Source organism: Agaribacter flavus (assembly GCF_042646125.1).
Classification (GTDB): Bacteria; Pseudomonadota; Gammaproteobacteria; order Enterobacterales; family Alteromonadaceae; genus Glaciecola; species Glaciecola flavus.
In genome coordinates, this window is record NZ_JBHRSW010000010.1 from 1 (window position 1) to 93691 (window position 93691).

General features: G+C 42.8%; 64 protein-coding genes. 39 read left to right on the forward strand and 25 right to left on the reverse strand.

Annotated elements, in window-relative coordinates; genetic code table 11:
* The 4 genes from ACFOHL_RS06940 to ACFOHL_RS06955 all read left to right on the forward strand — a co-directional run.
* On the forward strand, positions 1-184 hold a 184-nt coding region (locus tag ACFOHL_RS06940), incomplete at its 5' end, for a hypothetical protein (protein WP_376919490.1).
* Between the two features lie 161 nt (positions 185-345).
* Positions 346-4839 carry an ExeM/NucH family extracellular endonuclease gene (locus ACFOHL_RS06945; RefSeq protein WP_376919491.1) on the forward strand — a complete coding sequence of 1498 codons (4494 nt, stop codon included), beginning with the start codon at positions 346-348 and terminating at the stop codon, positions 4837-4839.
* Positions 4840-4844: 5 nt separating this feature from the next.
* Entirely contained in the window at positions 4845-5426 is a 582-nt protein-coding gene (locus ACFOHL_RS06950; protein WP_376919492.1) for a hypothetical protein, read from the forward strand.
* 138 nt (positions 5427-5564) lie between these two features.
* Positions 5565-6350: a hypothetical protein gene (locus ACFOHL_RS06955; RefSeq protein ID WP_376919493.1), complete on the forward strand. Its 786-nt coding sequence runs from the start codon at positions 5565-5567 to the stop codon at positions 6348-6350.
* A 1-nt stretch (position 6351) separates the two neighbouring features.
* Here the strand turns inward: ACFOHL_RS06955 and ACFOHL_RS06960 are convergent, their stop codons facing one another.
* Entirely contained in the window at positions 6352-8268 is a 1917-nt protein-coding gene (locus tag ACFOHL_RS06960) for a methyl-accepting chemotaxis protein (protein ID WP_376919494.1), read from the reverse strand.
* A 306-nt stretch (positions 8269-8574) separates the two neighbouring features.
* Here ACFOHL_RS06960 and ACFOHL_RS06965 point away from each other — a divergent pair, with 306 nt between their 5' ends.
* The 3 genes from ACFOHL_RS06965 to ACFOHL_RS06975 are packed head-to-tail and all read left to right on the forward strand — an operon-like array spanning position 8575 to position 12117.
* Positions 8575-10179, forward strand: coding sequence for a serine hydrolase domain-containing protein (locus ACFOHL_RS06965; RefSeq protein ID WP_376919495.1), 1605 nt, complete (start codon positions 8575-8577; stop codon positions 10177-10179).
* Positions 10180-10239: 60 nt separating this feature from the next.
* Positions 10240-11391: a sensor histidine kinase gene (locus ACFOHL_RS06970; protein WP_376919496.1), complete on the forward strand. Its 1152-nt coding sequence runs from the start codon at positions 10240-10242 to the stop codon at positions 11389-11391.
* 30 nt (positions 11392-11421) lie between these two features.
* A complete protein-coding gene (locus ACFOHL_RS06975) occupies positions 11422-12117 on the forward strand; it encodes a LytR/AlgR family response regulator transcription factor (protein WP_376919497.1) in 696 nt (231 codons plus the stop codon).
* On the opposite strand, the gene ACFOHL_RS06980 is transcribed toward ACFOHL_RS06975, so the two are convergent.
* Positions 12109-13347 (reverse strand): DUF418 domain-containing protein, encoded by a 1239-nt coding sequence (locus tag ACFOHL_RS06980; RefSeq protein ID WP_376919498.1) that lies wholly within the window; start codon positions 13345-13347, stop codon positions 12109-12111. The two genes, ACFOHL_RS06975 and ACFOHL_RS06980, sit on opposite strands and share 9 nt — an antisense overlap.
* Positions 13348-13682: 335 nt before the next feature.
* Between ACFOHL_RS06980 and ACFOHL_RS06985 the strand changes: the two genes are divergently transcribed.
* From ACFOHL_RS06985 to ACFOHL_RS07030, 10 genes are all read left to right on the forward strand, one after another.
* Positions 13683-14759: a methyl-accepting chemotaxis protein gene (locus tag ACFOHL_RS06985; RefSeq protein WP_376919499.1), complete on the forward strand. Its 1077-nt coding sequence runs from the start codon at positions 13683-13685 to the stop codon at positions 14757-14759.
* A 119-nt stretch (positions 14760-14878) separates the two neighbouring features.
* The gene (locus ACFOHL_RS06990) at positions 14879-15673 is read left to right on the forward strand and encodes a UDP-2,3-diacylglucosamine diphosphatase (RefSeq protein ID WP_376919500.1); all 795 of its coding nucleotides are present in this window, start codon (positions 14879-14881) and stop codon (positions 15671-15673) included.
* A gap of 248 nt (positions 15674-15921) precedes the next feature.
* Positions 15922-16305, forward strand: a complete 384-nt coding sequence (gene rpsF, locus ACFOHL_RS06995; protein ID WP_376919501.1) for a 30S ribosomal protein S6 — start codon at positions 15922-15924, stop codon at positions 16303-16305.
* The gene (gene rpsR, locus ACFOHL_RS07000; protein ID WP_376919502.1) at positions 16305-16532 is read left to right on the forward strand and encodes a 30S ribosomal protein S18; all 228 of its coding nucleotides are present in this window, start codon (positions 16305-16307) and stop codon (positions 16530-16532) included. The genes rpsF and rpsR overlap by 1 nt, the downstream gene beginning before the upstream one ends.
* Before the next feature lie 25 nt (positions 16533-16557).
* Positions 16558-17010 carry a 50S ribosomal protein L9 gene (gene rplI, locus ACFOHL_RS07005; protein ID WP_376919503.1) on the forward strand — a complete coding sequence of 151 codons (453 nt, stop codon included), beginning with the start codon at positions 16558-16560 and terminating at the stop codon, positions 17008-17010.
* A 140-nt stretch (positions 17011-17150) separates the two neighbouring features.
* The gene (locus ACFOHL_RS07010) at positions 17151-18089 is read left to right on the forward strand and encodes a hypothetical protein (protein WP_376919504.1); all 939 of its coding nucleotides are present in this window, start codon (positions 17151-17153) and stop codon (positions 18087-18089) included.
* A 190-nt stretch (positions 18090-18279) separates the two neighbouring features.
* Positions 18280-18417 carry a hypothetical protein gene (locus ACFOHL_RS07015; RefSeq protein WP_376919505.1) on the forward strand — a complete coding sequence of 46 codons (138 nt, stop codon included), beginning with the start codon at positions 18280-18282 and terminating at the stop codon, positions 18415-18417.
* The gene (locus ACFOHL_RS07020; RefSeq protein WP_376919506.1) at positions 18392-18883 is read left to right on the forward strand and encodes a hypothetical protein; all 492 of its coding nucleotides are present in this window, start codon (positions 18392-18394) and stop codon (positions 18881-18883) included. The genes ACFOHL_RS07015 and ACFOHL_RS07020 overlap by 26 nt, the downstream gene beginning before the upstream one ends.
* Before the next feature lie 187 nt (positions 18884-19070).
* The gene (locus tag ACFOHL_RS07025; RefSeq protein WP_376919507.1) at positions 19071-20399 is read left to right on the forward strand and encodes a sensor histidine kinase; all 1329 of its coding nucleotides are present in this window, start codon (positions 19071-19073) and stop codon (positions 20397-20399) included.
* Positions 20400-20570: 171 nt separating this feature from the next.
* Positions 20571-22316 carry a putative bifunctional diguanylate cyclase/phosphodiesterase gene (locus tag ACFOHL_RS07030; RefSeq protein WP_376919508.1) on the forward strand — a complete coding sequence of 582 codons (1746 nt, stop codon included), beginning with the start codon at positions 20571-20573 and terminating at the stop codon, positions 22314-22316.
* A gap of 10 nt (positions 22317-22326) precedes the next feature.
* Here the strand turns inward: ACFOHL_RS07030 and ACFOHL_RS07035 are convergent, their stop codons facing one another.
* The 3 genes from ACFOHL_RS07035 to moeA form a co-directional block, all read right to left on the reverse strand.
* A complete protein-coding gene (locus ACFOHL_RS07035; RefSeq protein WP_376919509.1) occupies positions 22327-23055 on the reverse strand; it encodes a DUF1223 domain-containing protein in 729 nt (242 codons plus the stop codon).
* A gap of 166 nt (positions 23056-23221) precedes the next feature.
* Positions 23222-24130, reverse strand: coding sequence for a hypothetical protein (locus ACFOHL_RS07040; protein WP_376919510.1), 909 nt, complete (start codon positions 24128-24130; stop codon positions 23222-23224).
* A gap of 217 nt (positions 24131-24347) precedes the next feature.
* Positions 24348-25571, reverse strand: a complete 1224-nt coding sequence (gene moeA / locus ACFOHL_RS07045) for a molybdopterin molybdotransferase MoeA (protein ID WP_376919511.1) — start codon at positions 25569-25571, stop codon at positions 24348-24350.
* 168 nt (positions 25572-25739) lie between these two features.
* Between moeA and ACFOHL_RS07050 the strand changes: the two genes are divergently transcribed.
* Positions 25740-30293 carry a PAS domain-containing protein gene (locus tag ACFOHL_RS07050; protein WP_376919512.1) on the forward strand — a complete coding sequence of 1518 codons (4554 nt, stop codon included), beginning with the start codon at positions 25740-25742 and terminating at the stop codon, positions 30291-30293.
* Positions 30294-30349: 56 nt separating this feature from the next.
* Here ACFOHL_RS07050 and ACFOHL_RS07055 read toward each other — a convergent pair whose 3' ends face one another.
* The 7 genes from ACFOHL_RS07055 to ACFOHL_RS07085 all read right to left on the reverse strand — a co-directional run bounded on the left by ACFOHL_RS07055 (position 30350) and on the right by ACFOHL_RS07085 (position 43188).
* Positions 30350-33625, reverse strand: a complete 3276-nt coding sequence (locus tag ACFOHL_RS07055; RefSeq protein ID WP_376919513.1) for a TonB-dependent receptor domain-containing protein — start codon at positions 33623-33625, stop codon at positions 30350-30352.
* Between the two features lie 174 nt (positions 33626-33799).
* Positions 33800-37060 (reverse strand): TonB-dependent receptor, encoded by a 3261-nt coding sequence (locus ACFOHL_RS07060; protein ID WP_376919514.1) that lies wholly within the window; start codon positions 37058-37060, stop codon positions 33800-33802.
* A 2-nt stretch (positions 37061-37062) separates the two neighbouring features.
* Complete coding sequence (locus ACFOHL_RS07065) at positions 37063-38091, reverse strand: FecR family protein (protein ID WP_376919515.1); 1029 nt, start codon at positions 38089-38091, stop codon at positions 37063-37065.
* Positions 38092-38110: 19 nt separating this feature from the next.
* Complete coding sequence (locus ACFOHL_RS07070; protein ID WP_376919516.1) at positions 38111-38638, reverse strand: RNA polymerase sigma factor; 528 nt, start codon at positions 38636-38638, stop codon at positions 38111-38113.
* A gap of 222 nt (positions 38639-38860) precedes the next feature.
* Positions 38861-40963: a TonB-dependent receptor gene (locus tag ACFOHL_RS07075; RefSeq protein ID WP_376919517.1), complete on the reverse strand. Its 2103-nt coding sequence runs from the start codon at positions 40961-40963 to the stop codon at positions 38861-38863.
* Positions 40964-41425: 462 nt separating this feature from the next.
* Positions 41426-42295, reverse strand: coding sequence for a sterol desaturase family protein (locus tag ACFOHL_RS07080; RefSeq protein WP_376919518.1), 870 nt, complete (start codon positions 42293-42295; stop codon positions 41426-41428).
* 53 nt (positions 42296-42348) lie between these two features.
* On the reverse strand, positions 42349-43188 hold the full coding sequence (locus tag ACFOHL_RS07085) for a patatin-like phospholipase family protein (protein ID WP_376919552.1): 840 nt from the start codon (positions 43186-43188) through the stop codon (positions 42349-42351).
* A 258-nt stretch (positions 43189-43446) separates the two neighbouring features.
* On the opposite strand from ACFOHL_RS07085, the gene ACFOHL_RS07090 reads away from it, so the two are divergent.
* Positions 43447-46005 carry a glycoside hydrolase family 2 TIM barrel-domain containing protein gene (locus tag ACFOHL_RS07090; RefSeq protein WP_376919519.1) on the forward strand — a complete coding sequence of 853 codons (2559 nt, stop codon included), beginning with the start codon at positions 43447-43449 and terminating at the stop codon, positions 46003-46005.
* A 162-nt stretch (positions 46006-46167) separates the two neighbouring features.
* On the opposite strand, the gene ACFOHL_RS07095 is transcribed toward ACFOHL_RS07090, so the two are convergent.
* The 5 genes from ACFOHL_RS07095 to ACFOHL_RS07115 all read right to left on the reverse strand — a co-directional run bounded on the left by ACFOHL_RS07095 (position 46168) and on the right by ACFOHL_RS07115 (position 54345).
* Entirely contained in the window at positions 46168-47877 is a 1710-nt protein-coding gene (locus ACFOHL_RS07095; protein ID WP_376919520.1) for a sodium:solute symporter family transporter, read from the reverse strand.
* 294 nt (positions 47878-48171) lie between these two features.
* Complete coding sequence (locus ACFOHL_RS07100) at positions 48172-50700, reverse strand: TonB-dependent receptor (RefSeq protein WP_376919521.1); 2529 nt, start codon at positions 50698-50700, stop codon at positions 48172-48174.
* 389 nt (positions 50701-51089) lie between these two features.
* Positions 51090-52703, reverse strand: coding sequence for a hypothetical protein (locus tag ACFOHL_RS07105; RefSeq protein WP_376919522.1), 1614 nt, complete (start codon positions 52701-52703; stop codon positions 51090-51092).
* Entirely contained in the window at positions 52700-53590 is an 891-nt protein-coding gene (locus ACFOHL_RS07110; RefSeq protein ID WP_376919523.1) for a c-type cytochrome, read from the reverse strand. Before ACFOHL_RS07110 ends, ACFOHL_RS07105 begins: the two co-directional genes overlap by 4 nt.
* Positions 53572-54345: a 3-keto-disaccharide hydrolase gene (locus ACFOHL_RS07115; RefSeq protein ID WP_376919524.1), complete on the reverse strand. Its 774-nt coding sequence runs from the start codon at positions 54343-54345 to the stop codon at positions 53572-53574. Before ACFOHL_RS07115 ends, ACFOHL_RS07110 begins: the two co-directional genes overlap by 19 nt.
* A 332-nt stretch (positions 54346-54677) precedes the next feature.
* Here ACFOHL_RS07115 and ACFOHL_RS07120 point away from each other — a divergent pair, with 332 nt between their 5' ends.
* Genes ACFOHL_RS07120 through ACFOHL_RS07130 form a run of 3 tightly spaced genes read left to right on the forward strand, consistent with a single transcriptional unit; the run spans position 54678 to position 56701 of the window.
* Positions 54678-55205 (forward strand): RNA polymerase sigma factor, encoded by a 528-nt coding sequence (locus ACFOHL_RS07120; RefSeq protein ID WP_376919553.1) that lies wholly within the window; start codon positions 54678-54680, stop codon positions 55203-55205.
* Positions 55198-55689, forward strand: coding sequence for a hypothetical protein (locus ACFOHL_RS07125; protein WP_376919525.1), 492 nt, complete (start codon positions 55198-55200; stop codon positions 55687-55689). Before ACFOHL_RS07120 ends, ACFOHL_RS07125 begins: the two co-directional genes overlap by 8 nt.
* Positions 55690-55705: 16 nt before the next feature.
* Positions 55706-56701 (forward strand): DUF4097 family beta strand repeat-containing protein, encoded by a 996-nt coding sequence (locus tag ACFOHL_RS07130; protein WP_376919526.1) that lies wholly within the window; start codon positions 55706-55708, stop codon positions 56699-56701.
* Positions 56702-56919: 218 nt separating this feature from the next.
* Here the strand turns inward: ACFOHL_RS07130 and ACFOHL_RS07135 are convergent, their stop codons facing one another.
* A complete protein-coding gene (locus ACFOHL_RS07135; protein ID WP_376919527.1) occupies positions 56920-57318 on the reverse strand; it encodes a hypothetical protein in 399 nt (132 codons plus the stop codon).
* A 409-nt stretch (positions 57319-57727) separates the two neighbouring features.
* On the opposite strand from ACFOHL_RS07135, the gene ACFOHL_RS07140 reads away from it, so the two are divergent.
* The 9 genes from ACFOHL_RS07140 (at position 57728) to ACFOHL_RS07180 (ending at position 68379) form a co-directional block, all read left to right on the forward strand.
* A complete protein-coding gene (locus tag ACFOHL_RS07140; RefSeq protein ID WP_376919528.1) occupies positions 57728-60127 on the forward strand; it encodes a beta-galactosidase in 2400 nt (799 codons plus the stop codon).
* A 426-nt stretch (positions 60128-60553) separates the two neighbouring features.
* Positions 60554-61696 carry a 3-dehydroquinate synthase gene (locus tag ACFOHL_RS07145; protein WP_376919529.1) on the forward strand — a complete coding sequence of 381 codons (1143 nt, stop codon included), beginning with the start codon at positions 60554-60556 and terminating at the stop codon, positions 61694-61696.
* Positions 61697-61713: 17 nt separating this feature from the next.
* Positions 61714-62616, forward strand: coding sequence for a UbiA family prenyltransferase (locus ACFOHL_RS07150; RefSeq protein WP_376919530.1), 903 nt, complete (start codon positions 61714-61716; stop codon positions 62614-62616).
* A gap of 11 nt (positions 62617-62627) precedes the next feature.
* Positions 62628-63410, forward strand: coding sequence for an EboA domain-containing protein (locus ACFOHL_RS07155; RefSeq protein WP_376919531.1), 783 nt, complete (start codon positions 62628-62630; stop codon positions 63408-63410).
* Between the two features lie 39 nt (positions 63411-63449).
* Entirely contained in the window at positions 63450-64334 is an 885-nt protein-coding gene (locus ACFOHL_RS07160; protein WP_376919532.1) for a TatD family hydrolase, read from the forward strand.
* A 16-nt stretch (positions 64335-64350) separates the two neighbouring features.
* Complete coding sequence (eboE, locus tag ACFOHL_RS07165; protein ID WP_376919533.1) at positions 64351-65571, forward strand: metabolite traffic protein EboE; 1221 nt, start codon at positions 64351-64353, stop codon at positions 65569-65571.
* Positions 65572-65751: 180 nt separating this feature from the next.
* A complete protein-coding gene (locus ACFOHL_RS07170) occupies positions 65752-65910 on the forward strand; it encodes a hypothetical protein (protein ID WP_376919534.1) in 159 nt (52 codons plus the stop codon).
* The gene (locus ACFOHL_RS07175) at positions 65900-66493 is read left to right on the forward strand and encodes a Fic/DOC family protein (RefSeq protein ID WP_376919535.1); all 594 of its coding nucleotides are present in this window, start codon (positions 65900-65902) and stop codon (positions 66491-66493) included. Before ACFOHL_RS07170 ends, ACFOHL_RS07175 begins: the two co-directional genes overlap by 11 nt.
* Positions 66494-66939: 446 nt before the next feature.
* Entirely contained in the window at positions 66940-68379 is a 1440-nt protein-coding gene (locus ACFOHL_RS07180) for an alkaline phosphatase family protein (RefSeq protein ID WP_376919536.1), read from the forward strand.
* 85 nt (positions 68380-68464) lie between these two features.
* Here ACFOHL_RS07180 and ACFOHL_RS07185 read toward each other — a convergent pair whose 3' ends face one another.
* Positions 68465-68914, reverse strand: a complete 450-nt coding sequence (locus tag ACFOHL_RS07185; protein WP_376919537.1) for a 3-phosphoshikimate 1-carboxyvinyltransferase — start codon at positions 68912-68914, stop codon at positions 68465-68467.
* Between the two features lie 109 nt (positions 68915-69023).
* On the opposite strand from ACFOHL_RS07185, the gene ACFOHL_RS07190 reads away from it, so the two are divergent.
* The 5 genes from ACFOHL_RS07190 (at position 69024) to ACFOHL_RS07210 (ending at position 76439) form a co-directional block, all read left to right on the forward strand.
* Positions 69024-70598: a sodium:solute symporter family transporter gene (locus ACFOHL_RS07190; protein ID WP_376919538.1), complete on the forward strand. Its 1575-nt coding sequence runs from the start codon at positions 69024-69026 to the stop codon at positions 70596-70598.
* 157 nt (positions 70599-70755) lie between these two features.
* Positions 70756-72291 carry a hypothetical protein gene (locus ACFOHL_RS07195; RefSeq protein ID WP_376919539.1) on the forward strand — a complete coding sequence of 512 codons (1536 nt, stop codon included), beginning with the start codon at positions 70756-70758 and terminating at the stop codon, positions 72289-72291.
* Positions 72292-72507: 216 nt separating this feature from the next.
* Positions 72508-73926 carry an amidohydrolase gene (locus ACFOHL_RS07200; RefSeq protein WP_376919540.1) on the forward strand — a complete coding sequence of 473 codons (1419 nt, stop codon included), beginning with the start codon at positions 72508-72510 and terminating at the stop codon, positions 73924-73926.
* Complete coding sequence (locus tag ACFOHL_RS07205; protein WP_376919541.1) at positions 73923-75224, forward strand: amidohydrolase family protein; 1302 nt, start codon at positions 73923-73925, stop codon at positions 75222-75224. The genes ACFOHL_RS07200 and ACFOHL_RS07205 overlap by 4 nt, the downstream gene beginning before the upstream one ends.
* Positions 75225-75341: 117 nt before the next feature.
* On the forward strand, positions 75342-76439 hold the full coding sequence (locus ACFOHL_RS07210; RefSeq protein ID WP_376919542.1) for a lactonase family protein: 1098 nt from the start codon (positions 75342-75344) through the stop codon (positions 76437-76439).
* A 15-nt stretch (positions 76440-76454) separates the two neighbouring features.
* Here ACFOHL_RS07210 and ACFOHL_RS07215 read toward each other — a convergent pair whose 3' ends face one another.
* The 6 genes from ACFOHL_RS07215 to ACFOHL_RS07240 all read right to left on the reverse strand — a co-directional run bounded on the left by ACFOHL_RS07215 (position 76455) and on the right by ACFOHL_RS07240 (position 87617).
* A complete protein-coding gene (locus ACFOHL_RS07215) occupies positions 76455-78275 on the reverse strand; it encodes a putative bifunctional diguanylate cyclase/phosphodiesterase (protein WP_376919543.1) in 1821 nt (606 codons plus the stop codon).
* A 23-nt stretch (positions 78276-78298) separates the two neighbouring features.
* Positions 78299-79420, reverse strand: coding sequence for an FIST signal transduction protein (locus ACFOHL_RS07220; RefSeq protein ID WP_376919544.1), 1122 nt, complete (start codon positions 79418-79420; stop codon positions 78299-78301).
* A gap of 131 nt (positions 79421-79551) precedes the next feature.
* On the reverse strand, positions 79552-81069 hold the full coding sequence (locus ACFOHL_RS07225; protein ID WP_376919545.1) for a tryptophan halogenase family protein: 1518 nt from the start codon (positions 81067-81069) through the stop codon (positions 79552-79554).
* 198 nt (positions 81070-81267) lie between these two features.
* Positions 81268-82797 (reverse strand): hypothetical protein, encoded by a 1530-nt coding sequence (locus ACFOHL_RS07230; RefSeq protein ID WP_376919546.1) that lies wholly within the window; start codon positions 82795-82797, stop codon positions 81268-81270.
* Complete coding sequence (locus ACFOHL_RS07235) at positions 82797-84410, reverse strand: tryptophan halogenase family protein (RefSeq protein ID WP_376919547.1); 1614 nt, start codon at positions 84408-84410, stop codon at positions 82797-82799. Before ACFOHL_RS07235 ends, ACFOHL_RS07230 begins: the two co-directional genes overlap by 1 nt.
* Positions 84411-84578: 168 nt before the next feature.
* Positions 84579-87617 (reverse strand): TonB-dependent receptor, encoded by a 3039-nt coding sequence (locus tag ACFOHL_RS07240; RefSeq protein WP_376919548.1) that lies wholly within the window; start codon positions 87615-87617, stop codon positions 84579-84581.
* A gap of 548 nt (positions 87618-88165) precedes the next feature.
* Here ACFOHL_RS07240 and ACFOHL_RS07245 point away from each other — a divergent pair.
* Genes ACFOHL_RS07245 through ACFOHL_RS07255 form a run of 3 tightly spaced genes read left to right on the forward strand, consistent with a single transcriptional unit; the run spans position 88166 to position 93630 of the window.
* Positions 88166-90028 (forward strand): sodium:solute symporter family protein, encoded by a 1863-nt coding sequence (locus tag ACFOHL_RS07245; RefSeq protein ID WP_376919549.1) that lies wholly within the window; start codon positions 88166-88168, stop codon positions 90026-90028.
* Entirely contained in the window at positions 90025-92478 is a 2454-nt protein-coding gene (locus ACFOHL_RS07250) for a GH36-type glycosyl hydrolase domain-containing protein (protein ID WP_376919550.1), read from the forward strand. Before ACFOHL_RS07245 ends, ACFOHL_RS07250 begins: the two co-directional genes overlap by 4 nt.
* A 54-nt stretch (positions 92479-92532) precedes the next feature.
* Entirely contained in the window at positions 92533-93630 is a 1098-nt protein-coding gene (locus ACFOHL_RS07255) for a glycoside hydrolase family 5 protein (protein ID WP_376919551.1), read from the forward strand.
* Positions 93631-93691 lie beyond the last annotated feature (61 nt).

The following is a 93691-nucleotide window of genomic DNA, read 5'->3' on the forward strand; positions in this document are numbered from 1 at the left end:
CATACTATCGTCAACTGCTTGGGCTACCACTATCAACAAATTTATTCTTAAAATGGGTGCGGGATGTCAGTTTTATAATCCGCATTCAAATATTACAAAGTTTTCCAGTCATAATCCTTTAACTAACAATGCCTTACAAATTACGTGTGAAAATATTGGCCTATTTGGTCAACAAAAATACTAAAAGCGGCAGTTAAACAATCATTTATTTGTAATTAATTTGTCATGTTTCTCTTCCAAACTGCGTTGTTATGCGACATGCTATATACCTTATCTGCATTGTAAAAAGTGCTTACTTTTTTGATGTAGATAATGAGTATAAAAACAATAATGACGGAATACCTTATGAACCTAAAACAACTATCGTTGTTGCTGTCCGCTTCAGCAGCAATGCATAGTGCTTACGCACAAGAGATCATCATCACGGGGGTCATTGATGGCCCTCTATCAGGTGGTACACCCAAAGCGGTCGAATTATTTGTTAGTCAAGACATTGCAGACTTAAGTGTTTGCGGTATCAGTTCTGCTAACAATGGTGGTGGCACAACTACTAGTCCAGAATTTGATTTTCCGGCAGGCAGTGTTAATGCCGGCTCATATATCTATGTAGCCTCCGAATCGTCTAATTTTAGCGCGTACATGGGCTTTGCTCCAAGCTATACGAGTGGCGCAATGTCAGTCAACGGTGACGACGCCATTGAGTTGTATTGCAACGGTGTAGTTGTGGATGTGTTCGGAGATGTAAACACTGATGGCACCAACCAAGCTTGGGAATACCTTGATGGTTGGGCATACCGCAATCAAGGCACGGGGCCAGATGGCAGCAGTTTTCTATTGTCAAATTGGCAGTTTAGTGGCAGAAATGCCTTAGATGGCGAGTCATCTAACACTACCGCCGCCTCGCCATTTCCAGTTGGCAGCTTCGCTGACGGCACTATACCGGATCCAGATCCCGACCCCGAACCGCCTACAGGTAGCACATGTGAAAACTGTGATCCTGTGACCCTAGTCAAAGACCCAGATACTTTTGACGCTTCTGCTTACTATGCAGCGGTGTTAACTGAAATAGATATGGGTATTACTGATGAGATGTTTTTACGTCCGTTGTTAAATGAAGCTATTTCTACAGAACAGGTATTTTTGACTTATCGTCAGGTATGGACTGCTTTAACCATTACCGATGAAGATCCAACAGATACAAACAACGTCATTTTGTGGTACACCGGACAATCACGTGCGAAAAATCTAAACGGTGGTGATACCACGGATTGGAATAGAGAGCACAGTTGGCCACAAAGTCATGGCTTTAGAGATTTAACCGGTGTCAGACTGGTAAATGGTCAGGAAGTCACAATTCCAGCGGAAGCTTTTACTGATATTCATCATTTGAGAGCAACCGATGTTAGCGTTAACAATCGTCGTGGTAATTTAGATTTTGATGCCAGTGATGAGCCTTACGTTGAAGCACCGGGCAATCGTGTGGATGGTGACTCGTTTGAACCTCGTGACGAGATAAAAGGTGACGTAGCTAGGATGATGTTCTATATGGACATGCGCTACGATGGTCTTGGCGAAGATATCACGCCTGACCTAGTCTTAGTAGATGGTTTAACGTCTACTGGCACCACTGAGCTTGGGCGCTTGTGCCGCCTGTGGGAATGGCATCAAGCTGATCCTGTAGATGAAGCTGAACGCATACGCCATGACAAGATTTACGCTTTACAAGGAAATCGCAACCCTTTCATAGATTTCCCAGAGTGGGCGCAATATTTTTATGCGACTGACGCTTGTAGTGATGGCAACGACGGCGGCGGAGACGGTGACAACGGTGGCGGTGACAATGGCGGTGGAAGCAACCTCGTATCACCTGCAGAAAGCAAGATCATTATTACCGAAATTTTGCAAAACCCTCGGAATGTCAGTGACGCAAATGGCGAATGGTTCGAGCTTTATAATAACTCGGTAGAAGCAATCAACTTGAATGGCTGGACTATTGAAGATTTTGATAGCGACAGCTTTATCATCGATGAAGACTTGGTTGTCGCACCTGGTCACTTTGTTATCTTGGGTAGAAACGCCGATACCAGTGCAAATGGCGGAGTAAGCATAGATTATGCTTATGGCTCTCAAATGGCTCTATCTAACGGTGCCGATGAATTAGTTGTCGTCGATCCTGATGGGAATGTCGTTGACGAAATCGCGTATGATGGTGGCCCTAATTTTCCTGATCCTAATGGCGCCTCTATGGTGCTAGTTGATTTTTCAGGTGACAACAATGTTGGTAATAAATGGGCAGAAGACACCAATAACATTTTCAGTGATGGTGATTTTGGTACGCCTGGTAGTGCTGAACTCCCCCCTGTTACGCTAGTGATCACTGAAATCATGCAAAATCCACGCAGCGTGTCAGATGGCAACGGTGAGTACTTTGAAATACTAAATACAACGCCGACAGTGATTAATCTCTTAGGTTATGTGATAAAAGATGCTGACAACGACAGTCATGTTATTAATGACTTGGTTTTTGTTGCGGGGGGTACCTATGCTGTTTTCGCAAGAATGAGCGATCCAGCTATTAACGGCGGTGTTGAAGCTGTTTACGAATATTCTGGTATATCAATGGGCAATGGTACTGATGAGCTAATCATTGAATCTCCAAATGGAGACTTGTTAGATATCGTGGAATACGACAATGGCGCGAGTTTCCCGGACCCCAATGGTGCGTCGATGACCTTAATTAGCGCTGCTTTGGATAACAACCTCGGTTCTAACTGGTTTGAAGAAAACGTTAGTGTTTACGGTGACGGAGATTTTGGCACGCCTGGCTCAGGACCTGATGGCCTTTCCGCTGGTGGTGGTTCAGATGGTGGCGGTGACCAAGGTGGTGGCGATCTTGAACTAGGCATGTGTGGCGCAGAAGCGACCTTTATCAGCTCGATCCAAGGCTCTGCTTCTGCAACATTAATGGGCGGACAAACCAAAGTCGTTGAAGCTGCAGTGACAGGTGTTTTCCCAGCACTAGGCGGGTTTTATGTACAAGAAGAAAAACTCGCAGACGAAGACGGCAACCCACTGACATCCGAAGGCTTATTCATCGAATACTCTGTCGATACATTACTTCCAGTTATGGGTGATCTTGTACGAGTGATCGGGACTGTTAAGGAGACCTCAGGCCGAACCAGCTTAGAAGCAAGCGAGACTTATTTAGATTGCGCGCAATCGATTAACGTCATGTCACAATTAGCGACGACCATTAGTTTACCGTTTGCTTCTGTCGATGCGCCTGAAGCCTATGAGAACATGTTGGTCGAGTTTAGTGATGAGCTAACAATTTCTGACAATGATAGCCTTGTACAGTTTGGCGAAGTGATTGTGTCAAATGGTCGTTTGTACAGCCCTACTCATCTATTCATCGCAGGTAGTGAAGAGGCTAACGCCTTGTTTGAAGAAAATGAGCGCAATCAGATTATCTTAGATGATAGTGCGAATGGCACACCTGAGGTATTGGAGTTCCCCGTAGGTGGTTTGTTGCCAGACAATACGCTTCGAGTTGGCACTAAGGTATTTGGGTTTGCCGCGGTACTTGATGAAGCGTTCGGTAGCTATCGTTTGCGTCCTGTAAATTCGATTCAAATTAATGATGTTAACCCAAGAACTCCTTTCCCAGAGATTGTTGAAGGCAACCTAAAAATTGCCAGTTTTAATGTGCTCAATCTGTTTAATGGTGATGGCTTAGGGAATGCATTTCCTACTTCGCGTGGTGCTGACAATTTTGCTGAGTATGAGCGCCAATTAGCAAAAATTGTGAATGCGCTTGTGGCGATAGATGCAGATATTGTTGGCTTAATGGAAATCGAAAATGATGGTTTTGCTAGTACCAGTGCAATTGCTCAACTAGTAGAGGCCTTGAATTCGGTACTTGGAGAGGGAACCTACGATTTTGTAGACCTTGGTGCGCCAGTTGGAACTGACGAAATTACGGTTGCCATCTTATATAAACCAGCAAAAGTCCAAGCTACTGAGCCAGCAAAAGTACTGACGGAAACTAATTCTATTAGTGACGATGAAGGGCCTCTGTTCAGAACGACGAGAAATCGTCCCTCAGTGGCGCAGCGTTTTGCCTTGACTGAAAATGGCAGAAGCATCGTTGTAAACGTAAATCACTTTAAATCAAAAGGTTCGTCGTGCGGAGCAGGGGATGACAGCACTAACGGCCAAGGAAATTGCAATCGCACACGTGAACGCGCGGCGATAGCGGTAGCCGCTTGGTTGGCAAGTGAATATGCAGATGAACCAACAGTGATTGTGGGTGATTTGAATGCTTATGCTAAAGAAGATCCAATTTTAGCTTTAGCAGCTGCAGGATACACAGACATAGCCAGAGAGATTGAAGGGCCATTTGCTTACAGTTATGAGTTTAGTGGCTTGGCAGGTTCACTCGACTATGCCCTTGTTAACGATTTGGCTAAAGAAGATGTGGTGGATGTCACTGAATGGCATATCAATGCAGATGAGCCTTCTGAGCTTGACTACAATGATACACGTCGATTTGGTCGGGCAGATATTGATAAACCGCTTGAGTTTATTAATACCAATACCTACCGAGCCTCTGATCACGATCCAGTGGTGCTAACACTGCAGCTAGAGACAGAAGCATTGCTTGGGGACTTTGACGGTGATGGTGATATAGACAGAAGAGATCTTGCTATCTTTGTTCGCCTGATTAGAGATCCTTCGGCAGTACGCCCAGAATATGATTTTAACGGTGATGGTGTGGTGAGCAGAGAAGATGCTAGAACCCTCCAGACCCTATGTACTAAAACTCGTTGTGCGGAGTAAAACAAATGAGAAATCTATTAATTGCTAGTTTAATCACCCTGATGAGCTTTAGCTCATCAGCGGGCTTGGTCTTTACCTCAAATGCATCGGGCGTGAATGTGGGTGACACCATTACGCTCGATGTCGCCTTTGACTTTGATAGCAGCACACGTTTGGATGAAATTTACGAATTTGGTCTAGATCTAGTGTTCGACCCTAGTTTGGTCTCTTTTGCTGGTGCGGCTTTAGCGGATCCTTATGCAAGTATCGATGATGACTTCAACGGTTTTAATGACTATGACTTGGTGGTTGACGACTTTAGCTTTGTAGACGCTTTGTTGGTTGAAGTGTTTAATCTTGATTTTACCGCACCTTTGTTGCCTACATCCGGTGTAGTGGATTTACTTAGCTTTGAATTCACTGCGCTGTCTGACGGCATTGCAGACTTTGCATTAGAGAATCTCGTATTGGTTGATGCTTTCTTTGGTGAAGAGCTGGTTGACGGTTCATTTGGCTCATCAGTGCAAGTATCCGCACCTATGAGCTTGAGTTTACTTAGTTTAGGGCTATTAGCACTTTCTATGCGAGCTTCACGCAAAAAAGCTTAGTTCTTTCCCAACTGAAATATAAAAATTAAGGGCTACTTGCCGAAATAAGTAGCCCTTTTTTATTTCTTGTACGATTTGAGCTAGCATGTCCTGCTAAGTAATGAGAAGTTGTTCGAATGATTGGGGTATCAAGGACACATGTTATTTAGAGTATGTAAATATTTATGTTTTTTGTGTTGTATTGTTGGTGCGGTTTCGTATGCAGAAAATCTTGAATTGACTGAGGAACACCTACAGCGAATTGGCGATAAAATTTATAAAAATGAGACCGGTGGAAACGAAAAATACTTGATTGCTTGGAACGCGGGGGAATCTTTTGCTAGCTTGGGATTGGGTCACTTTATTTGGTTTCCCGAAGGTTTACAAAGCCCCTTTACGGAGACCTTCCCTGCTTTAGTTGAGTATTTGCATGCGCAAGGCGTCGCTTTACCGATGTGGTTATTAAAAACCAAAGATGCGCCATGGGGAAGCAAAGACCTATTTTTACAAGCGCAAGACTCGCAAGAAATGAAGGATTTACGTCAACTTTTACGTACCAGCTTTCCCTACCAAGTCAAATTTATACACAAACGCATGCAGCAATCTTTACCTTTGATTTTAAGTACTTTGAAAAATCCCGCCTCTCAGCAAGTCGTCAAACGCCGCTTTTTATCGTTGGCAGAGACAGAATTAGGCATGTACGCTTTGATAGATTACGTCAACTTTAAGGGCGAAGGCGTATCTGCAAAAGAACGATACCAAGGACAAGGTTGGGGCTTGTTACAGGTGTTGCTGGGTATGGATGCAAAGTCTAAAGACCTGAATCAAGCGTTCAGTGAATCTTGCAAAAGGGTGCTAACGAAGCGAGTAGAAAACTCGCCACAACAAGCCACCGAAGAGAAGTGGCTAGCCGGTTGGATAAAGCGCTGTAACACATACAAATAACTCATTTCCGATAGTGGCTCATTAAGTTTTCTAAGTGACTCGCTAATTGTTCAAGATTACCTATTTGATCGGCGATTTGGTGGGCGCTATCGACATTTCGTGAGGCGGTACCCCTAATTTCTTCCATATGGCAGTGAATAGAGTCAATGGAACTGGATTGCGTACTGACAACATCAGACACTTGTCCACAGCGTGTGCCGATTTGTTCAAACAGCGCTCTGTTTTCTGCCAAAATTTCTTGTGCAGTGGCAATGGATGAGGACGAAGATTTGGATTGCACTATAATCGAATTGATTTCGCTTGTCGCATTTTCTGAGGACTGGGTGAGTTCGTCCATAATGGCTTGAATTTCTTTGGTTGAATTGGCAGTGCGGTGGGCAAGGGTTCTTACCTCGTCTGCTACCACGGCAAAGCCTCTGCCTTGATCACCTGCTCTGGCGGCTTCAATAGCGGCGTTTAACGCCAGTAAATTGGTTTGGTCAGATATGGCCTGAATGGTTGCTAAAGTACCTGCAATTGTCTCAGTGTTGCTGGTCAGTGACGCTATCACCGAAGCCACATCATTTATCTTATTGGCAAGTTGGTTAATTTCTACTTGAGAGTGCTGAATGACGTCTGCGATCTTTTTGCCATTGGTAGAAATGTTTTGACTGATGTCATTTGCTTTGTCGGCGTTGGCAACTACTGCTGTTGCTCCGGTACTGACTCGCTCTAGCTGCTCAGCTACTTTGATCGTACTTTCTGTTCCGAGCTCGACATCTTTCATTGTTGATTCAGCATCGAGCTTTAACTTACTCGAAACCTGTCGCAAATTGATCCCATTTTCGGCGACTTCATTAAATACGTTTTCCAGCTTTTCTACAAATTTGTTGTAGCCTTTGGCAACCATCGCCACTTCTTTTTGCCCATTGGTCGACAACCTGTATGACAAGTCAGAGTCACCGTCGCCCAAGCGTTGAAACAGTGCGGCGAGTTCGTCTATTGGTTTAGACACTGAACGGGACATAAAATTAGTAAAAATAATCCCCATCAACACAATAACTAATGACCAAATGACGATTTTCCATATTGCCTTGTTTATTGAAGCAAATAGTTCTTCTTTAGGTATTTCGGCAACCAAATACCAATCCATATTCGGTATGTAACCGGTGGCTACCAAAACACTTTTTCCTTTGTGAACAAGCTCAGTTACGCTAAAGGCTTGTTTTTTCAACAGGCGAGCATCTAGGTTTTGTCCGTAGTGTTCACTAAGAGTCACGGCGTTTTTCAATGCAGGATCATTGTGAAGTTGAATAAAGCCTTTATTGTCCAACAAGTACACAAAGCCTGTATCTTCAAGTTGGTAATTTTTTATCATCTCAACGACATCATCAAACGAGCGTGCAGTACCCGATAAGCCCCTGCCATCAGTTTGTTGAAAATTGACAAACAAGTTTGTTTTTCCCGAATTTGATGAAGTATGCATACTCACCATATTTTCGGCCTTACTTTTTACGTAAGAAAAATACCAATTGTCAGCTTTACCCGGTTGCAATACACGTTTAAAACCATCTTGATTCCAATACTTATTCGTTTGCTTATCCGCAAATGATACCGAGGATAAATCATGCCTAAGGGCGATATCGGTGAGTTTATCGATCAACAATGCGTCGTCATTTTCGGCTTTATCCTTGCTTACCCAATCGTGTATGAACGGGTCATTGGCTATTTGAGAGGCGATTGTCTGCATTTGGCCGATTTGAGCGTCAATATCCGCGGCGACTTTCTTAACGGTGTTTGGTAATTCGGTAGTTAACATGCGCTCTGATATCGTGGTTCTTGCTGTGTAAATGCTAAGTGTTCCGATAGAAATTGCAGTAATGGTCACCAACAAAGTTAGTGTTAAGACGATTTTATGTTTGATAGAAAGTGTCAACATCTCTGTGAAATCTCATTGAAGACAAAACAATTTATGCGCGAGGACGGTGAAATCTCTCGAATGCAATGGTCAAGGGTAAATCACCGTCGCACGGTGTTATTCAGTTATCTCAGTTATCGGCGAAAAAAAGTTTTCCTGCATAATTCTTATGATATTGAGACGGTGGATTTTAGAATCCATTCGTTGGTTTGCTCCGTTTATCAGCTATGTTCACCGTTCATCATATTTTTATTATGCGTGCAGTAATTTTAAGTAATCTTAACTCTCAATAATTTAGATACCTCATTGACGAAGGAGAGACTAAATATGCGCTTAACTAAAAAACTGTATTGGATAAATTTGTTCATTTTTTCATTGCTTTTAGCACAGACAAAAGCAATCGCTAGCGCTGAGGTAGACGGTGTATGGCGCGGTAAGTTGGAGTTTGAAGACGGCAAAGGTTTAGCCATTGGCTTAAATGTGTCTGACAACGGCAAGCACCTAAATATTGATAGTGTGTTTCAAAATATGCGTGCACATGTGCCTACTTCGTTTGAAGTAAGCGACACACAAATTAAGTTTGAGGATACCCCGATAAAGGCAAAATTTTCAGGGAATATCAGTGGGGATAAACTTGAGGGTGTATTCTCTCAGGGTAAAGACAGGCCTTTGCTTTTGAACAAACTCAGTAAAGCCGATCTTGAATGGATGCAATATGAAGGTAAGTATGCTGGCGAGCTAAAAATAAATGCCAATACCACACTACCGTTGGTGTTACATGTCGCGGTGGTAAAAGATGGTTTTGTTGCGGCTTTGGATAGCCCAGCTCAGAATAGTTATGGCATACCAGTAAGTAGCGTGTCAGTTGACGCTAAATTGCTCACTTTTACTTCTACATTGCTTAGTGCCAGTTTTACAGGAAATTTTAAAGGCAATAGCTACCAAGGCACCTTTACTCAAGGCATAGCCCTACCTTTCAGTTTGCAGAAAGTCACAGCTGAAACAGCAAAGAATATGTTTAAGCTGCCAGAGTTTGGTGAAAAAGGAGGAAGTGTCGCAATCGTAACAGCAAATGATATTCAGTCGCGCTATTTGGGGACGCATACAAAAGACACGCTATATGAAATTGGTTCAGTGACCAAAACTTTTAGTGCTTATCTTCTGGCAAAACAAGTAGAATCGGGTAAGTTGTCCTTAGATACCAAGCTGGAAGTTTTCTTTCCAGCATCTCCAGCTATCAGTTTACAATCTCTTGCCACTCATACCAGTGGTTTAGCTCGCAACCCAGCGATACTCGCTTCAGTGGCACATCCTACCAATCCATTTGTCAATTTTACGGTCGAACACTTGAAAGAAGATTTAGCTTCGATCAGCCTTAGTGGCAATGATTACAAATACTCCAACTATGGTATGGCTTGCTTGGCAGAAGCGTTAGCTTTGCACAATAAGACTTCTTATTCGGAGTTAGTGCAAAAGGAAATTTTTCAAGCAATGGACATGAGCGCATCCTATGTCGCAGTATCTAAAGCAGATATGCATGAATCTCTTGCACAAGGGCACTCGGCGACAGGACAAAAGGTGGAAGCGTGGCAATTTGGCGCGATGTCTGGTGCTGGCGCAATTGTCGCTAACTTGGACGATATGGCTAAATATGTAAGACAAATGATGGCTATCAGTGCGTCGTCTTCAAGTTTGGCAAAGACGTTGTTTGCCAAATATCTCACTTTTTCGGCTTGTTGTGGGCAGGCTTTAGGGTGGTTGATTGAGGAAGATCCTCAAGGAAAACCTTTTGCTTGGCACAATGGCATGACGGGAGGTTTTAGCTCGTTTGTCGGGTTTTATTTGGATGGCTCAAAAGGTGTGGTACTGTTAAACAATCAGGCGTCAACAGTAGACAAAGAAGGCCGTGAGTTGTTGTTCCAAGCTTCATAGCTCTGTTTTTCTTGGATATTCATAGGTCAACAGACCCAAGTATAGAGTTTCAAAATTCAGATGAAATCTAGATATTTTTACCTTTATCAGCTGTTTGGTTGGAGTATTGTTTTCGCTAGTATTAGCCTGAGTATTCACTTTAGTCGTGGTCTGGGTGAGTACGAAGTATTGATGGCATTTATGTTAGTTGTGACTACTGCCGCTTATTCTTGTTTTATTCGTTTACTTTACAAACAAAGATTTTCTGCCTCGCCTTTTGCGAAACAAGTTCTGTATTTTGTTTCGCAAGCGTTCATTGGAGCATTCTTGGGGGCAGGGGCGCTAGTTCTTACGATATTAGCTTTAACATTTTTATCGCTGATTAATTATGTGCCTGCAGAGGGCAGCCGTTTTATATTGTTTTTCACTATTTTTGGGGGAAATGGTTTAAACATGTTGCTTGCTCTATTTGCATGGAGTGCCATCTATCTTAGTGTGGTGAAAGCGCGTCAGGTATATGAAGTCAAAGCGGCGCTTTCCTCAAGCCAGCTTGAAGTGCTTGTTCAACAGCTCAATCCTCATTTTTTGTTCAATATGTTGAATAATATTCGCGCACTCATCTTGGAAGATCCAGCGCGCGCGCGAGAAGCCCTAGCGCAGCTTTCTGATATGCTGCGTTATAGCCTCGAACAACATCAAAATACTAAAGTGACAGTGCAACAAGAATATCAAATGATCAATGAGTATCTGAGCTTGTGTAAAATTCAATTTGAAGAGCGTTTACACTTTAGCGCAAATATTCACGACGGCGTCGAACAGGCACTAATACCGAATATGTTGTTTCAACTGTGTGTAGAAAATGCGATTAAACATGGTGTGGCTAAAATTAGGGAAGGCGGGTTGATTCATATGGAAGTTTATCCTTTAAACGATGAGCTTTACATTAGTTTTGTTAACCCTGTGAATACACGTCAAGAATTGGAAGGTGAGGGTCAACAAGGGGCTTTACAAAATACGCTTTTGAACAACATCGACTCTCGTTTGGGTGAGAAAAAAGGAGGCATTGGCTTAAAAAACATGCGTAAACGCCTAGCATTGCTCTATGCAAAATCAGCTGAAAGTCGCACCAGCAATAACACTCAAGCTGTAACCAGTTTGCACCTTGATATTTCCGGCAACATTGCCACTGTCACCATTCGCTTACCTCTGGAGTTCAAACGTGAAAATGACTAGTGGGCTAGACACTTTGCCTCAGGAGAGGATGTGCGAGTAGGAATAGTAGATGATAGTCGCTTGGCGCGGCTCGAATTGCGAGAACAATTGTCGCATATTGACAATCTTGAGCTGGTCGCTGAAGCCAGTTGTGTGGCAGATGCGTTGTTAATGCTCGAAGATAAAGCAATTGACCTGTTACTACTGGATATTGATTTGCCTGACGGCACAGGCTTTGATGTCTTAGAGCAAAGCAGTCAAACGCCGCAAGTAATTTTTGTCACTGCATTTAACGAATACGCGGTAAAGTCTTTTGAATACAATACATTGGACTATTTGCTCAAACCCGTGAGGCAATCCAGATTAGTGGCCGCTATTAACAAAGTCAGCGCCCAAAATGTCTCACCAAAACTGACGTCAGACAAGCGTATTTTTATAAAAGACAGGGAAAAATGCTTTTTTGTTAGCGTGGACGATATTTGTGCTTTTGAAGCAATGGGCAACTACACACGCGTATACTTACCCAAAGGCGTGCCTTCTGTATGCCGCCCAATCAGTTCAATCTACGCCCGCCTTGATCATGCTGTTTTTTTCCGAGCGAGTCGCGGGTGGATCATCAATACAAACTTTATCGACAGTATTGAAGCACTTGAAAACAGTTCATTGTTAGTCAAAATGAGCAATCAAAAAGAAGTGATCATATCTAAACGACAAGCAACTGAATTTAAGCGTATCTGGTCACTTTGAATTCGTGTTTTCTACTTCTATCTCAGCTTCTGGTTGTGGAAGCTTTGTGCCAGATAAGCGCCGCCATAACCATTCTATTGGGCCTTGTGCAAAATAGTTTAGCCATAAATGAGAAAAGCCGATTTGGGCAATACCAATAGAGATTGCGGTTAACAATAACTCGACGCGATTAAAGCTGCCAAATGCGCCGATACCATAGCCATAGAATATTAACGCGCAAAGCAATGACTGGCTTAAATAGTTTGTTAGTGCTAACCTACCAACGGGTTTAATGGTATTGATAAAGCGTGTGGCTCGTGCAGATTTTATTAACCAACAAACAAGCCCTACATACCCCACTGTTGTTATATAAGTGGATAAACTGAGTAAGCCAGCGCCATAAGAAAAATACAAATTGGCATCATATTGATTTGAATAGAGCCAAACTACTATCAATAAAGTACTTATGTAACCAAGGGCGATACCATAACACGCCATTTTTTTATACAGCTCTCGGCCTCTTTGCCCTAGCAGTACACCACTTTTGAACAAAATCATCCCTAGCATCATTAAGCTGGCAATTTTCAATAAGCTAGCCGTGCCCATATTGATCAAGTATGTATCGCCTATAACAAAGTCTTGATCTGACGATGCCCAGCTTGTCGCCGACATGACTGAGTCGTAGCTACCTCGCATCGCTTGAATCACATTATCAATGTCTTCTGAAGTGGGCAAATACATTGCCCGTAAGCCTGCAAAATCTGACTGACTAAGGTCAATGGGTTCTAAATCTAACTGTAAGTTAAGTACGGTGCTACAGGCTATTAATAGCAAGCAAATAAAAGTACAGGCTTGTATGGACAAATCGCGGAACAAAAAAACGAGCAGGCCAACTATTGCGTAAGTGCTGAGGATATCACCTTCCCATAATAAGAATAAATGAAGCAAGCCAATGACAAACAGCCAAAACATTCGTTTTCCGTAAGCTCTAAATTCTCCTTGATGCCGAGACTTGGCTTTTTCACAAAGCATGATGATTGAAGCACCAAATAATATGCTAAAAATGCCGTAAAACTTTTGATCACCAACTACCTGAATAAAACTGAATATCACATGGTTGAGTAGTGAGTCGCCTTGATATGCATAGGGATTTAGATAAGTAGCAAAGGGCATCGAAAAAGAGATGATGTTTAAGAATGGCAGGCCCAGTAAGGCAAACCCTCTCAATGCGTCCAAGCTTGTATATCTCATAAAAAGTCCTTATCGAATATGACTATATACCTCAGCAGGTGTGTCAGGATATATCGACAAACCAATGTGAGCGTAACTGTAGCGCGAAATAGCATAGAAAAGAACAGTGTAAACTGTGGAAGGGGTGGGGAAATTGTAAAAATTATTACAAAAGAGGTGAAAATATGTTCGGAAATGAGATTTGTTGCCGATAACTTGGAATATCGTGGCGATTTGTTCATTGTGCCAATAAATGACAAGTCATTTTTATACTGAATTAACGCTTGTTGAACTCTTGTTTGGTAGTGTTTAAGCGAACAAAGATCAATAGCTTCTAGACAACAAAGGAACCTTTTATGTTTGCACTTGCGAGTTCATTGCGCGAAGTAGAAGCCGAAAATGAAAAATTAAACAAGAAAGTGGCGGAGCTTGAGGATTTAAATCGACAGCTGCAATCTGAAAATGAAGAACTCAACCTTCAAGTAGAGGAACTATCGGTATCAAAATCGGGATTTCAAGGGGATGTGACCGCTTGCATGCTCGATTCGATTCGCCAAATTGAGAATGTTCATGAAAACCTGTTGGCACAGTACAACGCGACTGCAGGAGAAGGCGAACGTATAGACTCGATCAATGAGATGTTTACTAGTTCTACTCAGTCGCTGAGAGAGATTACTTCGTCAATGAATTCTATGGGCAGCAAAATGGGTCATATGGCAGAAGGTATTCTTGGTTTGAGCGATACCGCAGACTCCATCAATGCCTTTGTTACTACTATCACAAGTATCAGTGACCAAACCAATCTCTTGGCTCTGAATGCGGCAATTGAAGCAGCTAGGGCAGGCGACGCAGGGCGCGGTTTCAGTGTAGTAGCTGACGAAGTCAGAACCTTAGCGACAGAGACAAATAAATCCGCCAGCGAAGTGGCTGAACTTGTGACAAATATTATTTCGTCTACGCGAAACGCCACCGGTTCGGTAGATGAAATTAAGAACAACAATGAACAATTGTCCTCTGGCATTGTGTCGTTAGACGAAAATTATCAACAAATCACTACGCAATGTCAGCAAATGATGAACAGTATCACGGGTTCATCCTTGTCTACTTTTGTACAAACTATCAAACTAGATGTCCTCGCGTGGAAAGGAAAAGTGTATGAAGGTGTGCAGCACGTGGGCACGGTATCAGCAGATGCCTTAGTGGATCATAGTAGCTCGCGATTTGGGCAGTGGTATGCGCAAGAAGGGCAGAGTAAATACGGTAGAGATTCGACCTTTGTGTCATTGGCAAAGCCGCATGAAGATTTGCACAAAGAAGGAAAAGAGGCACTGCGTGCTTTATCGATTGGAAACGAAGACCAGTGTTTAAGTCATCTGAAAAAAATGGAAAATGCGAGCCAAAATCTGATGCGTTTACTCGACCAGCTCCATTGAGCTTGTTGAAACGACGTAGGGCGACCTCCCTGTCAAAGAAGCTTCATTAAAAAGTAACGTTTGTGTCATGCACACAAAATAAGCTATGGCTCCGAGTAAATCGCTGCTTGGAGTTTTTTATGCAAAAACAACAGCATTTTTCTAGTGTATTCATTTCAGATATTCACTTGGGTAACCAAGACTGCAAAGCCGAATTCCTTTTAGACTTTCTGAACAACATCAGCTGCGATAAGCTATTTTTGGTTGGCGATATTGTCGATTTATGGCAAATGACCAAGCAGTTTCGCTGGCCGGCTGCGCACAACGATGTCTTGCATAAAATAATGGCGTTGAGCCACGGCAATACCCAAGTTATTTATCTTCCCGGTAACCATGATGAGCCATTGCAAAAGTATCAGGGCTTGCAGTTTGGTGACGTAAAAATTTGTCGCGAATACATCCATACTGCTAACGACAATAAAAAATATTTAGTCTTTCACGGCGACCAATGTGACGGCGATGTTACTCTGGGCAAGTTTCAGGCGTGGATCGGTGATAAGGGCTATGATTTACTGCTTTTTTTGAATCGCCATTATAACCGTTACAAGGCATGGCGGGATGGCAGCTATTGGTCTCTTGCGGGCTACATTAAAAGCCGCATTAAAGGCGCGAATAAGGCAATTTACCGTTATAAACTTGCTGCTTGTAAACGGGCAAAGGCAAAAGGGCTTGATGGGGTGATATGTGGTCATATCCACCACCCAGAACAAGACGAAGTCCTAGGAGTCTCCTATATCAATGACGGTGACTGGGTAGAAAATTGCTCAGCACTGGTTGAAAACATGGACGGGTCGATGGAAATTTTGCATTGGACGGGCTTGAATCAAGCGCAGACACTCAAGTTCCCGATAAAAAAGGCCAAAAAAGCGGCGTAAAAGCAGCTCAAAAAGCAGCTTAGGTGAAACCTTCAAAATCAAAACCCAGTGCCACTCTGTTACCAACAAGCTTAAACGCCTGTTGGTCACGCGTTTCTCCATATGTTGATGCGCGCAAATTTTCAGCGATTTGCTATTGAGCAAGCCCCCACACTGCTGTATACTCCGCGCCCTGCAGCTATTATCACGTTCCTTGCCTTTATGACAGACAGCTGCACTGTCCGAGGCTTTAACCGTAGGGAGCAGTAATGCGTCATTACGAAATTGTATTTATGGTTCACCCTGATCAGAGTGAACAAGTGCCAGGTATGATCGAAAAATACCGCGCGATTCTTGAGCAAGACGGCGGTAAAATCGATCGTCTAGAAGATTGGGGTCGTCGTCAACTGGCTTACCCAATTGAAAAGCTTCACAAAGCACATTATGTGCTTATCAATGCACAAGCGACTGCTGAAGCAGTTGAAGAGCTTGAAACTGCTTTCCGCTATAACGACATTGTATTGCGTAACTTAGTTATGCGTACAAAAGCTGCTGTTACTGAAGCCTCTCCAATGGCTAAAGAAGAGCGTCGTGAAGAGCGTAAAGAAAGACCAGCGCCAGCAAAAACTGAAGCAGCAGAGGGAGAAGCATAATGGCTCGTTTTTTTAGACGTCGTAAATTCTGCCGTTTTTCTGCAGAAGGTGTACAAGAGATTGATTATAAAGATATCTCTTTGCTAAAAAACTATATCACTGAAAGTGGTAAAATTGTACCTAGCCGCATCACTGGTACAAGTGCTAAGTATCAGCGTCAGCTTTCAACTGCAATCAAGCGTGCTCGCTTCCTTGCGTTGTTACCGTACACTGATTCACATAAATAAGTTTGGCAATTAAGAGGTAGCAAAGATGAACATCATTCTACTAGACAAAATCGCCAACTTAGGCGGACTAGGTGATCAGGTTGCAGTTAAAGCTGGCTATGCGCGTAACTTTTTGTTCCCGCAAGGTAAAGCTGTTCCTGCAACAAAAGATAACGTTGAAAAGTTTGAACAACGTCGTGCAGAGCTTGAAGCAAAAATCGCTGAAGCTTTAGGTGCAGCAGAAGCACGCGCAGAAAAGTTAGCTGCTCTAGAAGCAGTCACTATTGCAGCGCCTGCAGGTGACGAAGGCAAACTATTCGGTTCAGTAGGTACGCGCGACATCGCAGAAGCAATTACTGCGGCTGGTGTCGAAGTGACTAAAGCTGAAGTTAAGCTTCCTACTGGTACATTGCGCGAGACTGGCGAGTACGATATCGACGTACAAGTTCACTCTGATGTAATGGCAACCGTCAAGTTAGTGATTATTGCTGAAGCTTAATATTCGGCAATTTACATGACTACTTAAAAAACCCGAACATTTGTTCGGGTTTTTTGCTTTAATGAGGCTTTGTTTTTAGTCTATCAACCCTAAAAGGGAACGTTACCTAAGTTTGTTTTGGTGGTATAGGGAGTAGTACTTTGAATTTTGCCAAGTTTACTTTGACAAGAGACAGCTTAAAAACACGGCTGGCAGAGTATAATTTTTCTCAGTTGTGTTATTTCACAGGCTTTCTTTTGCTTATTATTGCGCTCGTCGGCGGTATGGGGACCTTTTACTTAGCCCTGTTTATCAGCATATTAGGCTTGGCGAGAGAGCTAAACTTGCTGTTCTTAAAACTTTGGAATTACGCCATCGGCAAGAGTATTACAGTCATTGTATACGCAGGTGCTGCAAATATTGCTCTAGCTTACGCGGCTAGTGAAATCAACCAAGTAACCGGAATAGAGCCCTACCCGTTTATTTTTACAATTGGTTTTACAGCCTTGGTTTTTACGCCATTTTGGATCGCCTTAAGTTCACTGCTGATTTTGTCACTTGTTCTACTGGCTATTAATTTTTGGTTAGTCCTCTCAATTGTACTAAAGTTATTTAGAATCAGGGTAAAGGCGCACTGGGAAGATAAAAAAAATGTGTGGATGACCATGATCATGCGCCTAATTCTTGTGCCTTTTGTTTGTTTCTATTTACTCTCTATCGCCTTTCCATATTTTGTTGATTCGAGCTTTGAGAAGCTAATATCCACAAAGGTAAGTCAAACATTTGATAGCAATCCTTTCGCGCAAAATGAAGGCGATAGTTTTGTCACTGCATCAATAGACCTTGAACCGGACAATCAAGATAAAACGTCTATATTTGCTGACGAAACGATCAAAAAAAGTCGCACTTTACGGTCCATCATTGCTGATTTTGTATTCTTTTTCGAAGCCTACGAATACAGTGCATGTAAAAAAGACAAGGAACAACGCAGCGTTATTATTGATGACTTTTCTGTTTTGTTAATTTCAATTAACACAGATATGCCCTATGGATATGAATATGAAGTAGTAAAATGTATTCCTGTTTATGAAGGTGAATGAGCACTTGTAAAGCAGACATAGCCTAAAGAAATATAATCATTGCAAAACAAGATTAAATAATAGACAAAATTTGTACAATTCTAAACAAGCGACTATAAACATAATGTGTCACAAAGAGGCCGCTGCTCCATAGGAGGAGTATTGGCTAGGTGTCGTCTTCTCAACATATAAAGGACTGATGATGTTGAATATGAATAAATCGTTTGTAGCAAAGCTATTCTCTCTGCTCTTGATATTCGGCTTGACGGCCTGCCAAACGGGATATCGTGCAAAAAGCGTGATTGATGGCTTAGGGTATCAAGATGAGGCGCTCGGCGAGGGTATTTAATCATATTACCTACAAAGTCAACGCAAACACGCCGGCTGAATATGCGATGGATTTTTGGCATCAGCGAGCGAGTGAGTTGTGCGGCAACAGTCATTATTTTGCAGACGCAAAACTGCGCGTTAAGCATCGCTATACTGTATCGCAGTCCGAGCGCGGTGGGATCAATGTTGAAAACACAGAAAGTGGATCGTCATTTGTTTCGCCCCCAACAAGTCAGATTACTATTAATAAATCTCAGCGTTTCCCCAAAGTATCAGGTTATACCTATTGTGACGGTAAACCAGAAATGCTATTTATTCACAAAACGCCAGAACAGCAATGTGAACTCAAGCGAGAACTTAAACGCCGCAATGTCAATGTGCAATCACTGGCCGCAAATTGCGACAGTGTAAAATCACACGCAAATGCAGACAACTTGATTTTACCTAGCAAAACCACTGTAAGTATTCGATCCCATTCTACGTAAGAGGCGGTTGTTCTTATGAAGGGTGTTGGTGTTAATTCAAAGTTGGCTTAGGTGATGATTTAAGTAATATCACTTCAGTATTTGAACTGCCCAATAAAGCGGCATTTCTTGTTATTGAATAGGGATTACAATAATATCGTGCAAATCAATACACTCTCAGTCAGCGAGCGCGACGATTGTTTTAGATATGAGCAATGGGCTACAGCAGACTGATAAAATACTTCGTTTGCACATTTTGATAGATGATAAGATAAAACAAGCCAGTTTGGACAAGGTTTCCAAAGCTGAATATAGTCATAGCGATGGCGATGCAAGCCCAGTTAATGCTACTCAAAACAATGCTAATCTAAGCAACACCAATCAAAGCAACACCGATAAGCACAAGGCGAATACTCTCAGTGATGAGTTTGAGTGCTTACGAGCAGAGGTCGCCAGACTAGAAAAACAAATCGTTGAGTTAAAAAGGCAAAATACGCTTCAGGATCAGGTGATTAACTTGAACCAAGATTGTATCTTTGTGAAAGACAAGCACGCTGAGTTTGTTTTTGCCAATCAAGCGGCTCAAGCCTTTTATCAATCAGCAAAGGGTATTACATTAAATGAGCAAGCAGAGGCGTTTAGCGATGCTCAATTGCAGCGTTTTGCAGAAACCGATCAATTGGCTCTGCAAAAAGGTCTATTTCAAGCGCGTGAAAAAGTGACGCTTGCAGATGGGAGTGAAACCTTCGCAAACTACATAAAAAAACGTTTTATAGGAGACGATGGCGAGCCCTATCTACTTTGTATTAGCAAAGAAGAGACCGAAAGAGAGAGCCTTATCAATGATTTGAAACGTTCAAATCAAGATTTGGATAACTTTGCCTACGTAGCCTCACATGATCTTCGCGCCCCTTTGAACGCCATTCAAACTATTGTCTCTTGGGTGTTGGAGGACACCAAAGCGCTGCTGCCTCCCGACGCTGTGGATAATCTTTCACTTGTGATGAATCGCGCTGAGCGCATGGAAAAGTTACTCAAAGACTTACTTGAATACAGTCGAACCGGTAGAAAGATGCAGAAACCGGTTAATATTCAAGTCAAAGACAAAGTATTTGAGTTGTTAAATTTGGTGGACTTACCCATGGGGTTTGGTTTGCACTGTGACGATACGAGTATACTAGTTCCCGAGGTACCGTTTAGCGTGGTGATGGTAAACTTGATTAACAATGCGATTAAGCATCACGATTCGACGAATGCGAACATAGATATTAAAGTGAAAAAGAAAGTTCGTACAACCTCTGTTATTGTTGCAGACGATGGTCCGGGCGTACCTGATGAATTTAAAGGCAAAGTATTCGAACTTTTCCGTACTTTGAAGTCTCGTGATGAAGTTGAAGGCTCGGGTATGGGCTTGAGTGTAGTGAAAAAATTAGTTGAACAATATGGTGGCTCGGTAGCCGTTGAGGACAATTTGCCAAGAGGGACGCGATTTATTGTTAACTGGCCAACAAAATACAAAGAATTGGTGATAAATTAGACAGATTAGTGCATTAAAGCCTTTTACTCTCGCGCAATTAATTGTAACGTATATGTACTGGAGCGTGTGGTCTCCTAACGGTAAAAAGCTCAGTTTGTAAGTGTTCAAGTAAGGATATCTCGAGGTTGCTGCACATAGAGCTGTTACCATCAAAATTAAGAGAAATACCCGATGGAAATGAGAAGACGCCTAAAGGTTCTTGTTGTTGACGATGATCTAGTTGATAGAAAAATCATCCGTCGTACCCTAACTGCGAATTCTTTTGATGTAGATATCATCGAAGCCATATCTGTTAACGAAGGCCTTGGTAAGCTAAGGCAAGAGAGCTTTGACGTAATTTTGCTTGATTACCGGATGCCCGGTTCTGATGGTATTGAAATGGTTCATCAATTGCGTTCCAGGCCAGATCTAGGCAGCGTAGCGATTGTGATGATGAGCTCTGCTGAGAGTGAAGAACTAGCAGTGGAGTGCATCGAAGCAGGTGCGCAAGATTTTATTCTAAAGTCAGATATTGGCAAACTTAATCTTCAGCGCTCAATTACACACGCTCAAAAACGTTTTGAGCTGGAGCACAAACTTCATCAAAACTATCTCAACGTCAAACACCTTTCTGAAAAAGACCCACTAACAGGCTTGTCCAATCGCTACCACTTCAATCAATTAATGTCGATACTCATTGACGAAAACAGCCGAACACGCTCAGATGTTGCGTTGATTCTTATGGATCTGGATAACTTTAAGTTCATTAACGATACCATGGGGCACGATGCAGGCGATCGTTTGCTGATTGAGTTTTCTAAACGCATTAAGACGCAACTGCGTCGGCACGAAAGTTTTGCGCGTTTGGGAGGGGATGAATTTGCAATTATCTTAAATGGGATTCGCTCACCTGAACAAGTGTGTATGGTCGCAAAGCGCATTCAGGATGTATTGAAGCCACCCATTGTTATTGCCGAAAACGAACTGGAGTGCAATGCCAGTATTGGTGCAGCGATGTACCCAATGCAAGCGAGCTGTAAGGAAGATTTGGTCAAATTTGCAGATGTCGCAATGTATACTGCAAAACGCGCTGGCAAAGGGATGATTAAGCTTTATGACGACTCAATGCAAGCGCAGTTTAGCCGCCAGTATGATATTCAAATTGGTCTGCGAAAACATCTGAGTGACAATGCATTTAACATACATTTTCAGCCTGTTATTGATATTGCCAGCGGCAATGAAATTGGATACGAGGCTTTGCTGCGTTGGCCTGAAGACAGCGACAATTTTGTACCTGACGAGTTTATTCCCATTGCTGAAAAAAACAACGATATTCACGAAATTGGGAATTGGGTAATCGACCGAGCAATTGAACAGATCGGGCGCTGGCAGAGAGCGATTATTAGCGACAACTTTATTGCCATCAACATATCGCCAGTACAACTTCAGTATCCTAAAATAGCGCAATACATTATTCAACGCGCAGAATACCACTCTGTAAAGCCAGAGAATATCGTCTTAGAAATCACCGAAACGGCTCTGTTTGAGCAACAGCAAGTGATTAAACAATCCATCGAAACCTTGTCAGATTTTGGTTTTGTCATTTCGCTTGATGATTTTGGGGTAGGGTATTCATCTATTTCTCATTTGATAAATTATCCAATTGATGTGGTTAAACTGGATAAGTCACTGTTTACTATAGACGAAAGTGAAGAAAAACGCTTGGCCGTTTTTGAAGCCTTAGCAACCATGTTAAAACGCTTGGATATGACGGTAGTCGCAGAAGGAATCGAAACAGAAGAGCACCTGAGAATATGCAAAGCTTTGAATATCGATCATGGGCAAGGGTTTTACTTTGCTAAGCCTCAAGCCGCGTCTACCATAGAATCTAAGTGGAGTGAGAACGTAAGCAACGCGCAAAAAGTCTTGGTTATATAGTTTTAACAGACTATAAATAGCCTCCCACCGCCTGCACAGGGCTGGCGTTATCCGCATTTGCCAACCAAACGACCAGTGCTGTTTTTTCGATAACTGTCCCCTTTTTCGCTAACCTACATTTTAAAGCTGAGTAGTCAGGTAAGTCGTAAGTACCATTGTTATCAAACTCTTGTGATTTCATTGCCAGTACAACAAAATTGTCTTCTAAGGTCTTTCTGGCGTTTTCGCCCCGCCTTACTTTTGTGAATAAATCAAAGCCTAAAACAGCGATGTTTACGGTCAAGTTTTGACTGCTATCGCTATCAAAAGACACATGTAATTTATCGTTAACGAGCGAGGTTTTTAGTACACCGACTTCAGAGCCTTGCAAAGATAGATCATGCCCAGCAAACCAGCCGGTCCACTCACTGCCATTTACGACAAAACCGGGTGTGTAAACTGAATTGATTGCCTTGCTGTTTCGATATGCTCTCTGGCGTTGGCTATATTCAGCGTGCCCAAAGGGGTCTTGCCAACCAATATAGTCCCAATAATCAACGTGGAACACGACGGGGATAATCTCTTCCCATAAGCTAGGATTCTGCGCCAGTGCATTTACCCAGTGTTGTGCAGGTGGACAGCTACTGCAACCTTGCGAAGAATACAGTTCTAGCAATGTCACTTGTTTTTCTGAGGATACAAAGCTAACTTGTGCTTTTGGCGTTGGCTCAGCAGCAATAGCGATATTTATCCAAATCATAAAAACGCACAGTATTAGGGACATAATTAATATCAGTCCCACAGAGCCAAATAGGCATAAGTTGCATTTTTTCATATTGCAGATTCGCGGTTAATTTCTCATGTTAGTAATAATACAGTGCAGTTATCACGAAAATGTCCAAGCTATCGGACGAATTACTAACAAATCATAAAGGTTTAATGTGCTTTTCTGGTGGGCTGTTTATCACTTTCCAGTCTTTTACGCGATGATTGATCAGACCTTGCCGAATATAGTGAGGCGCGATGCGTTTTTCTTTTCGCATTATGCTGAGGCCTCGATTTAATGCATTGAAAATAGTATCACTGTTTTGCGTTTTTTTTGAGATGACAAACACGCGAGAGTCGTACATTTTAACTTTTATTCCTTGAATCGGCAGTGTGGTGACGCCAGCAAAAGTGAACTGTAACGAGTCTTCAATTGGAAATTCGATGATGGAAAAGTCGGCACGTTGCGCATGTAGCATTTTAAGTAAGGAATCAAATTTAATTGTGGTCAATACCTGACCCGAAATCTGTCGCAAGATATTATAGTCATGCTCCCAATGCCGAAATGTGACAGAGGTATATTGCTTTAAGTCTATGTCAGTGTTGTGCTTGGCTTGTTGAAGAGGATGCTGGTCTGAAGTATATACACCTTTTTCAAACTCACCGAATCTCACGACATCTTGCGTCACATGCAAAGCGTGATAGTTGTCTAAGCTTGCAGACCATATGCTTTCAGCAATGGTATGATATCGCCCATCATTGGTATCGCGAAGCGCGCGATAATAATTTGGCGTAGGTGAAACTTGCATATGTACTTCAAAATCAGCTGCCTCAAATGCCTCACACATGATTAACAGCTCGATTGCCATACGGTGATTGGGTTTGTCTTTGAATAGTTTTAGTTGCTTGCAGGGCTTATTCATAGAACTAAGTTCATATGCGATAAATGAACCGGTATGCATGGCAACCTTTAGTTGATAAGCGTTACTATCGTTTTCTTTTGCTGGACTCGCCGAGGGAAAGAATAAAGACAATGAAAAACTTAAACAAATAATACAAGTTAGTCTCATTGCTCCCCTCTGGATGTACTGGCTGAATATAGAATAATTAATTAATGCTTATGTTGGTATACCTACTTTATTACCAATAAAAAACGCCGCGCTTGATATCAACAACCTGACCAGTTGGTCAAGTTATTTTTTGGGGTTTAATTAATAATACGCATATAGCAGAGATTAGGGTCTATTGCGCATTGCGATAAAATTGTACAACAGACCTTATCAAATCCTAAGCATAAATTATCTGTATATTTACATTTTCGCCAGCTTCGACTTTACCCCTCTCCCTCTCTAATACCGCATAGCAATTTGCGTGTAGTACAGAGCTAAGCATACCAGAGCCTTGTGGACCGGTTGGCCTCACAAAGAGTTTCCCTTGTTCTTGCCAAAATATAGCGCGTTGGTAGTCAAGACGCCCCGGGTGTTTAAAAAAGGTCTCAGATGCAGTGGCGGACAACAATTGTGTTTGAGTGTCTTTTGCTCCAGACATTTGTGACAAGGCCGGTAAGGCAATTTGCTGTAGAGTAACAACCGCAGACACAGGGTTGCCAGGGAGCCCAAAAAAATAGGCGCGTTTTAATTGACCGAATGCTAGCGGCTTGCCGGGTTTGATGGCTAATTTCCAAAAGTTTATATTACCCATTTCTTTCAGTATTTGACCCGTATAATCAGCTTCGCCAACAGATACCCCGCCAGATGAAATTACTAGATCCGCGAGTTTGTCTGCTTGGCTAAAAGCTGCTTTTATTTGCTCGATATCATCTTTGATCAAACCTAAATCTATCACGTCAACATTGGCTTGTTTTAACATTGCGATAATGGCGTAGCGGTTAGAGTCATAGATTTGCCCTACTTCTAAGCGCGTTCCGGGGGGAGTGAGTTCATCGCCTGTCGACAATACTGCAACTTTTGGTTTTCTGTATACAGGAACATGTTCAATACCCAAGCTCGCCAGTATGCCGATATCGATGGCTCTGATCACTTGTCCCGCCTTTAGCACTTTACTGCCTTTAGCTATATCTTCGCCTGCAAGTCGGATTGCATTGCCCTTTGTACTTATTACGTTTATGCTGGCTAAGCCGCCATCGACGGACACGTTTTCTTGCATCTCAACTGTATCTGCTCCATCGGGTACGATAGCACCTGTCATGATCCTTACGCATTCACCGTCGTTGACCAGGCCCGTAAACGGCGTGCCAGCAAAACTTTTACCAATAATTTTAAGTGCTTTTCCCGATGCTAAGTCACTGTGTTTAAATGCGTAACCATCCATCGCAGAATTATCAGCTGGTGGTACCTCAAGGTCTGAATAAATATCGGTGGCTAGGGTTCTGCCTCGCGCGTCAAGTAAATCGCATTGTTCAAGTTCTGTTATTGGCCTCAGCGCCATTGCAATTTTGTCTACGGCTTCTTGTACAGAAAGCAGTGAATTTGTGCTTTGATCACAGTTCATTATTGTTGTACCACTTCAATCTTTAACTTGAGACAAACTCTAGCACAAAACAGGTATACATTTTTATAACCGCGAGTCATTTACGCTAAACAACTCAGAAAGATTTTTAATATGTTAGACGCTAGATACCTGTCTTGACCTTATTGAAAGTCTTTTGAGATTAATGCTGTGATAATAGAAGAAAGTGTTGGAATTACTAATGTGTTGTTCAAAACGATGTCCTCTGACAAACTATCAGGGCCCTTTGTATATGTAATTGCAAATCGTTCTACCGAACAACTTAACACGCTTCTTAACACCGCTGGAATTGTTGTAGCGCTTGTGTTCACAGTGTTTATTGCATTGTTTCTATTTGGTGTCGTCTCGAAAAAACAGCTTAAAAAGACCATTGCTAAACAAACCGAATTTCGAGATGCCTTGCCAAGCGGCGTGCTAAGCCTTAATGCAGAAGGAAAAATAACAGCAGTTAATAGCTACAGTGCAAAACTACTTGGGCGCCAGCCTGAAAAGCTCATCGGTATATCATTTGAACAATGCTTTACAGAAGAAGATCACAGTAAGCTTGCTCAAGCCTTGGAAGCGAGCGACGCAAAAATTCACGCCTGTGCACGATCGAGCAAGTTAATTTTAGCGATAAACATCGGGGAATTGCGCACTACCAGTGATGGAATGTTCCGAAGTGTAGTGATGATTGATCAAAATAATTTGCAGCGCGCATTTACACAATCCAAAGCTGATCATAAACATTTGCAAGCACTGATTGCTGGCACAGAGCTTGGTGTAGTCAAAGGTGATCTTGCCAAGCAAGCACTGCACTTGAATGATACCGCTGCGCAAATGCTGTCTAGTCCCGATAGCCAGCCATTCGATTGTAAGCAAAGCATAGATTTACAAACATTTGCCACTCACATCCACAAAAATGATATTGAAAAGTGGAAACGCTTAATCGATACCTTTTCCAATAAGGGACTGGCTGAGGCTAGCCTACGCATACGAGCGTTAAATTGCCCCGAGTTTGTAAGGGTAGAGGACAAAAATATATCCGCTCCTATGCACTACATACCATTACATATTCGCATGCATACGCAAACGCAAAAGACGGAAGGTAAATATGTGTGTTTTGACGCGATTGTCGAGAAAGAAACTGTACTTGCTGAATACAAACAGCAGCATGCGATGTTTGAGCAGCAAATACACGCGATGCTGAATGCTTCAGCCAGCCCCGTGTACGCCTTAGACGGCAAAGGCAACATAGTGGCTCACAACAATGCCTTTAGTTCTTTAATGCGGATTGTTAATCCGAACATTAATACTAATAACTTATTTGAGGCACAGGTATTTCCAGAAAATATTCTTGACTTACACAAGCGCAGCGCAGGTGTCAGTAGCTTTGCGCAACAGGCAGAATGCAAGGTGATTGCGCATGATGGTCGAGAAATGCACCTGAGGTGCTTTATAGCAGCATACAAGTCAGACGTATACTTGAGTGAAGAGTCGGAACGGCGAGTGGTGGGCATGATTTCAGATATAACTGAGCTCACAGAGTTAAAAGCACAAGTGAAAAGTGAAAGAGAACAGCTTGAAAATATGCTTAACCTAGCACCTGTAGCGATTGCAACAATTGACGCCGAAGATCGTGTGATAACCGCAAACCACAACATGCTCGACCGCCTGCAATATTCAGAAAATGAGCTAAAACATGGCAACTTTTATCAACTCTTTGCTGATCCTGCTGAAGCCGGTCAGGCCGCCAAAAAACTCAACAGAACCGGCAAACTGCGAGATTTTCATGCAAAATTAAAAGGCAAAGATAACCAGCTACATCCTAGTGAACTGCACGTTGATTTGATTAACCGTGAAAAACAAGAGTATCTATGCTGGATTGCCGATCGTTCAGATGAGCAGTTCCAGCAAGACAAATTTGATAGTTTGCTTGAGCATAGCAGTATGCCGATGGCTATTTTAAGTGAGCAGGGCTTCAGCAAGTTAAATGAGGCGGCGCTAGCTTTCTTTGGGGCGCAAGACGAATATGAATTGCGCAACGTGATGCCTTACTCCACTAAACTGAACAGTAATGAATTGAAAGCAAGTCGATTAAAGCGTGCCATCGAGCAGGTTAAACAATCAGGAAAAGTATACGCATCAGATTGGGAGTACCAGCTCGGTGACTACGAGCTTCCTTGTCACGCCACCTATGTACCCATCTACAAAGATAAATCCTTTGATTCGATTTTGTGTATTTGGATGGATAAGCGAGAATTGCAAAAAGCAGATGAAGCGCGCATGCATGCGCTAAACCTCAAGCAAGCGGCTGAACGTGAAACTGAAGAAAAGCAAAAATTACTTGCCAATAGTCAAGACGAATTAGCCGATAAAATGAAGTCGCTTGCTGAAACGCAACAGCAATTACAAAGTGTTCAAGCACAATTTGATGAGACCTGTAACGAATATTCTGAGCTTAAGGAAAAGCATGAAAGTGTGGCTGAAAACCTGCAACAATTGCAAAGCGAATATAGCCAAAGCCGCGATATGCTTGCTGACGCACAGCGCACTAACAGCGAATTGCAAACGCAGTTGGCTTCTTCTAATGAGCAGGTAAAAGGCTTGCATGCGCAACGTGAGCAAATCGCGGTTGCTTTACAAGAAAGTGAAGACAAATACAAAGATGCGCAAACTGCCCTCGCGCTCAGTGAGGAGAATGCAGAACAGCTCAAAGCCCACTTAAATGTACAAAAAGATAAAATGTCGAATTTGGTGAGCCAAATTAAGCAGATGAAAGATGCTGTCACAGATAAAGATCAGCAAATTAATCAAGTAAGTGAAAAAATCCAATCTTTGCAATCCCAGCTATCTAGCTCTACCTCGACCACAGAGAGCTTAAGACAGCAGCTTATCAATCAACGCAAAGCCAGTGAAGAAGCAGAAAAGCAACGCAGAGAACTTGAACAAACCTACGAGTTGGCGCAATCAGAAATTAACAATAAAGCCCAACATGTGGAGCACTTACAGCGCGAAATGCAAAAGCTTGAAGAGATGTCCAATCAAGAAAAAGGTGACATGCAAGCTCAGCAGTCGGCGCTAAGAGAAGAGTTAGCACAGAAGCAACAACAGCTACAAAGTACAAAAGATGCCTTAGACGAGGCCAGACATGCCGCCGAGCAAGAAAAGCAGGCTAGAGATCAACAAGAGGCTTCGCTCAAGCAATTGCAACAAGAACTAACAGAAACAGAAAACCATATGCGAGCGAAGCAAGAAGAAGCCGCGAAACGCGAGAATGAACGCAAAGCAGCGCAGCAAAAACTCTGGGAAGAGCTAAAAGCAAAACAGCGTAAACTGCAAGAAACTGAAGAAATATTGAGCCAGGCCAAACAGCAAACCGAAGCAGAAAAAGCCGAAAAAGAGCACCATCGCCAACGTCTTGAGCTATTGAAGCAAGAGCTGACCGAAATTGAATCCAGAAGTGCAGAAGAACAGGCAAAAATCAGTGAGAGTGACAGGCAATGGCAGGCAGCGCAGGAAGAGCTGCAAAGCGAAGTAGAGGCCAAGCGCAAGCAATTGGCAGAAACGAAATCCCAGCTAGACGACATTCAACGTCAAGCTGATAAAGAGAGACTTGCTCGTTTACAGCATGAGCAAAAGTTGGAATTACTAACCGTGGAATTGAATGACGTCGAGACACGAGCAGAAAAACAACAACAAATGATTGCCGGTAACGAAGAACAATGGCACAAACATCATGCAGAAATTGAAGCGCAAAAACGTCAATTGCAGCAAGCATTACAGCAAGCCAATAGTCAAAATGAGGAGTTGCAAAGCAAGTTGGCTGGCAAGCTAGATGCGTTGAAACACGCCGAGCAGCAAGTTAACCAATCGCAGTCTGGTGAGCAAAGCCTGCTCGATGAGCTTGAAAAAGCGAAAGAGACAGCCGAAGAACTCGAAGCAAAAATCACGCAACAGGCCGAAAAAGAGGCCTACCTTCAACAACAATTGCACGAACAGCAAGAGGCTTTGGAGAACAAAGAGTCGGCTATTAGTACGCTTGAGTCAAAGCAAGCAGCATTGGCAAACGAACTGGCAAAAGTGCAAGAAGAATACACAAAGAGTAAAGAGAGTTTGTCTCATCAGCACGATAGCCATTCAACCCTGAGCACACAAATGAGTGAGTTGGAAAAAGCGCTTGAAAAGAGCCAACAGCAAATTGCAGAGAAAGAGTCGGCTTTACAGGCTGCCCAAGCCGAATTGCAAACGAGTCAAGACAAGTTAGCAGAACAAGAGTCAGCCTTATTGACTGCGCATAAACAAGAGCTGCAAGCTGCCAGCAATGAAGAAAGTAGCGCTTCTCGCCGTCGACCTAATATCGAAAAATTATCAATGCCAAACAACCCAACGGATTGGTTTGATTTATTGCCTTACTTGCAAAAACAAGGGCAAATCGAGTCACTGCCACTCGCGCTTTCTGGTCTGATTGATGGTTTAGAACGTCACCTCTTAAGCACCGAAGAAGCCATTGTGGCCAATGATGTTTCAGGTATTTTTAAGGGAACAAGAGAGCTAATTCGGATTGCACATGAAGTGAACTCTGAGGTGCTAACCGACATGATGTCGAGTATTGAAGACGACTGTAAAAGCGGTATGGTTGACAATGTATCGATTCGTTGGCCAGCTGCGAAGCAAAGCTTAGAGAAAACACTTAGAGTCGTGTACTCGCATTTGCATGCTTAAATTTACACGCCCCCGTTTTAACCGAAGGCGTGTGTATTAAAGTTGCGGCTTAAGACTTAGAATACCTTGGTAACTCTAACGAAGAATTTACGACCTCTAAAGTCATAAGGTCCAACTGCAGACGTTCCCACACGGTTAACAAAAGAGCCAACTTGAGGCGGTTCTCTGTCGAAAATATTGCTGACACCAAAGGTGAACTGCATACTATTGTCAATCAGGTAGCGCGCTGAAGCGGTATGCTCAAAATAGCTTTCCACTTTTGTATCAGAATGGATCGGACCCAAAAATCTGAAGGGTTGTGCAGCAAATTGGATAGTACCGTCTTCGTTAAAACCAGAGTCAGGATTTAAGCTTTGAAAATCAAGCTGGTCTGAGTCTCCAACATAAAAAACATTCCAAAAAAGCGTTAAATTATCTTTCTTCAAAGACAAATTCATATTACCCGTGTACTCAGGTCTGAGCGCAAGCAATGTTCTATCAATATCGTCGTTGAAGGGGTCATCGATGTCTCGGTCAAGGTCAACGAAGTCTTCTATTATCTTGGTCACCTGTCCATCAAGACTAAAGTGATATTCACCAAAGTCTTTGCCGTAGCGCACCGCAAAGTCGTAGCCTCTTGATGTTTGCGAGGCAATATTAAGTGAACCGTTTATGACTTGAGTTAGCTCATTGCGCTCATTTCTTTCGCCAAGTAAGGCACAGAAAGGATCATTATTAAATTCTACAATGGTATTGAAAGCTTGAGTGACAAAACAGCGTTCAATAATTGCGCCACCACCAATACGAGAAATTTGGTCTTCAATTTCTATGTCAAAGTAGTCAATTGAAAATGCCAAATCAGCAAACTTAGGCTGCCAAACAAAGCCGATGTTTGTTGCTTCTGATGTCTCTGGTAATAAGGTTCCCGTGCTATTACCTTGGTTTAGAACCCTGACATTTTCGGTTGTTTGAAACGCATCATCAATGCCAAATAAGCTACAGTTTTGAGTAACAATACTTAATTCGTCAGCCGGACGGTTGGAATTTTCTAGGTTTACACAGGGATCGGTAGGGCCAAAGGTATCATCGCCCCCTTGAAACAATTCAAACAAGGCTGGTGTGCGATAGGAAGTGCCTTTGTTAAACCGGAACTTTGCCGTTTCGTGTAAATGCCAACCCAAACCCAGCTTATAGGTAAACTCACCACCATCGTCAATACGGTTATTACTGGTGAAACGCCCTGAGCCGATAAAGTTAAGTCTGTCTATCAAGAATATGTCTTCAAGCAGGGGAATACCTATTTCTGCGAACACTTCTTGCAAAGTGGCGGTACCAACTGTTGGATTACCATTTGAAAAGTTATGGTTGTTGCCCGCTTGGCTATTCGCACCGGGTTGGTCGTCAAAGCTGTCGTGGCGCACATGTACACCAAGGGCGAGTGCGGCCTCACCTGCAGGTAAACTAAATAGATCGCCCGAAACAATACCTTCAAATGTGTATTGCTCATACTTGGTTGTTCCTGTTTCAACACCTTCCAAGAAGGCTTCTTCTTCGGCGTTAAGCTGGCCGTCTCGCAATATTCTAGTGCTCAAAAACGGTATCGATACGCCATCACAAATGGATTCGGCAGTCTCGCCGTCGGGCAGTAAAGAAACGTTGATTTGTGACGGATCACAAGCAACATTGCCAAAGCCAGTTACGGCACTTAAGCGATCTTGTCGAGTGAAGTTACTAGTATATTCTGCTTTGGAGTTACCGTATTGAAGATATACATCCCAATCCCAGTCTTCTAACAAGCCAAAACCGCTCCCAAAGGTACCTTTACTACCAACTACAGCATTGGCATATTTAGTTTGGTTTTGAGAAAAGAAGGGTCTAATAATGTTAAAGCCGATGGCGCCTGACAATGCGTTGTCAGTTGCATCTCTTAAGCGCTCTGCCACGGTATTGTTTGGATGTGCGCCGCCTAAATTTTGAAAAAGGAAGCGAAAACTGTTGATATCTGTGTCTACTTTAGACAGTAGCAGTTGACCGTACAACTCGTGGTTGTCATTGAGATCATAGCCACCAGAAGCAAAGAAACTATAACGTTCTTCGGGGTTTGTGGCGTTTGAGTTTAAAATGATTGGCGAAGTTTGAGGAAGTATGGCATTTGATGCCGATGCTGCTTCAAAGTCTCCTGTATTGGCACCAATATTGTTTGCAGGGTCTGTGACGCCGAGGTTGGCAATGCCGACTCGCGCAAATTCTGGTAATATTGCCCTGAGTTCATCTTGTCCAGGGCCAATGATAGTGCCGTCTGGATCGGGTACATACAAGCCACCAAATCTGCCATTGATAGAATCTGTGTCAAAGAAAAGCCCAGTACCTTGGCGGAATATGAAGAAACGGTTGTTTGTGCCAAAGCCGCGGCAAACAACCTCACCATTTTCATCACGATTGTCGAGTTGCGCACCGCTCACTGGATCGAAGACCCGTAAATCGCGACAATCTGTAAAGTCTCTATCGCCTAATGCAAGTTGTTGGCGAGAATCAAATTGTGCAGCCAAATTGAAATAGCCATTCTCGTATTCTTCACTGATACGCCCAGACAATTGAAAGTTTTCACCACCACCTTGTTCAGTTGGGGTGATCTGAACGGATATGGTATCTACTTCCGTGCGGCCGATTAAGCGATTATCGACAACACCCGCAACGGCATCAGAGCCATAAATAGAAGAAGCGCCATCTTTTAGTATTTCTACTCTTGAAATAATAGACGAGGGTACAATACTAATATTGGGTGACGATACACCACCACGGGTGCCTGTTGGTGATAGACGTCGACCATTCAACAAGACAAGTGTTCTCTCTGCGCCTAATCCACGTAGCGATATTGTATTTGTGCCATTACCGCCGTTTTGTGAAGACCCACCAATAGCATTAACTGATGTTTGGTCATTGGCTTGTGGTGAACCAGATACTAAGGTCGATTTACGTATTAGATCTTGGGTGCTTTCAAGGCCTAAGAGTAAACCTGTCTCAGATGTCAAAACTTGGATCGGCAAGTCACTGTCAAACGCAAAGTTTTTGAGTCTGGAGCCGACTACCGAAATTTTTTCGACAAGCTTCTCTTCATCATTTTCGTTGGCACTTGATGGCTCGGCGTCAGTGTTGTTTTCCTGTGTACTGCGCACTTCAGACACTTCTACATTGTCTGCGTTGCTTGATTGTTGCTCAGCAATTGCAATATTAGAGAGCGCTAAGCCGATTGATAAGGAAATGATGTTAAGTGGTTTTAATTTGAAAAGTTGAAGCATATTAGCCGCTGAGGACGTCTGCTTGCTTTTTCCATGCATATTTATATTTTTCATTATACGCTCGCTGTGGATGTTATTCTTATTTCAAGGAGGAGGTTTCCCATATAGAAAGACAAAACGAGTGGTATGTAACCTCAAATAAAAATGCAATATTTTTGAATATATTTTGTAAATCACTGATCTTAATGCGAAATAAAAACTAAATTTTTTGCCAATCCAAGCATATTGCTAAGATCGGTAAGTGAGGCCGATAGAATAATGTGCACCGGTGTTTCGATAAATGCCAGATAAGCCGCGACCCTGATTAATAAATAAGCCTCTTCGCGGCGGAATGTTGTCAAAAGCATTGTTAATCAGCAATCGAACGTCAAGGCTATCGTTTATCTCATAGTTGAACATAAAGTCGTGAAATAACTTGGTGCCAGTATGCGGCAAGTCGATAAAGTTGTCGTCTCTTCCCTTTAAAAACGGATCAATGTAAGCCGAACCGATGAATTGAGCTTGCCAAGCAAACGTCAGGGATTTGTATTTGTATTCAGTAAGACTGTTGGCTTGCCATCTTGGGTAACCCAAGGTCCCCGCTAAATTTGGTTCGCTTGTTGAGCCACTATCCTCAGGCTTTTCTTGTAGTTTGTCCAAATACGTACCGAAAACACGCGTTTGCAGCAGACCCGGTAAACTCAACAGGCTGCTCGCAAGATCAATACTGTAATGTAAATCCAGATCGACACCGCGAGCGCTGATTTCACCAATATTTAGTTGTTTGGTAGTAATTGTCGATATAGCTTGCGTGTTTTCATCTCGAGTTATAAAACTGCAAAACACGTTTTCTTCGACGAGGGTATTGTCATCGACACACCTGTCTACAATCGTTTGCGGTGAAAAGGTGTCAATCGATCGGGTAATATCCACTTGCCAGTAATCGGCAGTAAAAGATAGATTCGGAAACTTTGCTGGGGTATAAACCAAGCCTGCTGTCCAAGTATCGGATTCTTCGGGTTTTAACTGTGCATTGCCTTCAAAAATGATTTGTTTAGATATGCTGTTTCTTCCATCTAGGCTAGCGGGTAAACCCAATGCATCACAATTATTGCGACGTGTTAGTGTATCATCGCGAAAGTCTTCGCTGCAGGGGTCGGTAACACTACTAAATCCGCTGTCTTGCGCTTCAAATAGTTCGGCAATATTCGGCGCTCTGGCGGCCTTTGAACGGGTAATTCTAAACCTGCTTGACGCCTTGGGGGCATAGTTTAGGATACCATGCCAAGTCGTGTTTCCACCCGATGTGTTGTAGTTTGAAAGCCTGACTGCGCCCTCTAAGGCTAGATTGTTTATATATGGCTGATTTGAAACAATGGGTAATTTTGCTTCTGCATACGCTTCGAACACTTCATACTGGCCTTCGTTTGAGGGCACAGGTGGCAAAAAAGAGTCTCCTGAAGCTTGCAATTGGCTTGAATCTCGACGACTAAACTCTTTGCGATATTCACTTCCGAGTGCAAGATTGAGTGAACCGGCAGGTAGCTCTGCAAGGACACCGGTCAAGCTTAACCCTGCAGACGTTTGACGCAGTGTTTCTGAGGAATTCACATCAGTTCGGCTATACTCAATAGCTTCTCGAGAAGCTTGATTGATACCAATAATATTGAGTGCTTGACAGCCACTCATTCGTGCCCGCAAATCACGGCATACAATTTCACCTGTCTGTTCGTCAAAAATGGCATCTATTGAGTCAAAAAAGCGCGCATTAGTTTGGCTATTCAGGCTAAGTGTATTTTCTTTGCTGCGACCAAAAGTTGCATAAATCTCATACTGCCAATTGCTGTTGAGTTCCCCTTGCATACCGATATTGGATTGGAAGGTATGCCTATCATTACGTGACTGCCGGCGGCCAAATTCGGTATGAACGCGGTTTACAAGCAACTTGTCATCAAGACTAAAGTCGGCCACTGTAAGGAGTTGTTGCCGAAGATTGGGCGAAATAAATGGGTTGTCTAAAGACAAAGAGATATTGCCCCTGTTTAGGGGATCAAATGTGGGTTGTGATGCTTGTTGCCCATTGACAGAAGCGTACTTGAGATCAGCATAAATGCGGGTAGTTGAATCAAACTCGTAGTCAAACATACTGGTCACAAGGTGTCGTTCTATTGGCAGCCTCAAATTGTCATATTGGCTGAATAACACGCCGTCTCCGCCAATTTGACGATCACCTTGTTTTCCTATTTCACCAAAGTCAAAGGGTCTGAATGATTGTCCGTCTTCGCTAAATATAAATAGCTGGTCGCCGATTTCAAATGAACCGGTAACGGCATGCGTGTTAAAGCGAATATCTGAGCGATGAATTAATGTTGGCGCGGCATCATTCTGCTCTGCGCTAGCTGGATTGCGAATAAAATTGAGACCATCGTTGGTAAAGCTCCTGTCTTGGGCACTGAGGCCGTCGGATTTTTCATAGCTTGCGCTAATTGTCGCGTGGAGTTTGTTGTTAAAGAACGCGTCACCTTTTAAAAAGGATACTTTGCTCTGGTGAGCATCTTTTCGGGACGAACTGGAGGCCATTATTTCAATTTGTTGCCCGTCAAGTTTGTCTTTTAGAATAATATTTACTACGCCGGCAACAGCATCTGCGCCATATACCGCTGAAGCACCGCCAGTACTAATTTCAATGCGCTCGATCAGCTGCTCGGGAATACTATTGATATCAACTGCGGGGCTACCTCTGCGAGCACCTACATGTCGCTTGCCGTTGACGAGTACAAGGGTTCTATCTGTGCCTAAACCTCGCAAATTGAGAAACTCTAACCCAGCTCCACCTGATGTTTGACTTTGTGTATTCACGCCTGAAAAGCCACTGGGCGATAGGGCGGGAAGTGTGAGTAAGGTGCTTGCTAGGCTATTAGGCGAGTTAATACTTAAGTAGGCGTCATTTACCAGTGTAACTGGCACATTGGTACTTTTGCCGCTGCGTTTAAGTTTAGAGCCGGTGATAACAATTCTCTCGATACTGTCTCCTCTTCCTTGAATGATGCTTTGCGCTAAGGTGGCGTTTCCACTATCTAATTTTTGCTCTCTACTAAGGCTTTCTTCACGAGCGGTGGTGGTGCGAGTTTGTAATGGTAAATTGTTGGTGGATGACTCGCTGCTGGCTGTTGAAAGTGGCAATTCACTCTGTCGGCCAATCGCAATGATGTCTCGTTCAACAAAGGTGTAGTGAAGGCTCGAATTGACGAGTAAAGATTGTAAAATACTTTCTAGTGTATATTTGCCTTGTATACTCGGCGCTGAAAATTGCGAGGTGTCCTGAGTAGAAAAAAGAATCGTTAAATTCGCTTGTTGACCTAATTGTATCAACGCCTGCGTTAGCGACTGTTCTTCTAGGTTAAGCTCTAATTTAGTTTCAGCCTTTTCAGGTTCGCTTTGCTTGGCGTTAACCCACTGCATATTTATTGAAACATAGAGAAGAATAAGCGAGCTGCAAAGGCGCCTCATATTCAAAAGCGCCTATATAAAAGCACCTGTCCTTTGTTATTTTCGGTCGCGTCAACAGGTAGCAAGGTTTCTAAAGTATCGGCGATAGTATCCATATTATCGAGCTGAATAATGCCACTCACTTGAAAATCTCGCATTGCTGGGTCTGCAATCAGTACTTTTTTGGTGCTGTAACGATTGATATCGTCAACAACTTGAGCCAATGCGTCTGCATCGTAGAGTAAAAAGCCTTCTTTCCACGTAGAAATCAATGAACTATTTTCAATAATTTGACTAAAACCAGATTCGCTTGAGTAAGATATACTTTGATTGGCAATTAACCGTATAGGCGCATTATTTGGCACCGAAGGCTTCGTATATAGTAGCTCCACAACGCCTTCTACAACCGAAACACTAACCTGCTTACCCAATTTACTGACGTTAAATTCAGTGCCAACGACTTTAATCATTACGTCACCCGTATCTATCATCATCGGGCGAGCTTTGTCAGGCGAGACACCAATGTGTATTTCACCGCTCGTTAAGGTAATGTCTCGTCGCTCTGCAGAATAGTCTACAGAAATCTGCGTGTTTGTGTTTAGGTTGACTTTAGATCCGTCCTCCAAGGCAAAATAATTTAACTCGCCGGTTGTCGTGGCATAGCTAATAGGATCTGGGCTTGTTTTTGTAAAAACAAATAGCAAAGTGCATATCACAAGGGTGATTGAAGCAGCCATACCGTACTTCATATTGTTATACCAAGTTGACACGCTTTGCTTTGATTGCTCGTGTGTGTTTGCTGATATTAAATTAGGGTCAATGAGATCAGCGACATCATTGAATACCTCATCTTTTACTAGGCCAAAATCATTATAAACCTGTTTTACATCTTCGTAGGCTTGTCGATGACTCTCAGACGCATTTATCCATTGATCAAATTCCACCTGAACCAGTGGATCTTTGTACTCGTTTTTTAGGCGAGCAAACCATTCACTTGCTTCCGCTTGCGTAATTTCTGTGTACTGTGTTCGTTGTGTGTAAATGTTATTCATAAGTGTTTAAACAAAAATACTAATTCTGCTCCATGCTCTGCTTGCAGTGTAAAACTGCTTGCGCGATGTATTTTTCTACCATACTCACCGATACGTTGAGTTTTTTAGCTATATCTAAATACGTGTCCGGATAAAATCGGTGAAGAATAAACGCCGCTCTACAATTTTGAGGTAAGCCTTTTAAGGCTTCCAGCATCAATTCCCTTTTTCGCTGCGCTTCTAATTCTAATTCGGGTGTGGTGGATGTGACGGTATTGTATTGCGTCGATGTACTAGGTTTCGATGCAATATTTTTTTTGTTGTTCTCATCACTACAAACTTTTTTGTAATTATTGATCGAAAGGTTAGCCGCGGTTTTGAATAAGTATGCCTGAGGATTATTCACACTTTGTGGGGGAATTTTTACAACCCGCATGTATGTCTCTTGAATGATGTCACCCACGTCCGCAGCATTTTGATTGCGCCTGTTTAAAAACTCTCTCAGGGAATCATCATGCGATTGGATCAGGGTAGCCCAAAATCGATTATCGTTACCTACTACCGACATAATCCTGTTCTTAATAAGCGTTTAAAACTAAATTTGCTGTACAGCCTGAAAGTTAGGCCTGGTTGAAGAAGCCACTGTACCCTGTCAATCCCTTACACCTTATCCTGATTGTAGTTCGTAGGTCAATGCTAAAGTGTTAGGCGGGCAAAAGGCAAGTTGGCACTTAAAGAACTTAAGTGCCACAGAATAACTGGAGTCAACAGCCCCTAAAAGTTCAATCCCTTAAAACGCGCCAATAATACTAAATGTCGCATTTATGGGGGCGCCCACTGTAACCTGATGAGTTGAATGGGAATTTGGGAAGTATAACTTGTCACTAAGATTTTCAATATTCACTTGAAGGCGCAAGTCTTCGTTTAGGTCGTAATATGCGGCTGCGTCAAAACGAGTATAGCTTGGTAGCACTGCCGAGTTACTCGTATTGACAAAGCTTTGATCTTGATAACTTGCACCCAAGCTGAGCCCAAAGGTGTCACTTATCCAGTAACTCGTCCAAATTGAGAACGTGTTTTCTGGTAACTCTCTAGGTGTTTTGCCAGTAGGCCCTGTTCTATCCACTATTTCACCATCAAGATAGCTATAATTCGCATTAAAATACCAAGTGTCATTTAGTTGACCACTGAGCTGTAACTCAAAACCTTCGATTTCAGAATCCACAACATCCAGGGTTGCAGGGTCATTGTCTGCTACCTGCGGCGAGCTTTGTTCGTTTTCAAATACAGCGGCTGTTAAACTTAAACTATCAGCAAAATCCCATTTTACGCCGACCTCACGATTGGAGTAGGTATCGGGATCGAGCTTATCGTCGTCACCATTAATGTCAGTAAACTGTTCGCCACTGCGTGGCAAAAACGATTCACTGTAGCTCGCATAAAATGAGATGTTTTCGACAGGTTTGTATACCAGTCCAGCCCTTGGAGAAAATTCTTGGTCTTTTCTTGAGCGAGTCTCTAATTTTTCAGGATCTGCATTAAATACTTTAATATCAAAACTGTCGAAACGACCACCCACAATTAAATCCAGATGTTCGCTTAGGGCAATTTCGTCTTGGATATAAAACGAATACACGTCTAAATCAACACGGGTGTCATCATTTAGATCCGAAAAAGCGGTAGTGATGGTTTGTCCAGCAAAGTTTACACCACTAAAACCACTAAAATTGAGTGGACGTTCAAGGGTAAACGTTTCTTTGTCATTGTCCGTTGAGCTAAACTCAGAGTTAAAGCGATTTTGATCCGAATTTGTTTGAATAAACTCACTGCCGACAATTAGGGTGTGTTCGATGCCACCGGTCGCAAATTCACTAATTAAGTTTCCGCTCAGAATAAAGTTGTCGCGTACTGTGGTATCGATATAACCGTCGAGCTCTACATAATTTTCGTTTGTGTTGTAGGCTGATGCGTAAAAGTTAGAATAAACTTTGTCAAAGTCACCGTAATAAGCGCTAAAGTTGCCTTTTACGTTGTCGCTAAATTGGTGCTGCAAATTTGCTCTAAATACATGCGCTTCTAATTCAGTAAAGTTGTTTTCTGGATCCGCAAACACAATGTTTTTTAAGCTTTCGGCTGGTCTGCCGTCTAATGTGGGTATACCTCTGTCAATAAAGCGCTCATGGTTGATGTACTCGTAGGAAAGATCCAACAAAGATTTATCACTCAATTCGATACGAGCGGTCGGATTTATACCCAATCGTTCACCATCAAAAAAATCTCTATGGTTGTCTAGACTCTCATACATGCCATTAATACGGACAGCTGAACGATTGCCTGTACTGAAATTTGTATCTATTTCTCCGCCAAAGCCGCCAAATGTATTCAAATGCGCTTTAGATGCACCAAATTCTTCGTCTATCTGTGCTTTTTTCGATACGCGATTAAGCACACCGCCAGTGCCACCGCGGCCAAAAAGTAAGGCGTTGGGTCCACGTAAAATTTCTACCTGCTCAATATTGTAGAGCGCGCGATAGTATTGAACGTCGTCACGATTACCGTCAATAAAGAAGTCGGCGGTAGAACGCACACCACGAAAGACCACCGCATCTCTGTGACCTTCGCCTTGGGTAGTATTGACGCCAGGCGTGTAATCAATAATTTGGCCAATGCTTCTGATCCCGCGACGGGAGATTTCGTCTGCAGAAATAATGGATAAGCTCTGTGGTACATCAATCACCGGAGTAGGCGTTTTTATGGAATTGGATTCATTACTTGATAAGTATTGTCCGGTGATAGTGAGTCTTTCAAGCTCACCTGAGGCATCTGGAGTTTGGGCAAAGGCTGTATTGCTAAGAATCAATGCGCTTGCAATGCTTGTGAGTGTAAATTTCAAAGTAATTTCCTGCAAAAAGATTAAAACTTGTTGTTTTCCCGATTTCAGGCTATTGGGTTTCTTTCCAATCTCGTATACAAAACGAAAAGCGAAATGAGAATAATTATTAATTGCGTTATAGTATAGGGAAAGTTTTCTTCACAAACAAATGTTTTTTTAGAAGGAGGTCGCGGGTCGGTACTTTGTAGTTTTGTAGTAAATTGCCTGTGATTGCGGTTCGTCAGCTCAAGCACTCCGATCTGGTATAACATGAATAGACTGATACGTTGCTTTATGTATGACGTGGATAATTTTTTTCAGGTCGCTTCTCACATTATGTACAAACACAATGTATCGCTTAAGCAAATAAACTGTTTAACCTGATGAGATGGTCTAGGCTATCTTATCTGAGAGTTAAGGTTTCAGCATCAATGGTCAGTCCATTCCCATATCTCACCGGCACCTATTTTCTATCGTCTACAATTACTTACTATAAAACCCATGTATCAGTTGTTTGGCAAAACTAGTTGGCATTTTTTCGTCACCTTTGTAGCCGATCTTTAGATCACCACTATCTTCAGGTACGTATGCGGTGCCAAAAATATAGTCCCATATACTCAATGTAAGACCGAAATTCATACCGTATTGTCTGTTTTTAGGTAAATCGTAGGCGTGGTGGTACAAATGCATGATCGAGTTGTTAAGTAGGTACTTGAAGGGACCGTAGCTCAGCTTGATATTGGCGTGATTGAGATGGCCTATCGCTATAGTGAAGAAGTGTACAATAAACGCCTGTTCAGGCTCGAATCCGCCTAACAACATTATCCCTAGCGTTTTTAAAGGTTTATACAACACATTTTCCATCCAGTGATAGCGCAGATGTCCAGCAAAGCCCATTTCTTTTATTGAGTGGTGTACTTGGTGAAAACGCCATAGCAGGTTAATGCGGTGTAGGCTAAGGTGGGTAAGCCATTGTAAAAAATCCAATAACACAAAAAACACTAAGAGCTGAATAGCTAGTGGCCAGTCTTGTATATCAATCAATGTCAGTGATTGCATATCTATATTGGCTTGTGAAAACTTGAATGCTAGTACCGCATAGACACCGGATATTACTATGCTAAAAATAAAGAAATTAAAATACATATAAAAGGCATCCAACCAAAAATCGTGCCTAAATCTGCGTTGATGTTTTCGCCAAGGGAAAGTGATTTCTAGCAACCAGACAACCAAAGAGAGTAGGGTTAAGCCCCAAAAATAATTTTGTGACCACGGCACTTCGAAAGTAATATTTCGTCCTATCCACATCGCTGTGCCAACTGCGGTATCAAAAAATATCTGTGTGCTTGACATACTTAGGCTCTGTTACTCTTTTTACTATTGGGGTAGACCGCTAAAAACGGATATTAATTCTCTCGCTTAATTTTCGCTAGTTTGATGGGTAAGTATTCTTTTACCGTGTTGTAACCGATATCGTACAGTGCTTCTTTTTGCCCTGGTGACATTGCAAAGTCTACGGGTGATGTCGCGCCTGTATCTACGACTATTGTATTGTGCCAAAAGTTTGCATGTACATATTCGCGTGCTAAAGCGTTCATGAAGGTACGTATCAACATTTGTATATATTGCGGCAAGATAAAACGTCTATTCGTGTTTAACGGCGGGGGCTTTTGGTTACTACAAAGTCGAAAACACACATTGGGTGTGCCATCCCCTTGCCAATCATTGAAGAGGGCGTCTTCTGATAATATGGCGCCGTCTACTAATAGATGATCTTTATATACACTTGAACTAAAAATCAGAGGGATAGACATAGAGTACCTGACCGCTTTGGATACTTTTAGTTTTGGTGAGGTGTGTTTGTTAAATATTACTGGACCACCACCATTCAAATCGGTGGCAATAATATGTAAGGCCGCATCCAATTCTTCAAAGGTTTTTGAACCGAGCTGTTTGTCAATCCACACTTCAAATTTTTTACCTGACGAGAACCCACCTTTGGTCAACAAACGCCAAAACGAAAACTCTTTAAATTGACCAAAATTTGTTACGGTAGCCAGTTGCAAGATTTGTTTTAGGGGCATGTTATTGGCGTAGAGCGCGGATACAATCGAACCGCCAGATATTCCGACTATAGTGTCGAATGAAATATCTAAGTCGTGTAATGCCTGCAAAATGCCAATATGCGCAGGCAAACGTGTGCCACCACCTGAAAATATTGGAACGATTTTTTGCGTTTTGCTAATGGTGCTATTCCTAACATTATTCTTTTGATTTAAGCATAGCCCTTAAGTATCTCACTGTAAATTAACTGAACTCGGGAGCGTTAGCTTACATAAGTATTGACATAGATTTAACAACTCTCATACTTAATACTTTTAACGTGGTCTCTATGTCTGTCGGAATACAACAACAGGGTTATTTTCACGCCTTTTAGCTTTTGTATATCAACAATATAGATAGCATAGCCAATATTAGTTGTTTATTACTTCAAACGGTACAACATGAAACATTTATTTTTTTTCTTCGCGCTCAGTTTAGTGCTTTTTGCTTGTTCAGAGGCACCAGAACAGATCAGTCATCATACAGCTGAGGAGACTTCACGCACAGATAGATCATTAGGCCCCCAAAACTTTAACGAAGGATGGCTATTTTTTGAGGGGGACAGCAAAGATTTTGTCGCTGCCGATTTTGACGATAGTGCTTGGCAAAATGTGAGATTACCTCACGATTGGTCAGTGGCACATCCGTTTGACGAAAAGTGGGATGGTGCAACAGCGTATTTGCCCGGTGGTTTAGGCTGGTATAGAAAGCGTTTCAAAAGTACGTCAGATGCTAATGATACACTGACTTTTATTAATTTTGACGGAATATACAATCATTCGAGCGTTTACATTAACGGCAAAAAAATTGGTGGGGAAGTCAATGGATATACCCCTTTTACTCTGGATTTAACTGCATATTTAAACCCCGTAGGCGAAGACAACATCATTGCCGTTAGAGTGGATAGAACGCGCTATATTGATTCGCGTTGGTACCCCGGCTCGGGGATCTACCGAAACGTCCACTTGTATCAAAAGCCAAAGCTACACATTCCAGTTTGGGGAACATATCTAACTACACCAAACATTTCTGCTGAAGCAGGGCTTGCTGAACTCACGGTTACTTTACACAATCGTGAAGACGCCGAAAACACTACATTGTTGAGAACGCGTGTACTAAACGCAAAGGGCGAAGAAGTAGCAAAACACGAAGAGGCTGTTTCGGTGCCAGCGCGAGGTGAAGCGGAATTTACACAAAACTTAAGGATAGACTCACCTGAGTTATGGGGAATAGCGTCACCATACCTATATTCAGTTGTCACCGAATTACTGAGTGACGGCCAAACGGTAGATAAAATTACTACGCCACTTGGCTTCAGAACCATCGAATATAAGCCTGACAGTGGTTTTTACCTAAACGGTGAACATACCCTAATTAAAGGTGTAAACATTCACCACGAAGCTGGCCTTGTGGGTGCTGCTGTGCCTGAAGATGTCTGGCGCCGCCGATTACTTACCTTAAAAGAAGCAGGCGTGAATGCCATTAGGATGGCGCACAATCCGGCTTCACGAGAGCTGATGGCACTATGCGACGAGCTTGGATTGCTGGTTCAAGCAGAGATTTTTGACGAATGGGATTACCCCAAAGACAAACGCTTAAATCAGCAAGAAAGACACGATGATTACATCAGTAGAGGGTATGCAGACTGGTTTCAGACTCACGCTGAAAAGGACTTAAAAGCTGCGGTTATGCGTGATCGCAACCATCCTTCTCTTATTATGTGGAGTATTGGTAACGAAATAGAGTGGACTTATCCACGGTATGCCGCTGCCACGGGTTATTTTGATATGAATGCGGGGGGCAACTACTTTTTCAATCCGCCCTTTATTAGTCCGGAAGAGATCAAGCAGCGATTTGAGACCAGTGAAGAAGGCGAATATGTACTAGCGAAGACCGCACAAAAACTATCTGCTTGGGTAAAGGAACTCGATACCACCCGACCTGTCGTGGCAAATATGATACTGCCTTCGGTAAGTCATATTTCAGGTTATACCGATGCACTCGATATTGTTGGATACAGCTATCGACGCGTCATTTACGACTACGGTCGACGCTTATTTCCTGAGAAGATGATAATGGGTACGGAAAATGTAGTGCAATGGCACGAGTGGAAAGCCGTATTGGATCGTGAATTTATTGCCGGTACGTTTTTGTGGACAGGGATTGATTATTTGGGTGAGGCGCATGGCGGCTGGCCGCGCAAAGGTGTGGCAAGCGGAATGTTGGATCTGGCTGGATTTAAAAAGCCTTCTTTCCATATGTTTAAATCACTATGGAATGACGAACCAAATGTGTATTTGACTACGCAAGCACTTGATAAGTCAGTATACACGCTAGACAAAGATGGCAAGGTCGTAGAAAAAGAGCCGGGTAGTTGGGAAAAGCGGGTGTGGTACTGGCATGATGTGCAAGGCCATTGGAATTACAAGGACGGTGAATCGACGGTTGTTGAAGCGTATAGTAATTGTGACTCACTTGAGCTCTTCCTTAACGGCACTTCCTATGGCAAGCAAAATTTAGCAGATCATCCAGACCGCGTGTATAAGTGGTCGGTACCCTTTACAAGCGGAAAGCTTGAGGCAAAAGGAGATTGCGGTGTAAGTAACTCTGTCGTGACTGCAATGGCGCCGACTACTCTGCTTGTGGATACAGATAAAACTGCGATTACTATTGACGAAAAAACGGTCTCACATATTGAAGTGCAATTAAGCGATAAAGACGGAAATCCAGTCAGTCATCAAGAGTCAACGCTCACATTTATTGTGCCAGATGGTTTACGTCTACTGGGTGTCGATAATGGTTGGGTTAACAGTGTGCAAGATTACCAAGCGGATTCTGTCAAAACATACTTAGGCCGAGCTTTAGGTATTGTCGTGGGTGAAAAAGTAGGTACTTACGAGATCAAAGTTATATCCGAAGCAGGTGGAGAAGCGAGTATTGCTGTCGAAGTGATCTGGTGAGAGAGCATCACATCCGGTTACTTAATGCGTAAAAAAGAGTGTAAAAAAGTGCTGCTAGCGTAGATGTAAAAAAGCCCTCGTGATTCACACCGAGGGCTTTTTTGTAGATGTTTCAATTTACTATTTTGTTGCAAGCGCTAAAATGTCGCTCACTCCTATTAACTACCAAAATACAATATATAGAATAATCGTTAAGACCACTACGCCCATTCCCAGCATTTTGGCTTTTGGCGAAGAGCGCAAGTCGATGTCTTTGTTCTCTGGTAATACAACTGGTTCCTGTAGCGGTTTCCAAGCTGTCATTACTGCACTGTATGCGCATACGACGACTAAGCATATCGCCATTCTATCTAAGAATGAAATGTCATCGGCAAACCAAAGCCCTGCATCAACGATAATGTCACCCAACCACCACTTCAGTAAGCCGTATAACACCGCGTTCAGAATGATGCCGCTCCAACCAAGAAATTTGGGTGCGCGCGGGACTAACATACCAAATAAGAAAATGGCGATGATGCCAGAACTAATAAACCCTTGAAATTCCTGAATAAAAGTAAATATACCGCCAAAACTTGGATGCGCTAGTGTGGGTGCGATTGATGCTGAAATAATAACAAACAAAACAACGAAACCACGTCCCCAGAAGGGGAGTTTTTCGTCTGGTATATCAGACTTAATTTTTCTAACGACATCCATAGTCGCAATAGTGGAGGCTGAATTAAGCATGGACGCCAAAGAGCTAACGATGGCACCAAAGATAGCTGCGAGCACAAACCAGCTAATCCAAGGATAAGGTTTGATGAGGTTGCGCAATAACACGGGGAACGCTCCATCAAAGTCGTAGCCATCACCTGATGATAAGGCCATTTGCTCGTAGTATAAATTAAATGCCAAAATCCCCGGAATGACAACGACAAAGGGGATCAGGAGCTTTAAAAATGCTGCAAAGACAATACCCATTTGGCCTTCAGCCAAGGATTTCGAACCAAGCGTTCGTTGGATAATGTATTGATTAAAACCCCAATAAAAAAGATTGGGTATCCAAAGCCCGACAATAAGTGCTGACCAAGGTATTTCTGCATCGCTTAAGGGGCGCACCATGTGTAGCTTGCCTCCTTCTTCTGCTGAGCCACCGTTGAGCAGTTGAAAGCGCTCCCATGCGCCTGCATCAGCCAGTTGTTCGGTAGTCACATCTTTTAAGGTTGCTGTTTTTACCAACGACGCTGGATCAGCACCACCGAGTGCTTGGAAAGCAAGGTAAGCAACGATGGCTCCCGCGATGATGAGTGCCGCACCCCATACTAAGTCAGTCCAAGCACAGGCTTTTAAGCCACCTACAAATACGTATCCCGCAGCCAAAAATGCAATCAACCAACACGCAGCCGTTAAATTGCCTAGTATAAATACATCGGGGTAGTAGCCAGAAATCACCTTGGCACCCGAGTAGATCACGGACGCGGTGGGCACGCCAACCAAAATCAGTAAGGTTGCCAACGCCATTACGGTGCGCGCAAATCCGCCATAGCGATATTCAAGAAATTCTGGTGCGGTATAAATGCCGACTTTCAAGAATTTTGGTAGCAGAACAAAGGCTACAAAGATGAGTGTGATAGCGGCCATCCATTCGTAGGAGGCGATTGCCATGCCTAGCCAGTCTGCGGCTTTTCCCGACATACCTACAAATTGTTCTGTAGATATATTGGCAGCAATCAAAGAAAAGCCAACCAGATACCAAGATAGCCCACGACCAGCTAAAAAATAACTGCTTGCTGCACTGCCGGTTTCTTCTGCATGTTGTCTGCTTTTCCAGACCCCCAAACTGATGACACCGATTACGGCGATAGAAAACAATAGAATTTCAACGGTGTTCATTGCTAATAAAGTTCCTTGTCTATACACGTCGATTTGATTTGTAATCGACTAGTTGAGTTAACAAATAATTAACAATATGAAAAGTGTAATGCTAAATATTCACATATAGTTTACATTGTGCTGGTGAAAAGGATAGCCTAGGAATGCGCAATAAATGAATGTGTTTTATTAAGCGCTTAATTTGTTGCATATGTGAAGTGAAAGTTGCTGACTTTCTTTACTAAAAAACGGCGGATAGCTCCTAGGGGTTTGACATTGAGCGCCGTATAGAAGACGCTCAAAGTCAGCTTTTATTTAGAATTTAGCTCTTACACCAAGCGTAAAGCTTCTGCCTGGTAACGGTGCATCATTGACTAGAAATGACGTATGCACTCGCGCTTCTTCGTCACTTAAGTTTTTGCCGCGAGCAAAGAAAATCCAATCCACATTTTGTGTATACCAAGTGTAATTTACGCCCGCTTCAAAAAGTGTGTATCCATCGGTTGGAGATTCAAAGTTAGCAACTTTAGTTTGATCATCGTACCAGACTACGCCGAAATCACCTTGCCAGCCTTCATACTCAAAACTAAGCTCACCCCCAATTCTTAATGGCGGGATTCGCGGTAAATCGCCATTATCTACTTTTGCACGAATGTAATCGGCGTAAGCTTGAACAAACCAAATGTCATTCACTTGATAATGCATTTCTGCTTCAAAGCCATAGAGTGTTGCGTCTTCTTGACGGAAGTTTAGGATAGGAAAACCTTCTTCGTCTTCATGACCATGCTCGTCTTCGTCATCGTGCATGCCTTCGTCGTCATCGTCATGCATGCCTTCCTCTTCGTTATGGCCTTCGTCTTCATCGTGCCCTTCATCATGACTATCTTCGAACTCAAAACCGCTGTCTAGCTGGTATAAGTAGTCGTCAATACTGTTGTAAAAAGCCGACACAGTGAATCCCCAATCGCCTGAGTACTTTCGCCAAGTGATATCGAGGTTATTTGCGACTTCTTCGTTAATTTCACTTCCGCTTAGCTCGATCTCGCCTTCGTCGTTGGTGGTAAAAAATGCACCTAAATCAAAGGTACTGGTAGCAAGGTGCACGCCCGCTGAGAACAGTTCCTGCTGACTTGGTGCGCGTTCGGAACGAGAGTAATTTAATGCAATAGAATATTCATCAGAATAGGCCCAGTTGACGCCCCCAGATAAGCTCAGACTGGTGTAGTCCATATCTGGAAAAGCTACTTCACTTAGTTCATCTTCGTGATGCTCTTCTTCCTCTCCATGCTCTTCGCCATGTTCGTCTTCCTCGTGTTCTTCTTCCGAATGAAGAGGGGCAAAGAAAGTATCTGCTGATAATTTGTTGCGCTCCAAGCGCCCACCCAACTGTACGGTTAAATCATCAAACTTCTTTTCTTCCACAATAAAGAGTGCAAGCGTGTCAGTGTTATTGGATGGGGTGAACGCTTCTTCACCCACCGCTTCAAATTTTGAATTGACAGCGTGGATACCAAAGACGCCGTGCCAGCCTGAAATGCTGTCGTGTTCGGTTGTAATGCGTATCTCACTAGTCTCGTTGGCAAACCGTGTTCCAATCTCTTCACCTTCAAGCTCAACATGTTCATAATCAGTGTAGCCAGCGTTAAGTTTTATATTGTTTATGCCTTTGAATGGCGTAAGCAACTCACCAGCAAGTTGATATCGACGATTGTCTACATCCAGAAAAACACTCTCTTCGTCAAGTCCCTCTTCTTCGTGGCTGTCCTCGTCGTGACCCTCTTCGTTTTCTGTGTGTTCGTCATCATGGCCTTCTTCCTCATGGCCATGACCATGTCCGGGTACACCATAAAAGTTGTCAAGCTGTTGCACTGAAAAGCCTATAAAACCTTGGTCGCCAATGTAAGAGATACCTGCGGTGAGGTTTTCTGTATCGATAGAACTGCTCTCTAAAATTCCTGGTTCTTCACCTTCATCGGGCTCCCTTTCGGCAAACCCCGGAATTTCCACATCGCTGGTTTCTCTGCTCATCGCATCGAGATAAAAAGCCAGCTTATCTGTACTTGCACTGATATTGGCTCCAGCGAATTTTTCGTCGCTTGCCGTATCATGACGTAACTCTGCAGCACCCGAGACACCATCTGTTAAAGTGGATGGAATTCTGTTGTCAACAATGTTTACCATGCCGCCAATCGCACCACTACCATATTGTAAGGTTGCAGGACCTCTGAGTACTTCAATTTGGCTCGCGTTAGCGGCCTCTGCGCCAATATTGTGATCAGCACCGACTCTGGATGCATCGGAAACATCTAGTCCGTTTTGTGTGATTTTTACTCGAGGACCATCGTTACCTCTCACTACTGGGTTGGCAGCCACTGAGCCAAAATAAGTGCTATGGATACCGGGTGTTTTGCTGAGCGTGTCTCCTATGGTCGGCGATTGACGTTTGCGTAATTCGTCACCAGCCAATACGCTGACAGGCGTAACAGATTCTAATACTGAAGACTCTATTGCATTCGCGGTAACGACGATATTTTCTATGCTGGATGGCTTGAGTGTGAAATTGGCGGTTAATGCATCGCCAACGTCATCAAACTCTTTGTCTCCATGGACGTGGTCAATAGAGTAGACATGGAGGTGGATGTGGCCTTGCAATATGTCATCAAGGCGATATTTCCCATCTTTGTCGCTTTTCGCTTGTTGCGCATTCCCTTTTACTGAAATGATAGCATTTTCAATAGGCTTGCCGTTTGTATCGGTAATGATACCAGTAATGGTCACAGCGTGAAGCTGCCACGAGAATAAAATAAAGAGTGCTAGTGCACCACACTTGAGTATTTTGTGCATCTTGGTTTTTCTTTTAGTTAATAAGAGGATGGTTGGTTTTGTTATAATATAACATTATAAACCTAAAGGATCAGTATTTAACTAAAAATTAGGGTGGTAAAAAGCTTAAGCGTATGATTTTAATTTAATTATTGAGCTAAAAGTACATTGCCAGTGTAGTAATTTTGATACGGAACAAGTGCCTGATTTGGACGACCAATGTTGAAACTTAAAAAATCGGGCGCGTAAAAAGTTGTGTCTATCTGAAATGACGGAATAAACAGGTAAACATCACTTCAATACGCCCTCGAACCATGAAGGTTTTACTCATTGTTCGAGAGAGATAATAGACAAGTTATTTGTTTAAAAACACTGATCAATGGACGGTTTTTTATCGCACCAATAAACACCTAGTCGCTCTGCGGAATTTGATTAACGGTGTATCGAATAATATTACCCAGTAGTGCTTGCGAGTCTTGTGTTTGCGCACCCCTTAAGTTCATGGTGTAAACATAGCCTGAGGCTAATTGTGGGTAATTGATCCACATTGTTTTTCTGTCTTCTGATAAAGTGGTATTGACCTTAATATTCGCACTATGGTCGACTTTAGGCGATCCGTATTTTGCATGATAGTGATAGGTGTGAGCCTCTGCTGCTATGCTTGGCTTGGTATCTAGTGGCAGTGAAAAACTAATTTTGAATCCATTTTTAGTGAGTGTGACATCACTCACAAATAGATAGGGTTTTTTATTCCACGCGACAGATTTGATCCCTTCATCACCTGCCCAACCGAGGTGCGTTTTTCCGATCCACAAGTTTCCAGAAAGATCGAAGGCAAAACGGTTGTTGCCTATGCCTAGTTGTGCTGTTTCAAGAAAGGGAATCGCCGCCCCTTGCATCACCCCATTGACTTGATCGGGTAAAAACCGAATTAAACGTTGCTGATTCATATCACCGATAATGAGTTCATCCGTGGGGAGTCCAAATAATTTGTTTTGGGGAGGGGCAATGGCTTGTGTAGGAGAGTTTGCCAGTTCTCCATGTGGGAAAAGTCCAGCCGGTGGAGTACGCATCTGATTTAATGAGTGGGCAGACACATCGAGTGGATCTCGATCCCAGCCTTTGTTCCATACCAGCGATGCTGGATGACCGTAAAATTTCCCCTCTTGTACATGGTATAAAGGACTGGTGCCAAGCCAGTCACCTTGGTTGTCTGTTACCCACAATTTATCGTTTTTATCAACATATAAACCATTTGGTGAGCGAAATCCTGAGGCAAAGGGGCTTGCCTTTCCTTCAGGGGTGATTTTTAGTACCCAACCGCGATACGGTACTTTCGAAAACATTCGACCTGCAGTATGGCGCAAAGTGTTTTTCCATTCATCATTTCGCCAATCGGTCATGGTGTCTCGTGATGGCCCAAATGGACTAAAAGTACCGCGTATGTTTTCGAATATGCCTGCAAAGTTGGAAGCCACATTTAAACTGATGTAATAGTTGCCTTTGCTATCTACTGCCGGCCCGAATGCAAATTCGTGATAGTTGCCAGAAAGACCAAAGTCATCGCTGATGGTTTGATAGAAATCTGCTTGACCATTTTTGTCTTCGTCGACTAAGCGCGTTAACTCAGCCATTTGTGCCAGTATTAGAGAGCCGTCGGCCAATTCATGCAAACCGAGTGGTTCGTGAAGGCCGTGCGCAAATGTTTGCCATTTGTCTTCATTTGGATCGTAGATGAGTACTTCGCCTCGATGAAAAGCAGCGGCGATGTTTCCATTTTTTAATACGGTTAATCCCCCGATTTGTGCATTAACTTCTGGAGGAATAGTGATACTTTTAAACGTGTAATAGTCATCCCATGTATCTTCACCCTGTGCCACTTCCGTATCTTTAGAATTAGAAATAGTCGAATAAGCGGCTATGCTAAAAACAAAAAATATAAGCACCAAAGTGCGAAATAACGAGAGCATAGGCACGGTGTTTGTCATGAACTTGAAAGAAGTCTGGTCGCTGATTTGTGTCATTTTACTACCCTCATGTTTATCACAAACTCATTGGCCTCTTCTTTTGAAAGTATTAATTTATTTTTTACAATTTTGCCTTTAGATGCACGTAGTTCTACTTTGCCTCCATCAATCGATGGAGGTGCGGTGCTTAAATCGAGGCTGACCGCCTTGTCGTGCCCAGATAACGTAAATTGGCGAGTAATGCTAAGAGGCGTTTCACCGAGCGCGTACGACTCAATAATGTTCACTTCACCGATTTGGTAGATAAATTGCGGAAGTGTATTTACGAGTCGGTAACCCACAAATTCAAGCGTATTGCCCTCAGAAAATGACCAAAAATGCGCGGCTGTCTCTTGATAAACAAGGTCATCTTTTAATTTGTCTTTGTTGTTTTCGCCACTCAGAAAAAACTGTTTGCTGTGGTAAATATATCTGAGCCTGCAAGTCGTCGCGTCCCAACTCAAACCCAGCTCAGGAGAAAACACTATGGCGATGGCAGCGGGGCTGGCAAATGGCATATATGCGCGTTTGTAATAGGGGTAAGTGGGTGGTGGGGGCGTGAATGTGAAATTGTGTCTTTTGTTGGATTTTTTCTTTTTCACAGCCTTTAAACTGTGCAAGTAGTTAAATATATCTGTAATGCTATCGTCATCTAAATGAGACATCGCGGGCATTTGAATGGCATCTTGGCGTTTTTTCCCCGGTACCTTCGTCCAGCTCAAAAACTCAGCTTGCTTCTCTTTTGGATATAACGATTGAATCTCTTTTATTGACGGCCCAACCGTCATTTCGTTTAGCGCGTGACATGCTTTGCAGTTTGCCTCATATGCAGATTTTCCCTGCTCATTCGCAAATGCTTGTGAAACACACAACAGCAGTAAACTTGTTAAATATGTCTTACCCATATGTTCCTAAAGCTCAATTCAATGTTTTTGTTTTGGATATAAATAGGCTCGCAACTGTGCGCTTCGTAGTATGGAGGGCCTTTGTGCTGTGTTCTGCCCGCTATTTGAAAGTTATTTTGTACTAGCACGCCGTTGTGAAGAACGGTTATGCTTGCTTTCTCCAACAGTGCTCCATCGTTTGCGAATCGTGGTGCTTTAAATATTACATCGTAGCTTTGCCATTGCATGGGCGCTAGGCTTGCATTCACAAGTGGCGCGCTTTGTTTGTAGACAGATGCAGCTTGACCATTTACATAAGTTGGGTTGTCATATGAATCAAGGATTTGCAGTTCATAGCGGCCTTGAATGAAAATCCCGCTATTGCCTTGACGTTGCCCTGAGCGCTCTGAGTTTTTAGGCGGCGTCCGCCACTCGATATGCAGTTGCATGTCGCAGAACTTTTCTTTAGTGGCAATACCTGTTGTGTTCGGCTCAATGGTAAGAATACCTCCTTTAACGCGCCATTTTGCTTCACCGTTGTGTCCTCGCCATTTGTCTAGATTTGTTCCATTGAACAAGCTTATTGCATCCGATGGAATGGGGTAGGGATTCACTTTTTTGGGAACAGGTTCCCAAATTTCAGTATCTTCAGGCTTGTATTGTTCCGATGCATAAAGTTTGTGGATAAGGAATAAAGCTAAAATAAACAACGATTTAGCGGTAAACCATGCGATGGAACAAGAAAAAGAAGTATCTAAACGAGTAATTTTTCGCATATAAGTTTACAAATGAAAATATTAAATTATATGTAAAATACTATGCATTATGGTGTAAATGCAATTTTAAATCACAGCAGATACATAACGTAGAAGCTCCCCTTTTTTCATCGTAAAACCGCTGCGAGTACATCCATGTACGCTTTGATTTTTCGTCCATGAAAAATAAATTTTGCGATGAAAAAAGGGGAGCTTCTACGTTATGTATCTGCTGCTAATTTTAATTTTTTCAGCATTTAAACCAATTGAGTTTTCTTATCGACTAAGCTAACAAGTAAAACAAAAACACTGAGTGAATGACCGCAAGTCCGAGAGTTTCAGTTTCAGAAGGCATGTATGAAAATGATGAAGAAAGCATCATTTTAGCCGCGCAAAAAGGCGATCGCATAGCGTTCAAAACACTATATGAACGGCATATTCCACGCGTATATGCCTTGTGCTTTCGGCTGTGTGCGGATAAATCTCATGCAGAAGATGCGGCTCAAGAGGTGTTTATTCAGTTGTGGCGTAAACTTGATAACTATGACCGTCGAAGCCAGTTTTCAACGTGGTTATACAGTGTGACGGCAAATGTGACGATTTCGTATTTACGCAGACAAAAAGCGTGGTGGCAAAAGGCCTTCAGTATCGAAACAGAAGCAGATTTACCAGACTCGATTGCGTGTGATCCAGATATTACGAGCCTAGAAAAACATATTTTTAAGCTACCCGAAAGAGCAAGGTGGGTATTCGTATTGCACGCAATCGAAGGCTACCGCCATGAAGAAATAGGCAAGATGCTGGGCATGGCAGTAGGCACCAGTAAAGCGCAGTTTCACCGTGCGAAGCAGTTGGTAGAGGAGTCGATAGAACATGGCTGAAAAAAAATCAGATTTAAACAGTGCTTTACAAGCCCTGCCAAAAGAAAGAATACCGGCGAGAGATCTATGGCTGGGTGTGGAATACGCTATTGCGGCAGAAGGCAGTGCTAAACACAAACCCACGAAAAGACAAAGCGTCTGGTACGAGAGTTTTGGTATTGCGGCTTCTTTTTTTATTGTGATTATTGTGGGTTATTTCAGTTTTCACGGAAGTTTACAAAACGACGAGTTTATTGCTGAAGAAATGAGTATGCAGTTTGAGCGACAAAAACAAACTTTACTGATGAGTTTAGAAGACAGTGATGCAACGACAAGTAATTGGCAACAACAATTGAGTGAGTTGGATGACGCAGCTAAAGCCATCAAGCAAGCTTTGGAGAACGACCCTAATAACCGGGCACTATTGGCGATGTTGCGTAGTGTTTACGAACAACAACTTAAGCTAATTGAGCGCGTGCATACTCCCTCGTGGCAACAAATTTAATACTGAGGTAAGCCTTATGAGATATTTACATTTCCTTTTTAGCCCGTTTGGCAACAACAAACGCAAACTAGTGCTTGGCTCATTGGTATTGCTGTCTGTCAACCAGGCATGGGCAGGTAAAAAAATCGACGAAATTAAGGATGCAAGTCCAGATAGCATCGTCAAAATAGAACATCTATCGGGCGAGGCAACTATTGAAGGGTGGGACAAAAACCAAGTCAAGGTTTCAGGTGAACTAGGTGAAAACACTAAAGATTTTCAGTTCACCAGAGATGGGAAGACGATTTCAATTATCGTTAAAGTGGAAAAAAAGAACAAAAAGCATTGGAACTACGGGCACTATGAGGGCGACGATCTGACTATATTTGTGCCCAAAAAATCGCGAGTGCATTACCGCACTACCAACGCAGATGTAGGTGTTAGTGGTATTTTGGGCGGAACTAACATCGACGTAATAAATGGGAATATTCGCGCAAGTGAACTTGAAGGTAGGATTTATCTGGAAACCGTGAATGGCGAAGTGTCGGCGACTAAGCTCTCGGGTGATCTGGTTGTGGATACGGTAAATGGTGATATTGACATCGAACATATCGCAGGCAAGAAAATCAGGGTTGAAGCAGTAAACGGTGATATTCAGTTTGATACCTCCGCCGCCGATGTCAACGTTGAAACGGTCAATGGTGATATGCAATTGATTGTGAATTCAGCAATGGATATCAATATGAATACCGTCAATGGCTCGGTGGATGCTCGTTTAACCTTGGGCGACGGCGCTTATGTACAAGCCAGTTCGGTAGGGGGGAGTATTGATTTGAGCTTTGATGAAAACATTCAAGCAAGCTTCGACATTGAGAGTCATGCAGGCGGAAGAATACGCAATCGTCTAAACGACATTGAGCCGCAAAAAGCCAAATATGGACCACGCCGCTGGCTGGAATTTTCCATTGGCGAGCCCACGGCGACGGTAGAGGTATCAACGGTAAATGGCAGGGTTACTATCGAGAAAAAGTAAAGGTATTACTTTCTTGTGACCCAAAGCTTCATGATTGCACCTAATAATCCAAATATTGAAACGATTGCAAAGAATATCCAAGCGGGCTGCTTTTCTAGCCCGTGTTTCATCCCATCGAAACCTTCGGGACCACGATTGCCGCAGTTACCAGAGGCCTATATAGAGATCTCCCCGTTACCCAAGTTTGAAATAACTTGTTGTGTGCAGTTGCAACAGTTCTACAATTTATATTTAGCAAGGAGTTCCTTATTTTGTTTTGTAAGTTTTGGAGCGCTCCATGCGCCAGTTTTGATATATGTTTTATCTGAAATACGATGTTCGATTTTGTCTAAAACTTCGTCGTGAGGGTAGAGATAAACGTCGTCTTCTGAGATAAAGCAAATGAAGATATCTTTCCCACAATATTTCTGATTGAAGGAAAAGCGGCCTTTGAGTTGAACCCTGATACTTGTAACGCCATCTATATGAACACCAATAAAGTCCGCACCTTGCCAGTCGTTATTGAGCCACATTGTAGTAAAACCATAATCCGCTAGCTTTGCTGAAGCCTTCTGGAAATTATACATTTCCTTTGCTTTGGCATTTAGTTCGGAGTAAGAAATCTTTTTAAAGTCCAATGAATTCCTCTGTATTTCATAACTACATGATTAGATTGTGTGATTTTAAAGTAAGAATACAAAAAGTATTTTCAAACGCAAACCTTGAGCTGCCAATGCTTTCATTCTAGCGTTTTCCGTAAAATGGAGTCGCGACCGTACACTGTGACTTTGCGCCAAAGCATTGCAAACCTAGTCGCTGAAAGCATGTTCACTACAAAAATTAGTTTCAATCTAAAACCGAAAATTACCCACAAAGTTCATATTTGTATATATTTTATTAGCATTAACATAACAAAAACCGTTGATTCATAGCTGTGAATTTGTATTATGCTGTCGATAAAGTTGTTAACAATTTACCAGATGTAGTGGTCGCATTTGTTTGAATGCGCCTACAGCAACACATCCCAAACACTATGAAGGAAGATTTATGCCTAATTTTTCTCGCCGCAATATTGCGCTTGCCTTGGCTGCTATTTTCTCAAGTGCGCATTTACATGTTGCACATGCAGCAGACAGTAGCAGTGACTTTAAACACAATGTGTCTTTGCCAACCGCTAAAAAGTTGGATGGCGAAATCATGCTGTTCGATTTTGAATCGCGACGTGTCCCCTCTGAAATTATTAGCAACAACGCAAAAATAGGGTTGGACAAAAAATCTCCTATCAGTGGTAAGCGTTCACTTACGGTATACTTCAAAACTAAAGAAAATAATTCCTCTGCAATGGCTATTCGACCTGAAACGCCATTTGATTGGTCGGCATACAAAGATTTCCACTTTGCATATGATGTTACCAATACGGGAACAGAATCAGTGCAAATCGACCTCACCATGGGTGATAAAAACGGTGATTTTTATACACGAGGTATTGCCGTTGGTGCGGGTGAGACCAAAACTGTTTATGCAAAAATGGATGGACATGACCAAGTTGATCCGCCTTGGGCAACGCAAACAGAGTTTAACTTTGCCTCTGGTTTTCGCTCAAACCCTGTCACTTGGGAGTCAGGTGACCATCAATATTACTCTTTTTGGGGCAAAAAGCGTCTCGATTTGAGCGGCATCACGCAAATATCTTTTAATGCCGTTGGATTGGTAAGTGACAGACAAATTAAAATAGACAATGTGCGTTTGCGACCTAATCCAGACATGGATGAAAATTTCTTAGTTGGCTTGTTGGACAAATACGGACAAAATGCAAAAGTTGACTACGAAGACAAAGTTAAAAATGACGAGCACCTCGCGCAAATCGTAGCTGATGAAATGGCAACGTTAACCGGTCAAAAAATGGCGGATCGTTCCAAGTTTCACGGTTGGAAAGATGGCCCTCGATTTGAAGCGACTGGTTTTTTCCGTACCCAAAAAGTGGGTGGTAAATGGGCGCTGATCGACCCAGAAGGCTATCTGTATTTTTCTACAGGTATAGACATTATTCGTTTGTCTAACTCGTCTACAATGACCGGCTATGACTTTGATGATAAGTATATTCCCAAGCGCAGTGCAGACGATACCGTTGCTGAAGACGATCAGCCCTTAAATAGAGTGGCTGACGAAGCGCTTTACACCAGAAAGGTTGTTAATGAAACTCGCGCAAACTTATTCGAGTGGTTACCTGATTACGATGATCCGCTAGGTAATCACTTCGGTTATCGTCGTGAAGCGCAGAGTGGGCCACAAAAGCATGGCGAAACATTTAGCTTTTATAGTGCAAATTTAGAACGTCGCTATGGTGAAACCTACAAAGAATCGTATTTAGACACATGGCGAGCGGTGACTTTGAGACGTATGCTAGATTGGGGTTACACCTCCCTTGGTAATTGGTCTCAGGAGCAGTATTACGGTAACAACCAAATTCCTTTTGTTGCATTTGCTGACATTATTGGTGAATTTGGTACTTTGAGTTCGGGTTTTGACTTTTGGCATGGTGTACCTGATGCCTACGACCCCAAATTCCGTGAAAGAGCGGTCGCTGCTGCCGAGCACGTAGCGGGGCAAATTAATAATACACCGTGGTGTATGGGTATCTTTATGGATAATGAGCAGAGCTTTGGTCGCGGCGGCAGTGACGAGCTTTACTATGGTATTGTCTATAACACCTTAAAAGAAGACGCCGACAAAGTACCGGCGAAAGCGGCGTTCACCAAAATACTGAAAGACAAATATAAGTCGATCAAAAAGTTGAATAAGGCATGGGGTAAGGACTACGCCTCTTGGGAAGCCTTTGCTAAAGGTGCAGACTCTAGCTTTAATACTGAGGCACAAAAACAGGATTACTCTGATTTGTTGTATGCGTATGGTGTGCAGTACTTTGGCACGGTAAATAGTGCACTTAAAGAAGTACTTCCTAACCACTTGTATTTGGGATCGCGTTTACCTGTTTGGGGTATGCCTGATGAAATCGTGAAAGCGGCAGCCGAAAATAGCGACGTGATCACATATAACTTGTATGAAGAAGGCATCGTGCCTAGCGAATGGGATATTCTAGAAAAGGTGGACGCACCAAGCTTAATTGGTGAGTTTAGCTTCGGCTCTGATGATGCCGGACATGTGCATCCTGGAATAATCATTGCGGCAGATCAAAAAGATCGCGGCTATATGATGAAGCGCTATATGGAAACGATCATCGACAACCCGTATTTTGTTGGTGTGCATATGTTCCAGTACATGGACGGACCTATTTCAGGGCGTGCCTATGACGGTGAAAACTACAATACCGGCATGGTAAATGTAGTGGATATTCCATATAAGCATATGGTTGAAGCAGCCAAAGAAGTTCATACAGAACTGTATGAGCGACGCTATGGCTTCTTAAAAGAAGATAAGAAAAAATAAAACAAATTATAACTAGTTAAAAAACCGCCTACTCGCTTGATAGGCGGTTTTTTTTGCTCATGAATTTGGATGCCTTGTATTATAAAATAACATAACAAAACTTTGGGCTTTCATACTGTTTACTGTCCAAACAAGAATGTATATTAATAGCAATATAGTAAACAGCTAAATGTATTGTGCGATAAGTCCGCAATGTTTAAAGTATGCTGCAGTCTCCAGTGGGGTGAAAAATTAAGTGAGATAGTAGATGCAAGGTGGAGGGGACAGGTTTAAAAAACGGCTGCAAGTATATCCATATACACTTGTATTTTTCTTCCATGAAAAATACATTTTTTAAACCTGTCCCCTCCACCTTGCATCTACTATCTCACTTAATTTTTATCACAGTATAAGCGTTCATAGCAGTTCAAAGATAAGGTAAGTGTTTTGCGAAATGGTATTAAGGAACCCGTCTGTATAACTCAAAAATTCACCATGAGTTATGAGTATCCTGTTTTATTTTGTCGAGAAGTCTTTGATAGACAAAACTATACATTAAGCAAGTTAATTGACAACTTAGCCGAGTCTCCGTGTGTTCTCCCGATAATTGACAGAGGCGTTGCGGCATTGCGCCCTGAGCTTAAAGAGACTATTTGTGACTATTTTGCCCACCATGGTATTACTGCTTTATCACCTGTTGTGTTGGAAGGTGGAGAGGCATGTAAAAATGACGAGACCTTGCTCGAAAGCCTCTATTCTGCCGTTGAAGAACATCGTATTGACCGCCATTCTTATTTTTTGGTGATCGGCGGTGGCGCCTTGATCGATGCAGTCGGTTATGCTGCTGCAACAGCCCATCGAGGCGTGCGTTTAATCAGGATGCCCTCCACTGTACTGGCGCAAAATGATGCAGGGGTGGGGGTGAAGAATGCTATCAACTTCCACAATCGCAAAAATTTTGTCGGTACTTTTGCCCCGCCTTTTGCAGTTGTAAATGATTTTTCTCTGTTGAAGACATTGTCTAGCCGCGATAAGCGCGCGGGTATCGCAGAAGCGGTTAAAGTCGCATTGATAAAAGATCCTGCTTTTTTTAGCGAGTTGTATGAATTAAGGCATGCGCTTGCGGCCTTTGAACAAAACGCCACAGAAAAAATGATCATTGAATGCGCTAAATGGCATTTAGACCATATTGCTAATAGCGGTGATCCATTTGAATTGGGTTCAGCACGCCCTTTAGATTTTGGTCATTGGTCGGCTCACAAGTTGGAGCAAATGACAAACAACGCACTGCGACATGGCGAAGCTGTGGCTATTGGCATTGCACTAGACACTATTTATTCTGCCTTGGCTCAACACATTACTGTTGAACAAGCCGATCAAGTCATCGAACTATTACTGGATTTGGGTTTTGAATTAAACCACCCCGTACTGACTGACTTAGACATCATACAAGCGCTGAATGAGTTTAAGGAACATTTGGGTGGTGATTTATGTATTACCTTGCTGTCAGATATCGGCAAAGGATTTGAAGTTCACGAAATTGATGATGCCTTAATGCTAGACGCAATCAATCAAATTAAAGCCTTGTAGCTTGAATGTACCTGACTATGTCAAAGCTATTACCCTATTTTAAACTCATTCGCTTGCCAGCGGGTTTCACTGCTCTCTCAAACATCCTAGCGGCGTCTATCATCGTCAGCAACGGACAAATCAGCAGTGGCATTGTGTATTTGTTAGGCGCCAGCGTCAGCTTGTATTTTGCCGGTATGACACTCAATGATTGCTTTGATTTTAAAGAGGATTTACGCGAACGCCCCCAGCGACCTATTCCAAGCAAACAGGTTTCTCTGAAAAAAGCTTGGAGTATTGGTGCGATACTGCTGTGTTTGGGTGTTTGTTTGAGTTTATTACACAGTGCTGTTTCGGCTGGCATCGCGATAGTCTTATCTATCCTGATTATTTTGTACAACAGCGTATTCAAAAAAGGCTTATTGGGCTCGTTTTGCATGGCCAGTTGTCGTTACCTTAACTGGTTATTGGGTGCCAGTTTTCCTCTCGCTGCATACTCTTTTAGCGAAGACATTTGGCAACTAAATTTTTTGATTGCGCTTCCTATCTTTTTTTATATTGCGGGTTTAACTTTTTTGAGTAAACAAGAAACGACAGCGCAAAATAAGCAGGCGATTGGGGTATGTGCCGGTTTGCTGTTACTCAGTGTCGCGACTTGCTGCTATCTTGTTGAGCAATATTTTCAACTGACATGTGCCAAACAACTTATTTCCTATGGCTTGATTGCACTTTGTGCGCTGATAATGGCGAGAAAACTTATCGCAGTATTCAATGATTTTACGCCTTCAAATATTCAGCGTTTGATCGGGTTTATGGTGATGGGCGTGATACCTCTAGATGCTTTACTTACTGCACTTGCTGGGCACTATCTGTATAGTATGTTGATTTTGGCTTTATTACTCCCTAGCAGACTTGTGGGTAAAAGGCTTTATGTGACATAGGTAGATTGGCGATGGCTTTAGATGTGACAATACGTGTTTCAGTTAGAGAGCAGCTTGGGGTGATATGGCATACTCAAATGTCTACTAAGGAACGTGATTGGTTACTCAAAGGCTTTGATTGTTTGAAAAATACGGATGATCCCATCAACGAATTATTGAATCTATCTGCCTCAGTCAATCGCCAAATCCAATCAGACGTCACGTTTTCTGCTCTAGGGCATTGTAGTAGCAGTGAGTTAGTGAGGATTGCTTTAGTCCTTGAAGTGTTAGTAAGCCATCAAGAACTGAGTTTCAAAAAATTGGCAAAAGCCTATTATCAATACGGTGATAGCCAAGAGAAGTGTGCCTTATTAAAGGGCTTTGACGTATTTGATAACAATGGCGAAGCATTAGATACAGCGCTAAGAGCGACACGTTGCAATAGTCGCGAGGAATTTGCTGCCTTAGCGCTAAATAATGCTTATCCAAGCAAGCACTTTGAAGAGTTGAATTTTAATCAATTGGTATTAAAGGCGTTGCACCAAGGTTTGGACATTAGCAATCTACTTGGTTTACCCCAGCGTATAAATGAAGCCTTGGTGAATATGTGTTTTTCATATGTTGTCGAACAAGCGCTGGCTGAGAGAATACCGCCTGCTTCTATTTGGATGGCAATCAGATACACAGATTTATCGGATGAACACAAGCTGGTATTCAAAAAATATTGCCAGCACTTTATAGATAGAGACAAAGGGCACGAAGACCATATTCGCGCTCAAATCGAATTGCAAGGTATACAAAATGTGCCGATGTAGTGACGGCGCTTAGGACAATATTAATAGAGGATGAGTAAAATGAAATATTTCGACCCCCATATTCACATGTTTTCGCGCACGACCGACGATTATGAAAATATGGCTGCAGCGGGCATTGTAGGCGTGATTGAGCCGGCATTTTGGTTAGGTCAACCGCGTACACAGGTTGGGTCGTTTGTTGATTACTTTGATACCCTGATTGGTTGGGAGCATTTTCGGGCGTCTCAGTTTGGCATCATGCACTTTTGTACGATGGGGTTAAATCCAAAAGAGTCAAATGACGTAGAGCTGGCCGAAGCGGTGATGAAGATGCTGCCGCGTTACTGCCAAAAAGATAATGTTGTGGGTGTTGGTGAGATTGGTTACGACGATATGACTCCCGAGGAAGATCGCTTTCTATTAGAGCAACTTCAACTGGCTATCGACCAAAATCTACCCGTATTGATACACACGCCGCACCGTGACAAAGTCAATGGTACTAAACGTACCCTCGACGCTATAAAAGAGAGCGGTATAGCAGAAGAAATGGTCTTAGTCGATCACCTAAACGAACAGACTTTGCCACTCGTATTAGAAACCGATTGTTGGCGAGGACACAGTATTTATCCGAACACCAAAATGTCGGAGCCGCGCATGGTAAAACTTTTACAAGAGTACGGTACTGAAAAAATGATTGTAAACAGCGCAGCAGATTGGGGGGTGAGCGATCCACTGAAAGTACCCAAAACTGCACAGGCGATGTTAGAGAGTGGATTTAGTGAGGCTGAAGTCGAAAAAGTAACGTTTAACAATCCGATCAACTTTTTTGCGCAAAGTGGAAAAATATCTATCGATATGGTGAAAAAGCCCTTAATCGATCAAACAAAAACATATAAAGAAAACAAAGTTCTACGTGGTCAGGAACCGATCATCGAGAAAGACTAAGACGCAGTTTGTAAGTGTGAAGCTTTCCAAGCAACAAATAGCGTATTGCAGTAATGTGCACCCGGGGGATGATTTACCCTCGGTGATTAACAATATTCAATGCTATTTTTCTGCCGTCAAACAAAAACGCGGTCTACAACAGATGGCGTCGGGATTGTGGTTGTCGGCAAATACCGCTGCACAACTCAATCAGGACACGGATTTACTGTTTTCGTTTAAATGTTTGCTTGAACAACAAGGTCTTAACCTGACGAGTTTGAATGGATTTCCTTATGGCAACTTTCATCAAAAAGTAGTAAAAGAAAGCGTGTACTTACCTACTTGGGCGCAACTAGAACGCTTGGAATATACTCAGCAATTGGCAAAAATTTTGGCCTATTGCTTACCAAAAGAAGAGCGCTTTGGTGCAATATCTACCTTACCTTTGGCTTACGCAAAATCCTGGAGCGATGAGCAACATCACAGCGCCACTATTCACTTAATACAGCTTGCAGAATATTTAGCTTGTTTAGAGCGCGAAAGTGGCAAACGAATTGTGGTGTGCATTGAAATGGAACCCGATTGCGTGTTGCAATCAACAATAGAGTTAATCCAATTTTTTAAACAAGCCTTGATACCTGCAGCAAAAAACGCAGGTATGTCGCCGCAAACCCTTTGTCGTTACATCGCGTGTTGTTTTGATACTTGCCATCAGGCGGTGATGGGTGAAGACATTGAAAAAGCCTTACAATCCATCGTAGACGCAGGAATCTTTGTTGGAAAAGTTCAAATATCCAATGCTTTAAGCGCAAAACTGACAGATATCAGTGAGGCCGAACAACTCACAAGCATGTTCAATGATGATAAGTTTTTACACCAAACTAAAGTGTTTTTAGCCGGTAACTTGCATCGCGAAATAGCAGATTTGAACAAAGGCTCTCTTAGTCACCTGCTCGCTCAGGAGCAAACTTCTCCATACTCCTTGAGCATTCATTACCACATTCCTATCAATCAAACTCAGCAGGATCTGCCTTTGCCGTTTATTGATTCGACACAAGCTGCCATTTTAGCCGCTTTAGATTTTATAACTGACAAATTAGACTATGCGCCCAAGCTAGAAATCGAAACCTATACTTGGTTGAATTTCCTATCTGCAAGTAACTCTCAAGACGACATCGATGCGCGATTGATTGAAGGCTTAGTTGCTGAATTTGATTGGTTGGAAAAAGCTTTGGCTGAGCGTGATGTGTTGGTTTAGTTTTTTGTGATCTCCCTCATTAAATCCAATTTGTTGCAATGAGCCTATTAACTCTCAAATTCACAAAGGTTGTCAGAAGCTAAGGTTAACGTTTGGCTTCTGCAATGTGCTGAGATGTGCAAGCGACCAATGGTAATTTATATGGCTTTGGAGTAAAATGACAGTAACACGGGAGGCGTTATGTCGAATACTGTTTCTAAGACCATCAACGGGCAAAAAGCAAAGTTTACTCCTGACATGGGCAACTTTAAGGTCAGTTTGAGCTATGAAGGCCTTGCGCTTAAAAAAGCCAGTGGTAACCAATCTATTGCCGACCTGAAACGCAAGTATGCGAGATAAATACGGAGTAACTCAAGATAAATACTGTTACCCCGACTCAGACGTTCTAGTCAATCTTCTAAATATTCGCGATGCTAATATACTAGCCGATGCTGAAGCTGAATTCACAGCACACCGTTATATAACTTACGAATCCTCTATACAGACTCTTTCAGATTTTTCACTAGATCATTTGAAGCATCTCCATCACCACCTTTTTCAGGATTTGTATGAATGGGCTGGGATCGTCAGAGATGTCGATATCTCAAAAGGAGATACTCGCTTTTGCACTTGGACGCGCATTGAGCCAGAAGCAAAAAAACTGTTTCACACTATACCCGGATTAGCTCACCATGAGAGTTATGACGAGCTAATTGAAAAAGTCTCAGATTTGTTTTGCGAAATGAATATTTTGCATCCCTTTCGGGAGGGTAATGGTCGAGTTCAGCGCTTTTTCTTTGAAGAGCTATTGTTTACGCTTGGTTATGATGTAACGTGGCCTAATATCTCTCAGCAAGACTGGATTGATGCCAATATTGCTGGCGTGAATTTAGACCTAGAATTGTTGAAAGCAATTTTTGCTCAGGCCATTTCTGAACGTTAAATCATCCTCTTTATCGATGGGATTTGAATACCCATACGCTTATGGCGGGTATTGAAATTGCTATAAGCGAGTCGGTGACTCAAAGGAACGATTAACCTTTATACTTACTAAGTATCGGAGAAAGTGCTATCTTGTTTGATACCCAAGAAGGGGTAATGATCTTTTAAAAGCTGCCAAGGACGAAACGCCCTCTCCATAAGCAAAACGCTTGTTTTTCCTCAAGAAAATAGTCTGGATCGTGTTTCCGATTATTTTATATGCAGGCACGATACTATGATCCAGTCATAGGGCGTTTCCAAAGAAAGCTGCCAAAAAGCACCACCCATGAAGTCATCACTCCATCGTTTATTACCCTGCAAATAATGAAACATGCTCATTGTGTAATTGTTAAGGCTGTAACACAATAATGTATTCATTGCCGTTATCACTATATAGAGCAGTATTAAATGAACGATGCCACAAGAACTAAATCAGTCACCCAGCCTTTGGCGGTGTTAAATATTGTTGGTTTAAGTCCTTATATGTTGGGAGAAAATACCCCTAATATAAATAAGTTGTTGGAACATGGGTATCAATCACACGCTTTATTGACTGAGTTTCCTGCTGTTACTACTACCGCGCAGGCTGCCATGCTGACGGGTAAACAAGCGTCCAGTCATGGTATTGTCGGGAATGGTTGGTATTTTCGAGATTTGGCAGAAGTCGGTTTTTGGAAGCAATCTAACGAATTGGTTCAGGCTAACAAGGTCTGGGATGAGCTAAAAGCACTTATGCCAGACATTAAGGTGTCCAAATTGTTTTGGTGGTATAACATGTATGCCAATGTAGATAGCAGTATCACACCAAGACCGCATTATCTCGCAGACGGTAACAAAATTTTCGATCTCTACTCCTCGCCGAATGGCTTACACCAAGACATTGAGCGCGAAATCGGTACCTTCCCTTTCTTCAATTTTTGGGGACCAAAAGCGGGTATTGGTGCGAGTGAATGGATTGGTAAGGCAGCGATAAAAGAATTTGAAAAAAATCGTCCTGATTTACAGTTAGTTTATCTACCTCACTTAGATTATTGTTTGCAAAAGCTGGGGCCAAATCACCCTTCCATTGCCCAAGAAATACGCGCTATCGATAAGGTTGTAGGTTCCATCATCGAAGCCTACGAAAAATACAATGTGGCGTTTTTACTGGTCTCAGAATACGGTATCACAGAAGTAAAGCAAGCGGTTCATATCAACAAAATACTGCGTCGTGCAGGCTACATTCAAGTGAGAGAAACTAGAATATCTGCAAATAAAGTCATCGAAAATATTGACTGTGGTGCTTCTTCAGCATTTGCAGTTTCGGATCATCAATGCGCACACATCTATTTTAATCAAAAAAGTCAACAAGATGCAGAGAAGATAGAAGCAGTAAAAACGCTACTTATGTCGACTCAGGGAGTCGATAAGGTGCTCGATAAAGTAGAGCAAGAAGCACTCGGCTTACGGCATGAAAGAAGTGGTGACTTAGTGGCAATCAGCAAAGCAGATGCTTGGTTTACTTACTATTTTTGGTTGGATGATCAAAAAGCCCCCGAGTTTGCGAAGACAGTTGATATCCACCGAAAAGTTGGATATGACCCCTGTGAAATGTTTGTCGATCCCGATATTCGATTCCCGCTCTTGCATATTGCTGGTCGGGTATTGAAAAAGAAATTGGGCTTTAGGTATTTAATGGATGTTACGCCTTTAAAACCTGAACTGGTGAAGGGTAGTCACGGTCGAGTTACCGATGATCCTAACAATGGCGCCATTTTAGTTGCTAAAGAACACCTGCTGTCACCTGACAAGCAATATAAGCAAACGGATGTTTTTGACTTGATAAAGCGGCATTTCGTCGCGATGTGAATTTCGGAGTTATACTGTAGTTCAGAATACAGATATACAAAAACGGTGGCTTTGTTCCCTTTACGCACGGCGGGAATTGAGCCAATTATAAATTTTTAAACCAACCCCAAATACCCAGTGAAAAATCTTCAAATAAGTTGATACCTAGCCAAGACTTCAGGAGATACAAGGCCAGTAAGCCGAAAAGGGTTGAGATGAGTACAAAAAAAGAAATGAGTATGGCCGATGTAATGGCAGAAATTTTTTCCTCACTCCGGCTCAACTCTCTGTAGTTTTTACCCACTAGAAAAACATAGTAAATTCTAGTGCGCGAAAAAGGGATGGCGAAGGTAGAACGCAAATCAATACTGTGCTTTTTCCAACTTCTTGCTCCCAATGCCGCATGAAGGTGCGATAGCTGCTCGTCTGAAAAGCTGTCCGCCACATCTTTAGGCATGCGTTGCAGAATATTGTTTACCGATTGTGTTCGTTGCTTGGGAATAGTATTTTTGTATAGTCTATTAGGGCTAGTCATGGCTAAGCTACTGTTGCTCATTACTATTTACGTTAACGCCTACTTCAATGAAAAGTTGAGCCTTTGTTGCTTTGAATAAGCGAAAATTGAGACAAATATGAGCGCTATAAGTGAATAAAAGGGAAATATAATGAATATATGGGACTTTTTAACTATTGGCTTGTATCTGGCTGGTTTGCTCATAATGGGGGTAATCCTCCGACATCAAGCCGACAAAAAAGACTATTTTTTAGCTGGACGTAGCTTAGGTTGGAAGCCTTTATCTTTATCGATTATGGCGACACAACTGTCAGCAATTAGTTTTGTATCAGCTCCTGCCTTTGTCGGTTTACGAGAAGGTGGAGGATTGGTTTGGTTGTCTTATGAATTGGCGCTACCACTGGCCATGTTGTTCTTACTTTGGAAGATTCTGCCTTCTCTGCACCGAGCCGGTGTTGTGAGCGTGTATGATTATCTGGAACAGCGTTTTAATTTGCATACACGCGTGCTGTTGAGCTTTGTATTTCAGATCAGTCGTTCGTTCGCTACCGCCATTATGATCTATGCGGTTTCTGTTATTTTACAGGGTGCAATTGGTCTAGCGTTTTGGCAAAGCATTGTTGCCATCGGTTTGATTACAGTCGTATATTCATTGCAAGGCGGTATGAAGGCAGTCGTGTATGGTGATGCCTTGCAAATGGTATTGATTGTTTTAGGGACTATCGTATGCTTGGCTTATGGCCTTTATCATATTGGTGGCCTTGAGCAGTTTTGGTCATGGCTAGAGCCTGGTAGAATGCAAACTTTGCGTTTTGACGCCTATGGATTTGATGGGCAAGGTTTTGGTTTTTGGCCGATGCTATTTGGAGGGATCATACTGTATGCCTCGTACTATGGTTGTGACCAATCCGAGGCGCAACGCGCGTTGTCAGCTAAAAACACTATCGACCTAAAAAAAATGATCTTTGCGGCCAGTATTTTGCGTTTTCCCATTACCTTGCTGTATTGCGGCGCAGGTCTAATTATTGGCACATTTGCGCTGAATACTCCCGAATTTCTCGACAAAATACCTGAAGGAAAGCCAGATTGGATGATGCCGGTATTTATTGTCAACTACATGCCAAATGGCGTGATAGGCTTGCTAATAGTGGCGATACTAGCCGCAGCTATGTCCTCTTTGAGCTCTGCCATTAATAGTCTTTCAGCCGTATCAGTAGAAGACTACTGTCGATTGACCAAGCAAAGCCTTAGTAACTCGCAATATTTATTAAGAGCTAGGTTTGTTGGCATTGCTTGGGGTCTTGTGACTTTGCTTCTATCATTTTTTGCCGGCGATATTGCACCAACTGTGATTGAGGCCATCAATAAAGTTGGTTCATTGTTTTATGGTCCTATTTTAGCCTGTTTTTTCCTCGGCTTAAGCACGCAATCGGTCATGGGAAAGCATGTAAATCTTGGGCTAATTGCTGGTGTTTTGACGAATATGGTATTTTGGTTATTCGTTGACGGTGTTTTTTGGTTTTGGTGGAACGTAATTGGTTTTGTTGTGACCACTACCGTATCTTTAGCGCTAAGTAGATTGCTCGCAACAAAGGCATTACCAGAGCCACAAATTGTCAATGAATATTCCGCAAAAAGCGGCAATGATTTGAACCGCATTGATATTGCCATTTTGTTAGCTTGGTTTATTGTGATATTGAGTGTATGTATTCTGTTAGGTGGGTGATAGAGGCTGTCTATTCTGATAAAAATACCCCTAGCATTGCTGATGCTATTGGAAGTATCATCACTGAATAACCTGAGTTTGATATGTGGTTATGTAATACCAGCATGCAGCGTAACGACCTTGCATGTTGAGAACAATACTTAATAAGGGAAGATTAATGAAAACCAGTCAACGGATAGTCATCAGTGTTACATCGGTCATTGTTACCTTCGTAGCGGGGGTAGTCGTAGGTAAACAAATAGACCAATATGCAAGTCAAGCACATGATGTTGCTGATGTCTCAACATCAGTTAATGCTCCAGCAGCAAATTCACCTGCGATCGAGAGTGTGGCTCAATTATCGACAAAAGTTTCAACAGCGTCTTTGCCCAGTTCTAGCGACGTCAATGAGGATATCCTACTCGAAATAAACGAACTATTAGTTCAAATAAAAGAAAGCCCAAGTCAAATGCGGCTCTCGCTAGAGTTATTTACAATTTTCGATACTTTGTCTGTCGAGCAATTGTTAAATTTTGGTGAGTTGTTGAGTAATTATGATGAGAGAGAACGCACATCAATCAGCTCAATAATCATTGCTCAATTACTGGAAAAGGCACCTGAAGAAGTCTTAGGATTTATGCAAAAACACAGCCACATGGCGGGTTCTCCTTTCTATGTAGACTCGATCAGGGCTCAAGTAGCCAAGAAAAAAGCAGAGTTGGGATTTGATTACTTGAACAACCTGCTTTACTCAAATGCCAAGGATGTCAATATGCGGGAAAATATGCAGCTATTGGCAGCCTTAGCAAAAACTAATATTAGCCGTGTCGTTGATGTACTTTTGGAATTGACTGAAAAGGGCGTAGAACTTGATAATAGCTTGATTCACCTTTCTTTCGACTTAAATACGAGTGAGGAACATCGTGAGCTTTTTAATCAATTAAGGCGCTTCGACGACATGTCATTGCTTGGCTCTGTGTTCGGTTCTTGGATTGAGCTTTCTCCAATGGACGTTTTCGATCGCTTGAACCAGATTGAAAATATAAATGAGCGCGAAAAGCTCACTGAAACAGCATTATTTTACTGGTCTTTACGTAAACCAGAGGCGGCCGCTAATTATCGTTTAACACATGCATCTAACAAGCTCGAAACCGTGAAAGACATCATGCGAACTTGGCCAAATGAAAAAGCGACTGAAGCTCTGGAGTGGCTATCTCAACAAAGCGACATTGATAGTAATTATCATAAAATAAGTTATTTGCGGAATTTGAGTTACCTCGAGCCTGAGTTTGTCGAGGCACACTTAAACGACATACAGCTGAGTGATGACCAAAAAATAGATTTTTACAAACAAATTTATCAAGGCTATCAACGTAAAAGTAGCACAGATGCAGAACAATTTGCTGCCAAGCTCCCCTTCGGCGATCAAATAATCGATAAGAAAGAAGAACCAATACCCGCAGAAGATCTTGTTTCAAAAATCAATCGAATATTCGAGCGGTATTATGATTACAAATATGACAAAGCCTTTGCCCTAGCAATGGACGACAAAGGTGGCTACGCATATTCATTCGTGGTGAATAAAGCATCACAAGACGAGGCGAATGCACTAGCCCTGCAACGCTGTGAACAACACCGTAAAAAGCACAATGTTGATAGTAGATGCCAAATTTACGCCGAAGGTGATATGACCTTGTTTAATTTAGCTCCATGAGTTTAACATTGGACAACTAAGGCACTATTTACGCATAGAGTATATGGTTTTACACTTACAATAATGATCGCTTGCTCCTATCCAAACGTTTAATATCGGTATGGTTATGAATCCTATGAATGCTTGTTGATTACCAAAACTTTAACGGGACATGACCACTGAATAAACAACGAGCGTTAAAGCTACTAGTTAAAAATAACAACAACAGGAAACAACATGAACAGCGCAACATTCAGGTGCGTATTCGCATTGACTCTCATCTCTAGCCTTGTGTTGGTCGGCTGTGGCAGTGATAACAATGCTGAGGTAACTCAAAAGCCAAAGTTTGAAATAGATAAGGATCCTTACCCAAGCACCTATCATCCGGCACCTAGTGTTGCCACCCTAATCACGAATGTGACCATTCTGGATGGCATTGGAAGCAAAATTGAAAATGGTAGTGTCTACTTTGACGACGGTAAAATTGTGGCTATTGGCGCCGATATTGACGTACCTAAGACTGCAAAAATAATCGATGGACAAGGCAAATGGGTGACGCCAGGCATTATTGATACCCACAGTCACTTAGGCGTCTATCCTTCACCTTCGGTGCAATCGCATTCAGATGGCAATGAAATGACGAGACCCGTTACCGCAGAAGTCCATGCAGAACACGCAGTTTGGCCACATGATCCGGGATTTCAAAGAGCATTGGCAGGTGGTGTGACCGCGATGCAAATCCTTCCAGGATCTGCAAACTTATTTGGTGGACGCACAGTGACCTTAAAAAATGTCCCTGACCGGACAATGCAAGATATGAAATTTCCCAATGCCCCTTACGGCATAAAAATGGCTTGTGGTGAAAACCCCAAACGCGTATATGGCAATAAAGGTGGCCCGATGACACGCATGGGCAATGTTGCAGGTTATCGCCAAGCGTGGGCCGATGCCCAAAACTATCAACGCACTTGGGATCAATACTATGCTGACTACGATGCGGGTAAAGATCCTAAGGTACCCAAGCGCGATCTCAAACTCGAAACACTTGTAGGTGTGTTAGAGGGTGAAATCATCGTGCATATGCATTGTTACCGAGCTGATGAAATGACCGTTATGATGGATGTAATGCGGGAATTCAATTACAAAATAGGATCATTCCACCACGCCATCGAGTCCTACAAAATTGCAGACAAACTTGCCGAAAATAATGTCTGTTCTTCCATGTGGGCCGATTGGTGGGGGTTCAAAATGGAAGCGTATGACACCGTTAAGGAAAACATCCCAATGGTTCACGCGGCAGGCGCTTGCGCGGTGGTGCATTCTGACAGTGATCTTGGTATTCAGCGCTTAAATCAAGAAGCAGCGAAGGCATGGGCGGATGGTCTACGCGCGGGTATTGAAATCAGTCAAGCCGAAGCTTGGCAGTGGCTTTCTGCAAACCCAGCTAAATCCTTGGGAATATTTGAATACACCGGTTCCCTGGAGACTGGCAAACATGCCGACTTGGTATTGTGGAGCGGCGACCCATTTTCGACTTACTCACAGGCAGAATTGGTCTTTATTGATGGAGGTCTTATCTACGATAGAACTAGTCCAGATAGTTGGCCGGTCAGTGATTTTGAACTGGGTCAGGTCGGTGAAGGAGACGCAAAATGAAAAAATGGATGTTAGTAGTTGGCACAATGCTGTTCTCATTCGTCGCGACTGCCAAGCCTATTGCCATTGTTGGCGGTACTGTGCACACCATGGGACCAATGGGAACATTGGAAAACGCTGTTGTACTCATTGATGACGGAAAAATTGTATTGATCACTAGTAAAAGTGCTGTGCCTGATGATTACATCTTAATAGATGCCTCAGGCAAAATAGTCACACCGGGCTTATTTGGTGCCTTGACTTCACTTGGCTTGGTCGAAGTTGGGATGTCCGCTGGTTCGATTGACAGTTCGGTTGTGCATGGAGAAGAGCGAGCCAACCCCGTATCAAGTGTCGGTGCTGCTCTGGACGTACAATATGGTTTTAACCCTGATTCTACGCTAATCCCTATTTCTCGTGTTGAGGGTATTACTGCGGCTGCGACAGGTATTAGTCGTGGGGACTATATGTTCAATGGACAAGGTGCCATTGTATCTTTGAGCGGTCACTTTGATTCGTTGATCAAGACAAATGCATTTATGCATGTCGATGTGAGCAGCAACGTATCAGATAGCCACGGAGGCAGCCGTGCGGCACTGTGGGTCTCTATCGAACAATCGTTCGCTGAAGCGGCATCGATCCGAAAGGTGTCAGGTTTTGCTGCGTATATGCCAAGAATGGAGTGGCATGGCATGACAACACGGCCTGACGCTGAAGCCTTGTTAAGCGTGTTAAATGGTAACATGCCCTTACTTTTTACGGCTGACAGAGCGGCCGATATTCTGCAAGTTGTGAAGTTTAAAGAACGGAACCCATCTATTAATGTCGTGTTAGTGAATGCTGTTGAGGCTTGGCGAGTAGCCGAAGCACTTGCACAAGCAGATATTCCTGTGATTTTAAATCCTGAAAACAACTTACCTGGCGGTTTTGATCAGTTGGGGGCAACCTTGACAAATGCAGCGCGCTTACACACTGCTGGTGTGCAGGTGTCGATTGGTATGGAAACACACAATATTCGTCTTGCTACACAGCATGCTGGAAATGCAGTGGCAAATGGTTTGCCGTGGCATGCTGGTTTAGCCTCCCTGACGATAAATCCAGCACGCATCTACGGTGTCGACGAGTTGTTAGGTAGTTTGGAACCAGGTAAGCAAGCAGATGTAGTAGTTTGGTCAGGCGATCCTTTAGAGGTGACTAGTCACGCTGAAGTCGTATTTATCAAAGGTGAGCAAATGAGTAACGAAACTCGTCAGCACAAGCTCCGTGATAGATATATGAAGCTAAACCAACAAACGCCGATGACGCATGTCAGACCCTAACAAATTTCCGTTTTTAATAAGGCTTGGCATTTATTGCAGGCTATCCCCTCTTTGATCATAAATACTTTAAGAGGGCACAGCCTGACAGCAAATATTTGAAAGGAAAGTCATAAAGCAATGAAAAAGCAAACAGCGTGGGTACATGTTTTATGGATTTTGGTGTTTTCTACTTCAGCTCTGGCAGAAAAAACGCCGGTTTGGCTGTCGAGTAAGACAGGGCTGGCTAGAGTTTTCCACGATTCAGAAACGGGGAAACTCTCAGGACTCAAAATCGTGGCACCGAGTCAATCATACGATGGCTTTATTAGTATGCATCCAAACAAAGCGATCATTTACGTTTTAGCTAGCGTTAAACAAGGTGAAGAGATCCACGCATACGCGATTGACGAAAACAATGAACTCGCATTAATTAATAAACTAGAGGGCTTACCAAGTGGCGCGGCACATATTCAAATCAATGAACAAGGCACAGTGCTTGCTGTTTCTTATTACAATAGTTCGAGTATCGGGCTTTATTCGCTTACCCAAGACGGCAAGTTAAGCCACACAATACATCAAGAAAAAGTATCTGGGAGCAGTGTTCACCCTAGTCGCCAGAAGAGATCGTATCCACACGGCAGCGTATTCAATGAGCAAGGGAACATTGCGTATTTTTCCGATTTGGGCAGTGATCTTATTTGGGCTTACAAAATCACAGGCGATACATCAGCAACCCTGTTACACAAAATAAAAACACCCGCAGGATTTGGTCCCCGTCACATTATTTTCGATAAAGATTATAACTTTGCGTATGTCACGCAAGAATTAATCGGCGGTGTAAGTGTATACAAACACAATGTTGAGACAGGCAATTTAATAGCTGTACAACATCTTAACCAAGTGGATGATGCCGCGAAAGAGCTTTGGGCAAATGTGTCTGATTTGCAAATACACCCGAGCGGTAAATTCTTGTATGTCGTTAACAGAGGTTTTGACCAAATCACAGCTTACAGAGTGAGTGAACAAAATGGCAAATTAAGCTTTATTGAGAATGAACCGGTGCGTGGTAGTATTTCTCGTCACATCGCGATTTCTGCTGATGGCAAGTGGTTATTGGCAGCGGGAGCCAATAGTGGCACATTGGCGTCTTTTAAAATCAACAGTGACGGCACACTCAATTACGTCCGCAGTATTGTGTCTGTGGAGACGCCTAAAGCCGTTTTTTTTGGACGTTGAGAAAGGGATTATTGTCTAGCAGCCTTTGAAAAGCGCTAAGAATTTTTTTGCGGGAAGGGGCTTGTAAAAATGGTAGCCCTGCAACGCGGTGATGTTCTTTTCTGACAAATAGTTAAATTCACTTTCTGTCTCCACGCCTTCCACTATGCATTCCATAGAAAAATGCTCACAGATATCGACAATTGAGCTGGTAATCACTTGATTGTCTTTAAGTGTGTCAATATCGGTGATAAAGCTGCGATCAATCTTGATGGTCCGCAATGGCAGTTTGTGCAAATATGACAAGGAAGAGTATCCGCTTCCAAAGTCATCAAGCATAATGGCGATACCTTCGTCATTAAGTTGCTGCATTTTGGCAATGGTGAGGCTCATATTATCAATAGCGACGTTCTCTGTAATTTCTATCCGTAGCTTGTTGTGCGCGACCTCATACCTGTCTAATGTAGTGAGAAGGTTTTCGGTAAATTGGGGCTGAATAAATTGACGAGGGCTAATGTTAATACTGATGTATTTTGGTTGTAAGTGTTTGTTGTTGCATTGAATAGTTTTAATGAGTTTACAAGCATTTTCGATCAGCCAATCACCAATTGGCAAAATTAAGCCAGACTCTTCTGCGACTGGAATAAATTCTGCTGGGCTGACCCAGCCTAAGGCTTCACTTTGCCACCTTAGCAAGGCTTCCGCCCCTAAAATAGCGCCTTGTTTGTCCACCAAGGGTTGGTAATAAATTTCGAATTCTTCATTTTGTACCGCTTGTCGCAATGATTTTTCAATTTTTGAGCGTTTGTCGGCTAAGGCTTGTAAATCACTACTGAAGAAACTAAAACCATTCCGATTTCCATGTTTTATGCGGTACATCGCTAAATCGGCATTTTGGATTAGCATTTGCGCTTGTATATCAATACAATTTTCGGCGTGCTCTTGCACTGGAAATAAGTTGATACCAGTGCTTATTGTAACCACAAGTTCATTTTCGTCGACATGTATGGGTTTCGATATTGTCTCTGACAACTTTTCTGCGATACGCTTTGCACGGGTTGTTGCTGAGGATTTCTCCTCGTCTAAGTCAACGACAAGCAGAGCAAATTCGTCTCCGCCAATACGTGCAAGGGTGTCACCTTCTCGCGTACATTTTGCAAATCGTTTGGCTATTTCCTTTAACACGCCGTCACCAAAAGAATGGCCTAAACTATCATTGATAACTTTGAAGCGGTCGAGATCGATATAAAAAATAGCGCCATACCGCCCACTTCTAATCGCGTTAGAGATGGCCTTTTTTAAGTTGGCATTGAACATTTTTCGGTTAGACAGTTGCGTTAGCGGATCCATAAGTGATTGTTCGCGCAGCTTTACTTCTGCTTTTTTTCTGGCGGCGATTTCATCTACCAAATTCTGATGTTGCTGGCATGCCAAGCAGCTAGTGGCAAGCTTTGTCATCATTGATACCAAGGCATTAATAATCTTGTCTTCAATAGCCTGATGTTTTCGTTCAAACACCAAAACACCAAATTTAGGCACTAAGAACAAATAACAATGTGTATGCGCCGACGGTGACACATACAAAGAAGGATTGTGTTGCGAATGAATACTGCGCGCTTCGCTTAAAATACTTGGAATGACATCTTGGTTTTTGTTCGGAAAACTCAAGGAGTCAAACTGCTCAGGACGAGAAGAAGACAAGTGCCAAAGCATATGAACACTACTTAGACTCAAGCGTTTTTGCGCACGCTCCATAAACACTTGCAACATCTCATGCAAATTAAGCCCAATCCCAATATTCATCGACAATTCATGCTGTATAGAAATGATTTGAAGGGCGTTACCCGCAGAGCTCAAAATAATTTCTCCCTTGAAGCAAACTAATCGTGTTGAACGACAATAGCGGTGACTGCCGTCTTGTTGTGCAAGTCTATGCCACCGGCCTTATTGGATGCTATTTCTCCTAGCACCAAGGCACCAAAAAGAGAGGTGTTTTCCCCCAACGAATTGTTTATACCCTGTAGCTCCTGCGCAAACTCGTCCTCTAAAAATAGCTTTCGACTAATACAGTCAAAGAGCAGTGCTGAGCTGGCTGCCTGGTTTTGTAATTTGTCTTCGATAGCCTTGGCGGCTGCGCTGATCAAATTATTAGGATCGCCCTTAAGAATATAGAGCATTGTGCTCTCGGGAACACGACCCACACAGACAAGTGCCTTGTCGTTTAATGTTATTGGATCGCGAACCAACAACTTTTCATCTAAACGCTCTAGACCGAAGGGATAGTTTGTGGCGATTTCAAAGAAATTGTCGCTGTCTATATCACGCCCATCGAAGCGTTTTATTACCTCTCGATAAACGTCGACAGCAGGTTCAAAATTAAGCTGTAATATCTGATTGTCATCGACTTGATTGGCTAGGAAAGGGCCATCTAGTACTTCCCAACCATGTCCGATAGCCAATTCAAAATCTTGTTTGATTGCCACGAGTATCATGGCATCTTGAACGATACCATTGGGCGTAAATAAACAAGGTTTTTGCTGAAAACTGAGTGAGCCTGCGCCACCACCAAATACGACCTTTGATTGACCGTATTCTTGAAACACCTGATTCATCGCATTGCCAATACCGCGCGTGAGGCCATCAATAAGCATTAATGTTGAAGAAAAGTCTTGCATGGCAAAACTAATATTAAATGCTTGCTCATGACATTTAGATACACCTTCAAACACCTGTACTTCGAGAGGAGCAAAGACAGGAATAACCAATATACCCGATTCAATTGTCTGCTTGTTGCGAATAATACTAGGGAATATGCCGCCAAATACCGGAATGTCGAGCGATCGCAGCATGGTATTGTAAGCGCTAAGGTCGGTATTTTCTTCATCGCAAGCGAGTAACAGAAAGCCGCTAGGATGAAAGCTCATCAGAGAATGTAAGGTAGCCGACAACACATCGGGCTCTAGACGTTCGATGTAATGTGCATCGCCAAATATTTGCTGCATACTCAACCTATAAATAAATTAATAGTGCCAGTCGGATACTTGCATTGATTTCAAATACCCGCGTGTATTAATTTCTAATAGACAGCACAACTTACTAGACGATGATTTTATCGGCAGTAATGATATTTAGTTTACATCATTGTTGCTTTGCAATGTTTATCTATAAAATCAGCTTGCATAGGCATAGTCGCAACAGAGGTTTCGATGACTTTTTGTATATGCGCCAGCCTTCGACTTATTTCAGACTCAGGCAAATTGTCCACAATGGGGTGGTAAGCTTGAGGTTGGAGGCCTTGGCCATGCATTACGGCGAGCCATGAAGTTTCGTCGAACAATTCGTTATCTTTTCTAAAAATTCGTCCATTGCTTGCATATAAATTGAGTTTATCCGTGACGCCTTGGGGGACATCCATGTGCTTACAATACCGCCAAAACTCGGTATCTTCTCTATCGGTGAGTTTGTAATGCAAAATGATGAAGTCTCTAATTTGTTCCATTTCTAATTTGCTTTGCGCATTAAACTCATCAATATCAATTTGATTGAAGCCCTGATTAGGGAAAAACGCCATCAGGCGAGATATGCCTGATTGGATGAGGTGTAAACCTGTTGATTCAAGTGGCTCAATGAAACCCGCTGAGAGGCCAATTGCCACCACATTTTTGTGCCATGCTTTTTCTCTGCGGCCTGTTTTCCAGCGGAGTTGGTTTGGCTCCGCAAGTGGTGTGTTTTCCATCTGTTGCTTGAGCACATCGACGGCCTCGTCATCGCTAACAAACTCGCTGGGATAAACATAGCCGTTTCCAATTCGATGCTGTAGAGGGATGCGCCATGTCCAACCTGCATCTTGTGCTGTTGAAATTGTGTAGGGATATACTTTGTTTTTTGCTTCACATGGCATGGCAACTGCGCGATCACAGGGCAGCCAGTGTCCCCAGTCTTCATAGCCGGTGTTGAGTGTTTTTTCGATCAATAGTGCCCTAAAACCAGAACAATCGATAAACAAGTCAGCGTGGATTCTTTCTCCATTTTCTAACAATAAAGCGTCAACAAAACCGTTGCTATTGCGGGTAAATACGTCTTGCACTTTGCCTTCGATGCGGGTGACGCCGCGTGCTTCGGCAAACTTACGCAAATACTCAGCGTAAAGAGTGGCGTCGAAATGGAAGGCGTATGGAATATCTGCCAATGGACTATTTTTGATGGGTTGAGGTCGGTTGAATTTGCCGCTGTAGGCTGCTGTGCAAAGCAACGAGAACTTATCTAATTCTGGTGCTTTGCCTAGTTGGAACATTTTGAGCCAATAATGGTGGAACTGAATGGCGTCCATGTTTGTGCCGTAACTACCAAAGGGGTGCATGTAGGCATGGCCTTTTTGTCGCCAATTGGCAAATTCGATCCCTAGTTTAAACGTGCCTTTTGTATGTTTGACAAAATCGTTTTCGTCCAAACCTAACAGCTTGTTGAAGCGTGAGATTTGTGGGATGGTCGCTTCGCCAACTGAAACAGTGCCCACTGCTTGAGATTCTATAAGGCGTACTTTTAGTGCTTTGTTTTCAAATACTTTTGCTAAAGCCGCGGCTGTCATCCAACCGGCGGAGCCACCGCCCAAAATTACGACATCATTAATTGGACTGGAATCAGTGTGCATGTTTTAACATCCTTCTTTTTTAGTTAAGCATCACAGCGGGTAAACTTGAATGGCTATATTCTCTCTAGGTGAAGTTGAACACAAAACAAAGTTGTCGTAGACCCATCCATGGGGACGCCAAAAAGGCATGCTTGCCTTTCAGGCTTTGTTTTGTGATCAACTATACTTAAAAAGGGAACATAGCCATTAGAATTCATACTAGTGCTCTATGGCATGTGCGAATTTTTGTTGCAATTTACGCAACATGCCTTTGATATCATCGACTTGAAAGCTCACTACGTCGACTTCTTTTGGCCATACTTGTAGTGCAAGATACAAATTTACCCATACCTCTCTTGGTACAAGATCGTGATCGACTAAATAATCCGTGCCTTTTTGAGCAAACAAGTTTGCACGTTTGTTTATTGTGTTTAGCAAATCCTCAGTAAAATTGGGGCTATATAGTAAGTTAAAGCTTTGTGTAGACAAGTAGGTAGTCATTGCATCTGCATCATGGATAAAACAGGGCATTAAATCGAAACAATACGTACCTAGCAAGACTTGTTCAAATTGCTCGTTACACAGATTTAGCATGTGCTCTGAAGCTGTATTCAAGAAATACATTAGCCACGTGTCAATGATTTTTTCATAGGTACAGGTGCCAGCGCTAACGTTGATGCCATTAAATAACTCGACATCGGAGAGACACAATAAATTTTTAGTCCACATTGGCTGCTTGCTATCTAACAAACTCTGATAAACAATTGCTGGTGCGTCAGAAATTAGTATGTTTGGGGCACCGATTAATTGCCCGATTTGTTCGCAACTCAGTGCAGGCGTGGCGGTGCTGCTATTCGTTTCTGCTTGCTTATACAGAGTTGTGTAACGCACAAGAGAAGCATTTCCGAGTCGTTTGGTTTGAATAACATGCCCGTTACTCATATACAGACCCTGTTCAACCGTATTCTCAGTAACGAATGTTTTGATTGTAGACTGCAATTCGGTCTTGTTTTTTCTGAGATCTATAAAATAGTCAGCGCCCACTTCACTTTGTCCGATTTGCTTAATGAAGCCAACTTTGTCACTGTTGGTAAGCGGGTCATCATGCTGAAACGTGGTGCAATGCCAATTTTCTGTATAGGCCAGATGAATATTGAGTTTACTCAGTAGTGGAGCAACTTTATTGAGCAACAACTCACTTTGTACATTGACGTTGATTTTTAAACTTGAACGAATATTGTTGGGATTGTTGCTCGGTAGCATGGATTTTTTCATGCGTTGACAAGTGCCATTGAGCGAATAGCTACTGAGGCTGAGATCGAGGGCTTCATGCTGATACAAGCGTGTGTGATTGAGCATGTGATGAAAATCAACACCGTTCAACGAAACTCCCATACTTGCAATGCTGCAGTAGGCAGTACTTATTTTTTCTTTATCAAGCATGTTACATACTTTGTCTGCATAATGTATCTGGGCGTTACAATGCTTTAGTAAATCCTGAAAACTTAGCCCCAGTGCTGACAATAGCGAGATGTGCGATTGCGTCAATGTGCTCACAGACATTGTTGAATGAGTGTTCTCAGAATGACTGGATGCCGTCGTGATGTGCCGCACTAAGGGGGCAGACGATACAATCTTAATTTCGATATCTGGGTGCGCGCGATGTAACTTTTGATAGCATTGCAGAGCAGACAATACGGCCTGTGCCGAACTTTGAGCATCGTTGGCTAACATAGCTAAGCTTAACATTAGGCAATCTCGCTTTTATGCGCAGTATCGCCACTGTACTTAGCGCTGCCGTACAGCGAAGGGGCATGGAGTATTTGATGTTTAGCAATATGTGCAAAGTTCTTATTTTTTAACGCAGATTCATGCGTTTGCATATTCGCCGCATAGTTTTTTACTTCTCTATAAATCAAGTCAAGAGCAGATTTAGCATTTGATGGCTGCAGTTGTGTCACTTGCGCCATACTTTGTTTGGGGTAGTGACGTTGCCCCATGAGCACAGCTACCCAACTGGGTGACAGAAACAAGCCATGCTGATACGGCAGAATATGCCCTGTTTCCTTAAAAAGTTCAAAACGCTGTGCCAGTGTATCTGGAATACTCATGTGTTTGCAGTAGCGCCAAAATTCGGTGTCTTCTCTGTGTGTGGCGTGGTAGTGCAAAATAAGAAAGTCTCTGATTCGATACATTTCGGTATCAAAACAGCGATTGAACTCTTCGGCATGGATGTGCATGTCGTTTGTACTCGGAAACAATTCGAGTAGTTTCATGATGTTTGCTTGAATCAAATAAATGCTGGTGGATTCCAGTGGCTCTAAAAAACCGCTAGATAAGCCAATTGCCACACAGTTTTTTACCCATGCTTTTTTGCGTTGTCCGGCGCAAAATGCAAGGTGATTAGGTGTGCTCAGTTGTTTCCCTTCCAGCTTGCTCAAGAGGACATCCAGTGCATTGTCTTGGCTGGTAAAGGCATCGCAGTATACATGCCCATTGCCTAACCTTGTCGTTAAGGGTATGCGCCACTGCCAACCTGCCTCGTGTGCAATGGCTTTTGTGTAGGGAAGAGGGGCAGAGTCAGTTTCACACGCGACGGCAACGGCACGATTGCAGGGCAACCAATGTGACCAGTCTGCATATCCGGCTTTCATAACTTGTTCTATTAATAGTGCGCGAAACCCTGAACAGTCAACGAAGAGATCAGCGTGAACCCGCTCGCCATCACCACAGATCAAACTATCAATTTCGCCTGTGCTACTGCGACAAATAACGTCAACAATTTTGCCTTCTTTTCGTCTTACACCTAAACTCTCGCTGAACTTTCGCAAGAACTTTGCATACGCAGTGGCGTTGATATGATAAGCGTAAGAAAAGGTTGAGCCAACATGATTTGGATCAGGGTGCGGCATATCAAATTTACCGTCCAATGCGGCTACAACAGGTAGCGAATACTCATCCAAGTCTTTTGCTAAGCCACGTCGATATTGATCCAGCCACACATGATGAAATTCAATGCCTTGTATCGAGTGACCATAGTCGCCAAAAGGGTGGATGTAGGCATCGTTTTGTTTGCCCCAATTTGCAAATTCGATACCTAACTTATATGTGGCATCGGTGGCTTGCATAAATGTATTTTCGTCAATACCGAGGCGTTGATTAAAATAGCGCAAGTGGGGGATAGTCGCTTCGCCTACGCCCACGGTACCAATTTGTTCAGACTCAATCAGAGTGACGTTTATGTGTGATGGCAACAGTTTTATCAAGGCCGCTGCGGTCATCCATCCAGCCGTGCCGCCGCCCAAGATGGCTACATGTTTGATGTTAGAATGCCTAGCTGCTTCATTTTGTTTTTGTGACATGACTGCTTACCATCAACAAGCGCTGAGTAATGGAATTTAATTTTTACCATATATCAGGGCAAGTTCCACTGACAAGTGAAACTTTGTTATAACAAAAACAGCAGAGCGCTAGGGACGACGCTCTGCTGAAAGATAGAAAAATTTCTATCTAAGACACACATTTTATTGTTAGAAGTTACCTCTCAAAACAAGTGCAAATCGCCTATCACTGACAAACACACCCCGGGTAGCTAGGTCTCCCGCTTGATTGACTTGCATCCGTGTCACAGATTCGGTGTCAAGCAAGTTGGTCATTTGCAAGCCGACTTGAATGTTTTCATTTACGTCGTAGTAAATAGAGCCATCGAGGAAGCCGGCCTCTTTACTAAATATTGGCAGTTGCGTGATAACGTCTCGGGTGGTCAACAAGTACTGAGAACGCCAGTTATAAGCCAAACGGGCGTCAATGCCATACTTTTGGTATAACAAGGTCGAGTTAAAGGTGTGTTGTGACAAACCTTCAAGAGGCACGCCAGTAAACTGAGAGCCTGATGTCAGCGGGTTCCCTGGACTATCTGGTGATAAATCGGAATTGGGTGACCCTTTCTCGTCAACGTAAGTGTAGTTAAGTTGTAAACCTAAGCCATCAAAGCCTTCAGGTAAATTTTTGAAATACTGTTGATACGCCAATTCAAACCCGTGAATCCTACCACTGTCTCCGTTAGTGGACTGCATTACCTCAACAACCTGAGTCGAGCCATTATTGGTAAATTCCTGCGGGTTAGAGCCTGTTATAAAGTAGTTCTCTAAGTCCTTGTAAAACAGTGACGTAGTTAAGCTACCATCTTCAGCAAAATACCATTCAAAAGTTAGGTCAGTGTTGATTGCTTCCATCGGCTGCAAGTTAGGATTACCTGCGTTGGCCTCGTAGCGACGATAACGCGTACTAATAACATCGTTTTGCCCATCACCGTCACTGTCGACGTCGCCGCGTTCAACGATTTGTTCCCTTGACGAAATCACAAATCGATTTCGTAACAAACCCAGTTGAGGTAAGGCAATCGCCTCTGAAAGACCAAACCGGATGAGGAAAGTATCGGAAAGCTCAACTTTTAAATTGAAACTTGGCAATATGGTGTCATAAGTGCTTTGACTAACCAAGTCGACCGAACTGTTGTCACCAAATGCTGCTTGATCAGAAATAAGGAAGTTGTCCAGCGCATTTGGATCTTCAGGGTGAGGACGGTTGTCAGGGAAGACGATAGCGCCTACCGTTTCGTTTTCGAGCTCAACATATCGTGCACCAAAGTTACCGGTGTAGACAACACCATTGTCAAGCTCGCCCTCAAAGTTTGCTTTGACATAAAATGCGGTGGATTCTTCAATAGTTGTATTTATTTCACCCGGTAAAAAATCTGTCCCAGGAATGACACCGTCTCTTTCATTTAGCGGCCTCCAGCCACCCGAAATGGCTTTTAAGTCAGGAATAGAGCCTCTATAGTCGCGCGCAACTGATAACGCGGGGAATAGCAAGTTTTGTCCGCCTTCTATGTTTAATACGCCGCCTCTCGCAAAATTGTCAAAGCTAACGACTTCAGTCTCAAGAGCGCCTGTTCGTTCATCATCAAACCAGAAGTTAGTGCTGGTGTCTCCTGACCATGGTGTGGTTAGGTTACCCCAATTAAACGTTGACTCTCTGGTGGTTTGGTCACGCTCAGCATAGCGCACCCCAGCAGACAACGATGTAATGAAACCGCTTTCAAATATATATTTGGAGTCGAAGCGGATACTCGTTTGCTCGCCTTCGTTGTCTGATAAGTGATCCATGGCACTGCGCCAAAAGGTGTAACGTGGATCAGTAAAGTAGTTTTGGCTAGGGCTATCACTGCCACTTGCAAAGCCTGGGTTTCTAAGCTCGATGCTAGGGATGTCAGATCTCAAATCTAAGCGGGGTACTAGGTAGTTACCGCCTTGCACCTGAAAATCCAAAATTTGAGTGTCGGCTTCAACACGTTGTAAGTCGAAGTTAAACGCCAGTTGGTCTGTCGGGGTATATTCGACGTTTAAGTTTATATCCTGAACCGTAGATTCGTCGTTTCTAAAACGCCCCACCATTGCATGCAGTATTCCGTATTGACCGCCTGGTTGTCTTTCAGAATCAGCGCCTCTCCATCCTTCGTTACCGGTGAGATAACCATTCTGGAAAAAGCCGTTATCACCAAATTCGTATGATGTACCTGCTGCTGGCATGGTTGAGCCAATGATGTTATCGTCAGCCCACTCAACTGCATTTTCTGTCCAAGCTAACGCGGCGTCTGAACGAATAAACTCTGCGGTGACCGCAACGGTATTATCTAGGTTTTCGTATTGTAATACTGCAGCAAAGCCTTCACGCTCTCTATCATCTTTTTTGCGGGTAAAGCGCGTTGATCTAGGCACAAGTTGATTGTCAAAGGCGGCATGCGCATCGTAGATACCCACTTGCGCACCATCTGATTGCCCTTGTAGTTTAGAGGTTGAAACATTCAACAACCAACCAAATCGCCCTGCATCATTTTCAAAGGTATCACTATATAGCGCAAATAATGAAGGTTCGGTTTCTTCTATGAAATCACCGTAAGTCAGGTTTGCGGCAACAGATATTTTTCTGCCCCCACCATTGTCAAAAGGCTTCTTGGTGACGAGGTTGACTGTGCCGGCAATACCACCTTCGACCATGTCAGCTGTATGGTTTTTAAATACTTCAACGCTACCAATTAGCTCTGGTGGAATATCTTCAAAGCTCAGTGAGCGACCTGAATTTGCGGTAAAAGTGTCTCTTCCATTAAACTCACTGCGTACTTGCGTAAGACCACGAATGACGACGCCGCTGCCCTCAGTACCAAAGTGGTCAGGGTCGTTGGGTGCGGCAAAACGGCCGATACTGACGCCTGGCACACGAGATATTGCTTCTAGTATACTGGTATCGGGTAATGCACCGATGTCGGATGCAGAAAGTGCATCGAGTAAGGTTTCGGCTTCGCGGCGCATGTTTTGAGCATTGATAAGTGCGCCACGCGTACCCTTAACGTCTATGACTTCGACCAAAGTCTCGTCGTCGGCCTCAGACTCTTGTGCGTTGATACTAGTCGATGTGATGCCAAGTAAGGCCGATGCGACTAAAGAGTATTTAAACCGTTTTTGTCTAAATACGTTTCGATTTTTTTTGTGTTGAGCAATGTTAACCATATTTACTTCCTAGTTCCCCTGTTTGCCAGAGATATTACGTTTTGCTTTCTCTCGCTTGGTAAAACAGAAATCGCCAGCAAATGCATATCCAGCATTTAATTTACCACTATGACAATGCCATTCTTAATAAGGTAAAATGGCTGAAATCGATTTCATATCATGTGCAAAAAAATCGGCTTGTTTAGGCTTTTACTGCTGTTTGCTCTGAAACACTTGCAAATACTAACAACCGACCCCAATAGCATATTTCAAAATGTAACAAAAAGTCAACAATATGTTAATAAATTACGTTTGAAATATCAGGATATCTACTAGAAAAGACGTTAAATGACTGAAATTAATATAAATAAACTTTTTATTTGAAATATATAAGCTAACTTACTTGTAACTAACTTGTATCAAAATGTATTGAAAACGGTTTCATAATGAAGTACCGTTTACGGCGAATCGAGTGTCGAGTCAGGTTTTTTGTTTACTGCGTATGCTGTCAACGTTAAGGAAAGTAGGCTCAATGGTCTCGCGTTTTACTTACAAAATTTGGGTTTTTTATGCAAATTGCAGTTATCGATATGGCTATCGTTGCGGCTTACCTGCTCGCGATTGTAGCAATTGGCTTTTATCTAAAAAAACGAGCATCTAAAGACATGCAAGCCTACTACCAAGGAGGCAGAAAACTTCCTTGGTACATGCTGGGCTTGTCGAACGCTTCTGGCATGTTTGATATTTCTGGCACCATGTGGCTGGTTACGCTCTTGTTTGTTTATGGCTTAAAAAGCATTTGGATACCTTGGTTGTGGCCTGTTTTTAACCAAGTATTCCTGATGGTGTATTTGTCCATTTGGCTTCGACGCTCAAATGTATTGACGGGGGCAGAATGGATGCGGACGCGCTTTGGCGATAGCCACGGCGGAAAACTCTCGCATTTTGTGGTCGTACTCTTTGCCATAATTGGCGTGCTTGGTTTTTTAGCTTATGGATTTGTAGGTGTAGGCAAGTTCGTCGAGATATTTATCCCTTACGAAGTGGTCTCACCCTATTTGCCGTTTTCCTTATCACCCGAATTCGTTCCACATTTTTACGGTATCGCCTTTACTGCAATCGCGACCTTGTACGTGATGCTGGGTGGAATGATGAGTATCGTGTGGGCTGATGTGTTGCAATTCACTATTATGACTGTCGCGGCCATTGCCATTGGTTTTATCGCCATGGCACAAGTTACACCCGAAACACTCGCCGCAGCTACGCCTGATGGTTGGGACAATCCCTTCTTTGCATGGTCTTTGTCGCTGGATTGGGCGGGCATCATTGACGAAGTCAACGAGAAAATCTTATCGGACGGATATTCTTTGTTTTCAATCTTTGTGATGATGATGTTGTTCAAGGGTGTGTTGGTCAGCGCTGCAGGCCCAGCCCCCAATTATGATATGCAAAAAATATTGGCGACAAAATCACCAAAAGAGGGGGCGTTAATGAGTGGTTTTGTATCCATCGTCCTAATGCCTATCCGATATTTTATGATCGCCGGTTTTACTGTTCTTGCGATTGTATATTACGAGCGCTTAGATTTGATGTCTGGTGGTTCGATAGATTTTGAGAATATCCTACCAAGTGCGATCTTAGAGTTCGCGCCTGTCGGTATCTTGGGTATCTTGCTCGCGGGTCTTATCGCTGCCTTTATGTCTACCTTTGCTGCCACAGTGAATGCTGCGCCCGCGTACTTAGTTAATGACATTTATCATCGCTATATCAATCCAAGCGCCAGCAACAAAACACTGATACGCGCCAGCTATTTGATATCAGTAAGTGTTGTCGTCATCAGTACCTTAATTGGCTTGTACGTGCAAAGTATTAATAGTGTTTTGCAGTGGCTCGTTTCTGGTTTGTGGGGCGGTTACGTGGTTTCTAACGTACTTAAATGGTATTGGTGGCGACTAAATGGATATGGCTACTTTGTGGGTATGCTCGCAGGGATCGCGGGTGCGCTCGTGTTTCCTCCTGTATGTATAGCTCTTTTCCCTGAGTTGAGTAGCGATATTGCGCCGCTAACGGTATTCCCCGTTTTATTGGTTTTTTCAGGCTTAGCTTGTGTGTTAGTCAGTATTTACACCCCCCACGATGATATGAAGGTACTTAAGTCATTTTACAAGCAAGTACGCCCGTGGGGTTTTTGGGGGCCTATCAAAGCTCAAGTCATGGCTGACGACCCCAATTTTGAGCCAAACAAAAACTTTAAAAACGACATGTTCAATGTTGCGACAGGCGTAGTCATGCAGACTTGCTTGGTTGCACTTCCCATATTTATTGTGATTAAAGAATGGGGTTCAGTAAGCACAACTGTCGTCATACTAGCTGTTAGTGCAGCACTACTTAAACGAAATTGGTACAACAAATTAGACGAAAATGCAGCATGATAGATTCAACTACTAAGTACGGTCATTTTGACAACGATAATTACGAATACGTAATCACCAGCCCGTTTACACCCTCACCTTGGATTAATTATTTAGGGAATGACGGTTTTCACGGGCTGATTTCAAATACAGGTGGCGGTTATACATTTTTCAGAGACCCCAAATTTAGGCGTTTAACGCGTTATCGTTACAACAACGTGCCGGTGGACACAGGCGGACGGTATTTTTACATTTCAGATGGTGACGATGCGTGGTCATTGGCAGGGCGTCCAATGGATACGGTATTAGATAACTACGAATGCCGACATGGTATGGGTTATACACGCTTTACTTCGAACAAGAATGACATCGAAGCCCAAGCGACCTGTTTTGTACCTCTACATACTACAGCTGAAGTCTACATTGTATCGCTCGAAAACAAAGGCGCAGTCAATAAACAACTTAATTTGTTTTCTTTTTTAGAGTGGTGCTTATGGAATGCAGAAGATGACGCCACCAATTTTCAGCGAAATTTATCGACAGGAGAAGTCGAGATAAGTGGTAGTACCCTGTTTCATAAAACAGAGTTCAGAGAGCGTCGCAATCACTATGCTTTTTATCACGTGAACCGTGAACTAGCGGGTTTTGATACATGTAGAGACAGCTTCTTAGGTCCATACAGAGGCATGCACAACCCAATCGTGGTTGAAAACAAGCAAGCGAATAACTCTCACGCACATGGTTTTGCGCCTATTGCCTCTCATCACTTAAAAATTGACTTAGCGCCTGGTGAAAAAACATCGCTAGTGTTTGTTATGGGATATTGTGAACTTGATCAGGAAGATAAGTGGGCCTCACCGGGGGTGATCAATAAAGTACCTGCAAATGAGTTGATAGCGCGCTTTAGCTCGACCGAAAAAGCGCAGGCTGCTTTGGATGAGCTTAAGCTTTATTGGCGTGAATTACTCAATAAGTGTGTGGTAAAAACACCCGATAGCGCCTTTGATACAAGTATTAATATATGGAATCAGTATCAAAACATGGTGACCTTTAACTTGTCTCGCAGTGCGTCATTTTATGAAAGTGGCATCGGCAGAGGTATGGGTTTTAGGGATTCTAATCAAGATACTATCGGTTTTACGCATATGGTGCCGGAAAAGGTGAGGGAGAGAATACTCGACTTATCCGCTACACAAAAGGCAGACGGTTCAGCATTTCACCAGTACCAACCTCTCACCAAAAAAGGCAACGCAAATATTGGTGGTAACTTTAATGATGATCCGATGTGGTTAGTTTTATCGACTTGTAACTACATTAAAGAAACCGGTGATTTTTCGATACTCGACGAGCTCGTCCCTTTTAACAACGACGAAACAAATAGTGGTACACACTTTGAACACTTGCATCGCGCGTTCAATCATGTGGTAAACAATTTGGGCCCTCATGGTCTGCCATTGATTGGCCGCGCAGATTGGAATGATTGTTTAAACCTCAATTGTTTTTCGACCGACCCTAACGAGTCTTTTCAAACCACACAGCGCGGTGCTTCGGATGTCGCAGAGTCGTTGATGATTGCGGGACAATTTGTTCTTTACGGCGAAGAGTTTGCTATTTTATGTGAACAAACCGGTCATGAAGAGCTGGCCGTCACTTGTCGCAAGCATATAGATAAGATGCGAGAAGCGGTAGACAAGCACGGATGGGACGGCGAATGGTTTTTGCGTGCATATGATGCAAAAGGGAATAAAGTCGGCTCTGTTGAAAATCCAGAGGGCAAGATTTTTATCGAATCTCAGGGCTTTTGCGTGATGGCAGGGTTAGGGCATGACAACGGTCGAGCAGCACTCGCCATGGATGCCGTTGCCGAGCATCTGGTGACAGATTACGGCATCATGCTGCAACAACCTGCCTTTAGTGAGTATGATAAATACTTGGGTGAAATAAGTTCATATCCGCCTGGCTACAAAGAAAATGCGGGGATATTTTGTCACAACAACCCTTGGATCATTATTTCTGAAGCGATGTTGAATAACCCAACTCGCAGTTTAGACTATTTTAGTAAGTTGTGTCCTTCATATCTGCAAGATAAGCAGGCCTTGCGCCGCTCTGAACCTTATGTATACAGTCAAATGGTAGCAGGGGCAGATTCTGCCATGCCAGGGCAAGCGAAAAACTCGTGGCTGACAGGCACTGCGTCGTGGAGCTACTACGCGGCTGTTCAGTATATTTTGGGCATTCGGCCTGAGTATGAGGGCTTGAGAATTGCGCCTTGTATCCCTTCAGACTGGGACGGTATCCATGTGAAGCGGCAATTTAGGGACGCGTATTATGATATAAGCGTTGTCAATAAAGCCGAAAATGGAATAAATAAAATCAATGTGCTTATTGATGGAGAGGAGCTAGCAGACAATATTATCCCTTATGCGAAGTACTCAGGTCGTCATCAGGTAATTGTTACGCTTGTAAGTTAAGTTTTAATCGCAGAGGCCTTTTAAATAGAAGGCTTAAAAAATATAGGATGTCGTATGTTACGTATTTTTAAACTGTATCTTAGTGCTGGAATGTTGTTTTTGTGCTTTGGGCTTGCCAATGCGTCAAAACTCGACCCTGATTCCATCATCGAGTGGTGGAATATTCCTTACCCAAAAAGTTTTGATGTTAGTGCCTTAAAACAGCAAAACTTTATCCGTGTAGACGGGAATCAGTTTGTCGACGACAAAGGTAAACCCTTTACATTCAGAGGTATGAACATCGCTTCTCCTGACAAGTTAATTAAGCAAGGGCAATGGAAAAAATCCTTGTTCAAAGAGCTCAAAGATTGGGGAGTCAATACGATCCGTTTGCCCGTACATCCAATTGGTTGGCGTATGAGTGGCAAAGAAAACTATATAGGCCTAATTGATGAAGCCGTGCTTTGGGCAAATGATTTAGGTATATATTTGATACTCGATTGGCATTCGATTGGTTATTTACCTGATGGTTTGTTTCAACACCCCATGTACAAAACCGATATCCAAGAAACCTTTGAGTTTTGGCAATACATCTCTGCTCGTTATAAAAACGTGCCTACGATTGCGGTTTATGAGATTTTCAATGAACCTACCGATATCGGGGGCAAAGCCGGTAGCGCAGATTGGTTGGAGTGGAAAGCACTAAACGAGCAAATTATTGATTTGATCTACGCCCACGATAAACATGTTATTCCATTGGTGGCTGGTTTTAATTGGGCATATGATCTCACACAGGTAAAAGCACACCCAATTGAGCGAGACGGCATTGCCTATGCAAGCCACCCCTATCCTCAAAAAGCTAAACCCAATCCACGTACTAAAGAAGCGGTGTTTGAAAATTGGACAAAAGTATGGGGCTATGTGTCTGAAACATATCCGATGATCGCGACTGAACTAGGATGGGTAAAAGAGGGCGGTTTTGGTGCGCACATCCCCGTGATTGATGATGGCAGTTATGGACCTTGGATCATCGAATATATGGAAGCGCGAAACATATCTTGGACAGCTTGGTGTTTTGATCCCGAGTGGTCACCCACTATGATCCACGACTGGTCGTTCACACCCACTCAACAAGGAAAGTTTTTCAAGCAAGTCTTGCAGAGTTATAACTGACATCCCGCACCCATTTTAAGAATAAATTTGTTGATAGTGGTAGCCCAAGCAGTTGACGATA

Excerpts from the sequence above, each read along its gene's own strand:
- ACFOHL_RS06945 (WP_376919491.1), top strand. The coding sequence starts at position 346 with ATGAACCTAAAACAACTATCGTTGTTGCTGTCCGCTTCAGCAGCAATG.
- ACFOHL_RS06985 (WP_376919499.1), top strand. The coding sequence starts at position 13,683 with ATGTTTGCACTTGCGAGTTCATTGCGCGAAGTAGAAGCCGAAAATGAA.
- ACFOHL_RS07170 (WP_376919534.1), top strand. The coding sequence starts at position 65,752 with ATGTCGAATACTGTTTCTAAGACCATCAACGGGCAAAAAGCAAAGTTT.
- ACFOHL_RS06955 (WP_376919493.1), top strand. The coding sequence starts at position 5,565 with ATGTTATTTAGAGTATGTAAATATTTATGTTTTTTGTGTTGTATTGTT.
- ACFOHL_RS07190 (WP_376919538.1), top strand. The coding sequence starts at position 69,024 with ATGAATATATGGGACTTTTTAACTATTGGCTTGTATCTGGCTGGTTTG.
- ACFOHL_RS07030 (WP_376919508.1), top strand. The coding sequence starts at position 20,571 with ATGGAAATGAGAAGACGCCTAAAGGTTCTTGTTGTTGACGATGATCTA.
- ACFOHL_RS07150 (WP_376919530.1), top strand. The coding sequence starts at position 61,714 with ATGTCAAAGCTATTACCCTATTTTAAACTCATTCGCTTGCCAGCGGGT.
- ACFOHL_RS07200 (WP_376919540.1), top strand. The coding sequence starts at position 72,508 with ATGAACAGCGCAACATTCAGGTGCGTATTCGCATTGACTCTCATCTCT.
- ACFOHL_RS07195 (WP_376919539.1), top strand. The coding sequence starts at position 70,756 with ATGAAAACCAGTCAACGGATAGTCATCAGTGTTACATCGGTCATTGTT.
- ACFOHL_RS07025 (WP_376919507.1), top strand. The coding sequence starts at position 19,071 with ATGAGCAATGGGCTACAGCAGACTGATAAAATACTTCGTTTGCACATT.
- ACFOHL_RS07095 (WP_376919520.1), bottom strand. The coding sequence starts at position 47,877 with ATGAACACCGTTGAAATTCTATTGTTTTCTATCGCCGTAATCGGTGTC.
- ACFOHL_RS07115 (WP_376919524.1), bottom strand. The coding sequence starts at position 54,345 with ATGCGAAAAATTACTCGTTTAGATACTTCTTTTTCTTGTTCCATCGCA.
- ACFOHL_RS07235 (WP_376919547.1), bottom strand. The coding sequence starts at position 84,410 with ATGTCACAAAAACAAAATGAAGCAGCTAGGCATTCTAACATCAAACAT.
- ACFOHL_RS06960 (WP_376919494.1), bottom strand. The coding sequence starts at position 8,268 with ATGTTGACACTTTCTATCAAACATAAAATCGTCTTAACACTAACTTTG.
- rpsF (WP_376919501.1), top strand. The coding sequence starts at position 15,922 with ATGCGTCATTACGAAATTGTATTTATGGTTCACCCTGATCAGAGTGAA.
- ACFOHL_RS07065 (WP_376919515.1), bottom strand. The coding sequence starts at position 38,091 with ATGAATAACATTTACACACAACGAACACAGTACACAGAAATTACGCAA.
- ACFOHL_RS07250 (WP_376919550.1), top strand. The coding sequence starts at position 90,025 with ATGATAGATTCAACTACTAAGTACGGTCATTTTGACAACGATAATTAC.
- ACFOHL_RS07140 (WP_376919528.1), top strand. The coding sequence starts at position 57,728 with ATGCCTAATTTTTCTCGCCGCAATATTGCGCTTGCCTTGGCTGCTATT.
- ACFOHL_RS07070 (WP_376919516.1), bottom strand. The coding sequence starts at position 38,638 with ATGTCGGTAGTAGGTAACGATAATCGATTTTGGGCTACCCTGATCCAA.
- ACFOHL_RS07155 (WP_376919531.1), top strand. The coding sequence starts at position 62,628 with ATGGCTTTAGATGTGACAATACGTGTTTCAGTTAGAGAGCAGCTTGGG.
- ACFOHL_RS06990 (WP_376919500.1), top strand. The coding sequence starts at position 14,879 with ATGCAAAAACAACAGCATTTTTCTAGTGTATTCATTTCAGATATTCAC.
- ACFOHL_RS07205 (WP_376919541.1), top strand. The coding sequence starts at position 73,923 with ATGAAAAAATGGATGTTAGTAGTTGGCACAATGCTGTTCTCATTCGTC.
- rpsR (WP_376919502.1), top strand. The coding sequence starts at position 16,305 with ATGGCTCGTTTTTTTAGACGTCGTAAATTCTGCCGTTTTTCTGCAGAA.
- ACFOHL_RS06970 (WP_376919496.1), top strand. The coding sequence starts at position 10,240 with ATGAAATCTAGATATTTTTACCTTTATCAGCTGTTTGGTTGGAGTATT.
- ACFOHL_RS07230 (WP_376919546.1), bottom strand. The coding sequence starts at position 82,797 with ATGTTAAGCTTAGCTATGTTAGCCAACGATGCTCAAAGTTCGGCACAG.
- ACFOHL_RS06950 (WP_376919492.1), top strand. The coding sequence starts at position 4,845 with ATGAGAAATCTATTAATTGCTAGTTTAATCACCCTGATGAGCTTTAGC.
- ACFOHL_RS07130 (WP_376919526.1), top strand. The coding sequence starts at position 55,706 with ATGAGATATTTACATTTCCTTTTTAGCCCGTTTGGCAACAACAAACGC.
- ACFOHL_RS07180 (WP_376919536.1), top strand. The coding sequence starts at position 66,940 with ATGAACGATGCCACAAGAACTAAATCAGTCACCCAGCCTTTGGCGGTG.
- ACFOHL_RS07240 (WP_376919548.1), bottom strand. The coding sequence starts at position 87,617 with ATGGTTAACATTGCTCAACACAAAAAAAATCGAAACGTATTTAGACAA.
- ACFOHL_RS07245 (WP_376919549.1), top strand. The coding sequence starts at position 88,166 with ATGCAAATTGCAGTTATCGATATGGCTATCGTTGCGGCTTACCTGCTC.
- ACFOHL_RS06965 (WP_376919495.1), top strand. The coding sequence starts at position 8,575 with ATGCGCTTAACTAAAAAACTGTATTGGATAAATTTGTTCATTTTTTCA.
- ACFOHL_RS07105 (WP_376919522.1), bottom strand. The coding sequence starts at position 52,703 with ATGACACAAATCAGCGACCAGACTTCTTTCAAGTTCATGACAAACACC.
- ACFOHL_RS07055 (WP_376919513.1), bottom strand. The coding sequence starts at position 33,625 with ATGAAAAATATAAATATGCATGGAAAAAGCAAGCAGACGTCCTCAGCG.
- ACFOHL_RS07175 (WP_376919535.1), top strand. The coding sequence starts at position 65,900 with ATGCGAGATAAATACGGAGTAACTCAAGATAAATACTGTTACCCCGAC.
- ACFOHL_RS07060 (WP_376919514.1), bottom strand. The coding sequence starts at position 37,060 with ATGAGGCGCCTTTGCAGCTCGCTTATTCTTCTCTATGTTTCAATAAAT.
- ACFOHL_RS07185 (WP_376919537.1), bottom strand. The coding sequence starts at position 68,914 with ATGAGCAACAGTAGCTTAGCCATGACTAGCCCTAATAGACTATACAAA.
- ACFOHL_RS07080 (WP_376919518.1), bottom strand. The coding sequence starts at position 42,295 with ATGTCAAGCACACAGATATTTTTTGATACCGCAGTTGGCACAGCGATG.
- ACFOHL_RS07125 (WP_376919525.1), top strand. The coding sequence starts at position 55,198 with ATGGCTGAAAAAAAATCAGATTTAAACAGTGCTTTACAAGCCCTGCCA.
- ACFOHL_RS07210 (WP_376919542.1), top strand. The coding sequence starts at position 75,342 with ATGAAAAAGCAAACAGCGTGGGTACATGTTTTATGGATTTTGGTGTTT.
- ACFOHL_RS07035 (WP_376919509.1), bottom strand. The coding sequence starts at position 23,055 with ATGATTTGGATAAATATCGCTATTGCTGCTGAGCCAACGCCAAAAGCA.
- ACFOHL_RS07120 (WP_376919553.1), top strand. The coding sequence starts at position 54,678 with ATGTATGAAAATGATGAAGAAAGCATCATTTTAGCCGCGCAAAAAGGC.
- ACFOHL_RS07040 (WP_376919510.1), bottom strand. The coding sequence starts at position 24,130 with ATGAGACTAACTTGTATTATTTGTTTAAGTTTTTCATTGTCTTTATTC.
- ACFOHL_RS07160 (WP_376919532.1), top strand. The coding sequence starts at position 63,450 with ATGAAATATTTCGACCCCCATATTCACATGTTTTCGCGCACGACCGAC.
- ACFOHL_RS07020 (WP_376919506.1), top strand. The coding sequence starts at position 18,392 with ATGAGGCGCTCGGCGAGGGTATTTAATCATATTACCTACAAAGTCAAC.
- ACFOHL_RS07225 (WP_376919545.1), bottom strand. The coding sequence starts at position 81,069 with ATGCACACTGATTCCAGTCCAATTAATGATGTCGTAATTTTGGGCGGT.
- ACFOHL_RS07015 (WP_376919505.1), top strand. The coding sequence starts at position 18,280 with ATGAATAAATCGTTTGTAGCAAAGCTATTCTCTCTGCTCTTGATATTC.
- ACFOHL_RS07090 (WP_376919519.1), top strand. The coding sequence starts at position 43,447 with ATGAAACATTTATTTTTTTTCTTCGCGCTCAGTTTAGTGCTTTTTGCT.
- ACFOHL_RS07220 (WP_376919544.1), bottom strand. The coding sequence starts at position 79,420 with ATGCAGCAAATATTTGGCGATGCACATTACATCGAACGTCTAGAGCCC.
- rplI (WP_376919503.1), top strand. The coding sequence starts at position 16,558 with ATGAACATCATTCTACTAGACAAAATCGCCAACTTAGGCGGACTAGGT.
- ACFOHL_RS06980 (WP_376919498.1), bottom strand. The coding sequence starts at position 13,347 with ATGAGATATACAAGCTTGGACGCATTGAGAGGGTTTGCCTTACTGGGC.
- ACFOHL_RS07100 (WP_376919521.1), bottom strand. The coding sequence starts at position 50,700 with ATGCACAAAATACTCAAGTGTGGTGCACTAGCACTCTTTATTTTATTC.
- ACFOHL_RS07255 (WP_376919551.1), top strand. The coding sequence starts at position 92,533 with ATGTTACGTATTTTTAAACTGTATCTTAGTGCTGGAATGTTGTTTTTG.
- ACFOHL_RS07110 (WP_376919523.1), bottom strand. The coding sequence starts at position 53,590 with ATGGGTAAGACATATTTAACAAGTTTACTGCTGTTGTGTGTTTCACAA.
- moeA (WP_376919511.1), bottom strand. The coding sequence starts at position 25,571 with ATGAACTGTGATCAAAGCACAAATTCACTGCTTTCTGTACAAGAAGCC.